Annotated in this window: 103 protein-coding genes and 3 pseudogenes (1 of these 106 cut by a window edge); 60 read left to right on the forward strand and 46 right to left on the reverse strand. The window is 69.7% G+C overall.

The features are described 5' to 3' along the window. Positions 1–1,088, reverse strand: the 5' portion of a protein-coding gene (locus ACSMXV_RS37360) for an FAD-dependent monooxygenase (protein WP_473175520.1). 52 nt of this gene lie to the left of the window's left edge; the window shows 1,088 of its 1,140 coding nt (coding positions 1–1,088); its start codon is at positions 1,086–1,088; its stop codon lies off the left edge, out of view. 449 nt (positions 1,089–1,537) lie between these two features. Between ACSMXV_RS37360 and ACSMXV_RS37365 the strand changes: the two genes are divergently transcribed. Beyond that, positions 1,538–3,304: an MFS transporter gene (locus ACSMXV_RS37365; protein ID WP_473175521.1), complete on the forward strand. Its 1,767-nt coding sequence runs from the start codon at positions 1,538–1,540 to the stop codon at positions 3,302–3,304. 99 nt (positions 3,305–3,403) lie between these two features. Continuing rightward, the gene (locus tag ACSMXV_RS37370) at positions 3,404–4,396 is read left to right on the forward strand and encodes an Lrp/AsnC family transcriptional regulator (protein WP_473175522.1); all 993 of its coding nucleotides are present in this window, start codon (positions 3,404–3,406) and stop codon (positions 4,394–4,396) included. Between the two features lie 32 nt (positions 4,397–4,428). Here the strand turns inward: ACSMXV_RS37370 and ACSMXV_RS37375 are convergent, their stop codons facing one another. Next, positions 4,429–4,938, reverse strand: coding sequence for a P-loop nucleotide/nucleoside kinase family protein (locus tag ACSMXV_RS37375; RefSeq protein ID WP_473175523.1), 510 nt, complete (start codon positions 4,936–4,938; stop codon positions 4,429–4,431). A 158-nt stretch (positions 4,939–5,096) separates the two neighbouring features. On the opposite strand from ACSMXV_RS37375, the gene ACSMXV_RS37380 reads away from it, so the two are divergent. After that, complete coding sequence (locus tag ACSMXV_RS37380) at positions 5,097–6,248, forward strand: acyl-CoA dehydrogenase family protein (RefSeq protein WP_473175524.1); 1,152 nt, start codon at positions 5,097–5,099, stop codon at positions 6,246–6,248. Positions 6,249–6,338: 90 nt separating this feature from the next. Here the strand turns inward: ACSMXV_RS37380 and ACSMXV_RS37385 are convergent, their stop codons facing one another. The 6 genes from ACSMXV_RS37385 to ACSMXV_RS37410 form a co-directional block, all read right to left on the reverse strand. Beyond that, on the reverse strand, positions 6,339–6,887 hold the full coding sequence (locus tag ACSMXV_RS37385) for a PaaI family thioesterase (RefSeq protein ID WP_473175525.1): 549 nt from the start codon (positions 6,885–6,887) through the stop codon (positions 6,339–6,341). Between the two features lie 16 nt (positions 6,888–6,903). Further along, positions 6,904–7,878: an LLM class flavin-dependent oxidoreductase gene (locus ACSMXV_RS37390; RefSeq protein ID WP_473175526.1), complete on the reverse strand. Its 975-nt coding sequence runs from the start codon at positions 7,876–7,878 to the stop codon at positions 6,904–6,906. Beyond that, the gene (locus ACSMXV_RS37395) at positions 7,875–10,316 is read right to left on the reverse strand and encodes a bifunctional acetate--CoA ligase family protein/GNAT family N-acetyltransferase (RefSeq protein ID WP_473175527.1); all 2,442 of its coding nucleotides are present in this window, start codon (positions 10,314–10,316) and stop codon (positions 7,875–7,877) included. The genes ACSMXV_RS37390 and ACSMXV_RS37395 overlap by 4 nt, the downstream gene beginning before the upstream one ends. A gap of 35 nt (positions 10,317–10,351) precedes the next feature. Beyond that, positions 10,352–11,431, reverse strand: coding sequence for an amidohydrolase family protein (locus ACSMXV_RS37400; protein ID WP_473175528.1), 1,080 nt, complete (start codon positions 11,429–11,431; stop codon positions 10,352–10,354). A gap of 103 nt (positions 11,432–11,534) precedes the next feature. After that, a complete protein-coding gene (locus ACSMXV_RS37405) occupies positions 11,535–12,497 on the reverse strand; it encodes an electron transfer flavoprotein subunit alpha/FixB family protein (RefSeq protein WP_473175529.1) in 963 nt (320 codons plus the stop codon). 56 nt (positions 12,498–12,553) lie between these two features. Then, positions 12,554–13,333, reverse strand: a complete 780-nt coding sequence (locus ACSMXV_RS37410; protein ID WP_473175530.1) for an electron transfer flavoprotein subunit beta/FixA family protein — start codon at positions 13,331–13,333, stop codon at positions 12,554–12,556. Between the two features lie 146 nt (positions 13,334–13,479). Here ACSMXV_RS37410 and ACSMXV_RS37415 point away from each other — a divergent pair, with 146 nt between their 5' ends. The 7 genes from ACSMXV_RS37415 to ACSMXV_RS37445 are packed head-to-tail and all read left to right on the forward strand — an operon-like array spanning position 13,480 to position 20,405. Beyond that, entirely contained in the window at positions 13,480–14,802 is a 1,323-nt protein-coding gene (locus ACSMXV_RS37415; protein ID WP_473175531.1) for a phenylacetate--CoA ligase family protein, read from the forward strand. Further along, a complete protein-coding gene (locus tag ACSMXV_RS37420; protein ID WP_473175532.1) occupies positions 14,802–15,533 on the forward strand; it encodes a hypothetical protein in 732 nt (243 codons plus the stop codon). Before ACSMXV_RS37415 ends, ACSMXV_RS37420 begins: the two co-directional genes overlap by 1 nt. Positions 15,534–15,535: 2 nt before the next feature. Beyond that, positions 15,536–16,447: an SDR family oxidoreductase gene (locus ACSMXV_RS37425; protein ID WP_181865157.1), complete on the forward strand. Its 912-nt coding sequence runs from the start codon at positions 15,536–15,538 to the stop codon at positions 16,445–16,447. 1 nt (position 16,448) lies between these two features. After that, positions 16,449–16,910 carry a Zn-ribbon domain-containing OB-fold protein gene (locus ACSMXV_RS37430; RefSeq protein WP_473175533.1) on the forward strand — a complete coding sequence of 154 codons (462 nt, stop codon included), beginning with the start codon at positions 16,449–16,451 and terminating at the stop codon, positions 16,908–16,910. Next, on the forward strand, positions 16,907–18,055 hold the full coding sequence (locus ACSMXV_RS37435; protein ID WP_473175534.1) for a thiolase family protein: 1,149 nt from the start codon (positions 16,907–16,909) through the stop codon (positions 18,053–18,055). The genes ACSMXV_RS37430 and ACSMXV_RS37435 overlap by 4 nt, the downstream gene beginning before the upstream one ends. A 17-nt stretch (positions 18,056–18,072) precedes the next feature. Continuing rightward, positions 18,073–19,293, forward strand: coding sequence for an acyl-CoA dehydrogenase family protein (locus tag ACSMXV_RS37440; protein WP_473175535.1), 1,221 nt, complete (start codon positions 18,073–18,075; stop codon positions 19,291–19,293). Next, a complete protein-coding gene (locus tag ACSMXV_RS37445) occupies positions 19,290–20,405 on the forward strand; it encodes an acyl-CoA dehydrogenase family protein (RefSeq protein ID WP_473175536.1) in 1,116 nt (371 codons plus the stop codon). The genes ACSMXV_RS37440 and ACSMXV_RS37445 overlap by 4 nt, the downstream gene beginning before the upstream one ends. On the opposite strand, the gene ACSMXV_RS37450 is transcribed toward ACSMXV_RS37445, so the two are convergent. The 7 genes from ACSMXV_RS37450 to ACSMXV_RS37480 form a co-directional block, all read right to left on the reverse strand. After that, positions 20,369–20,848: an SRPBCC family protein gene (locus ACSMXV_RS37450; RefSeq protein ID WP_473175537.1), complete on the reverse strand. Its 480-nt coding sequence runs from the start codon at positions 20,846–20,848 to the stop codon at positions 20,369–20,371. The genes ACSMXV_RS37445 and ACSMXV_RS37450 overlap by 37 nt on opposite strands. A 150-nt stretch (positions 20,849–20,998) precedes the next feature. Next, on the reverse strand, positions 20,999–22,156 hold the full coding sequence (locus tag ACSMXV_RS37455; RefSeq protein WP_473175538.1) for an acyl-CoA dehydrogenase family protein: 1,158 nt from the start codon (positions 22,154–22,156) through the stop codon (positions 20,999–21,001). Between the two features lie 28 nt (positions 22,157–22,184). Next, positions 22,185–22,715: a DoxX family protein gene (locus tag ACSMXV_RS37460; protein ID WP_473175539.1), complete on the reverse strand. Its 531-nt coding sequence runs from the start codon at positions 22,713–22,715 to the stop codon at positions 22,185–22,187. Beyond that, on the reverse strand, positions 22,712–23,623 hold the full coding sequence (locus ACSMXV_RS37465) for an SDR family NAD(P)-dependent oxidoreductase (RefSeq protein WP_473175540.1): 912 nt from the start codon (positions 23,621–23,623) through the stop codon (positions 22,712–22,714). The genes ACSMXV_RS37460 and ACSMXV_RS37465 overlap by 4 nt, the downstream gene beginning before the upstream one ends. A 3-nt stretch (positions 23,624–23,626) precedes the next feature. Continuing rightward, the gene (locus ACSMXV_RS37470; protein WP_473175541.1) at positions 23,627–24,793 is read right to left on the reverse strand and encodes a CaiB/BaiF CoA transferase family protein; all 1,167 of its coding nucleotides are present in this window, start codon (positions 24,791–24,793) and stop codon (positions 23,627–23,629) included. Positions 24,794–24,866: 73 nt separating this feature from the next. Further along, complete coding sequence (locus ACSMXV_RS37475; RefSeq protein ID WP_473175542.1) at positions 24,867–25,646, reverse strand: enoyl-CoA hydratase/isomerase family protein; 780 nt, start codon at positions 25,644–25,646, stop codon at positions 24,867–24,869. A gap of 11 nt (positions 25,647–25,657) precedes the next feature. Further along, entirely contained in the window at positions 25,658–26,413 is a 756-nt protein-coding gene (locus tag ACSMXV_RS37480) for an SDR family NAD(P)-dependent oxidoreductase (protein WP_473175543.1), read from the reverse strand. Between the two features lie 85 nt (positions 26,414–26,498). On the opposite strand from ACSMXV_RS37480, the gene ACSMXV_RS37485 reads away from it, so the two are divergent. The 6 genes from ACSMXV_RS37485 to ACSMXV_RS37510 all read left to right on the forward strand — a co-directional run bounded on the left by ACSMXV_RS37485 (position 26,499) and on the right by ACSMXV_RS37510 (position 33,178). Next, on the forward strand, positions 26,499–27,641 hold the full coding sequence (locus tag ACSMXV_RS37485; RefSeq protein WP_473175544.1) for an acyl-CoA dehydrogenase family protein: 1,143 nt from the start codon (positions 26,499–26,501) through the stop codon (positions 27,639–27,641). Positions 27,642–27,746: 105 nt separating this feature from the next. Continuing rightward, a complete protein-coding gene (locus ACSMXV_RS37490) occupies positions 27,747–29,237 on the forward strand; it encodes an aldehyde dehydrogenase family protein (RefSeq protein WP_473175545.1) in 1,491 nt (496 codons plus the stop codon). Positions 29,238–29,273: 36 nt separating this feature from the next. Further along, entirely contained in the window at positions 29,274–30,848 is a 1,575-nt protein-coding gene (locus ACSMXV_RS37495) for an AMP-binding protein (RefSeq protein WP_473175546.1), read from the forward strand. Between the two features lie 4 nt (positions 30,849–30,852). Then, entirely contained in the window at positions 30,853–32,004 is a 1,152-nt protein-coding gene (locus tag ACSMXV_RS37500) for a thiolase family protein (protein WP_473175547.1), read from the forward strand. Next, positions 32,001–32,411, forward strand: coding sequence for a Zn-ribbon domain-containing OB-fold protein (locus ACSMXV_RS37505; protein ID WP_473175548.1), 411 nt, complete (start codon positions 32,001–32,003; stop codon positions 32,409–32,411). The genes ACSMXV_RS37500 and ACSMXV_RS37505 overlap by 4 nt, the downstream gene beginning before the upstream one ends. 17 nt (positions 32,412–32,428) lie before the next feature. After that, positions 32,429–33,178: a FadR/GntR family transcriptional regulator gene (locus ACSMXV_RS37510; RefSeq protein ID WP_473175549.1), complete on the forward strand. Its 750-nt coding sequence runs from the start codon at positions 32,429–32,431 to the stop codon at positions 33,176–33,178. A 27-nt stretch (positions 33,179–33,205) separates the two neighbouring features. On the opposite strand, the gene ACSMXV_RS37515 is transcribed toward ACSMXV_RS37510, so the two are convergent. From ACSMXV_RS37515 to ACSMXV_RS37525, 3 genes are read right to left on the reverse strand one after another with little or no spacing between them, the layout of a single operon-like run. Then, positions 33,206–34,228: an LLM class F420-dependent oxidoreductase gene (locus ACSMXV_RS37515; protein ID WP_473175550.1), complete on the reverse strand. Its 1,023-nt coding sequence runs from the start codon at positions 34,226–34,228 to the stop codon at positions 33,206–33,208. After that, complete coding sequence (locus ACSMXV_RS37520; RefSeq protein WP_473175551.1) at positions 34,225–35,379, reverse strand: acyl-CoA dehydrogenase family protein; 1,155 nt, start codon at positions 35,377–35,379, stop codon at positions 34,225–34,227. Before ACSMXV_RS37520 ends, ACSMXV_RS37515 begins: the two co-directional genes overlap by 4 nt. 19 nt (positions 35,380–35,398) lie before the next feature. Further along, the gene (locus tag ACSMXV_RS37525; protein WP_473175552.1) at positions 35,399–36,166 is read right to left on the reverse strand and encodes an enoyl-CoA hydratase/isomerase family protein; all 768 of its coding nucleotides are present in this window, start codon (positions 36,164–36,166) and stop codon (positions 35,399–35,401) included. A gap of 107 nt (positions 36,167–36,273) precedes the next feature. On the opposite strand from ACSMXV_RS37525, the gene ACSMXV_RS37530 reads away from it, so the two are divergent. Together ACSMXV_RS37530 and ACSMXV_RS37535 are read left to right on the forward strand one after the other, a co-directional pair. After that, positions 36,274–37,152, forward strand: a complete 879-nt coding sequence (locus tag ACSMXV_RS37530; protein ID WP_473175553.1) for a crotonase/enoyl-CoA hydratase family protein — start codon at positions 36,274–36,276, stop codon at positions 37,150–37,152. 260 nt (positions 37,153–37,412) lie between these two features. Then, positions 37,413–38,828 (forward strand): family 1 glycosylhydrolase, encoded by a 1,416-nt coding sequence (locus tag ACSMXV_RS37535; RefSeq protein ID WP_473175554.1) that lies wholly within the window; start codon positions 37,413–37,415, stop codon positions 38,826–38,828. Here the strand turns inward: ACSMXV_RS37535 and ACSMXV_RS37540 are convergent. Further along, positions 38,807–39,307, reverse strand: coding sequence for a MaoC/PaaZ C-terminal domain-containing protein (locus tag ACSMXV_RS37540; RefSeq protein ID WP_473175555.1), 501 nt, complete (start codon positions 39,305–39,307; stop codon positions 38,807–38,809). The genes ACSMXV_RS37535 and ACSMXV_RS37540 overlap by 22 nt on opposite strands. A 25-nt stretch (positions 39,308–39,332) precedes the next feature. Further along, positions 39,333–40,154, reverse strand: a complete 822-nt coding sequence (locus ACSMXV_RS37545) for an enoyl-CoA hydratase/isomerase family protein (RefSeq protein ID WP_473175556.1) — start codon at positions 40,152–40,154, stop codon at positions 39,333–39,335. A 98-nt stretch (positions 40,155–40,252) separates the two neighbouring features. On the opposite strand from ACSMXV_RS37545, the gene ACSMXV_RS37550 reads away from it, so the two are divergent. Genes ACSMXV_RS37550 through ACSMXV_RS37565 form a run of 4 tightly spaced genes read left to right on the forward strand, consistent with a single transcriptional unit; the run spans position 40,253 to position 43,861 of the window. Then, on the forward strand, positions 40,253–41,371 hold the full coding sequence (locus tag ACSMXV_RS37550; protein ID WP_473175557.1) for an acyl-CoA dehydrogenase family protein: 1,119 nt from the start codon (positions 40,253–40,255) through the stop codon (positions 41,369–41,371). Between the two features lie 32 nt (positions 41,372–41,403). Then, on the forward strand, positions 41,404–42,582 hold the full coding sequence (locus tag ACSMXV_RS37555) for an acyl-CoA dehydrogenase family protein (RefSeq protein WP_473175558.1): 1,179 nt from the start codon (positions 41,404–41,406) through the stop codon (positions 42,580–42,582). Continuing rightward, positions 42,579–43,106 (forward strand): nuclear transport factor 2 family protein, encoded by a 528-nt coding sequence (locus ACSMXV_RS37560; RefSeq protein ID WP_473175559.1) that lies wholly within the window; start codon positions 42,579–42,581, stop codon positions 43,104–43,106. The genes ACSMXV_RS37555 and ACSMXV_RS37560 overlap by 4 nt, the downstream gene beginning before the upstream one ends. Continuing rightward, positions 43,106–43,861 carry an SDR family NAD(P)-dependent oxidoreductase gene (locus ACSMXV_RS37565; RefSeq protein WP_473175560.1) on the forward strand — a complete coding sequence of 252 codons (756 nt, stop codon included), beginning with the start codon at positions 43,106–43,108 and terminating at the stop codon, positions 43,859–43,861. Before ACSMXV_RS37560 ends, ACSMXV_RS37565 begins: the two co-directional genes overlap by 1 nt. Positions 43,862–44,057: 196 nt before the next feature. On the opposite strand, the gene ACSMXV_RS37570 is transcribed toward ACSMXV_RS37565, so the two are convergent. After that, complete coding sequence (locus ACSMXV_RS37570) at positions 44,058–45,269, reverse strand: CaiB/BaiF CoA transferase family protein (RefSeq protein ID WP_473175561.1); 1,212 nt, start codon at positions 45,267–45,269, stop codon at positions 44,058–44,060. Between the two features lie 145 nt (positions 45,270–45,414). Here ACSMXV_RS37570 and ACSMXV_RS37575 point away from each other — a divergent pair, with 145 nt between their 5' ends. The 6 genes from ACSMXV_RS37575 (at position 45,415) to ACSMXV_RS37600 (ending at position 50,356) form a co-directional block, all read left to right on the forward strand. Continuing rightward, positions 45,415–45,978 carry a PaaI family thioesterase gene (locus ACSMXV_RS37575; RefSeq protein ID WP_473175562.1) on the forward strand — a complete coding sequence of 188 codons (564 nt, stop codon included), beginning with the start codon at positions 45,415–45,417 and terminating at the stop codon, positions 45,976–45,978. 4 nt (positions 45,979–45,982) lie between these two features. Further along, positions 45,983–46,834: an enoyl-CoA hydratase-related protein gene (locus tag ACSMXV_RS37580; RefSeq protein ID WP_473175563.1), complete on the forward strand. Its 852-nt coding sequence runs from the start codon at positions 45,983–45,985 to the stop codon at positions 46,832–46,834. Positions 46,835–46,898: 64 nt separating this feature from the next. Then, positions 46,899–47,351, forward strand: coding sequence for an FAS1-like dehydratase domain-containing protein (locus ACSMXV_RS37585; protein ID WP_473175564.1), 453 nt, complete (start codon positions 46,899–46,901; stop codon positions 47,349–47,351). Next, entirely contained in the window at positions 47,348–47,770 is a 423-nt protein-coding gene (locus ACSMXV_RS37590; protein ID WP_473175565.1) for a MaoC family dehydratase, read from the forward strand. Before ACSMXV_RS37585 ends, ACSMXV_RS37590 begins: the two co-directional genes overlap by 4 nt. A 26-nt stretch (positions 47,771–47,796) precedes the next feature. Further along, positions 47,797–49,239 (forward strand): class I adenylate-forming enzyme family protein, encoded by a 1,443-nt coding sequence (locus ACSMXV_RS37595; protein ID WP_473175566.1) that lies wholly within the window; start codon positions 47,797–47,799, stop codon positions 49,237–49,239. Further along, entirely contained in the window at positions 49,232–50,356 is a 1,125-nt protein-coding gene (locus tag ACSMXV_RS37600; protein ID WP_473175567.1) for a serine hydrolase domain-containing protein, read from the forward strand. The genes ACSMXV_RS37595 and ACSMXV_RS37600 overlap by 8 nt, the downstream gene beginning before the upstream one ends. A 70-nt stretch (positions 50,357–50,426) precedes the next feature. Here ACSMXV_RS37600 and ACSMXV_RS37605 read toward each other — a convergent pair whose 3' ends face one another. Both ACSMXV_RS37605 and ACSMXV_RS37610 read right to left on the reverse strand, forming a co-directional pair. Next, positions 50,427–51,608, reverse strand: coding sequence for an amidohydrolase family protein (locus tag ACSMXV_RS37605; protein WP_473175568.1), 1,182 nt, complete (start codon positions 51,606–51,608; stop codon positions 50,427–50,429). A gap of 113 nt (positions 51,609–51,721) precedes the next feature. Then, a complete protein-coding gene (locus tag ACSMXV_RS37610; protein WP_473175569.1) occupies positions 51,722–52,525 on the reverse strand; it encodes a FadR/GntR family transcriptional regulator in 804 nt (267 codons plus the stop codon). A gap of 172 nt (positions 52,526–52,697) precedes the next feature. Between ACSMXV_RS37610 and ACSMXV_RS37615 the strand changes: the two genes are divergently transcribed. Both ACSMXV_RS37615 and ACSMXV_RS37620 read left to right on the forward strand, forming a co-directional pair. Next, positions 52,698–53,504 carry an enoyl-CoA hydratase-related protein gene (locus ACSMXV_RS37615; protein WP_473175570.1) on the forward strand — a complete coding sequence of 269 codons (807 nt, stop codon included), beginning with the start codon at positions 52,698–52,700 and terminating at the stop codon, positions 53,502–53,504. Further along, positions 53,501–54,094: a DUF2889 domain-containing protein gene (locus ACSMXV_RS37620; RefSeq protein ID WP_473175571.1), complete on the forward strand. Its 594-nt coding sequence runs from the start codon at positions 53,501–53,503 to the stop codon at positions 54,092–54,094. The genes ACSMXV_RS37615 and ACSMXV_RS37620 overlap by 4 nt, the downstream gene beginning before the upstream one ends. 121 nt (positions 54,095–54,215) lie before the next feature. Here ACSMXV_RS37620 and ACSMXV_RS37625 read toward each other — a convergent pair whose 3' ends face one another. Beyond that, complete coding sequence (locus ACSMXV_RS37625) at positions 54,216–55,577, reverse strand: 6-phospho-beta-glucosidase (RefSeq protein ID WP_473175572.1); 1,362 nt, start codon at positions 55,575–55,577, stop codon at positions 54,216–54,218. Next, entirely contained in the window at positions 55,574–56,326 is a 753-nt protein-coding gene (locus ACSMXV_RS37630; protein WP_473175573.1) for a DeoR/GlpR family DNA-binding transcription regulator, read from the reverse strand. The genes ACSMXV_RS37625 and ACSMXV_RS37630 overlap by 4 nt, the downstream gene beginning before the upstream one ends. A gap of 328 nt (positions 56,327–56,654) precedes the next feature. Here ACSMXV_RS37630 and ACSMXV_RS37635 point away from each other — a divergent pair, with 328 nt between their 5' ends. The 3 genes from ACSMXV_RS37635 to ACSMXV_RS37645 are packed head-to-tail and all read left to right on the forward strand — an operon-like array spanning position 56,655 to position 59,819. Continuing rightward, a complete protein-coding gene (locus tag ACSMXV_RS37635) occupies positions 56,655–57,932 on the forward strand; it encodes an extracellular solute-binding protein (protein WP_473175574.1) in 1,278 nt (425 codons plus the stop codon). Between the two features lies 1 nt (position 57,933). Next, the gene (locus ACSMXV_RS37640) at positions 57,934–58,989 is read left to right on the forward strand and encodes a carbohydrate ABC transporter permease (RefSeq protein ID WP_473175575.1); all 1,056 of its coding nucleotides are present in this window, start codon (positions 57,934–57,936) and stop codon (positions 58,987–58,989) included. Between the two features lie 50 nt (positions 58,990–59,039). Further along, on the forward strand, positions 59,040–59,819 hold the full coding sequence (locus tag ACSMXV_RS37645; RefSeq protein WP_473179193.1) for a carbohydrate ABC transporter permease: 780 nt from the start codon (positions 59,040–59,042) through the stop codon (positions 59,817–59,819). A gap of 17 nt (positions 59,820–59,836) precedes the next feature. On the opposite strand, the gene ACSMXV_RS37650 is transcribed toward ACSMXV_RS37645, so the two are convergent. Then, the gene (locus ACSMXV_RS37650) at positions 59,837–61,054 is read right to left on the reverse strand and encodes an acyl-CoA dehydrogenase family protein (protein WP_473175576.1); all 1,218 of its coding nucleotides are present in this window, start codon (positions 61,052–61,054) and stop codon (positions 59,837–59,839) included. A 113-nt stretch (positions 61,055–61,167) separates the two neighbouring features. Between ACSMXV_RS37650 and fabG the strand changes: the two genes are divergently transcribed. The 5 genes from fabG to ACSMXV_RS37675 all read left to right on the forward strand — a co-directional run bounded on the left by fabG (position 61,168) and on the right by ACSMXV_RS37675 (position 66,692). Further along, positions 61,168–61,914 carry a 3-oxoacyl-ACP reductase FabG gene (gene fabG / locus ACSMXV_RS37655; protein ID WP_473175577.1) on the forward strand — a complete coding sequence of 249 codons (747 nt, stop codon included), beginning with the start codon at positions 61,168–61,170 and terminating at the stop codon, positions 61,912–61,914. A gap of 70 nt (positions 61,915–61,984) precedes the next feature. After that, positions 61,985–63,235 (forward strand): acetyl-CoA C-acetyltransferase, encoded by a 1,251-nt coding sequence (locus ACSMXV_RS37660; protein WP_473175578.1) that lies wholly within the window; start codon positions 61,985–61,987, stop codon positions 63,233–63,235. Between the two features lies 1 nt (position 63,236). Next, positions 63,237–64,676, forward strand: a complete 1,440-nt coding sequence (locus ACSMXV_RS37665; protein ID WP_473175579.1) for an OB-fold domain-containing protein — start codon at positions 63,237–63,239, stop codon at positions 64,674–64,676. Next, the gene (locus ACSMXV_RS37670) at positions 64,673–65,881 is read left to right on the forward strand and encodes an acetyl-CoA acetyltransferase (RefSeq protein ID WP_473175580.1); all 1,209 of its coding nucleotides are present in this window, start codon (positions 64,673–64,675) and stop codon (positions 65,879–65,881) included. The genes ACSMXV_RS37665 and ACSMXV_RS37670 overlap by 4 nt, the downstream gene beginning before the upstream one ends. A gap of 16 nt (positions 65,882–65,897) precedes the next feature. Next, positions 65,898–66,692 carry an SDR family NAD(P)-dependent oxidoreductase gene (locus ACSMXV_RS37675; protein ID WP_473175581.1) on the forward strand — a complete coding sequence of 265 codons (795 nt, stop codon included), beginning with the start codon at positions 65,898–65,900 and terminating at the stop codon, positions 66,690–66,692. A gap of 100 nt (positions 66,693–66,792) precedes the next feature. Here the strand turns inward: ACSMXV_RS37675 and ACSMXV_RS37680 are convergent, their stop codons facing one another. After that, positions 66,793–69,552, reverse strand: coding sequence for an ABC transporter permease subunit (locus ACSMXV_RS37680; protein WP_473175582.1), 2,760 nt, complete (start codon positions 69,550–69,552; stop codon positions 66,793–66,795). A 201-nt stretch (positions 69,553–69,753) separates the two neighbouring features. Between ACSMXV_RS37680 and ACSMXV_RS37685 the strand changes: the two genes are divergently transcribed. From ACSMXV_RS37685 to ACSMXV_RS37700, 4 genes and pseudogenes are all read left to right on the forward strand, one after another. Further along, on the forward strand, positions 69,754–70,992 hold the full coding sequence (locus ACSMXV_RS37685; RefSeq protein WP_473175583.1) for an ABC transporter substrate-binding protein: 1,239 nt from the start codon (positions 69,754–69,756) through the stop codon (positions 70,990–70,992). Positions 70,993–71,280: 288 nt separating this feature from the next. After that, a pseudogene (locus tag ACSMXV_RS37690) lies at positions 71,281–71,937 on the forward strand (ABC transporter ATP-binding protein); the annotation flags it as partial. Further along, positions 71,921–73,264: a hypothetical protein gene (locus tag ACSMXV_RS37695; RefSeq protein WP_473175584.1), complete on the forward strand. Its 1,344-nt coding sequence runs from the start codon at positions 71,921–71,923 to the stop codon at positions 73,262–73,264. The pseudogene ACSMXV_RS37690 and the gene ACSMXV_RS37695, both read left to right, overlap by 17 nt. After that, entirely contained in the window at positions 73,261–74,685 is a 1,425-nt protein-coding gene (locus ACSMXV_RS37700) for an acyl-CoA reductase (RefSeq protein WP_473175585.1), read from the forward strand. The genes ACSMXV_RS37695 and ACSMXV_RS37700 overlap by 4 nt, the downstream gene beginning before the upstream one ends. A gap of 267 nt (positions 74,686–74,952) precedes the next feature. Here ACSMXV_RS37700 and ACSMXV_RS37705 read toward each other — a convergent pair whose 3' ends face one another. Then, on the reverse strand, positions 74,953–75,819 hold the full coding sequence (locus ACSMXV_RS37705; RefSeq protein ID WP_473175586.1) for a 3-hydroxybutyryl-CoA dehydrogenase: 867 nt from the start codon (positions 75,817–75,819) through the stop codon (positions 74,953–74,955). A 215-nt stretch (positions 75,820–76,034) separates the two neighbouring features. Between ACSMXV_RS37705 and ACSMXV_RS37710 the strand changes: the two genes are divergently transcribed. From ACSMXV_RS37710 to ACSMXV_RS37725, 4 genes are all read left to right on the forward strand, one after another. Then, a complete protein-coding gene (locus tag ACSMXV_RS37710; RefSeq protein WP_473175587.1) occupies positions 76,035–77,315 on the forward strand; it encodes a CaiB/BaiF CoA transferase family protein in 1,281 nt (426 codons plus the stop codon). Positions 77,316–77,391: 76 nt separating this feature from the next. Next, entirely contained in the window at positions 77,392–78,561 is a 1,170-nt protein-coding gene (locus ACSMXV_RS37715; RefSeq protein ID WP_473175588.1) for an acyl-CoA dehydrogenase family protein, read from the forward strand. 63 nt (positions 78,562–78,624) lie between these two features. After that, positions 78,625–79,413 (forward strand): electron transfer flavoprotein subunit beta/FixA family protein, encoded by a 789-nt coding sequence (locus ACSMXV_RS37720; RefSeq protein ID WP_473175589.1) that lies wholly within the window; start codon positions 78,625–78,627, stop codon positions 79,411–79,413. Positions 79,414–79,502: 89 nt separating this feature from the next. Continuing rightward, on the forward strand, positions 79,503–80,465 hold the full coding sequence (locus ACSMXV_RS37725; protein WP_473175590.1) for an electron transfer flavoprotein subunit alpha/FixB family protein: 963 nt from the start codon (positions 79,503–79,505) through the stop codon (positions 80,463–80,465). 55 nt (positions 80,466–80,520) lie between these two features. Here ACSMXV_RS37725 and ACSMXV_RS37730 read toward each other — a convergent pair whose 3' ends face one another. Then, positions 80,521–81,420, reverse strand: a complete 900-nt coding sequence (locus ACSMXV_RS37730) for a LysR family transcriptional regulator (RefSeq protein WP_473175591.1) — start codon at positions 81,418–81,420, stop codon at positions 80,521–80,523. A gap of 182 nt (positions 81,421–81,602) precedes the next feature. On the opposite strand from ACSMXV_RS37730, the gene ACSMXV_RS37735 reads away from it, so the two are divergent. Both ACSMXV_RS37735 and ACSMXV_RS37740 read left to right on the forward strand, forming a co-directional pair. Beyond that, positions 81,603–82,775 carry an acyl-CoA dehydrogenase family protein gene (locus ACSMXV_RS37735; RefSeq protein ID WP_473175592.1) on the forward strand — a complete coding sequence of 391 codons (1,173 nt, stop codon included), beginning with the start codon at positions 81,603–81,605 and terminating at the stop codon, positions 82,773–82,775. A gap of 177 nt (positions 82,776–82,952) precedes the next feature. Next, entirely contained in the window at positions 82,953–83,447 is a 495-nt protein-coding gene (locus tag ACSMXV_RS37740; protein WP_473175593.1) for a flavin reductase family protein, read from the forward strand. A gap of 122 nt (positions 83,448–83,569) precedes the next feature. Here ACSMXV_RS37740 and ACSMXV_RS37745 read toward each other — a convergent pair whose 3' ends face one another. From ACSMXV_RS37745 to eno, 5 genes are all read right to left on the reverse strand, one after another. Beyond that, the gene (locus ACSMXV_RS37745) at positions 83,570–84,478 is read right to left on the reverse strand and encodes a LysR substrate-binding domain-containing protein (RefSeq protein ID WP_473175594.1); all 909 of its coding nucleotides are present in this window, start codon (positions 84,476–84,478) and stop codon (positions 83,570–83,572) included. 124 nt (positions 84,479–84,602) lie between these two features. Beyond that, the gene (locus ACSMXV_RS37750) at positions 84,603–85,700 is read right to left on the reverse strand and encodes an alcohol dehydrogenase catalytic domain-containing protein (protein ID WP_473175595.1); all 1,098 of its coding nucleotides are present in this window, start codon (positions 85,698–85,700) and stop codon (positions 84,603–84,605) included. A 30-nt stretch (positions 85,701–85,730) separates the two neighbouring features. Beyond that, positions 85,731–86,288: a carboxymuconolactone decarboxylase family protein gene (locus ACSMXV_RS37755; RefSeq protein WP_473175596.1), complete on the reverse strand. Its 558-nt coding sequence runs from the start codon at positions 86,286–86,288 to the stop codon at positions 85,731–85,733. Between the two features lie 24 nt (positions 86,289–86,312). Then, a complete protein-coding gene (locus ACSMXV_RS37760; protein WP_473175597.1) occupies positions 86,313–87,317 on the reverse strand; it encodes a VOC family protein in 1,005 nt (334 codons plus the stop codon). A gap of 105 nt (positions 87,318–87,422) precedes the next feature. Continuing rightward, positions 87,423–88,733, reverse strand: a complete 1,311-nt coding sequence (eno, locus tag ACSMXV_RS37765; RefSeq protein WP_473175598.1) for a phosphopyruvate hydratase — start codon at positions 88,731–88,733, stop codon at positions 87,423–87,425. 560 nt (positions 88,734–89,293) lie between these two features. Here eno and ACSMXV_RS37770 point away from each other — a divergent pair. Then, positions 89,294–89,869 (forward strand): NADPH-dependent FMN reductase, encoded by a 576-nt coding sequence (locus ACSMXV_RS37770; protein WP_473175599.1) that lies wholly within the window; start codon positions 89,294–89,296, stop codon positions 89,867–89,869. A gap of 122 nt (positions 89,870–89,991) precedes the next feature. Here the strand turns inward: ACSMXV_RS37770 and ACSMXV_RS37775 are convergent, their stop codons facing one another. Then, the gene (locus tag ACSMXV_RS37775; RefSeq protein ID WP_473175600.1) at positions 89,992–91,047 is read right to left on the reverse strand and encodes a LacI family DNA-binding transcriptional regulator; all 1,056 of its coding nucleotides are present in this window, start codon (positions 91,045–91,047) and stop codon (positions 89,992–89,994) included. A 514-nt stretch (positions 91,048–91,561) separates the two neighbouring features. After that, on the reverse strand, positions 91,562–92,830 hold the full coding sequence (locus ACSMXV_RS37780) for an MFS transporter (protein ID WP_473175601.1): 1,269 nt from the start codon (positions 92,828–92,830) through the stop codon (positions 91,562–91,564). Between the two features lie 746 nt (positions 92,831–93,576). Between ACSMXV_RS37780 and ACSMXV_RS37785 the strand changes: the two genes are divergently transcribed. From ACSMXV_RS37785 to ACSMXV_RS37795, 3 genes are all read left to right on the forward strand, one after another. Next, positions 93,577–94,581 carry a C-terminal binding protein gene (locus ACSMXV_RS37785; RefSeq protein WP_473175602.1) on the forward strand — a complete coding sequence of 335 codons (1,005 nt, stop codon included), beginning with the start codon at positions 93,577–93,579 and terminating at the stop codon, positions 94,579–94,581. Next, positions 94,578–95,654, forward strand: coding sequence for a phosphotransferase family protein (locus tag ACSMXV_RS37790; RefSeq protein ID WP_473175603.1), 1,077 nt, complete (start codon positions 94,578–94,580; stop codon positions 95,652–95,654). The genes ACSMXV_RS37785 and ACSMXV_RS37790 overlap by 4 nt, the downstream gene beginning before the upstream one ends. A 115-nt stretch (positions 95,655–95,769) precedes the next feature. Next, on the forward strand, positions 95,770–96,300 hold the full coding sequence (locus tag ACSMXV_RS37795; RefSeq protein WP_473175604.1) for a cupin domain-containing protein: 531 nt from the start codon (positions 95,770–95,772) through the stop codon (positions 96,298–96,300). A gap of 49 nt (positions 96,301–96,349) precedes the next feature. Here the strand turns inward: ACSMXV_RS37795 and ACSMXV_RS37800 are convergent, their stop codons facing one another. Then, a complete protein-coding gene (locus ACSMXV_RS37800) occupies positions 96,350–96,709 on the reverse strand; it encodes a DUF6204 family protein (RefSeq protein WP_473175605.1) in 360 nt (119 codons plus the stop codon). 250 nt (positions 96,710–96,959) lie between these two features. Here ACSMXV_RS37800 and ACSMXV_RS37805 point away from each other — a divergent pair. Further along, positions 96,960–97,055: pseudogene (locus ACSMXV_RS37805) on the forward strand (3-hydroxyacyl-CoA dehydrogenase family protein); the annotation flags it as partial. A 429-nt stretch (positions 97,056–97,484) separates the two neighbouring features. Next, a pseudogene (locus tag ACSMXV_RS37810) lies at positions 97,485–98,621 on the forward strand (glycoside hydrolase family 62 protein); the annotation flags it as partial. 129 nt (positions 98,622–98,750) lie between these two features. Here the strand turns inward: ACSMXV_RS37810 and ACSMXV_RS37815 are convergent. Next, positions 98,751–99,710: a LacI family DNA-binding transcriptional regulator gene (locus tag ACSMXV_RS37815; protein WP_473175606.1), complete on the reverse strand. Its 960-nt coding sequence runs from the start codon at positions 99,708–99,710 to the stop codon at positions 98,751–98,753. Positions 99,711–100,105: 395 nt separating this feature from the next. Between ACSMXV_RS37815 and ACSMXV_RS37820 the strand changes: the two genes are divergently transcribed. Genes ACSMXV_RS37820 through ACSMXV_RS37830 form a run of 3 tightly spaced genes read left to right on the forward strand, consistent with a single transcriptional unit; the run spans position 100,106 to position 103,256 of the window. Then, positions 100,106–101,377 carry an ABC transporter substrate-binding protein gene (locus ACSMXV_RS37820; protein WP_473175607.1) on the forward strand — a complete coding sequence of 424 codons (1,272 nt, stop codon included), beginning with the start codon at positions 100,106–100,108 and terminating at the stop codon, positions 101,375–101,377. A 29-nt stretch (positions 101,378–101,406) separates the two neighbouring features. Further along, positions 101,407–102,360: a carbohydrate ABC transporter permease gene (locus tag ACSMXV_RS37825; protein WP_473175608.1), complete on the forward strand. Its 954-nt coding sequence runs from the start codon at positions 101,407–101,409 to the stop codon at positions 102,358–102,360. Then, positions 102,357–103,256: a carbohydrate ABC transporter permease gene (locus ACSMXV_RS37830; protein WP_473175609.1), complete on the forward strand. Its 900-nt coding sequence runs from the start codon at positions 102,357–102,359 to the stop codon at positions 103,254–103,256. Before ACSMXV_RS37825 ends, ACSMXV_RS37830 begins: the two co-directional genes overlap by 4 nt. Positions 103,257–103,485: 229 nt before the next feature. On the opposite strand, the gene ACSMXV_RS37835 is transcribed toward ACSMXV_RS37830, so the two are convergent. After that, entirely contained in the window at positions 103,486–103,914 is a 429-nt protein-coding gene (locus ACSMXV_RS37835; RefSeq protein WP_473175610.1) for a PPOX class F420-dependent oxidoreductase, read from the reverse strand. A 242-nt stretch (positions 103,915–104,156) separates the two neighbouring features. On the opposite strand from ACSMXV_RS37835, the gene ACSMXV_RS37840 reads away from it, so the two are divergent. Further along, complete coding sequence (locus ACSMXV_RS37840) at positions 104,157–105,383, forward strand: serine hydrolase domain-containing protein (RefSeq protein ID WP_473179194.1); 1,227 nt, start codon at positions 104,157–104,159, stop codon at positions 105,381–105,383. Positions 105,384–105,557: 174 nt separating this feature from the next. On the opposite strand, the gene ACSMXV_RS37845 is transcribed toward ACSMXV_RS37840, so the two are convergent. Genes ACSMXV_RS37845 through ACSMXV_RS37855 form a run of 3 tightly spaced genes read right to left on the reverse strand, consistent with a single transcriptional unit; the run spans position 105,558 to position 108,727 of the window. Continuing rightward, positions 105,558–106,772, reverse strand: a complete 1,215-nt coding sequence (locus tag ACSMXV_RS37845) for an NADH:flavin oxidoreductase (RefSeq protein WP_473175611.1) — start codon at positions 106,770–106,772, stop codon at positions 105,558–105,560. A gap of 6 nt (positions 106,773–106,778) precedes the next feature. Next, on the reverse strand, positions 106,779–107,558 hold the full coding sequence (locus ACSMXV_RS37850; protein WP_473175612.1) for a glucose 1-dehydrogenase: 780 nt from the start codon (positions 107,556–107,558) through the stop codon (positions 106,779–106,781). Next, on the reverse strand, positions 107,555–108,727 hold the full coding sequence (locus ACSMXV_RS37855; RefSeq protein WP_473175613.1) for an LLM class flavin-dependent oxidoreductase: 1,173 nt from the start codon (positions 108,725–108,727) through the stop codon (positions 107,555–107,557). The genes ACSMXV_RS37850 and ACSMXV_RS37855 overlap by 4 nt, the downstream gene beginning before the upstream one ends. Positions 108,728–108,820: 93 nt before the next feature. On the opposite strand from ACSMXV_RS37855, the gene ACSMXV_RS37860 reads away from it, so the two are divergent. Continuing rightward, positions 108,821–109,501, forward strand: a complete 681-nt coding sequence (locus tag ACSMXV_RS37860) for a PadR family transcriptional regulator (protein ID WP_473175614.1) — start codon at positions 108,821–108,823, stop codon at positions 109,499–109,501. Positions 109,502–109,599: 98 nt separating this feature from the next. Here the strand turns inward: ACSMXV_RS37860 and ACSMXV_RS37865 are convergent, their stop codons facing one another. The 4 genes from ACSMXV_RS37865 to ACSMXV_RS37880 all read right to left on the reverse strand — a co-directional run bounded on the left by ACSMXV_RS37865 (position 109,600) and on the right by ACSMXV_RS37880 (position 112,559). Continuing rightward, the gene (locus tag ACSMXV_RS37865; RefSeq protein ID WP_473175615.1) at positions 109,600–110,682 is read right to left on the reverse strand and encodes a mechanosensitive ion channel family protein; all 1,083 of its coding nucleotides are present in this window, start codon (positions 110,680–110,682) and stop codon (positions 109,600–109,602) included. Positions 110,683–110,948: 266 nt separating this feature from the next. Beyond that, positions 110,949–111,611: an HhH-GDP family DNA glycosylase gene (locus ACSMXV_RS37870; RefSeq protein ID WP_473175616.1), complete on the reverse strand. Its 663-nt coding sequence runs from the start codon at positions 111,609–111,611 to the stop codon at positions 110,949–110,951. 78 nt (positions 111,612–111,689) lie between these two features. Next, positions 111,690–112,025, reverse strand: a complete 336-nt coding sequence (locus tag ACSMXV_RS37875; RefSeq protein WP_473175617.1) for a DUF3140 domain-containing protein — start codon at positions 112,023–112,025, stop codon at positions 111,690–111,692. A gap of 51 nt (positions 112,026–112,076) precedes the next feature. Further along, positions 112,077–112,559, reverse strand: a complete 483-nt coding sequence (locus tag ACSMXV_RS37880; protein WP_181656600.1) for a Dps family protein — start codon at positions 112,557–112,559, stop codon at positions 112,077–112,079. A gap of 352 nt (positions 112,560–112,911) precedes the next feature. On the opposite strand from ACSMXV_RS37880, the gene ACSMXV_RS37885 reads away from it, so the two are divergent. Next, positions 112,912–113,292 (forward strand): VOC family protein, encoded by a 381-nt coding sequence (locus tag ACSMXV_RS37885; RefSeq protein WP_473175618.1) that lies wholly within the window; start codon positions 112,912–112,914, stop codon positions 113,290–113,292. Positions 113,293–113,401: the final 109 nt, after the last annotated feature.

Consider the following 113,401-nt stretch of genomic DNA (forward strand, 5'->3'; position numbering starts at 1 on the left):
TCGAAGTCCGGGTGCCCGGCCGGGTCCATCTCGTACTCGCCGATCGCGACCGAGGACTCCACGATGAGCTTGCAACGCTCGTAACGGCGCTCGCTGTACGCGGCGAACGCCTCCTCGTGGCTGTTGTGGGAGGACAGGCATTCAGCCAGGACGACTCCGTCCTCGATCGCCTGGGCGGCTCCCTGACCCAGGTGCGGGGTGACGGCGTGGACGGCGTCGCCTATCAGCACGATCCGGTCGTTGTGCCACGGTGCCGGCGCGATCAGCCACTCCTCGGGGCGGAACACGATCTGGGAGGGGTCGTTGACGTACTTGTCGCGGACCCGCCCGGTCAGGCCCCCGAACGGGGCGAGGCGCTCCCTGAGTTCGTCGGCCATCTTGGCCTGGTCCAGCCAACGGCCCTCCTCCCACGAGGTGTTGTAGAAGAGGTAGGCCAGGTCGCGGCCGATCGGCACAAAGCCGGCCATACCCTCCGGGCCGTGCTGCAGGATGATCCGGTCGATCTCCGGCTCCCGGGGGATGTTGAGCCGGAACGCCGACTGGCCGAGGTAGACCGGCTTCAGGTCCTCGCTCAGGACGTAGGGGCGAACGGTGGAGTAGACACCGTCGGCGCCGACGACGAAGTCCACCGTGTTCTTCGTGCCGTCGGTGTAGACGACCTCGACGCCCTTGGACCCGTCGGCGAGCTTCGTGAACGTCTTGTCGTACTCAATGGTGGCGCCCACCTCGAGGGCCTTGTCGGTGAGGATCTTGTGCAGCTGCGGCCGGGTGAGGCCGTTCATGGGCGGCAGTTCCGACCCGGGGATCCGCGCACCGGGCATCTCGCGGATCAGATTGCCGTCCACGTCGAGCATCTGCCCCCAGGCGGTGGTCGAGTACCCGACGGCCAGGCACGCTGCCGCGCAGCCGATCGCATCCAGTGCCCGCAGCGCGTTGACCGGCTGGATGATCCCCACGCCGTACACGGACGAGTGGAGGTCCTCCCGGATCTCCACCACGTTCACGTCGTATCCCACGTTCCGCAGCGCGATGGCGGTGGACAGTCCACCGATCCCGCCGCCGACGATGAGAACACTGCCTCGGCTCATTTCAACCACCTAGGTTCGTCCGCTTGGGCCTCGATGCAGGAGTGCACGAGGCCGATGGTGGGCGAACGTAATGTCCGGCACGGCAGGTGGGAAGCAGACGGAAATGCACAGTTAACTTGCACCTCCATCGCCTTGCCCAATCGGCTGGAATGCTCTCTCGAAAAAATCGGCTGCATGCGGGCGTGCTTCATTTAAGGCGATCCGTTTCCTTCATTTCAGGCGCTCTCGAAGGACGGATTTCGTCACCTGCCATACAGGACATGAGCTGCGGTTTCATATGCGGCGGGCGCCCGCCCGGGTGTGGTGTGCGACGGAAATCCCGCATTCCCCGGACGCTGATGTCGGATTTCCGTGGTGCAGTGACTGCTGGCTGGCTCACAGGCGCTCAGAGGCTCACAGTGGGGCGATGCAATCGACCGCAGTGCGCCGCACTGCACAGGAGAATTTCGTTGAACGTTTCGAGTAAGGAGACGTCGGCCGGGCGCGGGCGGGCAGCCACCATCGCCCTGGCGTGCGCGGGGGTCTTCGTCGCCTACCTGCCGGTGACCACGGTGGCGGTGAGTCTGCCGGTGATCCAGCGGACGCTGGGTGCGTCGACCGCGCAGCTGTCGTGGGTGTCCGATGCCTTCGTGCTGCCGGTGGCCGCGTTGATCCTCACCGCGGGTGTCTTCGGTGACGTGCACGGGCGCAAGAAGGTCTATCAGTTGGGCCTGGCGCTGTGCGCGGCAGGCGCCGCGGTGTCGCTGTGCGCCCGCTCGGTCGAGGTGCTGTGGGCCGGTCAGGCACTCGCCGGTGCGGGGGCCGCCGCCCTGCTGCCGGTGACGCTGGCACTGATCAGCCAGGCGGTGCCGGATCCGCGTGAGCGCGGCAGGTACATCGGCTGGTGGACGACCTGCATGATGGCGGCCATGGTCGTGGGGCCGCTGGTCGCCGGCGTGGTCGTCGAGCATGCGGGGTGGCGGTGGATCTTCCTGCTGCCGGTGCCTGTGTCGCTGGTGACCATGGCGGTGGCCGCACGGCGGCTGGCCGAGTCACGGGCGCCCGGGAAGCGTCGGCTGGACTGGCCGGGGCAGTGCACTGCCGCGGTGGCGATCACGGCCCTGGTGTACGGGGTGATCGAGGGCGGCGCCGAGTCGTTCTCGCATCCGCGCACCGTCATCGCTCTGGTGGTGGCCGTCGTGAGCGGCGCCGTGTTCGTGGTGGTGGCGCGGCGCAGCAGCACCCCGATGCTGGACCTGTCGCTGTTCCGCAGTCCCGGGTTCACGGCCTCCACGCTGGTCGCCCTGGTCAGCTTCCTCGGCCTGATCGGCTTCTTCTTCGTCCTGAGCCTGTACTTGGGTCTGGTGCAGCAGTTGGACACCTGGCAGTCCGGGCTCCGCATGATCCTGGTCAACGTCGTGTCCATGATCTTGGGTGTGGTGATGGGCCGCGTGATGCGTCACGTGTCCGCCCGGCTGCTCATCACAGCGGGGATGCTGATCACGGCAGGCGCCCTGCTGATGATGACGACGCTCGGTACGGACACCTCCTTCTGGTCGCTGGCCTGGCGCCTGGCCCTGCTCGGTCTGGGGTTGGGCATCGCGTTCCCCTGCATCACGAGCACAGCCGTCTCCGCGGTGCCGGGACATCAGGCCGGCATGGCGGCCGCGGGCAACAACGCCTTCCGGCAGGTCGGTGGAGCACTGGGCCCGGCGGTCCTGGGAGCGCTGCTGACCACGAAGGCGATGGACACGCTGCCCGGCCACCTCGCCGACGCGGGCCTGACAGGCGCGGCGGCCCAGCCTGTTCTCAGGGCCGCGGATGCGAGCGGGCTCGGCGCCGTGGGCCGGCTGGATCTCGGAGCGGACACCAGCCGGGTGCTCGGTGCCGTGTCTGAGGCGTTCCTCGACGGGCTGCGACTGTGCCTGACCGTCTCTGCGGCTTTGTTGGTACTCGCCGCCCTGGTCGCCGTCGTCCTCCTGCGACGCCGACGCCGACAGCAGGACCAGGCCCCCGGCACGGTCGTCGCCGCCGGCCCCGCCGTGCCTCGGCCCGGGCAGGCTGCTCCGGACGACAAGGCGCACGGTCAGGCGCCGCAGACCGCTGCGTCGGCGCACGGCAGCGGCAGCCGGGACGGTACAGCCGGCGAGCAAGCCAGCCGCCGTTTCCGTACGGCCGAGTGCTATGCCCGGCGGCCACTTCATCCCCGTACAGCGCCTGAGCCGCCCGTACGATGATCGCCCGGCCGTGTCCCATCACACAGACGGGCACGGCCGAGCCCCCCCTTCGGCTCATGCAGGAGAACGCAGGAGAACCAGGAGAACCAGGAGAACCTTGTGGTGCCCCCGACTCTCGACGTGCTCGACCTGAAACTGCTGCAGGCACTGGAACTCGACGGGCGGGCATCGTTCAGCCGGATCGCCCAGGTGTTGGGAGTCTCCGACCAGACCGTCGCCCGCCGGTTCAGGCGACTGCGCACCACCGCACACCTGCGCGTGACCGGCATGGTCGACGACAGCCGGCTGGGCCGCACCAGCTGGATCGTCCGGCTCGGGTGCACCCACAACGCAGCAGCCCAACTGGCCGCCACCCTCGCCGCGCGGTCCGACACCCACTACGTCGACCTGGCCGCCGGCGGCACCGAGATCGTGTGCGCGATCAAGCCGCGCAGCCGGCAGGAACGTGACGACCTGCTCCTCGACCGCCTCCAGCGCACCCCGCACGTCACCTCGGTCAGTGCCCACTGCATCCTGCACGCCTACTACGGCAACTCCCTGAGATGGCTGCGCAAGATCAGCGCCCTCGAGCCGGACGAGGAAGCAGCACTGCGCACGCCGAGGCCCGCACCGACGACGGCACCGGTCACTGTCGACGCCACCGACCACACCATGCTGGAGGTGCTGAGGCGAGACGGCCGGGCCACGCTCACCGAACTTCAGGCGGCCACCGGCCTGTCCGAGACCGTCGTCAAAAGACGCCTGGAGCGGCTGCGCTCAACAGGCGTGCTGTACCTCGCAGTCGAATACGACCACGAGCCCCTCGGGCAGGGAGTGGAAGCGCTGTGCTGGCTGACTGTCGCTCCCCACGCCCTGGCCGAGGCCGGACGTGCCGCCGCGGCCCACCCGGAGGTACGGTTCGTCGCCGCCGTCACCGGGCGGACCAACCTGGTCATCTCGGTGCTCTGCCGTACCACCGACGACCTCTACACCTTCGTGAGCGAAAAGCTCGGTGCCCTGACCGGCGTCCACACCGCGGAGACCGTCGTGACGCTGCGACGAGTCAAAACCCTCACCCACGAACCCCGACCCCATACCGGCGGCCACTCCTGATCCACCGCAGCACAGGCCCTGTGACCACAGTTTCAGCAGCGCCCGTCCACCACGGCAGCGAGAAGCGACGCCACCGACTTCTCGGGCCCCTGTCCCGCGGTGTCGACCACGATGTGGTCCCGGTCCGACGGCTCGTACTCACGGTCGGCGACCTGCTGCCAGTCGGGCAGCGGCAGATCCGGGATGTCCACCGACCGCGAGGTCACGCGGCGCCTGTGCTCGGCCCGATCCGAGCAGACCACCTCCACCTCGACGGCAGGCACACCTGCCCTGACCGCCGTGTCGCGCCAGGCGTCGCGCGTGACGCCAAGGGGATTGACGGACTCCGCGATCACGGTCAGGCCCTGCCGCAGATGCTCCTCGGCCAGGGCGTATCCGACGACGTAACCCGCGGGCCCCACGGGATGCCGGGCCAGGCCGGAGCGGACGATCGCCTGCTCGATGGTGTCGATCCGCAGATGGACCGCCCCGAGCCGCGCGGCCAGCAGGCGTGCGAGGGTGGTCTTGCCGGTGCCGGGCAGGCCGCCGATGACGATGAGCATGCGGTCATCCTGCCGTGACTCGTCGGCGCAGCCGATCCGGGAGGCGCCGACCGTCCCGCCGGGCCGTCCGTCTCGCGCGTGGGAAGGGCTCCCCGATTCATTATCCGCTAACATAGAATAATTAGGTAGATGAATCGGCGCGTGCGCGAGGAGTGGCCGTGGACTTCGGACTGACCGACGAGCAGGACATGTTGCGCGCGACGGCACGGCAGTTCGTCGCCGACGTGTGCCCGGCCGAGAAGGCGAAGCAGTGGGACGAGGAGGGTGTCGTACCGCCGGAGCTGTTCCGGGGCATAGCCGAGCTCGGCTGGTTCTCGCTTCCGTTCAGCGAAGAGGAGGGCGGCGACGGCGGTGGGCCGCTCGAGCTCATCCTGATCGCCGAGGAGCTCGGGCGTGCCAGCTTCGACGTCGCCATGTGCTACATCGGGGTGCTCATCCCCGGGATCACCGTGTTCCGGTGGGGCAGCGAGGCGCAGCGCGAGTTCATCCGCGAGCAGGTCATGACCGGACGCCACCGCCTCGCCGTCGGCCTCAGCGAGCCGGACAGCGGGTCCGACGCCGCGGCGCTGCGCACCAGCGCCGAGGACCACGGCGACCACTTCCTCGTACGCGGCCAGAAGGCGTGGTGCACGGGCGGCGGGCTGCCCGACACCACCATCGCGACGTACGTGCGTACGGGACCCCGCGAGCCCAAGCACGGCGGTATCAGCCTGCTGCTCGTCGACCCCTCGACGGACGGTGTCGAGGTGCGCCGGACCCCGACGCTGGCCCGGCACATCCTGGGCACCAACGAGGTCTTCTTCAACGACGCGCTGGTGCCGAAGGAGAACCTCGTCGGTCCGCGCGACGAGGGCTGGAAGGTCATGCTCTCCAACATCGAGCTGGAGAAGGTGATCATCACCGGCGGCTATCTGGGCGCCGCCCAGGCAACTCTGGACGAGATGCTGGAGTATGCGCGCACCCGGCACGCCTTCGGCCGTCCGATCGGGAACTTCCAGGCGCTCGCCCACGCCATGGCCGATCTGCAGACCGAGATCGACTCGGCCCGGCTGCTCGCGTACCGCGCCGCCTGGCTGCTCGCGCAGGGCAAGCCGTGCACGCGGGAGGGGTCGATGGCGAAGCTGAAGGGTTCGGAGACGTATGTGGCGGCCGCCCGTCTCGGAATGCAGGTCTGCGCAGGGCACGGCTTCTCGACGGAGAGCGTGATGAGCTTCCGGTACCGGGAGTCGATCGTGGCCACCATTTCCGGGGGGACCAGCCAGATCCAGCGCAACGGCATCGCCCGCAGCATGGGGCTGCGGTCCTACTGACACCACCGACCGCCCAACTGACACCCACCGACCGTCCGACTGACACCTACCGACCGTCCGACTGACACCTACCGACCGTCCGACTGACACCTACCGGCCGTCGGCGTCCTGGCCTGCCAGCCACTCCTCGTGGCGCCCGAAATGGCCCCGGTCCCGGGTCACCCAGATCCCGGAAGCCCGGGCCAGCACGGCCCGGCCCGGGAGCAGCACCATCTCGCCCGCGATGTACCAGCGGGAGCCCTCCCGCCGCTCGACCCAGGCCCTGACCTCCAGCGGCCGTTCCACCGGCACCGGTTTCACAAAGCTCACGGTCAGTTCAGCCGTCACGCTCAACACCTTGTGGAGCAGCGGGAGATGGCCGAGGCAGTCGTCCAGCACGGCCGCAGTCCAGCCGCCGTGCGCGACATTGGGTCCGCCCTCCTGGTCACGCGGGCAGGCGAGCTCGAACCACGCCACGCCGTCCTCGTCGAGCCGTTCGCGCTCCAGACCCAGACGGCATGAACCGGCGACGTGGCAGGCACCGCACAGGGCCACCCCGCCGGGGGTGCGGGGCGGCTCCTGGAAGTCCGCCCCGGCCCAGTGCGCGGCCGACGTCGTGGCTCCGGTCTCACCGGAGAAGGAACCGGCTCTCGTCGACATGGTGGAACTCCTCGTGTCAGGCATCGGCAAGCAGCGGACGCAGCTTCCCGGCGATGAGCTGGACCTGGCGGGCGACCATGTCCTCGGGCATCCCGGCCAGCGAGGCCCACAGGAACACCCCTTCGACCGGCAACCCTGCCACGTACGCCTTGATGGCGTCGGCGGTCTCCTGCGGTGTGCCGTAGAGGAACTGCCCCACGCCGGTCGCGTGCAGCCCCGTCTCCCGCCACTTCTCGGGGTCGATGGGACGGGGGACTGGCTGATCCGTCCCCTCCACCATGTACCGGCGGTAGCTGTCCCACTGGTACGCCAGGTGCTTGCGGACCACCGGCCAGTCGCCGTCGGGGTCCTCGGTGACGAACGTGGTGAACGAGCCCTGCATCCGGGCCGCCGACACGTCGTACCCGCTCTCCGCGAGGCCGTCCCGGTACGGCGTCAGCAGAGCGGGGTTGAGCGACAGCAGCCCGGTGCCCAGGCGGCCGGCGCGCCGGGCGCCCTGCGGGCCCTGGTAGCCGAGCCAGATCGGCAGCGGATCCTGGACCGGGCCGGGGGTGACCGTGGACTCGGCCCACAGGCCGCGGATCTCCCGTACACGCTGGTCGGTCGTGGAGTAGCGCTTGCCGAGATCGGCTCCGTACAGCCCGTACTCGGGCACGCGATAGCCGGTGCCGAGTCCGAGGTCCAGGCGGCCGTCGCTGATGATGTCCACGATCGCGGCCTGTTCGGCGATCTCGGGGGCCGCGTGCAGCGGTGCAGGGATGACCGCGGTGCCCAGGCGCACCCGGCGGGTGCGGGCGGCGGCCGCTGCGGCCATGGTGAGCGGCTGCGGGAGATATCCGTCCTCGAAGCCGTGGTGTTCGGAGAACCAGACGGAGTCGAGGCCCAGCCGGTCCGCCTCCTCGCACATCTCCAGAGCGAACCCGTACACCCGGGACCAACTCTGCCGCCACGGCGGAGGATTGCGCATGTCGAAGTAGATGCCGACCTTCACGAGGGGCCACCTCCAGTTGTGTTGTCCGCCAGCCGGATCGTCGCGCGAGAGACGGCGACCCCTTGCCCGGGCGGCAGCAGCCGCACCGGACGCAGCTCCAACGACTCGATCTCGGGGAGGTCCTCGACCATCGCCGAGAGCCGCAGGACTGTCTCCTCCAGTGCCGCCAGATCCACACCTGGGCCGCCTATCCGGCCGTCCAGCAGCGGGGCCGCCCGCAGCGAGCGGACCATCTCCCGGGCGTCGCGGTCGCTCAGAGGGGTGACGCGGTATGCGACATCCGCCATGAGGTCGGCGTAGTCCCCGGTGAGGCCGAACGCGACCACCGGGCCGAAGACCGGGTCGGCGCTGACGGAGAGGAACGCGTCCGGGCCGCCGGAGCCCGGCTCGGTATCCCCCATGGCGATTCCGTACGAGTCCAGCAACTCGGCCGCGATCTGCGTGGGGACGGGTCCGGGAGCGCACCCGGCGACCAGCGACCGGGCCCGCTCGACGTCGACCCCCGCGAGATCCGGTACGACACCCGCCGGGGTGCTCCGCCATGCCTGGTAGGCCGCCGCGTGTCCGAGCGAGGCCGCCGCCGACTCCGGGAACGCATACGTCGGTACGACCAGTTCGCCCCGGTGCAGAAGATCGGCGACGCCCGCGCCGCCCAGGAAGCTGGCCACGACCGGCTTCGAGGGTGCGGCTGCGGCCGCGTCGAGGATCGCCGACGCCACCTCGTCGGGCTTGTCGGCCAGCGGGGGCATGAAGAGGACGATGGCGGCGTCGATGTCGTCGTCGGCCAGTACCGCGTCCAGCGCCTGCCGGTAGTGCGCGGCGGTGGCCGTGGGGGTGAGGTCGATCGGGTTGGCGACGTCCGCCCGGGGCGTGAGCGCCGAACGGAGCCTCTGCCGGGTATGTTCACCAAGTGCCGGTACGCACAGGCCGCTTGCCGCGCATGCTCCCACGGTCAGGGCAGCGGGCCCGCCCGCGTTGGTGATCACTGCGACCCGGTTGCCGGGCGGGGGAGGCTGGTGGGCGAGCAGCAACGCGACGTCGAACAGCTCCTGGAGGCTGCGCGTACGGATCACACCGGACTGGGCGAAGAGCGAACTGACCGCCGCGTCCCCGTGTCCGGGGTGCCTGCCGTCTCCCGGGTGGACCGCGATGATCGGCTTGCGCGGCGCGACGCGGCGGGCGATGCGTGCGAACCGGCGCGGATTGCCGAAGTGCTCGACGTGCAGCAGGACCACCGAGGTCTCGGGGTCCTCCTCCCACCACTGGAGCAGATCGTTGGTCGACACGTCCACGGCGTGGCCCACCGACACGAAGCCGGAGAAGCCGAGACGGAGCCGCCGGGCGAAGTCGAGCACCGCGAGGCCCAGCGGCCCGGACTGGCTGGACATCGCCACCCGGCCGGGCGTCGGCAGGGCGGGCGAGAAGGTCGCGGCGAGCCGCGCCGTGGGCGTCGTGTTGACCACGCCCATGCAGTTCGGGCCCACCAGCCGCATCCCGGAGGCACGGGCGAAGCGAGCCAGCTCAAGCTCGGTCTCCCGCCCGGCCGCACCGGTCTCGCCGAAGCCGGTGGAGACGACGACCACCGCCTTGACGCCGGCCTCCGCACACTCCCGTACGACGTCGGGTACGGCCTCGGCCCGCACCGCCACCAGCGCCAGGTCCGGTGGCTCGGGGAGATCCCGGACGCTTGCGTACGCCTGCGCTCCGGCGATCTGCTCGGCCCCCGGATTGACCGGGTACACACTGCCGCGGAAACCACCGCGCAGCAGGTTGGCCACGATCTCGTGACCGATCGTCAGCGGGCTCCGGTTGGCGCCGATCACCGCGACCGACCGCGGTTCGAGCAGCGGTCGCAGGGAGCGCCGTACGGCCGTGTGCTCGCGCCGCTCGGCCCGGGCCAGGGCCTGGGCCTGCGGGTCGATGGCGATCTCGAAGTGGACTATCTGGCCCGGCGGCCCGGTCTCGACCCGGTAGCCGGAGCTGAGGAACACGTTGATCATGCGGGTGTTGTCCGCGAGGACGTCGGCCTCGAGGACCCGGATGCCCCGGTCGCGGGCGGCAGCGGCGATGTGCTCCAGGAGCAGCCTGCCGAACCCCTCGCTCTGGTGGTCGTCCCGGATGGTGAACGTGACCTCGGCGTGGTCGGGTTCCTCGGGGTTGCGGACGTAGCGCACCAGGCCCGCGATCTCGTCGCCTGCCAGGGCGACGAGCGCCAGCTCGTTGAGGTAGTCCACGTGCGCGCCGCGCCGGATCACGTCGTCGCGGACGCGTACGACCGGACCGAGCGAGCGGTAGGCCAGTGTCGCCCGCGACAAGCCGCCGACGAAGGCGACCAGGCGGTCGGCGTCCTCCGGCCGGATGGGCCGGACGAAGGTCGACCGCCCGGTCCTGACGAGTCCGGGCTGTTCGAGGTCCTCGGGATACGGGGGAGTGGTCACGGGTTCGTGCGGCGCCCCGGCGTCGTCGACGCCGCTCAGACGGCCGCCTCCTGGGGAGTCTGCTCCGGCAGGCGGAAGAGCTCGTTGAAGGTGCCGCGCGTGACGCGCTCGCGGATGTCGTCGGACACGCCGTCGAACAGGTCGTGGAGCGTGGACTGCGTGTGGCCGTACGTGCCCTCCAGATGGGGGTAGTCGTCGCCCCACATCACGTTGCGGTAGCCCGTCGCCTCGACGATCTCCACGGAGCTCTTGTCGTGTTGGAACGAGGCGTACACCTGCTGCCTGATGATCTCGCTGGGCAGCCGGCTCAGCTTCGGCCGGACGAACATGCCGTGCTGGCGGTAGGCCTCGTCCATCCGGTCGCCGATGGCCGGCACCCAGCCCGCGCCGCCCTCGGCGATGAGGATGCGCAGGTCGGGGTGGCGGTCCAGGGCACCGCCCGCGACCATGTGGGACACGACGCGCATGCCCGGATAGGTCGTCTCCATGTAGTTGACGACCGCGCCGCCGGGCCCCCGGAAGACGACGTTCTCGCCGCCCGTGCCGATGTGGAAGCCGAGCACCAGACCGGCCCGCTCGGCCGCGGTCCACAGCGGCTCCCAGCGGTCGAGCGCGTACTCCTCGCCCGGCCGGGTGGCGCACGGCAGGAAGACCGACTGGAAGCCCATCTCCGCCACGCGCTCGACCTCGGCGACCGCGTCCTCGATGTTCGCCGTCGAGACGCAGGCGGGGGTGATGACGCGCTTGTTCTTGCCGAGGATCTCGCTGTGCGCCCAGTCGTTCCAGGCCCGTACGGTCTCTCGGGCGAGCTCCCGTTCGGTGATCGACACCAGCCAGAACCCCATGGAGGGGAAGGCCAGTTGGCCCCAGACACCCTCCTGGTCCAGGTCCTTCAGCCGCACATCGAGGTCCCGGGCGCCCGGCGGTCGCATGGCGTCCATGAAGTCGTTGAGCTGGCGGTCGATGCGCTCGCCGTCGATGTAGAGCACCTCGTACTTGTCGCCGCGCTCACTGCGCGGCGCCCGGTCGGCGAGGCGGGGCGGCAGGGCCTCGGTCCAGAGGTCGTCCGGTTCCAGTACGTGGGAGTCCCCCGAGTTGACCCAGATCTTCGTCATGGCGCTCCTTCGGACGAATGGACGCAATCAGTTAGCGATTTTAAGTGTATCGGCGACCTTGTGGAAGGCCAGGAGGGCGGAGATCGGCTGCGGAGGACGGAGATCAGCCGCGGCGCCGCTCGATCTCCTCCACCAGTTGCGGGAGCACCTTGAAGAGATCGCCCACGACGCCGTAGTCGGCGAGGTCGAAGATGGGTGCGTCCTCGTCCTTGTTGACCGCGACGATGGTCTTGGAGGTCTGCATGCCCGCGCGATGCTGGATCGCGCCGGAGATGCCGGCGGCGAGGTAGAGCTGCGGGGAGACCTGGGTGCCTGTCTGGCCGACCTGGTGGCTGTGCGGGTACCAGCCCGCGTCCACGGCGGCGCGGGAGGCCCCGACGGCCGCGCCCAGTGCGTCGGCGACGCGCTCGATGACGGCGAAGTTCTCGGCGCCGTTCACGCCGCGGCCGCCGGAGACCACGATGTCGGCCTCGGTCAGCTCGGGACGGTCGCCGCGCTCCCGTGGCGACCGGGAAAGGACCTTGACGGCGCCGGAGGCCGGGCCGAAGGTGACGTCCCACTTCTCGACGGTGGGTGTGACGGGGGCGGGTTCGGGGGCGGTGGCGTTGCGCTTGACCGTGATGACCGGTACGCCCTGGGTGACATGTGCCGTCACCTGGTAGGTCGCCGCGAACACGGACTGCTCGGTGACCGGACCGCCCTCGCCGGCGGTGACGTCGACGGCGTCGGTGATCAGCCCCGAGTCCAGGCGGAGCGCGACCCGTGCGGCGGTCTCCTTGCCGTCCGGCCCGGAGGGCAGGAGTATCGCCGCCGGGGTGGTGCTTTCGGCGATCTGGGTGAGCGCGTCGACGGCTGGAGTGACGAGGAAGTCCTCGACCTCGGGGGCGTCGACGACGTACACCTTGTGCGCGCCGTACCGGCCGAGGAGCTCGGTTGCGGTGTCCGCTCCCTGCCCCAGGAAGACGGCCGACGGCTCGCCCAGACGCCGCGCCAGGGTGAGCAGTTCGAGGGTCGGTTTGCGCACGGCGCCGTCGGTGTGGTCGACGAGTACGAGGATCTCGGCCACGGTGATGCACTCCTCCTGCTGGGGACGGGTTGGTGGCGGGTTGGTGGCGGGCCGGGTCAGATGAACTTCTTGGCGGTGAGGAACGCGGCCAGTCCGACGCCGCCCGCACCGTCGTCGGTGACGAGCTCTCCCTTGGTGCGTGGCGGGCGCTTGGCCGCGGTGTCCACCGCCGACCGCGCGCCGGTCCGCCCGACCTGCTCGGGAGCGATACCGAGGTCCGCGAGGTCGAGGGTCTCCAGCGGCTTCTTCTTCGCGGCCATGATCCCCTTGAAGGACGGGTAACGGGCGTCGCCGGAACGGTCGGTCACCGACACGACGGCCGGAAGGGTGCCCTGCACCCGCACTGTCGCTGAATCGCCCTCTCGGCGGCCGGTCACCGTGCCGTCCTCGAGCGCCAGCTCGTCGAGGTGGGTGATGGCCGGGACGCCGAGCCGTTCGGCCAGCAGCGCCGGTACGACTCCCATCGTGCCGTCCGTCGAAGCCATCCCGCAGACGACCAGATCGAAGCCGTGCCGCTCGATCGCCCTGGCCAGGACGAGTGAGGTACCGAACGCGTCGCTGCCCTCGATGTCCTCGTCGCTCACGTGGACCGCCGAGTCGCCTCCCATGGCCAGCGCCTTGCGCAGCGCGTCCTTGGCGTCGTCGGGGCCGATGGTGAGGTAGCTGATCTCGGCGTCGACGCCCGACTCGGCGACCCGCAGGGCCTGCTCGACCGCGTACTCGTCGAGTTCGGACAGCAGTGAGTCGACCGATTCGCGGTCCGTGACGCCGTCCTCGGTGAAGGTGCGGTCCGCCGTGGCGTCGGGCACGTGCTTCACGCAGACAACGATCTTCACAGCGCTCTCCCGTGGGTCGAATGAGTGTTAATAGTTAACTATATGAATCGAGGGAGCGCGAGTCCCTGCCGTAAATCCGTCGAATTGGTTGACTGATTGAGCTGTTAGCTGGAAGATCTGGTCAGCTTAGGCCGCAAGGAGGCGCCATGGTCGGTGACAGGGACACCGGTGACAGGTACTTCGAGCCACAGGTGGAGACCATGCCCCGCGAACAGCTGCGGGCGCAGCAGGAGGAACGGGTCCTCGAACTCGTCGAGTACGCCTATGCCAACTCCGCCTTCTACCGCGAGCTCTGGGACGAGCACGGGGTGCACCCGCGCGACATCCGCTCCCTTGAGGACTTCCGGGCGCGCGTCCCCTTCATCACCAAGGACATGGTGCGCGCCTACCGGGCCCGCACCGGCGACCCCTTCGGCGGTCTGCTCTGCGTCCCGACCGAAGAGCTGACCTCGGTCTCCTCCAGTTCGGGCACCACCGGCGACCCGGAGTTCTTCGCCGAGATCTGGGCGGACGCGCCGCCCCTGGTCACCGCACAGGTGCGTGATCTGTGGGAGCTCGGCCTCAGGCCGGGGGACCGGGTGCTGAGCCCGCCCGGCACCTTCCGCAACCTCATGGACCCCGGCTATCAGGCGCTGGGCGCGGTGGTCATCGAGGTGGACACCTGGATCGGGAAGATGCACGAGGTCGTCGAGGCCCTCCGCACCTACCGACCGGCCTACCTGCAGATGATGTATCCGCAGATGGTCGAGCTGGAGCACCTGGCCGAGAAGGTGGATCTGAGGGAGGCGTTCTCCTCGCTCAAGGGCGCCTCGTGCGCCGGGCAGCCCCTCAGCCGGAAGATGCGCGAGCGGATCCGCGACGACTGGGGCATCGACGTCTACGAGTACACCAGCGCGGCCGACACCGGCACCGCCTGGGAGTGCCGGGAGCACGACGGCTTCCACCTCTGGGAGGACACCGTCTTCGCGGAGTGCATCGAGATCGAGGAGCACGGATGGCGCGACGTCCCCGAGAGTGACCTCGGTGAACTGGTCGCCACCGACCTGGACAACCGGGCCGCACCGCTGATCCGCTACCGCAGCGAGGACCTCGTCCGTCTCTCGCGCGGCCGCTGCGGCTGCGGGCGCACCCACGCCCGTATGTGGGTGGCCGGACGGCGCGGCGACGAGACGCTGGTCCAGGGGCGCTCCGTGGTCCTGCGGGACATCTGGCAGGCGGTGGAGGACCAGCCGGAGACCGTCGCGGGCGTGTTCCAGATCGTCCGGGAGCGGCGCGAGGTCGACGAACTGCGGCTGCGTGTCGGCTACGACCCCGAGCTCACCGGCGATGTCGACGCCCTGGCAGGGCGGTTGAGTGAGGCCGTGCTCGAGCGGACCGGGGTCAAGCCGGTGCTCGACATGCGGACCGAGGAGGACCTGTTGAAGACCATGACCAGCGTCGCCAAGTTCCCCCGGGTGGTGAAGAGCTGATGGCACGCGCCGACACCCTCGCCCGGGCCAGGGAACTGGACCGGCCCGAACTCGCCTACCTCGTGCGCTTCCCCGCCGCCGACGGCATGAAGGACATGGAGCTCACGTGGGCGGAACTCGCCCGCGACACGGAATGGGTCACCGAACGGCTGCGCGGGCACGGCCTGGCCGCCGGGCAGCGGGCGCTGCTGACCACCTCCGGATTCGAGGGGTTCTGGGGCCATACGGTGATCGGCGCCCTGCGTGCGCTGCGGGTGCCGTACGGCATCGCCGAGGCGATGGGCTGGGACCACCGCCGCACCGCGGTCTTCCACCGCGAACTGGATCCGGACGTGGTGATCGGCCTGTCCGCGGAGACCCTGGAGGGACTCGCCGGTTCGGCTGACATCGGCGAGATGTTCCGGTCGACGTCGGTCGTGCTGGCCCGGCCCGCCGCCGTACCGGTGCTCCGCGGGGCAGGCGTTTCCGCTTGCCTCATGTCCGCCGTGGGCCCTGCCCTCGCACTGGAGTGCCCCGAGCGGTGCGGCGCGCACGTCAACGCCGCCGAATGGCGGGTCGGCGAGCGGGACGGAGAGCTGGTCATCGCGGCGGGCGAGGGCCGCCGGTCCCGGCTCGCCGAAACTCCCCTGGGTATTCCGGGCCGGGTGGAAACAGGAAAGTGCGCCTGCGGCAGCGAGGACCCGCGGGTACTGCTCGCCCAGGCCGGCGCAACGTCGTCATCAAGGAGTTGAGGATGTCCCAAGGAGTGGTCGACGGCCGTGTCGTGGTCGTCACCGGCGCCGGCAACGGGATCGGCCGGGCACACGCCCTGGCGTTCGCCGCGCAGGGAGCGAAGGTCGTGGTCAACGACCTGGGCGGCTCGCGCGACGGAGGGGGCGCCTCGGCGGGGCCCGCCCAGGCCGTGGTGGACGAGATCGTCGCGGCCGGTGGCGAGGCGGTGGCCAACACGGACGACATCTCCACCTGGGAGGGCGCCGGCCACCTCGTCCAGCAGGCAGTGGACACCTACGGCGGCCTTGACGTGCTGGTCAACAACGCGGGCATCCTCCGGGACCGGATGATCGTGTCGATGACCGAGACGGACTGGGACAGTGTGCTCGCCGTCCACCTCAAGGGCAGCTTCGCCACCCTGCACCACGCGGCCGCGTACTGGCGTGAGCGCGCCAAGAACGGTCACGACAACGACGCCCGGGTGATCAACACGACCTCCCCGTCCGGCATCTTCGGCAACCCCGGACAGTCGAACTACGGCTCGGCCAAGGCAGGAATCGCGAGCCTCACCATCATCGCCGCAGCCGAACTCGCTCGCTACGGCGTGACGGTGAACGCCATCGCGCCGACCGCGCTCACCCGGCTGACCGAGGACATCGAGATGATGAAGCGGGCCGCCGAGAGCCAGGACCTGACCCCGGAGGCCATCTCGCCGCTCGTGGTGTGGCTGGGCTCGGCCGCCTCGCGCGAGGTCACCGGCCGGGTGTTCGGCGTCGTCGGCAACCGGATCACGGTACTGGAGGGCTGGGTCAACGGCCCCGGCGCGTCCACGGAGTCCCGGTGGACGCCCGAGGAACTGTCCTCCGTCGTTCCGAACCTGGTCGCCAAGGCGGCTCCGAACGCCGACGCCCTGGGCAACCGGAACGGGGCGTGAGATGACGACGACGCAACGGCCGGTCGCCGAGGGCTTGTTCACCTGGCCGTCCTCCGCATCCGCAGCGCCCCGGCTCATCGGTTCCGAGTGCACGGCGTGCGGTGAGGTGAGCTTCCCCGCGGCTACGCACTGTCTGCGGTGCGGCGGCGAGGAGTCGAAGGAGCGGCTGCTGTCGGACCGCGGGACGCTGTGGACGTACACGACCCAGAACTTCCGCCCGCCGTCCCCGCCGTACGACGGCCCCGAGGCCTTCGAACCGTACGCGGTCGGATACGTCGAGCTCCCCGGTGAGCTGTTGGTCGAGGGCCGCCTCACCGAAGCAGAGCCGGAGAAGCTGAGGATCGGGCAGGACATGCGGCTGACGCTCGTGCCCTACACCGTGGGGGCCGACGGCACCGAGGTCATGACGTTCGCGTTCGCCCCGGTCGAAGAGTTCGCCCCGGCTGAGGAGGAGGAACAGTGACCGACGCCGTCATCATCGGGGTGGGGCTCCACCCCTTCGGCCGGTTTCCCGGGAAGCCGGCGCTCGACATGGGCGCGGACGCGGTACGGCTGGCGCTCGCCGACGCGGGCGTGACCTGGCCGCAGATCCAGGGCGGCTACATCGGCAGCTACGAGGTGGCCAACCCGGACGCGATCGTCGGGCGCCTCGGCCTCACCGGAGTGCCGCTGCGCGGGGTGTTCAACGGCTGCGCCACGGCCGGTACCGCGGTGGCGTTGGCCGCCCGGGCCATCGAGACCGGCGAGCACGACCTGACCATCGCCATCGGCCTGGACAAGCACCCGCGCGGTGCGTTCGCCGCCGATCCGTCCGTGGCGGGCATCCCCTCCTGGTACGGGCAGACCGGGATGTTCCTCACCACCCACTTCTTCGGCATGAAGATCAACCGCTATATGCACGACCACGGCATCTCCCACGAGACGCTCGCGCGCGTGGCCTCGAAGAACTTCCGCAACGCCGCCGGCAACGACAAGGCCTGGCGCCGCACCCCGCTGTCGGCCGACGAGGTCCTCGCCTCGCCCGTCCTCAACTACCCGCTGCGCCAGTACATGTACTGCGGCCCGAACGAGGGCGCCGCGGCCATCGTGCTGTGCCGCGCCGACCAGGCCCACAAGTACACCTCCACACCGGTACGGGTCCGGGCCACCGCCCTGCGCAGCCGCAGGCTCGGCGCCTTCGAGGTGCAGAGCCCGTCGTTCCCGGTCGGTGAGGTCGTGGAGAGTCCGACGGTGGATGCCTCCCGGGCGGCGTACGAACTGGCGGGCATCGGCCCGGAGGACGTCGACGTCGCCCAGCTCCAGGACACCGACGCCGGCTCGGAGATCATCCACATGGCCGAGAACGGCCTCTGCAAGGACGGCGAGCAGGAGCGCCTCATCGCCGAGGGCGCCACCGAGATCGGCGGCAGGCTCCCGGTCAACACGGACGGCGGTCTGCTCGGCAACGGCGAGCCCATCGGTGCGTCCGGACTGCGCCAGATCCACGAGATCGTGCTCCAACTGCGGGGTACCGCGGGGGACCGGCAGATTCCAGGCACGCCCCGCGTCGGCTACACCCACCTGTACGGCGCGCCCGGCGCGTCGGCGGTGACGATCCTCTCGACCTGAGAGCACAGGGAACCGTTATGGACCAGGACATGCAGGACTTCGCGGCCGAGGTGCGCCGTTTCCTCGACGCGCACGCGGCGAAGGCCCCCGACCGCACCGCCTTCACCTGGGGCGAGGGCGACGACACGATGGCGTACTTCAGCAGCCTCCCGCCCGAGGAGGAGCGGGAGCACGTGCTGCGGGCGCGGGAGTGGCAGAGGATCCGCTACGAGAACGGCTTCGGCTGGATCACCGGACCGACCGAGTACGGCGGCCGCGGCCTCACCCCCGTCCACGACCTGCTCTACGACGCCATCGAGTCCGAGTACGACGTCGCCGACACCGGCGTGCTCAGTGTGGTCGGGCTGGGCATGATCGGCCCGACGATCCTGGCCCACGCACAACCGCACATCAAGGAACGGTGGCTGCCCGCGATGTACCGCGGGGACGCCATCGCCTGCCAGCTGTTCAGCGAGCCCGGCGCCGGATCCGACCTGGCGAGCGTGGCGACCCGCGCGGTACGGGACGGTGACCACTGGGTGCTCAACGGGCAGAAGGTGTGGACGTCGGTCGCCCAGCACAGCGAGATCGGCCTGGCGCTGACCCGCACCAACCCCGACGCGCCCAAGCACCGCGGCATCACGGCCTTCCTGGTCCCCATGGACGCCCCTGGCGTCGAGGTCCGGCCGCTGCGCCAGATGACCGGCGGGGCCGACTTCAACGAGGTCTTCCTCACCGACGTCCGCGTCCCCGACGACCACCGCCTCGGCGAGGTGGACGGCGGCTGGACGGTCGCCCTGACCACCTTGATGAACGAGCGCAACACGGTCGGCACCGAGGGCGCGGGCCCGGTGGCCGCCGCCCTGTCCCCGGACCACCTCTCGGCGCTCATGCGCGCCACCTGGACCTGGGACGACCGCGCCCTGCGCGGACGCCTCGCCGAACTCCTCGTGGACGCCATGGCCACCGGCTACCTCAACGCCCGTGCCCAGCGCACCCTGCGGGCGGGGATCGCCCCCGGCCCCGAGAGGTCCGTCGCCAAGCTGATGTACGGTCAGAATCTCACCCGCGCCGCGCACTTCGTGTCCGAGTGCCTCGGACCCCGGATCATCGCCGACACCGGCCAGTGGGGCACGTACGCCTGGTCCGAACTCCTTCTGGCCACCCCGGCGTTGCGGATCCTCGGCGGCACCGAGGAGATCATGAAGAACATCCTCGCGGAACGTGTCCTCGGCCTGCCGAAGGAGGCACGCGCATGAGCGCCGACGAAACCGAGCTGAGGGAACTTCGGGCGTCCGTACGGGAGTTCCTGGAGGCCAAGTCACCCGAGGAGGCCGTGCGGAAGCTCATGGAGAGCGAGCCGCCCTTCGACCCGGCGGTGTGGGCCCAGGCGGCCGACCAACTGCGCCTGCCGGGCCTCGTGATCCCGGAGGAGTACGGCGGTGACGGTTTCGGCCTCGTCGAACTCGGCGTCGTCATGGAGGAGATGGGCCGCGCCCTGCTGTGCGCGCCCTTCTTCGCCACCGTCGTCCTGGCTGCCCAAGCCCTGCTGGCCTCGGGTGACAGCCAGGCCTGCGCGCGCCACCTCCCCGGCATCGCGGCCGGGCGGACCACGGCCACCCTCGCCGTCGCCGAGGACGGCGGCTCCTGGGACCCCGCCCTGATCTCCGCACGCGCCGTGCCGGACGGGGACGGCGGCTGGAAGCTGAGCGGCCGCAAGTGCTTCGTCATCGACGGCACGACGGCCGATCTGATCCTCGTCGTCGCCCGCACCGTCGCCGGCCCTTCGCTGTTCGCCGTGGACCGGTCGGCCACCGGGGTGGCGGCCGAGGCGATGGAGACCCTCGACACCACCCGGGCGATGGCCCGGCTGACGTTCGACGCCGTGCCCGCGATGCCCGTCGGCGCGGACGGGTCGGGCGGGCGCATCATGGCCAGGGTCCTGGACATCGCCTCGGTGGGGCTGGCCGCCGAGCAGGCGGGCGGGGCGCGCAAGTGCCTGGAGATGAGCGCGGACTACGCCCGCACCCGGCATCAGTTCGGCCGGCCGATCGGCTCCTTCCAGGCCGTCAAGCACAAGTGCGCCGACATGCTCGTCCAGGTGGAACTGGCCGAGGCGTCCTCCCGGGAGGCGGCGCTGCTGGCCGCCGAGGACGCGCCGGACTTCCCGGTCGCCGCCGCCGTGGCACACGCGTGCTGCTCACGGGCGTACATGTTCAACGCAATGGAGAACATCCAGGTCCACGGCGGCATCGGCTTCACCTGGGAGCATCCGGCCCATCTGTACTTCCGGCGGGCCAAGTCCTCGCAGCTGCTGTTCGGGGGGCCGGCGATCTACCATGAGCGGCTGCTGGACCGGCTCGGCGTCTGAACGAGCGCGTCATGCTCGCGTACGGCGATCCGGGCCAGCTTCGTGAGCATCATGCCGTTGCGGATCGCGACGACGTAGTCCACGGGGAGCCCGTGCATCCGGGTGCCGGGGCCCCGGAGGGGATGCCAGTCGAGGACGAAGAGCGTGTGCTCGCCCCAGGGGATCAGGTTCATGGCGATGCGGGCCGCCCCGAAGGGGTCCGCCTTGGCCTCCAGTTCCAGTCGGCGTTGCGGCTCGCAGATGCGGACGACGCAGGTGTCGTCGAGGGCGAGGGGGCCGGCGCCGACCCGGACCTGGAGGCGGGCGCCCACGTCCGGCCAGTGCGGGTCGGCGGCGAGAACCTGCTGGGTTCCGGTCACCCACTCCCCATAGCGGTGACCGTCGGCCAGCAGGCTCCAGACCTCGGACGGCGAGCTCAGGATCAGACGACGGTTGCGGGCCACGCCGATCACGCACCTTGGGCAGGACGGGGACAGGGGAGGCGCCGCCGACGACCACGGCGTGCTTTTCGACCCTAGCCGCGGGGTACAGGCCGAGCACCTGTAGCGGTGGGCGGGCGGTCCGATCAGGTGACGGCGCCCGCCCGCCCCGTTTCACCCGCGCGCGGCCTCGCCCAGCAGTGCCTTGGCGATGATGACCTGCTGGATCTGGCTGGTGCCCTCGTAGATGCGGAACAGCCGGGCGTCGCGGTAGAAGCGCTCGACGGCGACCCCGCGCATATAGCCCGCGCCGCCGTGGACCTGGACCGCGCGGTCTGCGACCCGCCACACCATCTCGCTGGCGAAGTACTTCGTGCAGGACGGGCCGATCTTCGTGTCCTCGCCCGAGTCGAAGCGCCGGGCGGCCTCCAGAACCGTGGCGCGGCCTGCGTAGTAGTCCGTCATCGAGTCGGCGATCAGGCCCTGGACCAGTTGGAAGGAGCCGATGGGTTTGCCGGACTGCTTGCGGGTGCGGGCGTACTCGACCGATTCGTCGACCAGGCGCTCGGCCATGCCCACACAGAGGGCCGAGATGTGCACCCGGCCGTGCGCGATGCAGCCCATCGCGGTGTTGAAGCCGCGGTTCAGGCCGTTCTCGCCGCCGACGAGGGCTGAGGCCGGTACGCGTACGTCGTCGAAGTACACGTCCGCGGTCCAGGCGCCGAACTGGCCCATCTTGTGGTCCTTGGGAGCCACGGTGAGGCCCGGAGTGCCGGCCGGGACGAGGAAGGTGGAGATGCCGCGGGTGCGTGGGGCGTCGGGGTCGGTGCGGGCGAAGACCATGAAGACGTCGGCGAGCGGGGCGTTGGTGATGTAGCGCTTGGCGCCGTTGATCACCCACTCGTCGCCTTCCAGGTGAGCGCGTGTCGTCAGTGTCGACGGGTCGGAGCCGGCCTCGGGTTCGGTGAGCGCGAACGACGCCAGCACGTCACCCGAGGCGATCCTCGGCAGCCACTCGGCCTTCTGCTCCTCGGTGCCGCCGACCATCAGGACGTGTCCGGCGATGCCGTTGTTGGTGCCGAACATCGAACGCAGCGACGGGGTCGTGTAGCCGAGCTCGAACATGAGCTGGGCCTCTTCGTACATCGAGAGTCCAAGACCGCCGTACTCCTCCGGCAGAGCGAAGCCGAACAGCCCCATTTTCCTGGCCGCCTCGCGGATGTCCGCGGGCATCTCGTCCTTTTCGTCGATCTCCGCCTCGAGCGGCACGACACGCTCCCGGACGAAGCGCCGGACCTCGGACAGCACCGCGCTGAAGTCAGCCGCGTCCATGTCGACTCCCTTGTTGACCTTGGTGGCCTTATCGATCTGTTTCTGTCTCGTCCGGCTTCTGATCCGGCTTCTGTTCGGGCCGGTAGCACGCCGCCAGCAGCGCCGCCGCGCTCGCCGTCCCGATGCCCGCCGCCAGCAGTGCCGCCCCCGCGCCGGCGCGCTGCCGTCGCAGCAGCCCGTCGAGCGAGTACCTGCCGTTGCCCAGCGCCGCCAGTGCGACGGCCGCGCCGCCCACGACGCCGACGTACTCCCAGCCGCCCTTGAAGACGAAGAAGCCCTTGCCCCGGTGGTCGGTGCGGGCCGCCACGGTCATCAGGCCGACGGTCGCCGCCGCCGGGAGAGGGTTGGCTGCCCCCAGAGCGATGCCCACCCCCGCCGCCATCTCGGTCCCGGCCGCCATACGGGCGTGCACCTCGGCGGGCTTCAGACCGAGCGCCTCGAACCAGCCCGTCGTGCCTTTCAGCCCGCCCGGCCCGGCGACCTTGTTCCAGCCGTGGGCGAAGAGCATCGGGCCGAGCGTCGCGCGCAGGGCGAGAGCGGCGATGTCGTGGCCCTTCACTGGCCCACTCCTGTTGCCCGCCCGGCGGGAGCGACGCCGTACAACTGCGGTACGGCCTCGACGAGTTCCTCGTAGGTGAGGGCCTTGCCTGACTCGCTGGGGTGGACGCCGGTGACGGTCCAGCCCTGCAGCCGGTTCAGGCGGTTGCCCTCGATGCGCAGGACCTGGCCGGTCAGCCACGCCGCGGCATCGGAGGCCAGGTAGACGACCACACCGGAGGCGTTGGCGGGATCGCGCGGGTCGAAGTCGCCGTCGGCCTGCAGGGACGCGCCGACGGACAGGCCCTCCGTCATCCGCGTGGCCGCGATCGGCGAGATGGCGTTCGCGGTGACGCCGTATCGGCGCATCTCAAGGGCGGTGAGGACCGTGAGTCCGGCGATCCCGGCCTTCGCGGCGCCGTAGTTGGACTGGCCCTGGTTGCCGAACAGCCCGGTTCCGGACGTCGTGTTGATCACGCGGCCGGTGACGCGCTCACCCCGCTTCGACGCCTCGCGCCAGTACGCGCACGCGTGCCGGGTCAGAGCGAATGTGCCCTTCAGATGTACGGCGATCACGGCGTCGAACTCGGCCTCGCTCATCGAGAACAGCATGCGGTCGCGCACGATGCCGGCGTTGTTCACCACGATGTCCAGGCGGCCGAACTCCGCGACCGTGTCGGCCACCATCGCCTCCGTGGCGGCCCAGTCGGTGACCGACGAGTGGCTGGCCACCGCCCGGCCGCCGAGCTTGGTGATCTCGGTGACGACGTCGTCGGCGGGGGAGTCGCCCGTCCGCTCGCCGTGCACGCCCGAGCCGAGATCGTTCACCACCACGGTCGCGCCGGCCTCGGCGAGCGCCAGGCAATGTGCCCGGCCCAGCCCTCTTCCGCCGCCGGTCACGATGGCGACCTTGTCGTCGAGGATGCCCACGCCCTACCTCCCTGTTCGACCCAGCTCGTTGAGTACTTCGTCCGTGTGTTCGCCCAGCGTCGGGGCGCCGGAGCGCGGCTTGTCGTCCACGCCCCAGAAGCTGACCGGGGTGGCCACGGTCCGCAGCGGCGGCGCATCGCCCATGCCGGGCTGCTCGACGAAGGCCCCCACCGCCTCCGCCTGCGGATCGGCCGACACCTCCGCCAGGGTCTGCACGGGCGCCCACCACACGCCCTCGGCGTCGAACCGCTCCGCCCACTCGGCCAGGGGCCGCTTCGCGAACTCCTCGTCGAAGGCAGCGATCAGCTCGCGTACGTGGCCACGCCGGGCTTTGCCGGTGGCGAACCGCGCGTCCTCCGCCAGGTCCTCGCGGCCGAGCGCCTTGAGGACGCCGGGCCAGTGGCGGTTGCCCTCCAGGCCGACCAGCCAGAACCAGCGGTCGTCGGCGGCCCGGTAGCAGTTGTAGAGCGGGGACTCGTGCTCCGTGCGCGGGCGGGTACGGCCGCGTTTGCCGAAGAAGTTCTGCAGGGCGAGGTCGTTTCCGTTGGCGTACGTCCCGGAACGCAGCAGGGACACGTCGACCACGCCGCCTTCGCCGGTGCGTTCCCGGCGCAGCAGCGCGGCCAGCACGCCCGCCACCAGGTTGGACGCGGCCGTACGGTCGCCCAGGCCGGGGCGGATGCCCGGCGGCGGCTCACCCGCCGGGTTGAGCATGGCGGCGATGCCGGGGCGGGCCCAGAAGGCGGAGACGTCGTACCCGGCCCGGTCGCGCTCGGCCCCCCTCCAGCCGTACCCCGTCAACGTGCCGATGACCAGGCGGGGATGCCGGGTCCGTATTGCGTCCGGGGCCAGCCCCAGCCGCTCCAGGGCGCCGGGGCGGAGGTTCGTGACGAACACGTCGGCCCGCTCGAGCAGCCGCTCCAGCACCTCCTTGCCCTCCTCGGACCGAAGGTCGAGGACGATTCCGCGCTTGCCGCGGTTGTCGGTCTCGAACGGTGGTTCGCTGTCGATGTCCTGGCCGACGTGCCGGAGCGTGTACCGGTTGGGGTCGCCGGTCGGCGCCTCGACCTTCACCACGTCCGCGCCCCAGTCGGCGAGCATGGTGGCCGCGGCCGGTGCCGCCACCCACATGCCCAGCTCGACGACGGAATAGCCCTCCAGTGGCCGCACGGCCCACCTCCACGCCGGTTCTGGTTCGGATCTGTCGGGTCTCTCGGGTCTCTCGGGTCTCTCGGGGTGCTCGCTACATGCCGCGGAACTCTCCCGGGCGCCGCTCCCGGAAGGCCTTCAGCCCCTCGGCCCGGTCCTCGGTGGAGAACAGCACCGAGACGGTCTCGCGCTCGTACGCGATCGCCGCCTCCAGGTCCATGCCGAGCCCGTGGTCGATCAGCCGCTTGCCCGCCGCGAGCGCCAGCGGGGCGCCTGCCGTCAGCTTGGCGGCCAGCGCTTCGGCGGCGGCGAGTGCACCGCCGGGCTCGGCCACCTCGTTCACCAGCCCGAGCTGCCACGCCCGCTCCGCGTCGATGGGTTCGCCGGTGAGGATCATCTGCTTGGCGATCGGCGTCGGCAGCAGTCGCGGCAGCCGTTGGGTGCCGCCCGCGCCCGGCAGGACGCCGAGCTTCATCTCGGGCAGGCCGAGCCGGGCGCCGCGCTCCGCCACCCGCAGGTCGCAGGAGAGCGCGAGCTCCAGACCGCCGCCGAAGGCGAACCCGTGGACGGCCGCGACCGAGGGCTTGGGGAAGTCCTCCAGGAGCGCGTACGCCTCGGTCAGACGGCCCACGAAGGCACGGAACTGCCCGGGCGCCGTGAACGACTCGATCTCCCCGAGGTCGGCCCCGGCCGAGAAGGCGCGGCCCTCTCCCGCCAGCACCAGGGCCCGGACGTCGTCGTCACCCCGCACGTCCTCCAGCGCCTGCCTCAGCTGTTCCACCGTGTCCGTGCCGATGGCATTGAGCCGCTCGGGACGGTCCAGGGTGAACACGGCGATACGGTCGCGGACTTCGACGCGCAGCACGCTTCCCACGTCGGACCCCCTCAGACCATCGTGAGGCCGCCGCTGACCGAGAGCGTCTGCCCGGTCATGTAGGCGGCGTCGTCGGACGCGAGGAAGGCCACCACACCGGCGATCTCGCCCGGCTGGGCGACCCGGCGCAGCGGGATCGCCCGCACGGTGGCGTCGTACATCTTCTGGCTGAACTCGGCGACCTGGCCGAGCAGCGCCGTGTCGGTCGGACCCGGGCAGACACTGTTCACTGTGATGCCGTGACGGGCGACCTCGCGGGCCAGCGCCTTGCCGAAGGCGATGACGCCGCCCTTCGTCGCGGAGTACACCACCTCGCCGGACGAGCCGACCCGGCCCGCGTCCGAGGCGATGTGGATGACCCGGCCGCCTCCGCGCTCGATCATCGAGTCGAGCACGGCCCGGGTCATCGTGATGGTGCCGCGCAGATTGACGGCGATGATCCGGTCCCAGGTGTCCTCGGTGCTGTCGACGAACCGGCCGATGACATCGACGGCTGCGTTGTTGACCAGGACGTCCACCGAGCCGAGTTCGGCGGTCACCCGTTCCACGGCGGCGTGTACAGCCGTGCTGTCTGAGATGTCCGCGCCTACACCCGCGGCGCGCACCCCGTACCGTTCCGCAAGCCGCGCCGCGACCTTCCCGGCGGCCTCCGCGTCCACGTCGCAGACGGCGACCGAGGCTCCGGCGGCGGCCAGCGCGTCGGCGATCGCCTCGCCGATGCCCCGGCCCGCTCCGGTGACGAGTGCCACCTTGTCCCGTACGCTCACGCGCCCTCCCTCGCCCAGGTCCCGATACAGCGCTATCGTATAACTACTTCAGCTAAATAAGCGAGATGTACGAGTGGAGCCGAGCATGCGCCGTACGATCTTCACCGAGGAGCACGAGCTGTTCCGGGAGACCGCCCGCACGTACTACCTGCGCGAATGCGCCCCGTATGCCGAGCAGTGGGAGCGTGACGGCCAGGTGAGCCGGGCCGCCTGGGCGGCCGCGGGCAAGGCCGGACTCATCGGCTGGCAGTTCCCGGAGGAGTACGGCGGACAGGGGATCTGGGACTTCCGGTACAACGCCATCATGGCGGAGGAGATGCACGCCACCGGCTCGGTCGGTATCGGACTCGGGCTGCAGAACGACGTCATCCCGCCCTATCTGACGCACCTCACCACCCCGGAGCAGAAGGCCCGCTGGCTCCCCGGAGTGATCAGCGGCGAGACGATCTGCGCGCTCGCACTGTCGGAGCCGGCCGCAGGATCCGACCTCAAGGGCATCCGCACGACCGCCCGCAGAGACGGCGACGAGTGGGTGATCGACGGATCCAAGACCTTCATCACCAACGGCATCCTGGCCGACCTGGTCATCGTCGCCTGCAAGACCGACCCGGACGCCGGGCACAAGGGCATCAGCCTGATCGTCGTCGAGCGCGACGCCGAGGGCTTCGAGCGGGGACGCAAGCTCGACAAGGTCGGGATGAAGGCCCAGGACACCGCCGAACTCTTCTTCCACGAGGTACGCGTCCCCGCCGACAACCTCATCGGGCAGGAGGGGCGCGGCTTCTACCACATGATGGGCAACCTTCCGACCGAGCGGCTCGCCATCGCCGTCGCCTCCCTCGCGTCGGCCCAGAGGGCCTTCGAGCTGGCGCTGGAATACGCCAAGACCCGTACCGCGTTCGGTCAGCCCATCGGCGAGTTCCAGGCCAACAGGTTCGCGCTCGCGGACATCAAGGCCAAGCTTGGTGCCGCCCGCGTCTATCTGGACGGCTGCATCATGGCTCTCTCCCAGGGGGAGCTGACGGCCGAAGAGGCCGCCGCGGCCAAGTACTGGACCTCAGAGACCGGCTGGGAGGCCATCGACCGCTGCATGCAGCTCTTCGGCGGCTACGGCTACGTCAACGAGTACGAGATCGCGCGCATCTGGCGGGACAGCCGGGTCCAGCGGGTGTTCGGCGGAACGTCGGAGATCATGCAGGAGATCATCGGGCGCTCGCTGGGTCTGTGAGCCGGCGTGTCGAGGTCCGCTCAACGCATTGACTACCTTGGGTAAATAGGTTAGCTATTTCCTTGAGGGTGCGCGGACGGCGCCGGACGGTTCGAGGAGGCATCCGTGGTCACGGTCGATGTGAAGCTGCACCAGGACAGGGCCGAGCACGAGCTGCCGCAACCGCGGCTCGTCATCGGCGGCAAGGACGTCACCGACGCCAGCGGCGGAGTCCACGAGCACCGGAACCCGGCGACCGGCCTGGTCCAGGCGCACATCCCGCTCGCGGGCGCCGCCGAGGTGGACCGGGCCGTGGCCGCCGCACGCCGGGCCTTCGACGTGTGGGGCACCATGCGCCCCGCCGAGCGCCGCCGGCTGCTCACCCGTTTCGCCCAGCTGATCTGGGACCACATCCCCGACTTCGCGGCCATCTGCCCGCTCGAGAACGGCGTCTGCATAGGCGGCTGGGCGGAGAACGTCGGGCCGCACGTCGCCGAGTGGACCGAGTACTACGCCGGCTGGGCCGACAAGATCGAGGGCATGGTGGGCGCCGCCTACAGCCCGCACGAGAACGTCGAGTACACCATCGCCGAGCCGTACGGCGTCATCGGGCACATCATCACCTGGAACTCGCCCGCGCTGTCCCTGGCGATGAAGGTCCCGCCGTCCCTCGCCGCAGGCAACACCGTGGTCATCAAACCGGCCGAGTCCACGCCGTTCTCCGCACTGCTCTTCGCCGACCTGGCCCACGAGGCGGGCATACCCGAAGGCGTGATCAACGTCGTCACCGGGCTCGGCGACGCGGGTGCGGCCCTGGTGACCCACCCCGGCGTGGACAAGATCTCGTTCACGGGCGGGCCTGCCACCGCGCGCCGCATCATGGCGGACGCCGCGCTGAGCCTCAAACCGGTCGTGTTCGAGCTGGGCGGGAAGTCCGCCAACCTGCTCTTCGCCGACACCGACCTGGACACCGTCGTGCCGTACTGCGCGGCCTTCGCCATGAGCAACACCGGCCAGGGCTGCGCGCTGCCCACCCGGCTGCTGGTCGAGCGCCCGATCTATGAGGAGGTCGTCGCGCGCGTCGCCGGGGTCGTGGCCCACCTGCCCGTCGGCGACCCGCTCGACCCGGCCACGTACATCGGACCGCTCATCAACGAAGCCGCCCGCGACCGCGTCCAGGGCGCGATCGACAAGGCGGTCGAGGGCGGTGCGGGACGGCTCGTGTACGGCGGTGAACGCATCCACTCCGACGGGTACTTCGTGTCCCCGACCGTCTTCGCGGACGTGGACAACCGCAGCGACCTCGCGCAGCAGGAGATCTTCGGTCCGGTCCTGGCCATCACCCCGTTCGACACGGAGGACGAGGCCGTCGCCCTCGCCAACGACACCGAGTACGGCCTGTCGGCCTACATCCAGTCCCGTGACATCGCGCGCGTCAACCGCCTGGTGCCGCGGCTGAAGGCCGGGACGGTCTACGTCAACCCCGGCCCGAACCCGATCACTTCGCCCGCCACCCCGTTCGGCGGTGTCGGCATCAGCGGGTTCGGCCGGGAGGGCGGTAAGGCCGGTCTGGACGAGTTCATCAACGTCAAGGGCGTGGGCATCAGCCGCGTCTGACGGCACCCCGCCTTCGAAGCCTTTGGAGCCAACAGCATGCATCCCGCCCGCCGCCTGACGTTCGGCGACATCATCCGCGAGCACCGAAGGTCCTACCCCGACGCCATCGCCCTCGTCGACGGCGACGTCCGGCTGACCTGGCCCCAGCTGGACGAGCGCACCAACCGGCTCGCCCACGCCCTCGCTGACGCGGGCGTCGGGCCCGGCGACCGGATCCTGTGGCTGGGGCAGAACTCCTTCCGGATCTGGGAGCTGCTCGGCGCCGCCGGGAAGATCGGCGCCATGGTCTGCCCCGGCTACTGGCGCTGGGCCGCCCCCGAAATGGCCTTCGCCGTCGAGGACTTCGACCCCCGCGTCGTCGTCTGGCAGGACGAGGAGATCGGCGACACGGTCAGCAAGGCGCGGGCCGAGCTGGGCAGCGACCACCGGGCGCTGTGGCTGCGGCACGACGCCGAGGGCCCCGACGCCTACGAGTCCTTCCTGGCCTCCGGCTCGCCCGAGGACCCGGCCTTCGACGTCGACCCCGACTCCGCGCTCCTGGTCATCTACACCGCGGCGATCTCCGGGCGGCAGTCCGGATCGATGCTCTCGCACCGCAACCTCCTCGCGATGGGCGCGAGCGCCGCCTGGATGGGCGACATCGGCCAGGAAGCCGCCTTCCTCGGCGCCGGGCCGATGTTCCATATCGGGAACTACCAGTTCTGGGGCGTCCCGGCCTTCGTCCACGGCGGCAAGAACGTGATCGTCCGCCGCGTGATCGCCGAGGAACTGCTGCCGCTGCTGGCGGCGGAGCAGTGCACCCACGCGTATCTGATGCCCCCGACCATCGCGCAACTCGTCGCGTTGAACCGCGAAGCGGGCCACGACCTCTCCCACCTGCGGGCGAGTGTCGCCGCCCCGCTGTGGCAGGGCACCGTGCCCACGGACACCAGCCGCTTCACCCGCAACGGCGGCGGCGAGGGCCGCGGCTACGGGCAGACCGAGGTCACCGGATTCGCCGTAACCGGCGCCTACGGAGGCGCGGGCGCCGGCAACGCGGGACGCCCCGGCCCCTTCACCGCCGTACGCATCCTGGACAGCACCGGCAAGGAGTGCGCGATCGGCGAAGCCGGCGAGATCTGCGTCCGCGGTGATCTCGTACATCTCGGCTACTGGAACCGGCCAGAGATCAACGAGGAGCGCTTCCGCTTCGGCTGGTGGCACACCACCGACCTCGGACGGCGCGCGCCCGACGGCACGATCAGCTTCCTCGGGACGACGACCCGCATGCTCAAGTCGGCGGCCGAGAACATCTTCCCGGCCGAGGTCGAGAACTGCATCGAGTCGCACCCGGCCGTCAAGGAGGCCGCCGTGATCGGCGTGCCCAACGAGCGCTGGGCCCAGGACGTCAAGGCCGTCGTGGTGCTCCACCAGGACGCGGAGCCTGTCACGGCCGAGGACGTCATCGAGCACTGCCGGGCGCGTATCGCCTCGTACAAGAAGCCGAAGACGGTGGAGTTCGTCGACACACTGCCGCGCACCAAGGACTTCGCCAAGGACTACGAGGCGCTCGACGAGCGCTTCGGCGGCGGTGGCTATCCCGGCGGCGACACGCTGGGCGCGGGACGGTGACGTCGTGAACGGTCGCCAGCCTGTCGTCGTCGGCGTGTACGCCACCGAGCAGGCACTCTCGCTCCCGGACCGCGATGCCATGGACCTCGCCCTCGAAGCGGTGCGCGGCGCGATCGAGGACGCCGGGCTGACTCCGGCGGACGTCGACGGCGCCCAGGTCGACTGGCCAGGCCCCGGCGGCGTACCCGGTGAGGGCAGCTCCTGGGCGCGCATCCTCGGCCGCGACCTGCGCTGGACCAGCGACTCCATGCTCGACAACGCGGGCTCCCGGGGCCTGTTGAAAGCAGCGGCAGCGGTCCGCGCCGGATTCGCCGACACCGTCGTGGTCGGCGGCTGCAAGCTGGTCTCGCGCGGAGCGGGACCCGTCGGCGCCGGTGTGCCACTGGAGTTCGCCGACGTGTGGGGCAGCTATGTCGTCGCCCAGTTCGCGCTCGTGGCGGCCCGGCACATGCACGAGTACGGGACGACCTCCCGCCAGCTCGCGGAGGTCGCCGCCACGATCCGCAACAACGGCACGACCAACCCGGAGGCGATGATGTACGGACGCGGCCCGTACACCGCCGACGACGTGCTCGCATCCCGCATGGTGGCCACGCCATTCCACTTGCTGGACTGCTGCATCGTCGGCGAGGGCGGCGCGGCACTCGTGGTCACCACCGCCGAACGGGCCCGGGACCTGCCGCACCCGCCCGTCGCCGTACTCGGTGGCGGGATGGAGTACCACCAGGCCGCGTACGCCAACCCGGCGCTGTACCGGGAGGTCGGGCAACTCGGCCGGGACGCCGCCACCCGCGCCTACGCCATGGCCGGAGTCGGCCCGCACGACGTGGACGTCTTCTCCCTCTACGACCCCAACTCATTCGAAATCATAAGGCAGTTGGAGATCTTCGGCCTGTGCGGCGAGGGGGAGGGCGGCCCCCTGGCGGCCAGCGGCGCCATCGCCGTGGGCGGCAAGCATCCCGTCAATCCGGACGGCGGCTGTCTTTCGTACGCGTGGAACGGGACGCAGCAGATGACGCTGAAAGTCGTCGAGGCCGTACGGCAGTTGCGCGGCAGTGCGGTGCACCAGGTCGAGGGCGCGGAGCTCGCGGTGGTGGGCAACGCCGGGTCGGGGGCGCAGCACTACGAGATGAGCGTGCTGGGGAGGATGCGATGAGCCGGCCTGTACCCGTCCCCACCTCGCTTTCCGAGCCCTTCTGGGAGGCCGCCCGCGGCGGCGACCTGGTCATCCCTTACTGCCCGTCCTGCGACCTGCGCTTCTTCGTCCCCGAGCCTGCCTGCCCCGGGTGCATGTCCCGGGACTGGCAGTACGTCTCCAGCGCAGGCCGGGGCACCGTCTACTCGGTGACCGTCGTCCACCGCGCACCCGGCCCCGGCTTCGACACGCCCTTCGCGCTCGCCGTGATCGACCTGGACGACGGCGCCACCCTGCTCTCCCACGTCGACCCCGACGACGTCGTCATCGGTATGCGCGTACGCGTGGACTTCCGGCCGTTCACGGACGAGATCACACTGCCGTACTTCGTTCCGGACACGAGACCCGAGCGACTGACAACCGAATGAGGGCGGAGGTGGGCGCGGTGGCGAACACGCCGGTACGGGTCCCCAAGATGGCCGAGCTGGTGGCGGCGCAGCTGCGCCGCAAGATCGTGCGCGGAGAGCTCGTCGAGGGCGATGCGCTGCCCTCCGAGACGGCGCTCATGGAGGAGTTCGAGGTCTCCCGGCCGACGCTGCGCGAGGCGTTCCGGGTGCTGGAGTCGGAGTCGCTGATCAGCGTGCGCAGGGGCGCCCGGGGCGGGGCGCGGGTGCAGGTCCCGGAAGGCACGGTGGCTGCTCGCTACGCGGGAGTGGTGCTGGAATACCGGGGCACGACCCTCAAGGACGTCTACGACGCACGCACGGTGATCGAGGCGCCGTGCGCCGGCCTTCTGGCCGAGCGGCGCACGGACCAGGACCTGGAGCGGTTGCGGGACGCGGTCGCCGAGGCCGAGGGGCTCATGGACGATCCGTCGGCCTTCATCCGCGCCCATATGGAGTTCCACGCCCTCGTCGTCGAACTGGCGGGCAACCAGACGCTGACCGTCCTCAACGGCATGGTCCGGCACATCATCGACCAGGCGAACTGGTCCCATGTCGACCTCGACGCCGGCAGCCCCGAGAACATACGGGCCAACCGCAGGGGCTTCCGCGCCCATGCGGCGCTCGTCGACCTGGTGGCCGCCCGCCGGGCCGAGGCCGCCGAGGACCTGTGGCGCGTCCACCTCCAGGAGGCCGAGGACTACCTGCTGCAGAACAGGTCCATGACGACCGTCCTGGACCTGCTCGGCTGACCGTCGTCAACTGCCCCGCTGGTCCCGTCAGCTGCTCCGCAGCTCCTGCACGATGGGCTCCCACACCTCGGCGTCGATCTCGTACGCGGTGTAGAACGACACGCGGTCGACGAGCGTCCCGTACCGGCGGCTGATCTCGGCCGCCACCCGCTCCGGCTCCGCCACCACCGCGAAGGTGTGCAGTACGTCGTCGTCGACGAGCCGGCCCATCGCCTCCCACTTGTCCTCGCGCGCGGACTTCGACAACGCGTTCAGCTCGTCGCCGAGTTCGCCCCAGCCGTGCAGCTCCAGCACGCCGCGATACGCGGGAGTGCTGCCGTAGAACGCGATCTGACGCCGGGTGCCGTCGACCGCACGGGCCAACTCCTCCTCGGTGCGGCCGGTCGCGGTCAGCAGGAGATGCGAGAGGGAGAAGTCGGCGCGCGTACGGCCCGACGCCGCCAGCCCGGCCTCCACGGTCGGCAGGGTGACCTCCCGCAGATACCGCTCGGTGGTGAAGCCGTGCGCAAGCAGCCCGTCCGCCACCTCGCCCGCCACCTTGGTCATCGCCTCCCCGACGGCGGCGACGTAGACCTTCGGCGCGCCACCGGTGGCGGGCGGCGGAGAGAAGAACGGCGCCATCAGCGTGTGCGTGTAGAAGTCGCCGCGGAAGTCGAGCTTCTCGCCCTCGTTCCAGGCGGCCCAGATGGCGCGCAGCGCGCTCACGTACTCCCGCATACGGGCCGCCGGCCGGCTCCACGGCATGGAGAAGCGCCGCTCGATGTGCGGCTTGATCTGGCTGCCGAGACCGAGCGCGAAGCGCCCGCCGGAGTAGGTCTGCAGGTCGTGCGCGGTGTACGCGAGCTGCATGGGGGAGCGCGCGAAGGCCACCGCGATGGCCGTACCGACCTCGAGGCGGTCGGTGTGCTCGGCCGCGAGCAGGAGCGGCAGGAAGGGGTCGTGCTTGGACTCCGAGGCCCACAGGCCGTCGTAGCCGGCCTTCTCGTGATGCCGGGCCTCCTCGACCACCTCGGTGGTGCCCCACACGTTGAGCTTGCCGTCGACCTTCATGCCGCTCCTCCGACTGTGTCCATGCCCATGCCCATGCCCATGCCGATGTGCTGTGCGAGCCGTTCCCGGTGGTACGCCGGGTCGCCGAACAGCAGTTGTGACGTCTTGGCCCGCTTCAGGTACAGGTGGGCCGGGTGCTCCCAGGTGAAGCCGATGCCCCCGTGCACCTGGATGTTCTCCGCCGCGGCCTGAACGCAGGTGTCGGAGCAGAAGGCCTTGGCCAGGCTGGCCACGGAGAGTAGCTCAGCGTCCTCGTTCTGGGCCGCGAGCAGCGCGTAGTGCGCGGCGGCGCGTGCCGACTCCACCTCGAGGAGGACATCGGCCAGGAGGTGCTTGACGGCCTGGAAGGACCCGATGGCCCGCCCGAACTGGTGCCGTACCTTGGCGTACTCCACCGCCATGTCGAGCGCGCGGGAGGCCACCCCGACCTGCTCGGCGGCCAGCGCCACCGCAGCCCGGTCGAGCACCTCCGACACCAGGTCCCAGCCGTCGCCGTGCGTACGCAGCCGGGTCGCCCGTACGTCCTGGTAGTCGAGGCGTGCCTGCCGCCGGGTGGGGTCCATCGTGGGCAGGGGCTCCCGGATCAGCCCGGACGCGTCGCCGTCCACCCAGAACACTCCGATGCCGTCGCTGGTGCGGGCCACGGTGAGGACGACATCGGCGGTGGCACCGTCGAGTACGAACATCTTGTGCCCGGTCAGCAGCCAGCCCCCGGCAGATTCACGGGCGGTGAGCGCGACCCCCTCGGCGTCCCAGCGGGCCGAGTCCTCGGTCAGGGCCAGCGTCGCGACGACCTCGCCGGAGGCCAGCCCCGGGAGCAGTCGCTTGCGGGCGTCCTCGTCGTCGCAGCGCAGCAGCGTGGTGGTCGCCAGCACCGCCGAGGACAGGAACGGCGCGCACAGCAGCGCCCGCCCCATCTCCTCCATGACCACACCGACTTCGACCGGTCCGCACCCGGCTCCGCCGTACTCCTCGGGAACGGCCAGTCCCTGGAGACCGAGCTCCGTCCCCATCCGGCGCCACAGCGCCCGGTCGAAGCCCTCCGGGGTCTCCATCAGGCGCCGTACCTCGGTCTCCGGCGAGGTGTCCGCCAGGAACGCCCTCACCGTGCGCCGCAGATCCTCGTGCTCGTCACTGAACGCGAAGTCCATCCTAAAACTCCTCTCCGGCTCAGCGACGGCCGCGCGAGGCGATGATCCGCTCGACGGCGGCGATGTGGTCCGGTCCGTGCATGGTGTCCCGCTCGGCGAGCAGGGCCGGTTCCATCACGGTGTCGAAGGCCTGTTCCAGATGCCGGTTCACCGCCAGCTTGGTCTGGTGCAGCGCCTGCACGGGCAGGGCGGCCAGCCGACCGGCCAGGTCCATGGCCTCGTCCAGGAGCTTGTCCTTGGGTACGGCACGGTTGGCGATGCCCAGCCGGACCGCGTCCTCGGCGCTCACCCGGTCGCCGAGGAACAGCAGCTCCTTCGCCCGGGTCAGGCCGACGAGCAACGGCAGGACATAGGCGCCGCCGTCGCCCGCGACGAGCCCGACCTGGACGTGCGGGTCGGCGATGTAGGCGTCGTCGGCGATCAGTACCAGGTCGCTCAGCAGGGCCAGGCTGCAACCGAGGCCCACGGCGGGGCCGTTGACCGCCGCGATCACGGGGAGCGGGCAGCGGACCATGCCGGTGATGATCCGGCGGGCCTCGTCGACCTGCTGCTCCCGGTAGGCGCTGTCGCGCTGGACCCGGGTCATGGTGTCCAGATTGCCGCCGGCGCTGAACGCCCGGCCGCGCCCGGTGAGCACGACCACGCGCGCCTCCGGGTCGGCGGTGAGGTCGTCCCACACCGACGCGAGGCCGGCATGCAGCTCATCGCTCATCGCGTTCCGCTGCTCCGGCCGGTTCAGCTCGACCAGCCGGACCGGCCCGACGGCCGTCACCTCCAGATCCGCCATCAGATCCGTCCTCTCAACCGCCGCAGACATGACTCAGTCAGTAGAGTTGAATGGTATAACTAATTCAGCTTTCTGAGAACCAGCTCGTGGGGTGACGGAGGACGCGAATGCCGGAGCAGGAGTACGAGCGAGAGTATGAGACCGTGCGGGCCGAGGCGGCGGACGGGATCCTCACCGTCACCCTCAACCGGCCCGAGAAGCTGAACGCCTTCAACCCGCAGATGATGCGGGACCTGCTCGACGTCCTGGACGCGGCCGACGCCGACGACGAGGTCCGCGTGGTCGTGGTGACCGGCGCCGGTCGCGGCTTCTGCGCGGGTGCCGACGTCAGCTCCGGTGGCTCGTCCTTCGACCACCGCAAGGCGGGTGCCTGGCACCGGGACACCGGCGGCCGGGTCGCGCTGCGGATCTTCTCCTGCACCAAGCCGGTGATCGCCGCCATCAACGGCCCGGCGGCGGGCGTCGGGGCCAGCATGACCCTGCCCATGGACATCAGGCTGGCCTCGACATCGGCCAAGTTCGGCTTCGTCTTCGCGCGCCGCGGCATCGTGCCGGAGTCCGCCGCGAGCTGGTTCCTGCCGCGTGCCGTGGGCATGCAGCGGGCCATGGAATGGGTGGCGACCGGCCGTGTCTTCGGCCCGGACGAGGCGCTGGCGGCCGGTCTTGTCCGTTCCGTCCACCCGCCGGAGGAACTTCTGCCGGCGGCGTACGAACTCGCCCGGGAGATCGCCGAGAACACCTCGGCGATCTCGGTCGCCCTGTCGCGGCAGATGATGTGGCGGATGCTGGGCGAGCCCCACCCGATGACCGCGCACCGGCTCGACTCGCGGATCATGAGCCAGATCGGCGGCGGCCCGGACCCGGTGGAGGGCGTCGAGTCGTTCCTCGCCAAGCGGCCGCCCGCGTTTCCGGGCCGGGTCAGCAAGGACATGCCGGCCGTCTACCCCTGGTGGCCGGAGGAGGAGTTCCGGCCCTTCGGGGAGTAGGCATCACTGGAGCAGGGGGGAACTGATGACAACGTTCGACTACATCGTGGTGGTGTCCGGCAACCTCAACGCGCCGATCATGGCCATGGCCTGGCGAGCGTCCGACCTCATCCTCGGGACGGCGTGACCGAGGCCGCCGCCGACTGTACGGACCGAGGAGATCTGTCGGAAACATTGTCGTAGTGTCCTCGCAGTGTTAGCGTCCGCACGGCGGCATTCAGTTGAATGCGCTGAACCATTCATCGCCTGGACGGTGACCCGTGAGCGATGGTTTCCTGCACGAATCCTTCCGCGGTATCGACTGGGGAGTCGCCACCGCGGACGCCATCGCGGCTCCGCCGCCGCCCCTGCCGGGGAGGAGCGGGCACTTCCGGCAGTGGACCGACGACATCCGGCACGTGGTGGGCGCCACCACGGACTCGCACCGGATGGTCGCCGGATGGCAGCAGCTCCAGCCCGACGGCCCCGGCACCTGGGACCGCGACGCCCTGGACGGCTGCGACCGCGCACTCGACTTCATGCTCGAGAACGGTGTGAGGCCCAGCCTCACGTTGCTCCACCGGTCACTGCCACCGTGGCTGGACGCCTCCGGCGGCTGGCTCGTCCGCGACACCGCAGAGCACTTCGCCGCGTACGCCGCCGAGATGGGCCGCCGCTTCGGGGACCGGGTGGAGCGCTGGATCACCTCAACCGATCTGGCCGGGCCCACGCTCGCCGATCACGTGGCCGGAATGTACGGCCCGGGCCGGGGCATCGGCCGGGCGGGGCTGCCCGCGGTCCACCACATCCTGCTCGCCAACGGCCTGGCGGTCCGGGCCCTCAGGGCTGCCGGCGCGAGCGGCCGCATCGGGACCACGGTCACACTCGTCGGCGGATACACGGCCACCGACGACCCCTTCGACCGCCTCGCCCTGGAGCGCCTGGAGAGCTGGACCAACCGCCTCTTCCTGGACCCCATGCTGCTCGGCGAGCACATGGTGACCGAGGACGACGTCTCACCGGTCGAGGCCACCGGCTGCGTATGCCCCGGCGACCTCGAGATCATCGCGACCACACAGGACCTGCTGGGTCTGTCCTGGCACACCCCCTTCCGCGTCACCGCACCGGAGAACCTGCCCCGCGTGCTGCCGACCACGAAGTGCCTGAGCGCCCTCAACGAGGTGAACCGCCTGCTCGCGCGCCTCGGGTTCGCGATCGTCCCCTTCGACGACGTGGAGACCACGGCGTATGGCTGGCCCATCCTCCCCGAGGCGCTCGCCGACGCCGTCGCCGGCCTCCACGAGCTGTACGGAGACCTCCTGCCGCCGCTGTCCGTCATCGACAACGGCATGGGTGATCTCGACCTGGTCGACGAGACGGGGCACAGCGACGACACCCGCCGCCGGGCCCTGCTGCGCGCCAGGCTGTCCTGGCTGGCCCAGGTCGTCTCGTGCGGCGTGAACGTGTGCGCCTACGAGTACTGGTCGGTGCTCGACAACCTCGAGGCGAAGTTCCGCTACACCCGCCTCTACGCGATGGCGGTCCCGGACCATGAGCCCCCGCCGCGCCCCCCGATGCCGTCCGACTGGATGCACCGAGGAGCGTTCGCCGATGCCGTCGTACCCGGTGGAGGGGCCGCAGCGGGACTGACCCTGGTGCCGGCCGCTCCCCGGGGTCAGAGCGCCGGAGCCCCGTAGTCCTTGCCCCGGATCAGCCGCACCGGGGTGTAGACGAGCACGTCCTCGTCCCGCTGGTTGCGTACGGTGATCCGGCTGGTCACCACGCCTCGGCCGGGCTTGCTGGACGCGCGGGAGTCCGTCGTCTCCACGATGGCGTACAGGGTGTCGCCGACGTACACCGGGCCCTGCACGGTCAGTTCCATGTGGAGGAAGGCGAGGCCCGTGCCGTGCAGCACGTTCGTCTGGAGTACGAGTCCTTCGGCGATGCAGTACGTCAGAGCCCCCGGGACGAGCCGGCCGGTGTAACCGCCGTCCGCGGCGTGCGAGGCGTCCCAGAAGAGCGGCTCGTTGAAGCCGCCCCAGGTGATGAAGTTGACCAGATCGGTCTCGGTGATGGTGCGGCGGGCGGTCCGGAAGATCTGCCCCTTCGGCATCTCCTCGTACGTCATCCCTCGGACCAGCGGAGGGATTTCGGTGGTGGTGTCCTCGTATGTCATCGCGGTCTCCTCATGCGTCCGTGCATCACAGGTCGAGCGGGTGCTTGCTGCCCACGCCCTCGAAGTCCGGGGCGCGCTTCTCCCGGTGGGCGGCGAGCCCCTCCGTGACCTCATGCCCGCCGAATCCGAAGAACTCCAGCCCCAGAGAGGCCTCGAAGATCGGCTGGGCAGTGCGGTACCAGTGGTTGAGGGACCGCTTGGTCCAGCTGATGGCGCTGGCGGGCCCGGCGGCCAGTGCGGTCGCCACGCGCAGGCCCTCGGCGTGTACGTCCTCGTCGTCCACGCACTTGGACACCAGCCCGATGCGCTCGGCCTCCTCGCCGGTGAGTGTTTCGCAGGTCAGCAGGTAGTACTTCGCCTTGGCCATGCCGCACAGCAGGGGCCAGCAGATGGCGGCGTGGTCACCGGCCGCGACACCGAGTCGGGTGTGACCGTCGACGATCTTCGCCTTGCGCGCGGCGATGGAGATGTCCGCGAGCATGCCGATGACCAGCCCCGCGCCGACCGCCGGGCCGTGGATGGCGGAGACCACCGGCTTGGAGCAGTTGATCACCCCGTACACCATGTCCCGGGCCTCGCGCATCACCCTGGCACGCACCGCGTAGTCCTCGGTCATGGCTTCGATGGAGTCGAAGGTCCCTCCGGCTGAGAACGCCTGGCCCGCTCCCTGAACCAGGACGGCACGGGTCTGCTCGTCCCGGTCGACGACCGGCCAGATGTCGGCCAGTTCACCGTGCATGCGCGGATCCACGGCATTGAGGTTCGGGGCGTCGAGCACGATGCGGAGCACGCCGGGCGCGGGCCGCTCGAAGGTCAGGCTCGTGAACTGGTCGTAGAGATCGGTCACGTCGCGCTCCTGGTCGATTCAGTGCGGATACTATAATTATCTAACTGTATCGTGGAGCGGGCCGACAAGCGGGCGACACCGAGGACGGGAAGCTCGGCATGGATCTCACCTTCAGCGAGGAACAGGACGAACTGCGCAAGGTCGTACGGTCGTTCCTCACCAAGTACTCCAGCGAGGCGGACGTGCGCCGCCTGGCCGCCGACCCTCGGGGCTACGACCCCGGCGCCTGGCGGCGCATGGCCGCGGAACTCGGCCTGCAGGGACTCGCCGTACCGGAGGAGTACGGCGGATCCGGCTTCGGCTACGTCGACCTCGGCATCGTCTTCGAGGAGGCGGGCCGTGCACTGCTGTGCGCGCCGTACTTCGCCACCGTAGCCCTGGCCGCCGAGGCGCTGCTGCGCTGCGACGACGAGCAGGCCCGACGCGACCTGCTGCCGGGCATCGCGTCCGGGGAGACCATGGCCACGCTGGTGCTCACCGAGGAGGGCGGCCGCTGGGACGAGCCGGGAATCCGGCTCACCGCTCTCAAGACGGCGGGCAGGTGGCAGCTGACCGGCGTGAAGACCTACGTCCTCGACGGCCACGTCGCCGACCTGCTCCTTGTCGCCGCCCGCACACCCTCCGGCATCAGCCTCTTCGCCGTCGAGGCCGACGCACCGGGCCTCACCCGCACTCCCCTGCCCACCCTCGACCAGACCCGCAGGCAGGCCCGGGTGGAGTTCACGGACACCCCCGCCCGTCTGCTGGGCGGCGAGGGTGAGGCGTGGCCGGTCCTCGAACGCACCCTCGCCACGGCCTCCGTAATGCTGGCCGCCGAACAGGTCGGGGGAGCCGCGGCCGCCCTGGACGCGGCGGTGGAGTACGCCAAGATCCGCGTGCAGTACGGACGGCCCATCGGTTCGTTCCAGGGGATCAAGCACAAGTGCGCCGACATGCTCGTGGAGGTCGAGTCCGCCCGCTCAGCCGCGTACGGCGGACTGTGGGCGCTGGACGCGGGAGACGAGAGCGAGATCGCCGTCTCGGCGGCCTTGGCCCAGGTCTTCTGCTCGGAGGCCTACGCGTTGGTCGCCGGCGACAACATCCAGGTCCACGGCGGTATCGGCTTCACCTGGGAGCACCCCGCGCACCTGTACTTCAAGCGTGCCAAGAGCTCCGAGGTGCTGCTCGGCACGCCGTCGTACCACCGGGAGCTGCTCGCCGCCCGGCTCGGCATCTGACATCGGCATCCGATCACCGCAAAGGAGCTGGCATGGAGCTCGACTTCGGGCCCGCGGTACGCGACTTCCGCGACGAGCTGCGGGACTGGCTGGCGGACCACCTCGTGGGGGAGTTCGCCGAGCACCGGGGCGTGGGCGGCCCCACCGACGGCGCGGCCTGGGACGTCCGCCTGGCCTGGGACCGTGAGCTGTCCGCAGGGAACTGGCTGGGCGTCGGCTGGCCGCAGGAGTACGGCGGACGCGGGCTGGGACTGCTTGAGGAGATCGTCTTCGAGTACGAGTACGCCCGTGCGAACGCTCCCTACCGGGCCACAGTCAACGCCATCGACCTGCTCGGACCGATGCTCCTCAAGATGGGCAGCGAGACGCAGAAGAAGCGCTTCCTGCCACCGATCGTCGCCGTCGAGGAACTGTGGGGTCAGGGCTTCAGCGAACCCGGGGCCGGGTCCGATCTGGCGTCCGTGCGAACCCGGGCCGAGCGTGATGGCGACGACTGGGTGGTCAACGGGCAGAAGGTGTGGACCTCCTTCGGCATGCACGCCGACTGGCTCTACGTCCTCACCCGTACCGACCCGGACTCCCAGCGGCACAAGGGCCTGACCATGCTGCTCGTCCCGGCCGACCAGCCGGGCGTGGACATCCGGCCCATCCGCAATCTCGCCGGCCAGGACGAGTTCGCCGAGGTCTTCCTCTCCGACGCACGAACCGGCGCGGACATGGTCGTGGGCGAGGTCGGCCAGGGCTGGCGCACGGCGATGGGCACGCTCGGCATCGAGCGCGGCACCACGCTGCTGCCCCAGCAACTCACGTTCGAGAGGGAAGCCGAGGCGCTGATCGACCTGGCGCGGGAGCGGGGCGCGCTCGACGACCCCATGCTGCGCCGCCGGATCGTGGACGCCTGGATCTCCGTCCGCATCATGCGCACCACCAATCTCCGGACCCTGGCCGAACTGACCGCGGGCCGCACACCGGGCGCACAGGCCACGACGGCCAAGCTGTACGCCTCGACGCGCCATCAGCAACTCGGCCATCTGGCCATGGAGCTGGCCGGACCCGCCGGGCAGATCGTCGGCGAGGACTACGGCCTGGACACCCGGCAGCGCTCCTTCCTGCTCTCCCTCGCGGAGACGATCTACGGCGGGTCGAGCGAGATCCAGCGCAACATCATCGGGGAGCAGGTCCTCGGTCTGCCCAAGGAACCCCGGCCGTGAGCGCCGCCGAAGGCCGGTCCCTGGAGGACCGCATCGACCGCATCGAGTCGCACCTGGCCATCCAGCAGCTGCCCGTCCGCTACGCGCTGGCCGTGGACGCCCGCGACCTCGACGCCTGGGTCGGCTGCTTCCGGCCCGACGTGGACATGGGGCGCCACGGCCGGGGACGGCAGGTCCTGCGGCAGCACATCGAGCCCCTCGTCCGCGGTTTCCACCGGTCGGTCCACCAGATCTGCGGCCATCGGATCGAGTTCACCGGCCGCGACACCGCGACCGGCTCCGTGTACTGCCGCGCCGAGCACGAGGTGGGCGACCGGTGGATCGTCATGGCCATCCGCTACCTCGACGACTACGCGCGCGTGGACGGCGAGTGGTACTTCTCCCGGCGCCGTGAGCAGCACTGGTACGCGGCGGATGTGACCGAGCGCCCCCAGGCCGTGGGATTCAACGGCTGGGAGGGATCCGGCGAACCGGCGCTGCCCGACGCCTTTCCCTCCTGGGCACCCTTCTGGAAGGAGACGTAATGGCACGGTTGTCTGGGAAGACGGCACTGGTCACCGGCGGAGGGCAAGGCGTGGGCCGCGGCATCGCGCTCGCGCTGGCGGCTGAGGGCGCGGCCGTGGTGATCACCGGCCGTACCGAGAGCAAGCTGAAGGACACCGCCGGGGAGATCGCCGAGCGCGGTGGGAGGGCGCACACCGTGGTCGGGGACGTGGGTGAGCGGGACGACGTCGACCGTATGGTGGCCGACACGGTACGGGAGTTCGGCGGCCTTGACGTACTCGTCAACAACGCGCAGACCTCGGTCCAGCGCCGGCTGGAGGAGACGTCGTACGGCGATGTCGAACTCACCTATCGCAGCGGCCCGTTGGCGGCGTTCCATGCGATGCAGGCCGCCCTGCCCCATCTCAAGGCGAGCCGTGGCAGCGTCGTGAACCTCGGCTCCTCGGCGGCGGTGCAGGGCGAGGCGACGTTTGCGGCGTATGCCATGGCCAAGGAGGCCATCCGGGGACTGACGCGGGTCGCCGCGCGGGAATGGGGTGCGTACGGGATCCGCGTGAACGTCGTCTGCCCGGCCGCGCTGAGCCCGGCGGCGGAGGCGTACTTCGCCGCCCATCCGGAGAACGCCGAGCGTGTGCTTGCGGGTATTCCGCTGGGGCGGATGGGGGATCCGGAGGGCGACATCGGGCGGGCTGTGGCGGCACTTGTCAGCGACGACATGGCGTATCTGACCGGGGCGACGCTGATGCTGGAGGGTGGGCGGACGCTGATCGGGTGAGGCAGGGGGAAATGCGGCCCAGGCCCCGAGAATTCAGCCCCTCCGGCGTTTGAGGAGCGGGGGTCCGGGGGCTGGCCCCCGAAACGGGGTCCGGGGCGGAGCCCCGGGGATGGGACGGGTAGGGGCGGCGGGGGCGAACAACCTGCCATGCGCACCCCCAAACAACAACAACCTGCCACACGCACACCCACCCACCTCACACAACCCCCCGCGCCCGCAGCTCCGCGAGCTGATGTTCCGTCACCCCGGCCAGTCGGCCGAGGACGTCCGCCGTGTGCTCGCCCAGCGCAGGCGGCGCGGCGTACCCCTCGACCGGAGTCGCCGTGAACCGGATCGGATTGGCGAGCAGCGGCAGCCGCCCCGACACCGGGTCCTCGACCTCCACCAGCATCCCCCGGTGCTGGATCTGGGGGTCGGCGAAGACCTCCGGCATCTCGTTGAACGGGCCGGCCGGGACATCGTGTTCGTCCAGTATGGCCAGCCACTCGTCCCGAGTCCGCGTCCGCATGATGTCCTCGAGCACCGGCAGGATCTCCTCGCGGTGGGTGATCCGGGCGGAGGTCGTGGCGAACCGCGGGTCCTGGAGCAGATCGGTGCGGTCGGCCGCCGCGCAGAACGCGGCGAACTGCTTGTCGTTGCCCGCGACGAGGAAGAGCGGCCTGTCCTTGCACATGAAGGCCTGCGACGGGATCCCGCCGTAACCGCCGTTGCCGCGCCGTCGGGGAACCTCGCCGGAGACCAGATAGTTCATCGCGAAGTGCGACAGCGAGGCCAGCCCGCAGTCCAGCAGGGACAGATCGATGAACTGGCCCTCGCCGGTGGTGTCCCGGTGCCGCAGCGCCGCGAGCACCGCCGTGGCGGCGTACAGCCCGGTGAGGATGTCGACCATGCTGACGCCGACCTTCATCGGCTCGTCGGGGTGTCCGGAGACGCTCATCATCCCGGACATGGCCTGGAAGATGCCGTCGTATCCGGGGCGCTGGGCGTAGGGTCCGGACTGGCCGAAGCCCGTCACGGAGAGATAGACCAGCCGCGGGTTCACCTCCCGCAGGCTCTCGTGGTCGAGTCCGTACTTCGCCAGCGTTCCGGCGCGGAAGTTCTCGACCAGGACGTCCGACCGGGCGGCGAGGGCACGGATCAGGGCCTGCCCCTCGGCGGTGGCGTGGTTGACGGTGACCGACTGTTTGTTGCGGTTGCAGGAGAGGTAGAACGCGGCGGTGTCCGTCCGTTCGCCCTCGGGTCCGTCGGCGAAGGGCGGGCCGTACGCGCGTGAGTCGTCGCCCGTTCCCGGCCGCTCGATCTTGATCACCTCTGCGCCCAGGTCGGCCAGCATCTGGGTGGCCAGGGGTGCCGCGAGGATGCGGGACAGGTCGAGGACGCGTATCCCCGCCAGGGCGGTCGACGGCATCGAGGCCTCCTTCTGCAACACGCGAGAATGAGTTATATAAATAATACATCTGCAGCTTGGCTGTGCCCCGTATGATTGCCTGAACTATCCAAATCATGTAACTATATCGAGCGGCTGCCGGCAGCCGAGACCGGAGGGCGTGCGGATGACCGTCGCGGCGAGAACCCTCACCGACCAGGAACAGCGCGAACGCCGTGAGTGGTTCCGGGCCCGCTGGGAGCGCGGGGTCAAGTTCAACCGCGGTTGCGGTATGCGCGTTCTCCGCTGGGACCCGGACGGCGTCGAAGTGGCGCTTCCCTACGCCGAGGCACTCTCCGCCCACGAAGGCGTCTTCCACGGCGGAGTGATCTCGGCGCTCATCGACACCGCGGGCGCGGGAGCCGTGATCGCCGGGCACGACTTCGAGAAGGGGAGTCTGCTCAGCACCGTGTCGATGTCGGTGCAGTACCTCGCGCCCGCCCGGGGCCGGGAGGCGGTCGCGCACGCGCGGTGCGTCAGGCGTGGCCGCAGGCTGCACTTCGCCGACGTCGACGTGACGGCCGACGGACGCATCTGTGCCCGGGGGCAGGTGGTGGTGACCATCTCCGGGGAGCGCCCGGGCGTCGGCGACCCCATCGAACCGATCGACCGCATCGAACCGATCGACCGCATCGAGCCGATCGACCGCATCGAGCCGATCGACCGCATCGAGCCGCTGACCGAGGAGTGACGTGATGCCCGAGGAATCCGAGTCCGCCCAGGACCTGGTGCTGTACGAGGTCGACGAGGACGGCGTCGCCACCGTCACCCTCAACCGCCCCGAACGCAAGAACGCGTGGAGCATCCCCATGGAGCGCCGCTTCTTCGCGCTCCTGGACGAGGCCGCGAACGACCCCGCCGTCCGTGTCGTGGTCATCACCGGGGCGGGCAGGGCGTTCTGCCCGGGGATGGACGTCCAGCGACTGGAGCAGAACTCGCAGCCGGGCCAGTCCCTGAACCTCCAGGCCCGCGTCCCCATGTACAGCAGGCGCAACATGCCGAAGCCGATGATCGCCGCCATCAACGGCGCCTGCGCGGGCATCGGCCTGGTCCAGGCGCTGATCTGCGACATCCGCTTCGCCGCCCGCGGGGCGCGCTTCACCACGGCCTTCACCCGCCGTGGCCTGGCCGGCGAGTACAACATGCCATACGTGCTGCCGCGCGTCATCGGCCTGGAGAACGCACTCGACCTGCTGCTGTCCGGCCGGGTCTTCGACGCCGACGAGGCGAAGGAACTCGGCCTCGTCAGCCGCGTCGTGGAACCGGAACATCTGCTCGACGCCGCACGCGCCTACGCCCGGGACATCGCCCGCAACTGCTCCCCGCGCGCCATGGCTGTCGTACGCCACCAGGTGTACGGCGACCTCGACCGGACCTTCACCGACGCCCTCGCCCGCTCCTACTCCGCCATGGAGTTCTTCGCGGGCTCGCCGGACTTCCGCGAAGGGGTGGCCAGCTTCATGGAGAAGCGGGAGCCGAAGTTCGAGGGGCTGCCCCCGGACTTCGACCCCGACGAGGCCACCCGCGACGCGTTCCTGCCCTACTGACCCGACTGACCTGGCGTACCGACCTGCCATACCGACCTGCCGTACCGATCGAGGAGACTGGACGATGACAGGGCAGCCGTTCCCCGTCGAGGCCGGGCACATCATGATGTTCGCCCGCGCCATCGGCGACGAGAACCCGGCGTATCAGGGCGAAGGAGCGCTCGCCCCGCCCACCTTCACCATGGCGAGCGCCCACTACGACCCGGACTACCACCTGCGGCCCAAGCCGGGCGAGGAGTGGTTCGGGTCCGGCCGAGGCCCCGGGGTGATGGCCGAGGGCGGCGGAGGGCTGCACGCCGAGCAGCACTTCGAGTACCACCGCCCCGTGCGCGCGGGCGAGACGCTCTACGCGCACACCGTCCCCGGACGCAGCTGGGAGAAGCAGGGCCGCACCGGCCGCCTGCTGTTCAGCGAGCGCATCACCGAGTACCGGGACGCCGACGGCGAGCCGGTCGTCAGCGCCGTCACCGTGGCCGTCGTGCCCGAGGGCCCCGCAACCCGGAAGGACGCCCGATGAGCCTGAGCGTCGATGAGATCAAGGTCGGCGAGACCCGCGAGAGTGTGCTGGTCGAGGACCTGAAGCGCACCCGGATCGTGCAGTACGCCGGCGCGTCCGGCGACTTCAACCCGCTGCACACCGACGAGAAGTTCGCCGTCGAGGCCGCCGGATATCCCGGCGTCTTCGCCCACGGGATGCTGACGATGGGCATGACCGGGCGGGTCCTCACCGACTGGGTCGGCCTCGAGTCGCTGCTGCGCTTCGGTGTGCGCTTCAAGGCCCAGGTCTGGCCCGGCGACACCCTGACCGCCACGGCGACCGTCGAATCCATCGAGGACACGCCGACCGGACCGGTCGCCCACTTCTCCCTGCGTACCGTCAACCAGGACGGCGCCGAGGTGGTCACCGGCACCGCGACGGTCCGCTTGGAGCCCTGAGCCGGGTGGGCGGCGCGCAGGAGGCAGTGACGGCAGCCACCTGGACCGCCATGGTGGGCCGTGCGTACGACCATTCCCGTCCCGCCGTCCGGTTCGGTGATCTGACCTGGACCGGACGCGAGCTCCTCGACCGGGCGGGCGGCGCGGCCGACTGGCTCGACACGCTCGGCCTCGAACCCGGCGAACCGGTGCCCGCGCTGGTCGCCACCTCCGCCGACGCCCTCGCGCTGGTGATCGGCGGCGCAGGCTCCGGCCATCCGCTCGCCCCGCTCGGCGTCCGCATGACCCCGTACGAGATCGCCACGGTGGTCAAGGCGACGCAGGCCGAAGTCCTCTTGGCCCAGCCCCAGTTCGCCGAACTCGGCAGGCAAGTCGCCGAGCTGTCGGGCCGGCGGGTCGCCGTCGCCCCCGAACTGCACCCGAGCGGTCGGGCGCTGACCGCAGAACCCGACGCGCTCGCCGCCGTGCTGCACACCTCCGGGACGACGGGCATCCCCAAACCCGTCCCCATGACCCAGCGAAGGCTGGCCGCCCGTGCCCGCGTCAACGGACTGCTGTGCGCCCTCGACCCCGACAGCTTCTACGGAGGCAGCGCGCCCTTCCACCACATCGCGGGCCTCGGCAACATCGCCGTCGCCCTCGCCGCCGGCGCGGTGGTCACCGGACTGCCCCGCTTCACCGTCGAGGGCTGGGCTCTGCTGCGGGAGTCCGGGACCACGCACACGAGCATGGTCCCGGCGATGCTGGAGACGCTGCTGGCGGCAGGTCAGGCGCGCCACGAAGCGCTACGGGTCCTCCAGTACGGCGGCGCGCCCATCCGCCCCGGCACACTGCGGCGGACGTACGACGCGATGCCCGGTGTCCGCATGCTCAACATGTTCGGACAGACCGAGGGCTCGCCCATCAGCGTGCTCACCCCCGAGGACCACCGTGAGGCGGTCGCCGGACGCACCGAGCTCCTGCGGTCCGTCGGACGGGCCGCCCCCGGCGTGGAGGTGCGGGTACGGGACGCCGGTCCGGACGGCGTCGGCGAGATCCTCGCCCGCGCCGACCATCTCTTCCGGGTGGACGCGGGCGGCTGGCTGCACAGCGGCGACCTGGGCCGGGTGTCGCCGGACGGCTACCTCTACCTGTCGGGCCGGCGGAGCGACATGATCATCCGCGGCGGTGAGAACGTCCACCCCCTGGAGGTCGAGACAGTCCTGGCCGCGCATCCCGGCGTCGCGGACGTGGCGGTCACGGGCGCTCCGGACGAGCGGCTCGGCCAGACCGTCGTGGCTTTCGTCGTGCCGGCCGACCCCGACGCCCCACCGCAACCGGCGGCGCTCAGGACGTACGCCCGCGCCCGGCTGTCCGGGTTCAAGGTCCCCGTCCGCTGGTGGTTCGTGGACGACCTGCCGCGCAACGCCAACGGCAAGGTCGTACGGCGGGGCCTGCGGGAGCCGTACCAAGGAGGAAGCCATGATTGACCACTCGGTTGTCAGCCCGGTCACCGTGGGCGTCGACCCGCACCGGCTGGACGTGCTCCTGCGCCGGATCCGCCTGGAAGTCGACCACGGGCCGCTGCCGTCCGCGCAGGTCGCCGTCGCCCGGGGCGGCCGGCTGGTGGCCTTCGAGACGTGGGGTGACGGCGACCCGGACACGCGGTACATCCTGCAGTCCGTCGGACGGTCGATCGTCGCGGGCGTCGTGTGGAAGCTGATCGGTGAGGGGCTCTTGGATGTGAGCGAGCAAGTCGCCGCGATCATCCCTGAGTTCGCACCGAACGGGAAGGAGACGGTGACCGTCGAGCAGGTGCTCACGCACACCGCCGGATTCCCCTTCGCGCCGCTCGGCTATCCGAAGATGCTGGAACGGGAGCAGCGGCTCGCCGCCTTCGGCCGCTGGCGGCTCGACTATCCGCCGGGCAGCCGCTTTCAGTTCCATCTCACCTCGGCGGCCTGGCTGATCGCCGAGATCGTCGAGCGGCGTACGGGCCTGCCCTTCGCCGAGTATCTGCATGAGCGGATAGCGCGGCCGCTCGGCCTGTCGTCGATCGAGCTCGGCGTCCCGGTGGACCGGCAGCCCGGCACCGTCGCCCCGATGATCGCCACCGACCGCACCAGCGACGATCAGGAGGCCGACCCCTGGGGACCCTGGTATCTGTCCGATCCGCGCGTCCTGGCGGCGGGAGAACCCAGCCATGCGCTGGTCGCCACCGCCGCCGATGTCGCGCTGTACTTCCAGGCGCTGGAGCACTCGGGCCTGTGGAAGCCGGAAGCGGTGGCGGAGGGCTCCCGGATCCGGCTGACGGACCACCCGCACGGTGAGCAGATCTATGGAGGCGGCAGCGGCAGGCGTACCAGCATGGGGCTGTTCGTCACCGTTGCAGGGCCGGACGCCGGCAGCCAGTTGCCGTCCACCGGCTCGCCGTCGCTCTTCGGCAGCGCGGGAGCCGCGTACCAACTGGGCTTCATGGACCCCGAGACCGGCCTGTCCTTCGCCTGCCTGAGCAACGGCTACCCGCTCGCGGGCTACGACCACTCGCGGCGCGGCACGGCACTGCTCACGAATCTGGCGAACATGGCGGCGGATCTCGTCGACTGAGTCTGGCCGACCTGCTGAGCGGGCCCGGTACCGATTTCGGTACCGGGCCCGCGCTACTGGTCCGCGTCGCTCAGCGGCTGATCAGCTGCTGAGCGTTGTTGTACATGATGTCGTCCTGGACCGACTCGTCGAGCCCCGCGAGGAGCTTGCGGTAGTCGGCCGGGTTGGCGATGCCCTCGGCGTGGGGGAAGTCCGAGCCCATCACGATGGACTCGTGGTATCCGAGGCGCTTCACCAGGCCCGGGACGTCGTCCTCCGGGTAGGGCACCACGCGGACGTGCTTGCGGAAGATCTGGCTGGGGCGCTCGTCCAGCTGCCCGCCGATCCAGGGCCCGTTGCGGCCCATGCCGCGGCTCTTGTCCATGTGGCGTACGAAGTGCGGCACCCACTCGGCGCCGAACTCGGACACCAGGACGTTGATGTCGGGGAAGCGCCCGAAGAGGTTGTCGAAGATCAGCGCGGACAGCGTCTCCTCGATCGGGCGCTGGCCGTAGGTGTTCATCCACTGCCACGCGGACATCCGGAAGTGGATCGGGCTCGCGTCGTGGCCCCAGGCCGGGGCGACGTGCGAGTTGTAGTAGAACTCGCTGATGTGGTAGCAGACGCTGGCCTTGGCCTCGTTGACCAGCTTCCAGAACGGGTCGAAGTACGGGTCGCCCGGTGAGCGGCCGTACTGCGGACCGGTCGGCAGCATGATGAACCGGGCGCCCTGCTCGAGGACGTACTCCAGCTCCTTCACCGCGTGGTCCAGATCGCGCAGGGACAGCAGCGCGGGGGAGTAGATGCGGTCCTGGTGGTTGAAGCCCCACACCTCGTTCATATAGCGGTTGAACGAGTGGTAGTTGGCGTAGAGCGGCTCGACGCCCTGCACGTACTCCTCGGCGACCAGCGCCCAGCCGCCCGGGTACATGATCGTCTGGTCCAGGCCCTGCTCGTCCATGACCCGCAGCCGGGCCTCGCGGTTCTGGTACGCCTCGTGCATCGGCTCGAACTGGTACGTCTCGTCGGGGTTGCCCGACGCCATCGCCTTGAGCATCTCCTTGAGCGAACCGGGCCGGTAGACCTGCCCGAACTCCGGCTCGAGGCAGACGACGATCCGGTCCCCGGCGAGGATGACCTCGCGGCCGTCCGGCAGTGTCACCGGGGCGACTGCCTGCCCGAGGAACTCCTTCGGGAGATAGCGGGTGAAAGAATCCCGCTCCTCGTACATGTGTTGGTCGCAGTCGAAGATGCGCTTGCGCTGTTCGGCCATGGCCGTCGCCTCCGGACCCCAGAGCTATTCAGTACGCCTCCTATAATTATCTAACTGTTTCGGAGGCTGCAAGGGGTGGTGGCGATATGGCTCGGAAGTGTTCGGTCTGCCGGTCAGTCGATGAGTTCGAGCACCGTCTTGGGCCCTGCCGCGTTCACGACGTCGTCGGCGCCCGAGATGTGGCGCTGCCACAGCTTCTCGGCCTCGTCCGCCTTTCCGGCCTCGATCATGCCGACCAGCCGGACATGGGCCCGGTGTCCCTTGAGGGCCTGGGCCTTCTGGGTCTCGGCGTCGGCGGCGGCCGCGGTGTACGAGGCGTTGGCCCGGTCGATGATGGTGCGCAGCATGCCGCAGAGGAGGATCAGTGTCTGGTTGCCGGTGAGTTCGACCAGCAGGGCGTGGAAGGCGTCCTGTGAGTCCACCAGGGCGAGGGGGTCGTCCAGGACGGCCTTCTCGGCGGCGACCGCGTCACGCAGCCGCTTGATGTCGGCTGGCGTGTGCTTGGTGGCGAGCTGGCGCGCGCAGGGCGGCTCGATGAGGGCCGCAGCGCGGTAGACGTCGCCCAGGGTGGCGCCGCGGTACTCGAGGATCAGGCCTGCGAAGCGGGCGGCGACATCGGCGTCGGGGGCGCTCACCCGGGCGCCGCCGTGAGCCCCACGGCGCACCGTGATCAGGGACTCCGACTCCAGGACGCGGAACGCTTCGCGCAGGGTCGGCCGGGAGATGCCGAACTGCTCCATCAGCCCGGACTCCGGCGGCAGTGCGTCACCTGGCTTCAGCTCGCCCCGCACGATCTGGCGGCGCAGGTGCCCGGCGACCAGTTCGGCGGTCTTCGGTACGCGCACCTGGCGTCCGACGCGGCCGCGCGCGGGGGTGGGCACGGTCGGCGTCTCTGCTGCGCGGGCGGCCTCGGCCACGGTGGAGTCTCCTCGTATATAGCAAAATGAATCTGCTTAGTGCATCGAGGATACCAGGGTCAAGGCTGAGTGATCGCTCTCCCGGACGCGATATCACTGGTCTCGTGGTGGCCGTTGGTATATAGATGATTCATCTAGCTATAATCCGATGGGCCTCGTGGGAGTGACCTCGATGACCGAGAACCCGACCCCGGTGATCCTCACCGACCTCACCGACGACGGGGTCATGCTGCTCACCCTGAACCGGCCCGAGCGGCACAACGCCTGGACGCTGGAGATGGAGCTGCTCTACAACGAGCTGTTCGACCGCGCCGAGGTGGATCCCCGCGTGCGGGCCGTGGTCCTCACCGGCGCCGGGCGCAGCTTCTGCCCGGGGATGGACATGAGCGTGCTGGACGGAGCATCGTCCGGCGCGAGGCCGTGGCCGACCGACGAGCTGCCGCCGCGCACCCGGCCGATGTCCTTTCCGAAGCCCGTTGTGGCTGCCGTGAACGGCGCCTGCGCGGGCATCGGATTCAACCAGGCGCTGATGTGCGACGTGCGGTTCGCCGTGCCACACGCCAAGTTCGCCGCCGCCTTCAGCGCACGCGGCCTGGTGGCCGAGGACGGTGTGTCATGGATCCTGCCCCGGCTCGTGGGCTACGGGAACGCCAGCGATCTGCTGCTGTCCTCGCGCCGGATCGCCGGGACGGAGGCTCTGGCGATGGGCCTGGTCAACCGCCTGGTCGAGCCTGAGGAACTGCTGCCTACGGCGATCGCGTACGCGACGGATCTGGCCCGCTCGGCCAGCCCGTACGCGATGTCCCTCATCAAGCGGCAGCTCGCCGACGACCAGTCGAAGACCTTCACCGAGAGCCGCGACAGCGCCGCCGCGCTCCTGGCCACGGCGAAGCGTGCCCCGGACTACCGTGAGGGCGTACGGAGCTTCATCGAGCGCCGGCAGCCGGAGTTCGCGGCGCTGGGTGAGGTGTCGGCATGACCCGCGCCGAACTGCCGCTGCACCGCCGTTCGATCACCGTCACCGCCCATGAGGAGGATGGCGACGAGATCTCGGTCGAGGCGGAACTGCGCGACGAGCGCCCTTGGGAGGAGCCGCCGGGCGGCGTCGTCCACCGGATGGTGCTCGCGGTACGGATTCGCCTCGCGGACATGGTGATCGTGGCCGCCGATGCGGACATGCGGACCTTCCCGCACGCCGAGTGCCCGCGGATCACCCCGGCCTTCGACAGCCTGGTCGGGCTCAGCGTCGCCGCCGGATACAACCGGGCGATCCAGGAGCGGTTCCGCGGGGTGTCCGGCTGCTCGCACCTGTACGAACTGGCCCGCGTGCTCGGCCCCGCCGTCGTACAGGCGGCCATCTCGGCGCGCGCACGGCGCCGTGCCGCCGCCGGCAAGGCGACCCACGACCCGCGGTCGACCGCGGGCGTGCTGAACAGCTGCCACATCTGGGCGCCGGATGGAGTGGGCCTGCGCAAGCTGGACACGGGCTGGCGTCCGGGTACCGGGCCGCGCCCGGTGCCGCCGCTCGAGATTTTCGAGGGACGGGAATCGAGCCCGTCCGGCCCTTGACTTCGAGCCCGCCCGTCCGGCCGCTGAGAGCGAGCCCGAAGGCGCTCCGGGGCTTCGGGGACAGCCGCTCCCGCTCCTCCTGCCGCTCGACGAGCGGCAGTCCGGGCAGCGCTGCGAACGGTCACTCGCCCAGGTAGGCCAGTTCGGGGAAGTGGCGCTGGTAGGCGTCCAGCAGGCGCTTGGCGACGGCGTACGAGTCGATCAGCGGGTGGATGGTCAGCGCCTTGACCGCGTGGGCGCGGTCTCCGGTGGTGGCGGCGTGGATGACCGCGCGCTCGACCGCCTTGACCGAGCACACCAGGCCCGTGCCGTGGTCGGGCAGCGGGGCTCCGGCGATGGGGTGGGCGCCGTTGGCGTCCACGTGGCAGGGGACCTCGATGACGGCGTCGTCGTCGAGGACGGGGATCCGGCCGCGGCCCCGGACGTTGAGGATGAGGGTGGCGCGCTCGTCGAGGGCGATGGCCCGCATGAGCGAGAGGGCCACCTTCTCGTATCCTCCGGATTCCAGGTCGCAGGAGTCGCGTTCGCCCATGCCGACGGCGTCGCGGTTCTCGGCCATGTAGGTGGTCTCGCGTTCCAGGCGGGTGGCGTCCCAGGCGTGCCAGGCGGCGCGGGGTGCGGGCGGGGCGGTGTCGGCGGTGCTCATGGAGGCGTAGAAGCGCTGCTGCTGGGAGTGGAGGAAGGCGCCGCGGGTCTGTTCGGCGCCCCGCGCGGAACCGACCGACTCGCGGTTGAAGTAGTAGTAGTGCAGGTATTCGTTGGGCAGCGCGCCGAGTGTGCGCAGCAGGTCGGCGCCGAAGAGCTTGCCCTCCTCGAAGGAGGTCAGCGCGGCCTCGTCCTCGAACAGGGACGGCAGCAGGTCCCGGCCGTCGGCGTACAGGCCGCGCAGCCAGCCCAGGTGGTTCAGGCCCACGTAGTCCAGGCGGGTGCGCGCCGGATCGACGCCGAGCGCCCCGGCCACCCGGCGGCCGAGGCCCACCGGGGAGTCGCAGATCCCGATCACGCGGTCGCCGAGGTGGGCGGTCATGGCCTCGGTGACCAGGCCGGCGGGGTTGGTGAAGTTGATGACCCAGGCGTCGGGGGACAGGGCGGCGATGCGGCGGGCGATCTCGAGCGCCACCGGGACGGTGCGCAGCCCATAGGAGATGCCGCCCGCGCCCACGGTCTCCTGGCCCAGCACCCCCTCATCCAGGGCGATCCGCTCGTCCGCCGCGCGCCCGGCGAGGCCTCCGACGCGGATGGCGGAGAACACGAAATCGGCTCCGGTGACCGCCTCGTCCAGGTCGGTGGTGACGGTGACGGCCGGCGGGTCGGGGTGTCCTGCCGCCTGGTCGGCGAGGACCTTGCGGATGGTCGTGAGCCGGGAGGCGTCCAGGTCGTACAGAGTCAGGTGGGTGACGCGTCCTTCGCCGCGGTCGCCCAGCAGCGCCCGGTAGACCAGCGGCACCCGGAAGCCGCCGCCACCCAGAATCGTGAGTCTCATACTTCGACCACCTCAACTCCCGCCTCGCGCAGTCGGCTACAGGTCTTCTCGTCCCCGGGGGCGTTGGTCACCACGATGTCGAGGTCCTCCGGCCCGCACACCCGGGCCATTCCGGTGCCGGGGAACTTGCCCGCGTCCGCCACCAGGACCACCTGGGCGCTCGCGGCGATCATCGCCCGTTTGACGGGCACCTCGACGGCGGTGGTGTCCAGCACCTGGCCGTCGGGGCGGATACCGCTGGTGCCGAGGAACAGCCGGTCGGCGTGGATCTGCCGCAGGTTGTCCTCGGTGAGGAACCCGACCAGGGAGCGGTAGTCGCGCCGGACCATGCCGCCCAGCAGGATCAGCTGGACGTCCTTGTCGTCCTGGAGCTCCTCGTAGACGGCCAGGCTGCTGGTGATCACGGTCAGGGACCGCCCGTGCAGATGGCGGGCCACCCGGTGGGCCGTGGTGCCGATGTCGAGCAGCACCGTCTCGCCGTCCTTGACCAGATCCGCGCACCAGGCGGCCAGAGCGTCCTTGGCCTCGACCCGGACCGCGGCCACGTCGGCGAACGGATCGTCCTCACCGACGAGGGGGGCTGCGCCGCCGTAGACCCGCTTCAGCAGTCCCTCGTCCTCCAGTTGCACGAGGTCGCGCCGGATGGTGGCCTGGCTGGCCCCCACCTTCTCGGCGAGGGACGTCACCGTGGTGGGCCCGTCAGCGCGCAGGACGCGCAGGATCAGCTGATGTCGTCGGTCCGGGAGCATGGCGCTGACCATACTCGTCAGAGCCGAGCAAAGTCACGCATGGATTGACTGTTATCTGCTTGAGCCTTGTCAAAGCCGCGCACAGCGTGCAATCTCTTGCGTAATTCGAGCCAGGCCCGGACCCCACTCCGGTCGGCCGAAGCCAGGGAAACGGCGTCTTCGCCGCCACCAACGCGTCGTCACCGTCCGAGAGGACCACGTCGCCTGCTCCGGGCAGCGAGGTGTGCTCGGGGGACGCCGCCGCCCCTCAACTGCCGGATACCAGCCGCCCCGCCGTCGCCCACGCTCGCAGGTCCTCGCCGGACACGCCGAATACTAGGAGAAGACCGTGGACCTTTCCCGCAGACGATTCCTCCAGGCCGCCGTACTGACAGCCGCCGCAGCAGGTGCCACCGCCGCGTGCGGCGGCGGCACCGGTGCGGGCGGCAGCAAGGACAGCAAGAACCTGAAGTTCTGGTACTGGGCCGGCGGCCTGAGCGACAAGGTCGTCGCCGACGCCGAGAAGCACTTCTCCGACGTCAGCCTGAAGACGTCCGTGATCGGCGGCGACTTCAAGACCAAGCTGCTCACCGGTATGAAGACCGCCCAGACCGCCCCGGACATCACCGGCATCAAGGGCGAGGACATCGCCTCCTTCCTGCCCAACGCAGGCCGCTTCCTCGACCTGAACTCCCTCGGCATGGACAAGCTGGCGCCCGAGTACCTGTCGTGGAAGCTGAAGCAGGCCACCACCCAGGACGGCAAGCTCATCGGCTTCCCGATCGACATCGGCCCCTGCGCGATGTACTACCGCGAGGACCTCTTCGCCAAGGCGGGGCTGCCCACCGACCCGGCCAAGGTCTCCTCCGAACTGTCCACCTGGGAGGCCTACTTCGAGGCCGGTGTCGAACTGCACAAGGCCGTGCCGAAGACGTTCCTGGTCAACAACATCGGCTCGGTGTTCAGCATGGCCGTCGGCCAGGGCACCTCGCGGTTCATCGACGCGGACAACAAGTTCATCGGCGACCAGGACCACATCCGCACCGCCTGGACGACCGCCGTGAAGCCGTACACCCTCGGCATTGACGCCAAGATCAACGACAACACCTGGAACGCCGCCATCGGCAACGGCACCCTGGGCACCGAGATAGGCGCCGCCTGGCACGCGCTGGACATCTCCAACGCCGCCCCGGGCACCAAGGGCAAGTGGCGGGTGGCGAGCCTGCCGAGCGGACCGTCCAACCTCGGTGGATCCTTCCTGTGCCTCCCCTCGACCTGCGCCAACCCCGAAAAGGCCTTCGAGATCATCAAGTGGATCCTCAGCCCCGAGAACCAGGGCCGCGGCTTCACCGACGCGGCCCTGTTCCCGACCGCACCCGCCGCGTACGAACTGCCCGCACTGACCGGCGGCGACGCCTTCTTCGGCGGCCAGAAGACCATCGAGATCTTCGGCCCGGCGGCCGAGAAGATCCCGGCCGCCTACGAGGCCCCGGCCGACGCGGCGGTCTCGGCCGCCTACTTCAACGAGCTGACCAACGTCGAGGCCAAGGGCAAGGACCCCGAGACCGCCTGGAAGGACGCGGTCAGCCAGGCAAAGCAGATAGCCCAGCGGCAGGGAGTGAAGTGACATGTCGTCAAGCCCGGTAGCCGGCCCGGCCGCCACCGGTCCGTCCTCGGGACCCGCCACCGGAGCCTCGGGGCAGCCGGCCCCGGACCGCCACCGCGGTCCGGGGCGGTCCGGCCGCCGGGTCCGGCCGGTGTCGGCCGAGGGCCGGCGCGGGCCGCGACGCGGGATCGCCAGGTACCTTCCGCAGTACCTGGCGGTCTCGCCGTACTACCTGATCTTCTCGGTCTTCATGCTCTTCCCGATGCTCTACACCGTGTATCTGGCGTTCCAGAAGTGGGACGGCATCGGGGAGATGCAGTTCGTCGGGCTCCAGCAGTTCCGCTTCCTTTGGGACGACCCGGTGTTCTGGCTGTCCCTCCGCAACACCGTGGTCATCTGGGTGCTGGCCACCGTGCCGATGCTCTTCATGGCGCTGGTGCTCGCGGTGCTGGTGAACTCCGTCCGGCGCTTCACGGCCTTCTACCGGGTCGCCCTGTTCATCCCCAGCATCACCTCGCTGGTGGCCATCGCCATCTTCTTCGGCGCGATCTTCAGCAACAACTTCGGGCTCATCAACGCCATCCTGCAGGCGATGCACCTGTCGGCGGTGCCATGGCTCAGCAACGAGTGGACGATCAAGCTGGTGATCGCGGCGCTGATGACCTGGCAGTGGACCGGCTACAACGCCATCATCTACCTGGCCGGCCTCCAGGCGATTCCCTCGGAGCTGTACGAGGCGGCGAAGATGGACGGGGCCGGACCGGTGCGGATCTTCTTCTCCATCACGATCCCCATGCTGCGGCCCATCATCCTGTTCACCGTGGTCGTCTCCACCGTCACCGGCCTGCAGAGCTTCACCGAACCCCAGGTGCTGTTCGGCAGCGACGCGTCGACCAACCCCAACTCCGGCGGACCGGGCCAGGCCGGCCTGACCACGCTGCTGTACTTCTACCACCAGGCCTTCGACAACAACGACTTCGGCTACGCCGCCGCGATCGTCTGGGCCTTCTTCCTGCTGATCCTGCTCATCGTCACCATCAACTGGCGCCTGGTGCAGCGTAAGGAGCGACGGCCGTGAACAGCCAGAACCGCAAGCGCCTGAGGGGCCTGAGCGTCCATGTCGTGCTGATGATCTGTGTCGTCATCTCGGTGTTCCCGTTCTACTGGATCATCGTCATGGCGACCAACACCTCGCAGGACATCTACAGTTACCCGCCGAAGCTGTGGTTCGGCGGCAATCTGCTGACCAACGTCCAGCACCTGTTCGACAAGATGGACTTCTTCGGGTCGCTGTTCAACACGGTGATCGTGGCGGTCTGCACGACGCTGCTGGTGCTGTTCTTCGACTCCCTGGCGGCTTTCGCCTTCGCCAAGTACGAATTCCCCGGTAAGAAGTTCCTGTTCGGCCTGCTGCTGGCGATGTACATCCTGCCGACCCAGCTGGCGATCATCCCGCAGTACGAGATCATGGTCCAGCTGGGCTGGCTGGGAACGCTCAAGGCGCTCATCGTGCCCGCCGCCGCCAACGCCTTCGGCATCTTCTGGATGCGCCAGTACACCAGCACCGGCGTCCCGGACGAACTGCTCGACGCGGCCCGGATCGACGGCTCCGGGTTCTTCCGCCAGTACTGGCACGTGGTGCTGCCGTGCGTCCGCCCGGCCCTGGCGTTCCTCGGCATCTACACCTTCATCGCCGCCTGGAACGACTACATCCTGCCGTTGGTGATGCTGGTCAACCCGGACGAGCTGACCCTTCAGGTGGCGCTGGCGCAGCTGTACGCGGGCCACTCGACCGACTACAGCATGGTGATGTCCGGGGTGCTGCTGGCGGTCATCCCGCTGGTGCTGGTGTTCACCTTCTTCGCCCGCGGTTTCATCGCCGACGCCACGAAGGGAGCCCTGCGCTGACGGCAGGCGGCGGATGATCAGGCCCTCGGCTCCCGAGGCAGCCCGAGCACCTTCTCCGCGAGGATGTTGCGTTGCACCTGCGACGTCCCCGCGTAGATGGTGCCGGAGCGGGCGATCAGATACGTCGTCGACCAGGACGCCGAGGAGTTCGCCGCGCCGGGGTCGTCTGTGCGGTACGTACGCAGGGGCGGCCGCCCGACCGGCACCTGGCCGTGCAGGCCCATGATGTCCATCGCCAGGTCGGTGACCTTGGTGTGGTACTCGCTCCAGTACAGCTTGGCGATCGACGACTCGGGACCGGGCTCTGCGCCCTTGAGCCAGCCGGTGAGGATGCGGTAGCCGAGATAGCGCATGATCTCGACCTTGGACCAGCACCAGGCGATCCGCTGCCGGATCACCGGGTCCTGGTCCTTTCCGTACAGGCGCGCGAGCTCGACGAGGCGCTCCACCTCCGCCTTGAACAGGATGGGGTTGGTCGCGGCCTCTTCGCCGCGCTCCACGCCCAGCAGGCTCTGGGCCACCGTCCAGCCGTTGTCGACGCCGCCCACGACGAGATCGGGCCGGGTGCGGGCGCCGTTGAAGAAGACCTCGTTGAAGTGCAGCTGGCCGCTCATCATGCGGAAGGGCCGCACCTCGACGCCGGGCTGGTGGAGCGGGACGAGGAGGAAGGAGATGCCGCGGTGTTTGGGGGCGTCGTGGTTCGTGCGGGCCAGGACGAAGATCCAGTCGCTGTGGTGGGCGCCTGAGGTCCACACCTTCTGGCCGTCGATGATCCATTCGTCGCCGTCGCGTACCGCGCGAGTCCTGAGCGAGGCGAGGTCCGAACCAGCGTCCGGCTCCGAATACCCCTGGCACCAGGTGTCCTCGCCGCTGAGGATGCGCGGGAGGAAGTGGGTCTTCTGCTCCTCCGTGCCCCAGCGCAGCAAGGTGTTCGCCAGCATCTTCACGCCGAACGTGTCCTGCGGCAGCCCGAACGGCACACCGGCCAGGGCAAGTTCCTCCATCAGGACGACCTGGTGGAGCTTGGACAGGCCGCGGCCGCCGTACTGCTCGGGCCAGGTGAGGGAGAGGTAGCCGCGCTCGGCCAGCCGCCGGCGCCAGTCGCGGGCGAAGGCCCAGGCGGCGTCCTCGTCGAGAGCGCCGATGCCCTTCCAGCCGGCCGGGAGGGCGTCGGAGAGGAAGCCCTTGACCTCGCTGCGGAACGCCTCGGTCTCCGGGGGATAGCTGATGTCCACCTGTACTGCCTCCTGGTTCGGCCAGCCCTTCGCCGTGTTGATAGTTTCAGCGTAATAGGTTATCTATTTTAGAGGAATAGCGAGGAGCAGCGGCGAGCCAGGGGCGGGCTGACATGGGACTGCTGGACGGCCGTAACGCGGTGATCACCGGCGCCGCGCAGGGCATCGGCTTCGAGATCGCCGCTGTACTCGGCGGCGAAGGCGCATCCGTCGTCATCGGCGACATCAACGAGGACGCCGCGGCGGAAGCCGCCGAACGTCTTGCCAAGAACGGCGTGGCCGCCACCTCGCTGCGCTGCGACGTCACCGACGAGGACGAGGTCGCCGCTCTCGTCGCCCACGGCACGGACACCTTCGGGCCTGTCGGCGTCATGGTCAACAACGCCGGGATCACCCGGGACGCGACTCTCCGCAAGATGGCCCTCGCCGACTTCCGCGCCGTCGTCGACGTCCACCTCACGGGCGCCTGGAACGGTACCCGGTACGCCGCCGAGGCGATGCGTGCGCACGGCCAGGGCGGCAGCATCGTCAACATCTCCTCCATCGCCGGCAAGGTCGGCAACTTCGGGCAGACGAACTACAGCGCGGCCAAGGCCGGACTCGTCGGCCTCACCAAGGCGTCCGCCAAGGAGCTGGCCCGGGCCGGGATCCGGGTCAACGCCGTACAGCCCGGCCTCATCCGCACCGCGATGACCGAGGCGATGCCCCAGGCGGCCTGGGACGCGAAACTCGCCGAGATCCCCATGGGCCGCGCGGGCGAACCCGCCGAGGTCGCCCAGGTCGTGCTCTTCCTCGCCTCCGACATGGCGAGCTACATCACCGGAGCCGTGGTCGAGGTGACCGGCGGCCGGTACATGTGACCGGCGGCCGGTACATGTGACCGGCAGCCGGTACATGTGACGACCCTTCCCCTCATGAAAGGCCTGACCGATGCCCGCCCTCCTGCGTGACGCGGTGATCTGCGAACCCGTGCGTACTCCCGTCGGCGGCTACGGAGGCGTCTTCCGCGACGTGACGGCGGCCGAGCTCGCGGCGACGGTCATACGCGCCGTGCTGGAGCGCACCGGTGTGCCCGCCGCCGCCGTGGACGACGTACTCCTGGGCCAGTGCTACCCCAACGGCGAGGCCCCGGCCATCGGCCGCGTGGCGGCCCTCGACGCCGGACTGCCCGTGGAGGTGCCGGGACTGCAGATCGACCGCCGCTGCGGCTCCGGACTGCAGGCGATCATCACCGCGGCGATGCAGGTGCAGACCGGCGCGAGCGACCTCGTGCTCGCGGGTGGCGTCGAGTCCATGAGCCAGGCCGAGTTCTACACCACCGACGTCCGCTGGGGCGTGCGCGGCGCGGGCACCACGCTGCACGACAGGCTGGCCCGCGGCCGGGTCACCTCGGGCGGCGCCAACCACCCGGTCCCCGGCGGCATGCTGGAGACCGCCGAGAACCTGCGGCGCGAGTACGCCATCCCCCGCGAGGAACAGGACCGGCTGGCCCTGCGCTCGCACGAGAAGGCCGTCGCGGCCCAGCGGGAGGGCCGCTTCACCTACGAGATCGTGCCCGTGACCGTACGGACCAGGAAAGGCGAGACGGTCATCGACACGGACGAACACCCGCGGCCCGACTCCTCGTTGGAGAAGCTCGCGAAGCTGCGTCCCGTGCTCGGGCGTCAGGACCCGGAGGCGACCGTCACCGCAGGCAACGCAAGCGGGCAGAACGACGGCGCCGCCCTCTGCATCGTGACCCATCCCGAGCGCGCGGCCGAGCTGGGTCTGCGCCCGCTGGGCCGCCTGGTCTCCTGGGCCGTCGTGGGCGTGCCGCCGGAGACGATGGGCATCGGCCCGGTCCCCGCCACGGCCAGGGCCCTGGAGCGGGCGGGGCTGAAGCTCGCCGACATGGACCTGATCGAACTCAACGAGGCCTTCGCCGCCCAGGTGCTGGCCTGCACCCGCGAATGGGGCCTGACCGAGGCCGACTTCGAGCGGTTCAACGTCAACGGCTCCGGCATCTCACTCGGCCACCCGGTCGGGGCCACCGGGGGCCGCATCCTCGCCACCCTGCTGCGCGAACTGGACCGCCGCGAGGCCCGCTACGGCCTGGAGACCATGTGCCTCGGCGGAGGCCAGGGCCTGGCCGCGGTCTTCGAACGGCCGACGGACGCAATCAACGCTCATGGAGGACGCTGATATGGCCGGACTGATCGCATACGGCGCCTACGTGCCGTACCACCGCCTCGCCCGGGCCGATGTCGCCGCCGCCCTCGGGACGGCGGCGCCCCGCGGCACGCGGGCGGTCGCGGGCTACGACGAGGACACCACGTCCATGGCCGTCGAGGCGGCCCGCGGCGCCCTGGCCCGTGACGGACTCCGCCCGCGTGTCGGCCAGCTCTTCCTCGCCACCGCCGCCCCCGCCTACCTCGACAAGACGAACGCGACCGCCGTCCACGCCGCGCTCGGCCTCGACGAGCACGTGCTCGCCGCCGACATGGCGGGCTCCGTGCGCTCCGGCCTCGGCGCTCTGGTGACCGCCGCCCGCTCCCCGGTCCCGACCCTGACTGTCCTCTCCGACCTGCGCACCGGCCTGCCCGGCGGCACCGACGAGGTCGCGGGCGGCGACGGCGCGGCGGCCTTCGTCTTCGGCGGACACCGCAACGGCGCACCCGTCATCGCGGAACTGCTCGCCCACGACACCGTGAGCGACGAGATCCTCGAGCGCTGGCGCCTGCCGGGCTCGCCCGCCTCCCGGGTCTGGGAGGAGCGCTTCGCGGAGGAGATCTACGTGTCCCTCGCGGGCAAGGCGCTCAGTGCCGCGCTCGACCAGGCGGGACTGGACACCGGCGCGGTCGACCACTTCGTGGTCTCCGGCCTGCACGCGCGGGCCTGTGCGGCGATACGACGTACGGCAGGTGTCCGGCCGGAGGCGGTGACCCCCGACCTCACCGGGGCGATCGGCAACGCCGGCACCGCCCAGCCGGGCCTGCTCCTCGCCCACGTCCTCGACCGCGCCCGGCCCGGCGAGGTCATCGCGCTCGTCGTGCTCGGCGACGGCGCCGGAGTCGTGCTGCTGCGCACCACCGACGCGTTGCCGACGCACCGCAGCCCCCGCCCGGTCGCCGCACAGATCGCCGCGGGCAGCGCCCCGGTGCCGTATGCCACCTACCTCTCCTGGCGCGGTCTCCTCGACCGTGAGCCGCCTCGCCGGCCGGACCCCGAGCCGCCCTACGCCCCGCCCGCGCACCGCCGCAACGGCTGGAAGTACGGCTTCGTCGCGTCCCGCTGCGAGAAGTGCGGCACCCGGCACCTGCCGCCGGACCGGGTGTGCGTGTCGTGCCGGAGCGTCGACGCCATGACCGACGAGCCGATGGAGCACGTGCGCGGCACGGTGGCCACCTTCACCGTGGACCGCCTGGCCCACACTCCGAGTCCGCCGATGCTCGTCGTGGTCGTCGACTACGACGGCGGCGGCCGGTTCCGCTGCCAGCTGACCGACGCGACCGAGGCCGACGCCGTCATCGGCGCCCGGGTGGAGATGACCTTCCGGCGCACGGTCACCGCGTCCGGCATCCACAACTACTTCTGGAAGGCCCGGCCGGTGCGCACGGGCGAGGCTGAGGAGACACGCGGATGAGCTCGCACGGAATTCGGGACCGGGTCGCCATCGTCGGTATGGGCTGCACGCCCTTCGGCGAGCACTGGACCCGCTCGGCGGACGACCTGCTCGTCGACGCCGTGGGCGAGGCGGTGACCTCGGCCGGCATCACGCTCGACGACATCGACGCGTTCTGGTTCGGCACGCAGGCGTCCGGCGTGTCCGGGCTCACCCTGAGCCGTACGCTCCGCCTGCCCTGCAAGCCGGTCACCCGCGTGGAGAACATGTGCGCGACCGGCTCCGAGGCTCTCCGCAACGCCTGTTACGCGGTGGCCTCCGGCGCGTACGACGTGGCGATGGCGGTCGGCGTGGAGAAGCTCAAGGACTCCGGTATGTCCGGCCTGTCCGGCACCGCCATCCCGGGCGCGGGCGACGACAGCCGGGGGGAGATCACCGCCCCGGCGAACTTCTCGCTCCTCGCCCCGGCGTACGCCGCCAAGTACGGGCTGGCCGAAGAGGAGATGAAGGACGTCATCACCCGCATCGCTTGGAAGAACCACGTCAACGGGGCCCGCAACCCCCGCGCACAGTTCCGCAAGGAGGTGCCGCTGGAGCGCATCAGGTCGGCCCCGATCGTCGCGGGCATGCTCGGGGTGTTCGACTGCTCGGGGGTCTCCGACGGCTCGGCCGCCGCGATCGTGGTGCGTGCCGAGGACGCCTACAAGTACACCGACAAGCCGATCTTCGTGAAGGCGCTGTCCTTCGTCGCCGGCCCGGCGGACGGCCTCCTCGACCCGGAGTACGACTTCAGCACCTTCCCCGAGGTCGTCGCATCCGCGCAGGAGGCCTACCGGCAGGCGGGCGTCACCGACCCGCGCGCCGAACTCGCGCTCGCCGAGGTCCACGACTGCTTCACTCCCACGGAGTTGGTGCTGATGGAGGACCTGGGTTTCTCCGAGCGCGGACAGGCCTGGAAGGACGTCACCAGCGGGCTGTTCGACCTGGATGGCTCACTGCCGGTCAACCCCGACGGGGGCCTGAAGGCCTTCGGCCACCCCATCGGCGCCTCGGGCCTGCGGATGATGTTCGAGGCGTGGCTCCAGCTGAGGGGCGAGGCACCGCCCGAGCGGACGGTGAAGACGCTCGTCGAAGGGCGCTCGCTAGCCCTCACGCACAACCTCGGCGGCGGACCGGGGGAATGCGTCTCCTTCGTGTCGGTCGTCGGCAATGAACTCACCGACTGAGAAAGGCAGTTCAATCATGGGGCGACTCGACGACAAGATCGCCATCGTGACCGGAGCCGCGTCCGGCATCGGCGCGGCCACCGCACGCCGCGTGGCCGCCGAGGGCGCGCACACGGTGGTCGCCGATCTGAACCTCGACGGTGCGAAGGCGGTGACGGAGGAGATCCGCTCCGCCGGAGGATCCGCGACGGCGGTCCCGGTCGACCTCGGTGACATAGAGAGCGTACGGGCCATGGTGGACGCGGCGGTTCAGGCGTACGGCGGCCTCGACGTCCTGCACAACAACGCGGCGGCCACACACCTGGCCGCCCGCCAGGACCTCGCCGTCGTGGAGGCCGACCCGGCGGTGTGGGACGACACCATGCGGATCAACCTGCGCGGGACCATGGTCGCGATCCAGGCCGCGGTCCCGCACATGGTCGCGCGCGGGGGCGGTTCGGTCATCAACACCACGTCGGGGTCCGGGCTTGCCGGCGACCTGCGCAATCCCGCGTACGGCGCCTCGAAAGCCGCGCTGATCAACCTGACCCAGTATGTCGCCACCCAGTACGGCAAGCAGGGCGTGCGCTGCAACGCCGTCTCTCCCGGGTTCATCATCACCGAGGCGAAGTCCGGCGCGGCGTACGACGGGATCAAACAGACGATGCTGCGCCACCACCTCACGCCGCGCCTCGGGCGGCCGGAGGACATCGCCGCCGCGGTGGTGTTCCTCGCCTCCGACGAGGCGGCCTTCATCACCGGGCAGACCCTGTGCGTGGACGGCGGGCTGCTGGCCCACCAGCCGTATGTGGCGGACCTGCGTCACGAGTGAGCGAACCGCGATGAAGGCGCGACGGATGAAAGCGCGATGGCCGGAGAGCTTCCCAAGGAACCTCTCCGGCCATCGCGCTCGTCGCGCTCTGTGCGGTGCCCTACGCGCTGACCGGGTCCCCTTCCGCCCCCGGCACGCTCTCGCCGACCGCTTCCTCCGGCGACAGATCGCCCAAGTAGGCCGCCCGTACGGCAGGATCGCGGCGTACCTCGTCCGGAGTGCCGACACTGATCCGGCGTCCGAAGTCGAGGACGACGACCTGATCGCAGACGCTCATGACCATGTCGACGTCGTGCTCCACGAGGAGCACACCCATACCCCAGTCCTCGGCGAGTCTGCGGACCAGACGGGCCAGTTCCCGGGTCTCGTCGTCCGACAGCCCGGCGGCGGGCTCGTCGAGCAGGAGCACGGACGGCGAGGTCGCCACCGCGCGGGCGATGGCCAGCAGCCGGCGCTCCCCGTACGAGAGGTCGCCCACCGGCCGGTCCAGACTGCCGTCCAGGCCGAACTCCCGTACCGCCACGAGGACCTGCGCGGGCAGCGGGCGGCTGCCGGGGCGTATCAGGTCCATCAGGTACGCACCCGGGCCGGGCCGGTCGCAGGCGGCGTACAGGTTGTCCAGGACGGTCATGTCCTCGAAGAGCTCCAGCGACTGGAAGGACCGGCTGAGCCCGGCCTGCGCGCGCCGGTGCACCGATACACCGGTCACGTCCCGGCCGCCGAGGCTGACGCTGCCGGACGCGGGCCGGGTGAATCCGGTGACGGCATCGATGGCGGAGGTCTTGCCCGCGCCGTTGGGGCCGATGAGGCCGACGATCCGGCCGGGTTCGATGTCGAAGGAGAGGCCGTCGACGGCGGTGACGCCGCCGTAGCGCACCGTCAGGCCCGTGACCTGGAGGGGGAGGGGCGTCGCGCGCTGTACGTCGGCTGCCTCTGGCGCCAGGTGTCCAAGCGGTGTGGTCGCGGTCGCCGAGGGCCGCCCGGACCGCCGTCGCACCAGTCTGCGCTCGACGCCGGCCGCCTGCCTGCCGAGCTCCTGACCGATCCCGTCCTGGTTGCCCACCAGTGTCAGCAGCAGAATCACCCCGCCGATCAGCGGCATCCACTCGCTCAGGCCCGGCAGCACCAGGTCCCCGAAGCGCGCGCCGACCGTGCCGGCGGCGAACGTGGCGCCGAACAGCGGGCCGACGAGGAAGCCGACCCCGCCGATGACGGCGAGCCCGAGTGCGGTGATGGAGTCGAAGCTCGCGAAGTCGGTGAAGACCACCGAGGTCGAGCGGAACCCGGTGAGCACCCCCGCGAGCGCGGCGACCGCCGCGGACAACCCGAACGCGTACAGCTTCGTGGCGCGGACGCCGATACCGAGCGCGGCCGCGGCCCGCTCGTTGGCCCGGACCGCGATCAGCCGGCGCCCGGTGCGGCTGCGCCGGACGTTGGCGACCACCAGCGCGGCGCCGACGAACAGCAGCAGCACCAGGGCCGCGTACCGCTGGGGATGGTCGACGCCGGAGATGTCGATGCCGAAGAGCGTCTGGTTGCCGATGGCGATGCCGTCACTGCCCGGGGTGGTGGCGAGGTCGGTGTTCTGGAACACCATGACCTCCAGCGTGGTGCCGAGACCGAGCGTGATGATCGCGAGGTTGACGCCCCGGGTACGGACCGCGGGCAGAGCGAACAGCAGACCGATCGGGACCGTCCCCAGCACGCCAGCAAGCAGCGCGAGTTCGAAGGGCCAGCCCCAGTCGGCCACCGCGTGCCCGGCGATGAAGGCGCCGGTCCCGGCGAGCGCGTAGGCGGCCAGGGAGACCTGCCCCGCGTAACCGGTCACCACCACGATCGACAGGATGATCAGCGACAGCACCAGGGTGTTGGTGATCGCGTCGGCCCACAGCGGCGAGGACACGCTCACCAGCAGCAGTGCGACCGCGACCGTGACGGCCAGTGCCACCGGCCGCACACGTCCGCTGCCCAGCGCGGGCAGCCGGTCGAGGAACGTGCCGCGCATGGGCAGCGCCCGGCCGCGCGCCACCAGTACGAGTGCGATGACCAGGAACGGCACCGACGCGGCCAGTCCTGTGACGTTCGTTCCGAATCGGGTCAGTTCGGACTGTACGACGCCGATGACGATGCCGCCCGCCAGGGTGACGGGGAACGACGAGAAGCGTCCGACGAGGGCGGCGGCCAGCGCACTGAGCAGGAGCGTGGTGAGGCCGGTGACCGACAGGCCGATGACCGGCACGATCAGGATCGCGGTCAGCCCCGCGAGCGCCGAGCCGAGCCCCCAGTTGGCGGCGGCGATCAGATCCGCCGACCAGCCGAGTGCGGAGGCGGCGCTCTGGTTCTCCGCGACCGCGGTGGTGCCGAGCCCGAACATGCTGCGCTTGTAGAGCAGATGAAGCAGGACGGTGATGGCGACCGCGATCCCGAGCAGCCAGATCCGGTCCTCGGACACCGTCGCCCCGGCGACCGTCAGCAGCTCGGTCGGCAGTTTGCCGGGCACGAGCTGCACACTGTCGCCGTAGCGTTTGACGGCGGCGGCGGTGAGCACGATGAACACCGCCAGCGTGCCGACGAGCCGGGCCAGCGAGGAGGCCCTGCGCAGCGGGCGCATCACCAGCAGATGGGTGAGCACCCCCAGCGTCCCGGCCACCAGTACCCCGCACACGACGGCGGTCCAGTAGGGCACGCCGTGCTGCACGGCGAGCTCCCATTGCACATAGGCCGCGGCCATCCCGATCGCGCCGTGCGCGAAGTTCAGGACGCCGGAGCCTCGGTAGATCAGCACGATGCCTTGCGCGGTGAGCGCGTACAGCGCACCGAGGCCGAGGCCCAGGAGCGCGAAGCGCAGGATGTCGTCCACCAGAGAACCTCCAGGGCTCCATGAGTAGCGAACGCCGGATGGCCCGGCAAGACAGATAGAACATTTATTTAGATAATTTCGGCAAGAGTACTTCTCTAACCAATCGACTCCCTCCATGCTGTTCGCCATCTCGGCAACGCCCATCCAGGCTCCCCGGCTCCTTCGATCGAGCAGGGGACCCCACATCCCCGCGGAGGGATCATGAACGACTCACCCCGACGCAGAACCGTCGCAGCGAGCTGTCTCGCGATGGCCGGAGTGCTGCTTGCCGCCGGTTGCGGCGGCGGAGAGGAGTCCGTCGGCAGCACGTCGGCGTCCTCACTGACCGGCGCACCGGTCAAGGTGATGGTCTGGGCCCCGGAGAACACCCAGGGCAGCGCCCAGCCCGGTGTCCGCGTCACCGCCCAGGCGTACGAAAAGTGGATCAACGACAACGGCGGAATCAAGGGCGGTCCGCTCAAGGTCATCACCTGCAATGAGAAGGGCGACCCCGACGAGGCCGAGAACTGCGCCCAGAAGGCGGTCAGTGACGGCGTGGTCGCCGTGGTCGGCTCCTACAGCCTCGCGGGTGACCGCTACATGCCGATCCTGGAGAAGGCCGGCATCCCCTACATCGGCGGGACCGGCGTCTCGGCCGCGGAGTTCTCCAACCCCCTGTCCTTCCCGGTCAACGGCGGCACGCCCGTCGTCTTCACCGCCCATGGCCAGCAGCTCGCGGAGGAGGGCTGCAAGAAAATCTCCGGTGTGCGGTACGACGTCGCGGCCGCCGCGATCGTCATCAAGTTCCTCACGCTGGGCGCGACCTCCGCCGGGGCGAAGGCGCCGAAGGACCTGAAGGTGCCCCTCACCGCCACCGACCTCGCTCCGCAGGTGGCCGCCGCGACCAAGGGCAGTGACTGCGTGAGCGTCATCCTGGGCACGCACTCGGACCTCTTCGTGAAGGCGTATCTGCAGTCCGGGGACAAGACCAAGGTCGGCAGTGTCGTCGGCAACCTCACCCCGGAACTGGCCCAGAGCACCGGAGGCAGTTCGAGCCCGCTGAACGGCGCCGCCATCACCGGGTACTACCCGCCCATCTCCGACGCCGCCTGGAAGGACGGGGTCGCGGCCACCAAGGGCAAGGACGTCGATCTCTCCAACGGCGCCAACGCCACGACCTGGGTGGCGTTCAAGGTCTTCACCGAGGCTGCCGGACAGCTGCCGAAGATCACATCCAAGGCCCTCGTGGAAGAGCTCAACACCACCAAGGGCATCGACACCGGCGGGCTGACTCCGGCGCTGAACTGGCAGTCGTCGACGGCCCTGCCCCTGCCGGGCCTGAACCGCATCCACAACACCACCGCCACCGAACTGGTGCTGAAGGACGGCAAGATCGAGTGGGCCAAGTCCGGCTCGACCTTCGTCGACGTCCGCAAGGCGCTCACGACACCGGCCGGCTGACGGCCCCGCGGTGCGGCAGCGCGGGCCGCACGGCCGACGACGGGCCATGCCCCGAGCCGGCCGGTGGCCCGCCGCCGAACGCAGTGGCGAAGCCCCGTGGCCTCAATGAAGCCCGCCTCGTCCGCGACATCCGCCCGCATCGCAGCACCCGGGAAAGGAGAGAAACACGTGTCCACCGTTGCACACGACCGTCCCGACGCCGTGCCCGAGACAACCTCGGGCGCACTGATCGCGACCAGCTCCCTGTCCGCCGGATACGGCACCCAGCCCGTCGTACGCGACCTCGACATCGAGGTACGCCCCGGCGAGGTCGTCGCGCTGCTCGGCCCCAACGGCGCGGGCAAGAGCACGACGCTCCGAGTCCTCGCGGGCGACCTGGCCCCGATGAGCGGCGAAGTCCGCTGGCTGGGCGAGCCCAGCCGGGCGCCACTGCACCGCCGCGCCCGCGAGGGCCTCGCGTACGTCGGTGAGCGCGCGGTCTTCACCCGCCTCGACACCGCCGACAACCTGCGGGTCGGCCGGGTGGAGGCCGCCCGGGCCCTGGAGCTCTTCCCGGAGCTGGAGAAACGGCTGGGCACCGGCGCAGGGATGCTCTCCGGCGGCGAGCAGCAGATGCTCTCGCTGGCACGGGCACTGTGCCGGGAACCCCGCCTTCTCCTCGCCGACGAACTGTCGCTCGGCCTGGCCCCCTTGGTGGTCGAGCGTCTGCTGCGCGCGGTGCGTGAAGCCGCGGACCGGGGTCTCGGCGCACTGCTCGTCGAACAGCACGTACGCAAGGTGCTGGACATCGCAGACCGCGTGTACGTCCTGCGCCGCGGCCGCGTCGTCATGACCGGCACCCCGCAGGAACTGCGCGGCAACCTGGACGCGATCGAGTCGTCCTACCTCGCCGAGAAGACCACGTTCATCACTGATTCAGGTGGGTGCTGTGACCAGCGCACGTGAGCAGATCCGGGCCTTGGCCGGCTCCGGCGACACCTTCGACCAGCCCGCACAGGAGCTGCGGGAACTACAGCTCGACGCCGCGCGGGAGGCGTTCACCGCCCACCGTGAGCGCATTCCGCTGCTGCGCACCCGGGCGGAGGAGACCGGCGTGCACGAGATCACCGGTCCCGAGGACCTCGTTCCCCTGCTGTTCTCGCACACCAGCTACAAGTCGTATCCCCTCTCCGTCATCACCGGCGGCCGGTGGGACCGGCTCCTGCGCTGGTACTCGACCGTCTCGGTGGTCGAACCGGAAGACGTCGACGTCGACGGTGTACGCGACATCGACGAGTGGACCGAACGCATCACAGATGCCGGCCACCGCCCGTACATCACCAGCGGTACATCCGGGAAGGTCTCCTTCCTCAACTGCGACGCGAGCGACCTGAAGTTCCTGCACGACATCCTGGAGTACCTCACCTGCTGGCCCGACCCCCTGCCGCCGAAGCCCACCCGCCGCGGTTACCTGCTTGCTCCGGCGAGCGGCCCGATGCGCTCCATCGACGGTTTCCGGTGGCACGCGGAGGTCTTCGCCCGGCCCGGCGAGACACAGCTGCTGACCGAGGAACCGCTGCGGGTGTCGGAGCTGATGAGCAGCGCGCTGCTGCGCCGGCGGATGGCGGAGGGCACGGCGACCCCGCAGGAGATCAGCGCCTTCGAGACCGCGTCCGAGGCCCGCGAGGAGGAGCTGGGCGCGGCCGTGGCCCGGATGGTCGACGATATCGTCGCGCACCGCCACGAGCCGCTGTTCATCGCGGGGATGAACAACCAGCAGTTCACCTTGATCCAGGCCCTGCGTGCCCGCGGTGTACCCGACGGGGATCTCCACCCGGACACGCTGGTGCTCAGCGGCGGCGGCAACAAGGGCCGTGCGCTGCCCGACGACTACCAGCAGCAGTTCGCCGCCTTCTACCAGGGCGTACGACGCGTGCGCAGCTACGGCATGACGGAGCTCCAGGGCTCCTGCCCCGCCTGCGAGAAGGGCAAATACCACGTACCGCCGTGGGTGATCCCGCTGGTCCTCGACCAGACAGGCGAGACGCTGCTGAACGCCGAACAGGGGATCGTGGAGGGGAGGTTCGCCTTCCTGGACGTCTCCCTGGAAGGCCGCTGGGGCGGGCTGATCACCGGTGACCGGGTCCGGCTGGACTTCTCGTCCTGCGACTGCGGCAGGTCAGGACCGGTCATCCTGCCGGACATCCAGCGTTACGGGGACCTCGGCGGCGACGACAAGATCACCTGCGCCGCAACACTCGACTCCTACGTGCGAGGGATGATCCACGGATGACCGACACGACGCTGCGCGGTGCCGAAGCACCCCCATGGCAGGGGGGAACCCCCGGCCCGGTGGCCGTGGTGCACATTGTCCGCGGCGAGATCGACCGGGGCCCGCACATCGGCCACGGCAGATCGGGCGCGGCCTTCACGGCGCCAGCGCTCGACCTGGACCGTCTCGTGTGGCCCCGTACCGAACCCGGGCCCGCCTTCCATGTGCCGAGCGCGCAGATCGTCGACCTGCTGGTGGAGACCGGCGAGGCCCTGAAGGCGGACCGGGAAGGCCTGCTCGCCGAAGCCCTGGACCGTATGGCACCGGTCAGCCCGCTCCCCAGGGAGGTGCTCGAACGTGCCTACGCCGTGCTGTGGCGCAGCTTCCAGCGGCCCGGCCTGTACGCCCAGATCGACCACGAGCTCGGCGGAGCGGACGTGCTCGACGGCTGGCGCGAGGTGCCGCTGCCCGAGGGGCGGATCGCGTCCACCCGCGCGTTCCCGCCGCGTCTGGTGCACATCATCGCCGGCAACGCTCCCGGCGTGGCGGCGACGTCCGTCGTCCGCGGTGCCCTCACCAAGGGCGTCAACCTGCTGAAGCTTCCCTCGAACGACCTGTTCACCGCGACCGCCATCCTGCGCACGATGGCGTCGGTGGCGCCGGGCCACCCCGTGGTGCGTTCGTTCTCCGCGGTGTACTGGCGGGGCGGCGACGAGACGGTGGAGAGCGTGCTGTTCCGCCCGCAGTTCTTCGACAAGCTGGTGGCCTGGGGCGGCGAGGCCACGATCCGCGGGGCCCTGAAGTACGTCGGTCCGGGATTCGAGCTCGTCTCCTTCGATCCCAAGACCTCCATCTCGATGATCGGCCGCGAGGCCTTCGGGTCCGAGGAGGCCCTGGCTCAGGCTGCGGACGCGGCCGCCGCGGACGCCACGTTCTTCAACCAGCAGGCGTGCGTGGCCAGTCGCTTTCAGTTCGTCGAGGGTTCCCAGGAGGACGTCGACCGCTACGCCGCGCTGCTGTGCGAACGCCTCGGCATCGCACGGGAGTTCAGTTCGGCCGACGGGCCGCGGGTCGCCTCGGAACTCCGCGAGGAGATCGACATACTGCGGTCTCTGGCGCCCGAGTACCGGGTCTGGGGCGGGTACGACGGCCGGGGCCTGGTCATCCGCTCGCCGGAACCGGTGGACTTCCACCCCGACGGCAAGATCGTGAACGTCGTTCCGGTCACCGCGCTGTCCGAGGCCGTCGCGCATGCAGGGGTCGCCACACAGACGGTCGGCGTCTACCCCGATGCACGCAAGACGGAACTGCGCGACGCCCTCGCCTGTGCCGGGGTGCAGCGCGTGGTGTCGCTCGGCAGGGCAGGCGGAATGCCCCAGGGCCTCTCCCACGACGGCTTCTACCCCCTGCAGCGGCTCATGCGCTGGGTGAACGACGAGTGACTCCGCATCTTCCGTTCAACTGGCCTCTTCTCGGGAACGGCCAGGCGCCAGAGGGTCGTTGACGAGGGCGACGTAGACGGCGGTGCCGATGCCGACGCTCAGGATCGTGCGGCGGCCGGAGGCCCGGGGGACCCGCTGCACCATCGGAGCCGAGGCCGGCCACCTCCGGGAGTGGATCGCCAGGGGCCACTGAAGACAGAGAGGGGTCCATCTCCTTCAGGGGGGATCGGACAGTTCAGGGGGATCGGACAGGCGGTCCGGACGGGCTCATGCCGCCCGGTAGCTGAAGAATCCCTGTCCGGACTTCCGGCCCAGCAGGCCCGATTCGACCATGCGGCGCAGCAGCGGGGGAGGGGCGTACAGCGGTTCCCGGTACTCCTCGTACAGGGCCTCCCCGATGGCGGCCACCGTGTCCAGGCCGATGAGGTCGGCCAGGCGCAACGGGCCCATGGGGTGGGCGCATCCGGCCGTCATACCGGTGTCGATGTCCTCGGCCGTGGCCGTGCCGGAGCCGACCATCCGTACCGCTGCCAGCAGGTACGGCACCAGCAGGGAGTTCACCACGAAGCCCGCGCGGTCCTTCGCGAGAATCGTCTTCTTGCCCAGGACCTCACCCGCGAAGGCACGCACACGCAGTTCCGTGGCCTTGGAGGTGTGCAGCGAGGGAATGACCTCGACCAGCGGCATGGCGGGGACCGGGTTGAAGAAGTGCAGGCCGACGACCGCCTCCGGACGCCTGGTCGCGGCGGCAAGCCGGGCGATGGGGAGCGAGGAGGTGTTGCTGGCCAGCACGGCAGCCGGGTCGGTGACCACCTCGTCCAGCCGCCGGAACAGCGCCGTCTTGGCCTCCTCGTCCTCGGCCGCGGCCTCGATGACCAGGTCCGCACCGGCCAGCTGGGAGATGTCTCCGGCAACGGCGATGCCGGCCAATGCATGTGCGCGGTCCTCAGGGGTGAGCGTGCCCTTCTTCTCCGCCCTGAGCAGGGAGTCCGCGACGCCGGCCAGCCCGGCGCGGGCCCTGTCCTCGGTCATGTCGCACAGCGTGACGGTCAGTCCGGCGCGGGCGCAGACCTCGGCGATGCCCCGCCCCATCTGCCCCGCGCCGACGATGCCCACGTGCTTGATCGCTGTCATGTGTCCCTCCCTGCGGCGACGGTCTCCAGCGTCGCCGCGAGCAGTGGTGCCGCCGTGAGCGTAATCCGGCCACAGCCTCGCTGACCTGCTCGTACAGAACGTTTTCCGCGCACAAAGATGCGTGAGTTCGTCGTTGACCTGCCGCACTGCGGGGGGTCACGCTGATCGCGCCCGGGGCAGGCCCGGTGGCCGAGGACGATCATCAGGAGGCAGGCGTGAGTACCAAGGACGGCCCCCCGGACGACGGTTCCGGCGTTGTCGGGGGAGCGGGGTGCGGCGCGCTGGCAGGGCTGCGGATCGCGGACTTCTCCCGTGTCCTCGCGGGACCGTACGCCACCATGCTTCTGGCCGACCTCGGGGCCGACGTCGTGAAGGTCGAGCGGCCCGGGACGGGCGACGAGACCCGCGAATGGCGTCCCCCCGCGGACGAGAACGGGACATCGACCTACTTCCTCGGCGTCAACCGGAACAAGCGCTCCGTCGCCCTGGACCTGACCAGCGAGACGGGACGCGAGCGGGCACGTGCTCTGATCGCCGAGTCCGATGTGCTGGTGGAGAACTTCCGTCCCGGCACGATGGACCGGCTCGGTCTGGGATACGCGGACCTGCGAGCTCGCCATCCCCGCCTCGTCTACTGCTCCATCAGCGGATTCGGGGCCGACGGCGGCGCCGCGATCCCCGGCTACGACCTGCTGGTCCAGGCCGTCGGCGGGCTGATGAGCGTGACGGGGGAGCCCGACGGCGAACCGGTGAAGACCGGTGTCGCTCTCGTCGACGTGATCACCGGTCTGCACGCGACGCTCGGCATCATGGCGGCCCTGCGGCACCGGGACGCCACCGGCGAAGGACAGCGCGTCGAGGTGAGTCTGCTGGGCTCGTTGCTGTCGGCGATGGTCAACCAGGCCTCGAGCTACGCCGTCGCCGGCGTCGTACCCGGACGGCTGGGCAGCGCCCACCCCAGCATCGCCCCGTACGAGAGCTTCCCCACCGCGGACCGCCCGCTCGCACTCGCGGTCGGCAACGACGGGCAGTTCGTGGCGCTGGCCGCGGTCCTCGGGTGCCACGGCCTCGCCGACGACGACCGGTTCCGCACCAACCCCGACCGGGTGGCGCACCGTGCCGAGCTGCGGAAGCTGCTGGGCGAGCGGCTGCTGACCGCAGGCGCCGACCACTGGTCCGCCACCCTGCTCGCCGCGGGGGTGCCCGCGGGCCCGGTCAACACGCTCGACGAGGCGTTCGCCTTCGCCCACCGGCTCGGGTTGCCCGGCATCGTCAGCGTCCCGGCCCCGGCCCCCTTCCCGGCGGACGGATCGGCGGACGGATCGGCGGACGGATCAGTGGACGGATCGGCGCCCGCGCCGGTGTCCCGGCAGGTCGCCCACCCCATCGCGCTGAGCGAGTCACCCGCGCAGTACCGCCTGCCGCCGCCCGGTCTGGGCGAACACACGGCGGAGGTCTTCCGCCGCACCGCCGGCGACACCCCCGAAACCGCATGACCGCCACCCCTACGCAACCGCACAGACTCACCTGCAACGCTGCTCTTCGTTCTCAACGGTCCTGGAGGAATCCCTGATGCCCCACCTCAACCCCATTGACGCCCTGGAACTCGACAACGAGCTCGACGACGACGAACGGCTCATCCGTGACACGGTCAGCGTCTTCGTCCGTGACCGTGTGACCGAGCATGTGGCCGACTGGTTCGAGGAGGGTACCTTCCCGACTCGCGAACTGGGCCCGGAACTCGGCCAGTTGGGCCTCCTCGGCATGCACCTGGAGGGCTACGGTTGCGCCGGTGTCAGCGCCACCGCCTACGGTGTGGCCTGCCGCGAACTGGAGGCGGCCGACTCGGGCCTGCGCAGCTTCGTCTCCGTCCAAGGCTCCCTGGTGATGTTCCCGATCCATCGCTACGGCTCGGAGGAGCAGAAGCAGGAGTGGCTGCCCAAGCTCGCCTCCGGTGAGGCGATCGGCTGCTTCGGGCTCACCGAACCCGACCAGGGCTCCGATCCCGGAAACATGCGCACCCAGGCCAAGCGCGACGGTGACGACTGGATCCTCAACGGCACCAAGATGTGGATCACCAACGGCTCGGTCGCCGACATCGCCGTGGTCTGGGCCCGCACCGAGGAGGGCATCCGCGGCTTCCTCGTACCCAAGGACACCCCGGGCTTCACCACCAGCGAGATCCACAAGAAGCTGTCGCTGCGCGCGTCCGTCACCGCCGAACTGCACCTGGAAGACGTACGGCTGCCCGCCTCGGCGGTGCTCCCGGGCGTGACGGGTTTGAAGGGACCGCTGTCCTGCCTGTCCGAGGCGCGCTTCGGCATCCTGTGCGGTGTCGTCGGCGCGGCCCGCACCTGCTATCTCTCGGCTCTGGAATACTCCACGACCCGCGAGCAGTTCGGCCGGCAGCTCGGCGGCTTTCAGCTCACCCAGCAGAAGCTGGCCCGGATGCAGGTCGATCTGGTGAACTCCCAGTTGCTGGCCCTGCGCCTGAGCAAGCTGAAGGACGCCGGGAAGCTGCGCCCGGAACAGGTCAGCCTCGGCAAGCTCGCCAACGTCCGGGCCGCACTCGACACCGCCCGCACGGCCCGCACCATTCTCGGCGCCAACGGCATCACCACCGAGTACCCGGTGCTCCGGCACGCCAACAACCTGGAGACGGTGCTCACCTACGAGGGCACCGAGGAGATCCACACCCTCGTCGTCGGCCAGTCCGTGACGGGCATCGCTGCGTACCGCTGAAACGCGCCGGGCAGGCCGGTATGGGCCGGCCTGCCCGGGACCACCTCACATCAGGAAAGTCATATGAGCTCGAGGATCGTTGTTTGTGTGAAGTACGTGCCCGACGCCACTGGCGACCGGCACTTCGCCGATGACTTGACCGTCGACCGTGACGACGTCGACGGGCTGCTGTCGGAGCTGGACGAGTACGCGGTCGAGCAGGCGCTGCAGATCTCCGAGAACTCCGACGACGACGTGGAGATCACCGTTTTGACGGTGGGCCCGGAGGACGCCAAGGACGCGCTGCGCAAGGCGCTGTCGATGGGCGCGGACAAGGCGATTCACGTCGAGGACGACGACCTGCACGGTACGGATGTCATCGGTACCTCTCTGGTCCTGGCCAAGGCGATCGAGAAGGCCGGCTTCGACCTGGTGGTCTCCGGCATGGCCTCCACCGACGGCACCGCCGGTGTGGTCCCGGCCCTGCTGGCCGAGCGCCTGGGTGTCCCGCAGGTCACCCTGCTCTCCGAGGTCTCCGTCGAGGACGGCGTGGTCAGGGGCCGTCGTGATGGTGACACCGCGTCCGAGCAGCTTCAGGCGTCGCTGCCGGCGGTGGTGTCGGTGACGGACCAGTCGGGTGAGGCCCGCTACCCGTCGTTCAAGGGCATCATGGCGGCGAAGAAGAAGCCGGTGGAGTCCTGGGACCTGGAGGACTTGGAGATCGAGGCGGACGAGGTCGGTCTCGAGGGTGCCTGGACCAAGGTCGAGGCGGCGGCGGAGCGTCCGGCCCGCACGGCCGGCACGATCGTCAAGGACGAGGGCGAGGGCGGCAAGCAGCTGGCCGCCTTCCTCGCGGAGCGGAAATTCGTGTGAGCAGCCTGGCCGGCCAGAAGTTCATCTGAGCTTCGGTCATCACCCCTAACCGCCCCGCAATACTTCGCAAGCAGGAGAGAAGAAGTCCCATGGCTGAAGTTCTCGTCTACGTCGACCACGTGGACGGTGCCGTCCGCAAGCCCACGCTGGAGCTGCTGGCCCTGGCCCGCCGGATCGGCGAGCCGGTCGCCGTCGCGCTGGGTGCCGGCGCGGAGGCGACTGCCGCCACGCTCGGTGAGCACGGCGCGGTCCGCGTCCTCACTCACGACGCGCCCGAGTACGCCGATTACCTGGTCGTGCCGAAGGTGGACGCGCTGCAGGCCGCGTACGAGGCCGTGTCCCCGGCCGCGGTGCTGGTGCCGTCGTCCGCCGAGGGCAAGGAGATCGCCGCGCGTCTGGCGGTCCGTATCGGTTCGGGCATCATCACCGACGCCGTCGACCTGGAGGCGTCCGGCGAGGGGCCGGTGGCCACCCAGTCGGTGTTCGCCGCGTCGTTCACCACCAAGTCCCGTGTCTCCAAGGGCACGCCGGTCATCACGGTCAAGCCGAACTCGGCGCCGGTCGAGGCGGCTGCGGCCGCGGGTGCGGTCGAGGCACTGAACGTGTCCTTCTCCGAGAAGGCCACGGGTACGAAGGTCGTCGCGCGGACGCCGCGTGAGTCGACGGGTCGTCCGGAGCTGACCGAGGCCGCGATCGTGGTCTCCGGTGGCCGTGGTGTGAACGGTGCGGAGAACTTCGCGATCATCGAGGCGCTGGCCGACAGCCTGGGCGCGGCGGTCGGCGCATCGCGTGCCGCGGTGGACGCCGGCTGGTACCCGCACTCCAACCAGGTCGGCCAGACCGGTAAGAGCGTGTCGCCGCAGCTGTACATCGCCTCGGGTATCTCGGGTGCGATCCAGCACCGGGCCGGTATGCAGACCTCGAAGACGATCGTGGCGATCAACAAGGACGCCGAGGCCCCGATCTTCGACCTGGTCGACTACGGCGTGGTCGGCGACCTGTTCGAGGTCGTCCCGCAGCTCACCGAGGAGATCAAGTCCCGCAAGGGCTGATCCCGAGGGCGGAGGACCGTCTCGCCCACCACTCGTATGAACGCCCCGGCGCCCGTCAGTCCGTTGGCCGCGGCCAGCCCGGACCGGCGAGCGTCTCCTTTGCGTACTGGAGGAAGGCGCGGGCCCGGTGCGTGGGGGTGACGTTGGCCGCATGGGCGATCACGAGCTCGACTTCGTCCAGCGGGTCGCTGATGGGCACAGATGCCAGGGGAAGCCCCTCGATGCTGGTGTCGGTCGGCCAGGACTGGATCAACGTGGCGAAGCCGAGGCCGCGGGCCACCATGCTGCGGAGCGCCTCGATGCTTGAGGTCCGGTACCGGATGTTCGGCCGTGCTCCCGCGAGCGCGAACCACTGGTCGGCGTTCTGCCGGGCGGGCGGCTCGGCATAGATGATCAGCGGTTCGTCCGCCAGTTCGGCGAGCGAGACGGCCGCGCGCCCCGCCATCGGATGACCGGCGGACACGATGACATACGGACGGCTCGCGCGGATCGTCGAGCAGGAAAGGCCGGCCCCGGTACCGAACGCGTACAACAGGGCCAGGTCGCACGCACCCTGGAGCAGGGCGTGCCGCATCTCCTCCTGCTGGCCCTCGATCAGTTCCAGGTCGACTGCCGGGTAGTCCCGGGTGAACCCGTCGACCAGTGGCGGGATGAGGAAGGGCGTCAGGGCCGAGTAGCAACCTATCGTCAGGCGGCCGGCCAGCTGGCCCTTCTCTGCCTTGGCGCTGGCCCTGAGGTCGTCGGCCTGAGCCAGCATGGCCTGGGCGCGTCCGAGAATCCGGCTGCCGGCCTCGGTGAGAAAGACGCCCTTCGCTCGGCGTCGCACCAGCAACTGGACCCCGAGGCGGCGTTCCAGGTCGGCGATCGCTGTGGAGATGCCGGCCTGGGAGGCATGGCACCGCACCGCGGCCGCGCTCATGGAGCCGGTGTCCGCCACCGCGACGAAGTATTCCAATTGTCGAAGGGAAAAATCGGCTGCCACATTTCTCCCTGCTGTGATGGGAACTCCTGATGAACCACATCAGAAAATCCTGGTTTTCCTGGGCGTAACGCGGGTGTCATCCTAAGCCGAAGTCCCCTTTTGAAAAAGGCTCGGTATACGAGCAGGACCCCGCACGTCCAGTTAGGAGACCATTCATGACCACGCTTCTTGACCGCACCCGATCCCAGGGCCGGGGAACCGGCGACAGTGTGCTCGGCCGCGTCCGCGTGCACCTGCCCGAGATTGAGGCGCGCTCTGCCGAGGCTGAGGCCGCCCGGGCGGTCCCCGCGGAGATCATCACGGCCCTGCGTCAGGCCGGGGTGTTCCGGATGAGCCTGCCCAAGGCATGGGGAGGCGAGGAACTCGACCTGGTGGAGGGCGCTCGGGTGGTCCAGGAGATCTCACGGGCCGACGGTTCGACAGGCTGGACCGTTCAGGCAGCCTCGATGGCCTGGTTCTTCGTGCGGTCATTGCCCCAGGAGACGTTTGAGAAAGAGGTGTTCTGCAACGGCGGCGACCTGCTGCTCCGTGGAGCGATAGCCCCGAAGGGGAAGGCGACGCCGGTTGAGGGCGGTTACCGCATCAGTGGTCGCTGGCCGCTGGCCAGCGGTTCGTTCACCCCGGACTGGATGCTCGCGGGCTTCGTGGTCGAGGGTGCGCCCCCGCTGCCGGACGGCCGCCCGGACATGCGCGTCGCGCTGATCCGCCCCGAGCAGGTCACGTTCCTCGACACGTGGGACGCGGTGGGGCTGCGTGCCACGCAGAGCACCGACTTCACGATGGACGACGTCTTCGTGCCCGAGCGCTTCACGGGGCCGCTGATCGGTGACAACAACATCCCCGCTCCTTTCTACAACCTGCCGTACTCCGCAACCGGTGCCTCGCATGACGCCGTCATCCTGGGGTGCCTGGAGGGCGCGCTGGACGATCTCGCCGAGCTCGCCGCCACCAAGCGGCCGGCGTTCAACCCCAGGGTGGTGATCGGCGAGGACCCGGTGTTCCAGGAGAAGTTCGCCGAGCTGCACCTGCGCACGGCAGCACTGGCGGCCCTGGCGGAGTGGACCGGCCGCACCGTCATGGACCGGACACTCGCGGGAGACGCGCCCACACCCACAGAGTGGTTCAGCTACACCGGCGGCCACCAGCACATCCATCACGAGGGCATCCGGCTCCTCAACGAGATCATGACGCTGTCGGGCAGTGCGGGGCTCTACAGCACCAACCCGATGCAGCGTCGTTGGCGCGACGTCCGCTGCGTCTCCCAGCACGTAGCCGGCAACAACGGCTCACTGCGGCAGCTGGGCGCGGTCCTGTCCGGGCAGGGCTGACGGCCGGCAGTCGGACGTCAATGAGGCCGAGTGGCCCCACATCTGAGCCAGCCACGAACCTTTCACGTTTTCGGGAGGACGCATGCATCCCCTGCTCCACCCCGTCCTGCGAACCAGCGCGATCCGCGCTGCAGGGCGGCCGCACTCCACACGCCGACACCAGACGGGTGATCCCCGATGAGCCCTTTCGACACCACGCCGACGGATCCCGCCGTACTGCGCCGGGCGTTCGGCTGCTTCCCGTCCGGGGTGACAGCCGTGTGCGCACTTGATTCCGGCACCCCGGTGGGCATGGCTGCGAGCACGTTCACCCCGGTCTCCCTGTCGCCGGCTCTGATATCGGTCTGTGTGCAGGACACATCGTCGACGTGGCCGAGGCTGCGCGGGCAGCGCCGTCTTGGAGTGAGCGTGCTCGCCGAGGGACAGGACACGATCTGCCGGTCGCTGGCCGGCAAGGAGGGAGACCGGTTCGCCGGCGTCGACTGGGATACCGACGAGGAGGGCGGCGTGTACATTCACGGTGCCGGCCTCTGGCTGGACTGCTCGGTGTATGCCGAGCTCCCCGGAGGCGACCACACGATCGTCCTGCTGCAGATCCAGGGTCTGAAGGCCGAGCCTGACCGAGAACCCCTGGTGTTCCACAACAGCCGGTTCCGACGCTTGGCCGTCTGATGAACCAGAGCTGCCACGCAGCCTACGACACTCGCCTCAAGCTCCAGTTCACCGAAGACCGGCCAGGCGCTGACCGGGCACCGGGTCTTCGACTGACGCCGGCTGTCAGCTGATACCGGCTTTCAGCTGACAGCGACCGTGACGGCCGCCGCCTCCCGCAGGCGGCGGATCACGCCGCGTACCGCCGGCGAGGTCTCGCCCTTGCGGTACGCGCCGACCAGCCGGGTGGTCAGCCGTACGTCCGCGAGCGGACGACAGGTGACCCCCGGTATCTGCACGCGGCGCAGCGAATCCGGCACCAGGGCCACGGCGAGACCGCCGCCCACCAGTGTGAGAGCGGCGATGAAGTCCCGTACCGGAGGAGCGACCTGGGGGCTGAAACCACCCTGGTCCGCCACCTCGAGGATCTGGTCGCGGCAGCCGTACTCCTCGTCGAAGTGGGGGGCCACGAACCGCTCGTGGCACAGCTCCGCCGCCGGCACGGCCTCGTACGCCGCCAGAGGCGAGCCGGCCGGCAGCGCCAGGACGACCTCCTCGGTGAGCAGACAGGTGGCCGTGACTCCCGGCGGGTACTCCGGCCTCCAGCGCAGGAAGCCGACGTCGATGTCCCCGCAGGCCAGGGCCTCCAGCTGGGCCGGCGTCTCCAGCTCGCGGACCTGCACCGTGAGCTGGGTTCCCGGGGCCGCACACCGAGTGAGGACGTCGGTCAGCACACCCGAGAAGGCGGCCGAGGCCACGTAGGCGATCTCGGCATGTCCCAGCTCCCCGCGGCCGGCCCGCCGGCCCACGGCCTCGGCACGGGCGGCCTGGGCGAGCGTGCGCTGCGCCTCCTCGAGAAACAGCCGCCCGGCGCTGGTCAGCGCCGGGCGGCTGCGCCGTCCGCGGTCGATCAGGCGTACGCCCAGGTGCGACTCCAGCGCCCTGATTTGGGCACTGAGTGCTGACGGAGCCAGATGCAGTCGGTCCGCCGCCTTCGCGAAGTGCAGTTCCTCCGCGACGGTGACGAACGATTCCAGCCAGCGCAGTTCCACCGGCTCCTCCGTCCTGCTGGGTCTGTGCCAACGAGAGCATCGAACAGGAAATCACCCCGCGGCGGGCAGGAACGCCGCGGGGTGAGTACCGGGGCGGGGCGCGGGGAGCAGTCCCCGCCCCGGCTCAGGGAATGACGACGTAGTTGCTGAATCCGCCGTCGCGGTCCTCGAGTCCCGAGATCGCCTCGTTGACCCTGGCCAGCGGGAAGGGCTTGGACTCCAGGTACGACAGGTCCAGGGCTCCCGTGCGTACCATGTCGGCGAGTTCCTGCCCCTGCGCGGTGGTGAACCAGTTGGAGCCGATCAGCTGGACCTGCTCGTCCATGAGCCACTTCACGTCCACGGGCAGCCGGTCGGCCACACCGCCGACGTTGACGACCCTGCCGCCCCTGCGGACTCCCTGCATGGAGTCCAGCATCGTCTCCACCGGCGCCCTGGCTCCCAGCGCGCTGATGACGAAGTCGGCGCCCTCGCCGCCGGTCAGCGACTTCGCCCACTCACCGGAGGAACCGTCACCCAGCCTGAACACCTCCACCCGGTCCGGATCCAGGTCCTTGACGCGCTTGAGGAGTGCCTCGTTGCGGCCGGTCCCGAGGACCCGCGACACACCGGACGCCAGCGCGAGCACGGTCGAGGCGACACCGAGGGTTCCGGTGACCCCGTCGATGAGCGCCACCTGGCCGGGCCCGGCTGCGGCGTTCTTGAGGGCTCCGTAGGACGTGCCGATGTAGCCGAGCTTTCCGGCCTGCTCGAAGGTCATGTTGTCCGGGATGTTGACGATCGAGTACTGCGGTGCGGTCATGTACTCCGCGAAGCCGCCGTAGGGGTAGAGGTCGAAGATCCGCTGGCCGTCACGCGACGTGCTGAAGTAGCCGTTCAGGGTGAAGTAGCGGCATCTGCTGAGCTCGCCTCCGCGGCACACCTGGCAACTTCCGCAGGACCGCAGGGGGTTCACGTACACCCTGTCACCGGGCCTGGTGTTGATCACCGCCTCGCCGACCGCCTCGACCACGCCGGCGGCGTCCAGGCCGAAGATGGCGGGGAACCTGGGCAGTGGCTGATGGGGGAACCAGGTGGGCCAGTTGTTGATCACGTTGGCCATGTTCGGCACGATTCCGCAGGCCTTGACCCGCACCAGCACATCGGTCGGTCGCGGCGTCGGCACATCGATCGTGTCCACCGACATGGGCTCACCGAGCGCATGCAGTCGTGCAGCGAGCATTTTCGCCATTGAAATACTCCTTGAAATTGCCTACGGACGCGGGTCCGCGAACGGGTTCGGATAACCGCTCTCAAGATCGATGTCCAACAGGCCCATGATGCGGACGCCGGAGTTGTACCAGGCGATGGACAAGGCCAGTTCGACCATTTGCTTGTCGGTCAGATGCGCAGCGGCGGCACGCCATGTCTCCTCGGAGACATCGACCACGAGCGTGGACTCCTTGGCAAGACGCATGACGGCCTTCTCCACCTCGTCGAAGACATCGGCAGATTCGAAATCGGCGACCGCCGCGAGCTGCTCCTCTGTGAGGCCAGCCTTTATCCCGTGGGACTGGTGATGCGCGACCTCGTACGCCGACCGCGTCGCGTGCCCCACGGTCAGAATCGCCAGCTCCCGGAGCCTGGGACTGAGTTCGCAGGCCCGCAGCGCGTTGGCGTAGGTCAGGAAGGCGTCAAGCTGTGCCGGCGCACCGGCGAGGGCGAGGAAGATGTTCGCCGTCGGCACCTTGCGTTCGGCCTCGAGGCGGTCGTACAGGGGCTTGTGTGCCTCGTCCGCGTCCTCGCGGTGCAGATAGGGAACTCGTGCCATGGCATCTCCTGTGGGGCGAAAAGGTCAGTTTGCGGACTGTTCGAGCAGGAACCGTTCGAGCGTCATCGGATTCGGCTTTTCGGCCGGCGGGATCTGCGGCACTCCCACGAAGGGCGACGCTTCGAAATACCACTTCTCCAGCGCCGGGAGTCCCCATCGGGCATTGGTGCTCAGCGATGCCGCGTCCCAGCGCACGGGCTCGATCTCGGTGTCGATCGTCTGGTAATGGCTGTTGAAGACCTCCACCCGGTGACCGTCCGGGTCGCGGAGATAGGCGAAGAGCATTCCGCCCGGCCCATGGCGTCCCGGTCCCCGCTCCACCGAATCGCCGTAGCCCAGGTTTCCCGCGAAGTCGCAGGCGGTGAAGATGTCGCGGCTCTCGGAGACGGTGTACGCGAAGTGGTGCAGGGCGGGGCCGGCCTGCTCGACGATGGCCAGGTCGAGGCAGGTGCCCTTGCGGTACATGAACGCGCCCAGCAGCTTGTCCCCGTGGGCGAGGTACTCGGAGTTGCGGAAGCCGAGCTCGCTGTAGAACGCGCACAGCTGGTACACGTCGGGGGCCCAGGTCTGGAAGTGATCGAGCCGCTGCGCGTGCGCGCCCTTGTGGAGCTCGAACTGAATATGCAGCCTCGGCCGCGTCTCCATGGTCGCGCAGAGTTCGAGCGGCGTGCCGATGGGGTCGCTGACATGCAGGGTGCGGCCCTGGTGGGGAACGTCGACCCAGGCAGCGGGGAGTCCGCGCTCGCGGAAGTACTCGTACGCGACGTCGAGGTCCTCGTCGAAGAAGACCCGGAAGCCGATCCTCTTGCACGTACCGCCGCCCTCTTCGTCCTGCTCCAGGACCAGACTGTGGTGGCAGGCCTCCGACAGAGCGCGGAGGTAACACGTGCGGTCGTCTTCCTCAGTGACGACGAGCCCCAGCACATTCACGTAGAAGTTCCGGCTCTCGGCCAGATCGGCGACGGTGAGACGAACGTGGCTGGAGCGGGTGATGTTGAAAAGCGGGCGAAGATTGACTGGTGGCAGCATGCTGGTCTCCGTGTTCCGATCACCGCTCTGGGATGCGCTGATTCCGATCATCAAATGCGCTGATACCGATGTTCACATGCGCTGACTTCGGTGTTCGAAGGGCTGTTACGACGTGGGAATGGGGGAGTCGGGTGCCGCGAAGGGAAAGGCGGACCAACCGCTGAACTCCGCGGATTCCCCCAGAGCCTCCTCGATACGAAGAACCTCGTTCCACTTCGCCATGCGCTCGGACCGGGTGAACGATCCCACCTTGAGCTGGCCGGCGTCCCAGCCGACGCTGAGATGGGAGATGGTGACGTCCTCGGACTCTCCGGACCGCGCCGAGACGATCGTGCCGAAGCCTGCTTCCTTTCCGGCCCGCAGGGCGGCGAGAGCCTCCGTGACCGTCCCGGCCTGGTTCGGCTTGATGAGCACCGCGTTGGCCGCCTTGCCGGCCGCGGCCGCCTCCACCCGCTTCGCGTTCGTCACCAGGAAGTCGTCGCCGATCACCTGGCAGCGGTCGCCGTACAGCCGGGTGAACTCCACCATGCCCTCGTGATCGTCCTCCCCGAGGGGGTCCTCGATGGACAGGATCGGATAGTGCTCGATCCAGCGCCCGAGCATCTCGATCAGCGCGCCGGTGTCCAGTGCGCGATCATCGAGAGCCAACGTGTACTTCCCGGCGCTGCCGAACTGCGAGGCCGCGATGTCCAGGGAGATGCCGACCTGGGACGAGGGGCGGAACCCCGCGTTCTCGATGGCCAGGGTCAGCGTCTCCAGCGCCTCCTCGTTGGAGTCGAACGCCGGCCAGAAGCCTCCTTCGTCGGCCACGCCTCCCGTCTTCCCCGCCTTGCGCATCAGACTTCCGGCGGCCCGGTAGATCTCCGCGGTCCAGTCCAGGGCTTCGGAGAAGCTCCCTGCCGCGGGACAGACCACCATGAAGTCCTGCACGTCGACGCGCCGGTCCGCGTGGGCCCCGCCGCCGAAGATCTGGATCTCCGGCAGAGGGATCCGGACCGGACGTCCACCCGAGAGATGGAGCCACAGCGGCTTGTCCGCCGAGGCCGCGGCGGCGTGCAGCACGGCCATGGACGTGGCCACGATCGCGTTGCCGCCGAGACGGCTCCGGTCCGGGGTCCCGTCGAGGTCCACCAGCAGCCGGTCGACGGACTCCTGGTCGGTCGTGTCCTGGCCCTTGAGAGCGGGCGCGATCTCGCTGTTCACCGAGCCCACCGCACGATGGACGTCGAGCCCGCCGAAGCGGCTGCCGCCGTCGCGCAGGTCCAGGGCTTCCCCCTGGCCCGTCGAGGCGCCGGCCGGAGCGATCGCCCGCCCGACCGCACCATCCGTGAGGTGGGCCTCGACCTCGACGGTCGGCCGGCCGCGTGAGTCCCACACCCTGCGGCCGTACAGCTTGGCGATCCGCGCGTCTGTCATTGCGGTGCAACCTTTCGGGATCTGAACCATCAGTGATGTCCGGGGCCGCTCGTCGGGCGACAGCCGTCCGTTGCCCTGCCGGCGGCGGACGAGCGTGCGCGGGCATGAAGCCGCCACGCTGCGTGGAAACCGCCCGTCGAAGCGGCGGATGTCGCGACGGCAGTCGGTGACAGCCACCCGCCATCCGTTGGATCGGCGGGGCATGTGCTGGGCGCGAGCGACGCGTCGTACGGCTCTTGTCGTCGCGGGGCCGGTCGGCAGTGGACAGGAAGGGCGATGGCGAGAGTTTCTCGCCTGCCGCGGCTCTTGAAGTGCTAACGATAGCGCAATGGTGCGAAGGGCGGGTGTCATGTGTCAAGAGGCAGGTGGCACTCCGCTTGAGTCGCTGGGCATCGCCCGCCGTCGGGCATTGGCTGGGGTGTATGTGAGTGCTATCGTTCGCACACCCAGTGCGAGTCCCGGAAGACTCCGGTGGCCCACGCTCTCCCTGGGAAGGCGGACAGCGCAGGGAGAGCGCGGGCCCCGGGCCGGAACGCAGCCGAACGGAAAGCGAGCCCGATATGGCACCGATGACCCTCACCACTGTTGTCGCCAGCACACGCCCCGGACGTGTGGGCAGGTCCGTCGCGGACTGGTTCACCGCGCGCGCCGCGGAGTACGACGAGTTCGAGCCGCACATCGTCGACCTGCGTGAACTCGCTCTTCCCTTCTACGATGAGCCGCATCCGCCGGCCCTGCGGCAGTACACGAAGAGCCACACCCGGGAATGGAGCCGGATCGTCGACAGATCTGACGCCTTCGTCTTCGTCACCCCCGAGTACAACGGCGCCTTCCCGGCCTCCTTGAAGAACGCATGGGACTACCTCGTCGTGGAGTGGCAGTACAAGCCGGCCGGTTTCGTGAGCTATGGGGGTGTCTCGGCCGGCACCCGTGCGGTGCAGATGTCCAAGCAGGTCGTCGCGAACCTCAGGATGCTGCCGATCGGTCCCACTGTGAGCATCCCGTTCATCAGTGAAGTCATGGACGACGGCGCCTTTCGGGGCGGCAAGATACATGAGGCGGCGGCCGAGCAGATGCTCGACGAGCTCGAGCGTACGGCCCGCGTCATGCGCCGACTGCGTAACACAACTCCCTGACTCAAGGCGGGAGGTTGGTCGATCCGGAGGGGCTGAACGGGGACGACCATGCCGCGGGTCAGCCGGAGTGGCGCACGACCGTGCCGCCGGTCAGCGGGAATGGCGGACGACCGTGTCGACGCTCAGCCGGCCTGGGGGGAGGGCCGACCGCCGCGACGGGCGCGGACCGGGCCGCTGGGCGGTGCTGTGCTGCCGCGCACGATCAGTGATCCCGGCGAGACGGAGGTGTACGGGCCGTCGTTGCCGGGTTTTGTCGTGAGGCGACGCATCAGCCACAGCGCGCAGCCGGTGGCCATCTCCTGGATGGGCAGGCCGATGGTGGTGAGTCCCGGGCCCCACCAGGAGAATCCGGGTTCGTCTCCGAACCCGACCACGGACAGCTCCTGGGGCACCTTCACGCCCTGCTGGGACAGTTCCTCCAGGACGCCCAGGGTGAGCTGGATGGATCCGAGTACGAGCGCGGTGGGTGCCGACGGGCCCTCCAGCAGCCGGCGTACCGCCTGACGGCCATGGTCCACGTCCGACGGTGGTCCCAGTTCGGTCAGGCCGGCGTCGTCGGGCAGGCCGCCTTCGCGCAGGGCGCTGCGGAAGCCCTTGAGGCGCTCGGCGCCGGTGGGCAGTTCGACGGGACCGCCCAGGTAGGCGATACGGGTGTGTCCCTGTGCCACCAGGTGGGCCGTGGCCTGCCGCAGCGCCTCGTAGTCGTCCACGCCGAACCACTGGGAGCCCAGCGATGGGTGTTTGCGCAGCAGCTGCAGGTGCGGCACCGCGCGCAGCAGTTTGACGGAGTCGGTGTGAGGGCGCGCGGTGGGGACGATGATGATGCCCGCCACGCGGCTCGCGGACAGCTCCCGCAGATGTCGCAGCTCGACCATCCTGTCGTCGTCGGTCTCCGAGAGCATGAGCTGGAAGCCCTGCGCCTCCATGTTCTTGGACAGCTCGTGCGCGATGGTCGAGTAGAAGCTGTTGCGGATGTCCGGGATCACCAGCGCGACCACGTTGCTCGACGCGCCCCGCATCATCCGTGCGGCGCGGTTGGCCACGTAACCCATCTCGGACGCGGCCTGGCGGACCCGGAACTTGGTCTCCTCGCTGATACGGCTGTCGTCAGCGAGTGCTCGGCCGACCGTCGAGACGGAGATCCCGAGGCGTTCGGCGATGTCCCTGGTGGTGATCACGTGGTGGCGCCCCCTCGAGTGACTGATCCCGTGTCGTTACTGTCTGTGTGCCAACGATAGCATTGATGTCGCGCTGCGTGGTCGAGCTCGCGGTCGGGGAATCTGGCACCGGCTTGATCATCGGCCTCTTTGCTAACGTTAGCACTAGTGGCGGGGTCGTGTGATCGCCCGCGGCTGCATGGTCGCGGGTTTTCCTTGCGGGTCGTCAAATACTGCGTGGGCGGGGTCCGTTAGTAAGGGCGATTCGAAGTGGCGAGGTGAGGAAGCCCGCCATGCGAAGGCATCCGAAGCCCTTGAGTGCATACTCGGCTATCCGTGCTCCAATGACGTCGACCGCGTCATCGACTGCATCATCGAGCGCAAGGAATGCAATTCGGGAAACACACAACCGACCTCGGCTGAACCACGCGACGGTTCGGCCAAGGTCGGTTGCGTCCCACTCGTTGCCGCGAGCCGGCCGACCGAGGTCCGCAGGTGAGCAGGTCCGCTGGTCCGCAGATCCGCTGGTCCGCCGCTAGCGGACCGCGTTGTTGAACTGCGAGGTGCGGACGAAGGTCATCGCGAGGACGCCGGCGAGTGGGAGGAGCGTGACCTGCAGCAGCCCCGCGTGGCGCCAGCCGAAGTTCTCCACCAGGGTGGCGAAGATCAAGCCGGAGAACGCAGCTGTTCCGTAGTAGCTGGTGACGAACAGGCCGGAGGCACGTCCGATCTGTTCGGGGCGGACGGCCCGCTGGATCGCGCTGTTGGTGTTGGGGTAGAGGAAGCCCAGGCCGAAGACGCCCATGAGGAAGGCGAGCAGGCACTGCCAGCCGACTCCGCCGTGCAGCTGGTAGATGCAGACGCTGATGACGGAACAGGCCAACAGGCTGAGGATCAGCAGATTGCGCTGGTTGACGCGGTCGCCGAGCCACCCGCCGAAAATGGCCAGCATGCCGCCGAAGCCGAGAAAGCTCATGGCCAGTGCGGCCTGTGCCGGGGTGAAGTGCAGGCTGGTGATGAGGAACGTCGGGTAGAGGCCGATGAACCCGTAGATGGCCACACCGCTGACGATGGAGTGGACGGCCAACGCGATGGTGTTGCGGTTGTAGGGGGATTCGGGCATGTACTCGTACGTCCTGCTCGAGACGACCTGCTCGACGCTGCGCTCGGTCAGACCGGTTTTCACCGCGACGACCGCGATGGCGGCGATCACCAGCCCGGCCGCCCCGAACAGGTAGAAGGGCGAGTGCCAGGTGCCGTGCGTGTTCATGAGCCGGACGCCGATCAGCGGACTGATGAACACGCCGAGGGAGTAGCCCGCGCCGATGATGCCGAAGGCGAGGCCTCGTCGTCGGGCGAAGTACGCGCCGACGGCCGCGAAGATGGCGGCGGACTGCATGCCCTCGCCGAAGCCGGAGAGGACCCGGTACGCGGTCATGTCGGCGAAACCGGAGGCCAGTGGAGTGGCCATCGTGCCCAAGGAGTAGATCACGATGCTGACCAGCAGCACGGTCTTGCGTCGGAAACGGTCCAGAAGATAGCCCGCCGGCAGGCCGGCCAGCGCCATGCCGAGGGTGAAGTTCGTCGCCAGCAGCCCGCCCTGCTCCAGCGAAAACCCGTACTCCTCACGGATGTTCGGCAGCAGGGGAGGGAAGACCTGGCGGTCCATTGCGTTGATCATGTAGGACAGGGTCAGCACCAGGAAGCCCACTGCGACCAGGGTGCGGCTGAGCGGGGCCTCGTCGATGTCCGCCTTGTTCGGGGCGGGCACGGCGCTCGTGTCGAGTTGCGCTGCGTGATTCATGGCGGCTCCTATGGGAAAGGGCCACGGCAGGCCGCGGCAGATCCATCGCGGTTCGGGCGATGATGAGAAGCGGTGAGCTGAACACGGACTCGAGTCGGCGACTACGCTGATGTCGCCGTATGGATGAGGGGGCGGCGGGCTGCCGCGCGATCGACCGCCGCGCGTGAATTCCAGCCGTATATCGCCCGTCGGGGACGTCCGTGGCTGTGGCGTCTTCGACAACCGGACCTTGTGCGGACACTTGTCGGCCACACGGTCATGGGCTCGCAGAAACCATGAAGCGAAGTCCCTGGCGCGTCAAGATGTGAACACCGGATTTCTTTGGCGGTCCTCGATTTCCTTGCATGAACCGTGTGGTGGCCCTCGAAAGGCGGACCTGCTGCGGCTGTGGTGTGGCTGCGCGGCGAAATGGCGGACGTCCAGCTCTTGACGCGTGGAGAAGCCCGAGTGCTATCGTTAGCATCACGTGGCTGTGACAATTTGGTTTGATGTGCCCCGGCATCTTGTGATCAGTACCAGGGGCGTACCGTGGCGTCCTCCGCTCCGACCACGAGTCGGCGAGCGCCAGGGACACCCGATGCAAGCCCAGCGACCCCCTTTCCACCCCATGCGTGGCCACCCGGCGGCCCCACCGGGCACAAGCCGGCGGCCCGCCGGGCGGTGATCAGACCTGCTGACCCGATGTGCCCCAGCGAGATCCCCGTCTTGCCGCTGCGAGCCGCACGATTCTGCGAGGACGACCTGCTATGAAACCACCGAGCCGCCCGGGCACCGTGCTGCTCACCGACTACGCCTGGCCCGACGACGCCGTCGAGCGATCGGTCATCGAGGATGCGGGTTACACACTCGTGAGCGGCCCCGCCGAGCCCGCGACCGCCGAGACCATCGAGGAACTGGTCGCCGAGCACCGGCCCGCCGGGATCCTCACCTGTTGGGCGCCCGTCTCCGCCACCGCGGTCGGGGCCTCCCCGGACCTGCGGATCGTGGCCAGGCTCGGCGTCGGCCTGGACAACATCGCCGTGGATGCCGCCACGGAGCGAGGCGTCTGGGTCACCAATGTGCCGGACTACTGCGTCGAGGAGGTCTCGGACCACGCCGTGGGCATGGTGCTGGCCTGGACGCGTGGACTGGCGGTGTGCGACCGGCAGGTCCGCTCGGGCCGATGGGACCCCGCCGGCGCCCGGCTGCGCCGGCTGTCGACACTGACCTGCGGCGTCGTCGGCTACGGGCGAATAGGGCGCGCCACCGTGCGCAAGCTGAGTGCCTTCGGCTGCCGGATCCTGGCCCATGACCCGTATCCGCCCCGGGATGCTGCTGGGGTGGAGATGGTGGAACTGGAGGAGTTGCTGCGCCGCAGCGACGTGGTGATCCTCCATGTGCCGCTGACGCAGGACACGCACCACCTCATCGGCGCCGAGCAACTGGAGCTGATGCCGCCGGGCGGCCTGCTGGTCAACGTCAGCAGGGGAGGCCTGGTGGACACCGACGCGGTCGTCAAGGCGCTGGACAGCGGCCACCTGGACGGTGCCGCCTTCGACGTACTGGAGACCGAACCGCACGTCCCTGCCAGGCTGCTGGACCAGCCGGGCGCGATACTCACGCCGCATGTGGCCTTCTCCTCCGACGCCTCGGTCACGGAGCTGCGCCGCCGAGCCGCCGAGGAGGTCGTCCGGGTAATGAGGGACGAGGCGCCGGCCCATCCCTGCAACAGTCCCCGCGATGCAGCTGCCGGGTCGGGTGCGCGGCGATGAGTACCAGCCCCGTGCCCCCGAACGACGCTCCCCATGCCCCGGAGCCGCCGGTCCCCGAGCCCGCGCTGACCGATTTCCTGCTGGCCAACAAGCTCGCCGACCCCGGCGAAGTCGCGCGCTGGACTCCGCTGGCCGGTGGCGTCTCGTCCGATCTCTGGCAGGTGGACCTGCCGGGACGTTCCCTGTGCGTCAAGCGGGCCCTGGCCAGGCTTCGGGTCGCGGCCGACTGGCAGGCCCCGGTGTCGCGCAACGCCTACGAGTGGGCATGGATGAGGTTCGCGGCCGAACACCAGCCGGACAGCGTGCCCGTGCTGCTGGCCCATGACGCCGAGGCCGGCCTCTTCGCGATGGCGTACCTGCCCCCCGAGCGATACCCGGTGTGGAAGGCGCAGTTGCTCGACGGCGAGGTGAAGGTGGCGACCGCGGCAGCCGTCGGTGAGGTGCTCGGCAGCCTGCACGCGGCGAGCGCGGGCGACGCCGCTCTGGCGGCGGAATTCGCCACCGACGAGAACTTCCACGCGCTGCGCATCGAGCCGTATCTACTTGCCACCGCGGCCGCACACCCGAGTCTGCGCGGCATTCTCCAGAGCCTCGCCGACCGCACGGCCACCACACACCTGGCTCTGGTGCACGGCGACGTCAGCCCGAAGAACATCCTCGTCGGCCCCCTCCAGCCGGTGCTGCTGGACGCCGAATGCGCGTGGTATGGAGACCCGGCCTTCGACCTCGCCTTCTGCCTCAACCATCTGCTGCTCAAGAGCCTGGTGGTGCCCGGCCGCCGAGCCGAACTCCTGAGCTCCGCCCGCGTGCTGGCCGAGGAGTACTTCCGCTGCGCCGACTGGGAGCCGCGCGCCGCTCTCGAGGCGCGGGCCGCGTCGCTGCTGCCGGCGCTGCTGCTCGCGCGCGTGGACGGCAAGTCCCCGGTGGAGTACCTCACCGACGACCGGCGCAAGCAGTTCGTACGCACCGTGGCGTCGGCCCTGCTCCGTGCGTTCGCGCCCACCGTGGAGGACGTACTGGACACCTGGTGGGACGCCCTTGAGGGACTCGCCACGGAGAGCCGGGCGGTCTGAGCGTCCCCCGACCGCGGGCACCACGGCTGAGGATGCCCACCGAGGGCCCGCCGAGGAGACCCACCCGACCGAGGAGACCCACCCGACCGAGGACACACCCACCAAGGAGACACACATGCGCAGAGTCGTCACCGGCCATGACGAGAACGGGAAGTCGATCGTCGTCAGCGACGGCCCCGTCCCCCGCAGCCGCGAGTTCACCAGTCTGCCGGGCTGGGTGTCCACCGTGCCGTGGGCCACCGAACCCGGCGAACCCGTCAGCCGGACCGGGGAGGACCCCACGCCGAAGCTTGACGGCCTGCTTCCCGCGCCCGGCGGTACGCGCTTCATCGTCCTCACCATGCCGCCGGACACCGCGATGGCCGACCCGACGTTCGACCCTGTCGCCTTCGACCGGGAGCAACGAGCCGATTCGCCCGGCATCGCGGAACTCATGGAGCCCGACGGCATGCACACCACGCCGACCGTGGACTACGGCATCGTGCTGCAGGGAGAGGTCGCCCTCGAACTCGACGACGGTCGGCTCACCCCGCTCTCGGCAGGGGACATCGTGATCCAGAACGGCACCCGCCACGGCTGGCGCAACCGCAGCGACCGCCCTGTGACCATGGCCTTCGTGCTCATCGGCGCCGAGGCCGACTGCTGACACGGCACGCCGGTACGGGGCGCCGGTACGGGTCGCCGGTGGTCCGGGGTCAGCCGTTCTGGTGGGCGGCGGCGCGGCGCTGCCGCTTGCCGAGGGGCGCCTGGGAGAGGTCCTGGGCCTGGGACCTGAGGTTCTTGTAGCCGTAGCCGCGCTCGGTCAGCCATGCTTCCGCGGCGGCTTCGGCGCGCTCGGTCGCCTCCAGGATGTCCTCCTCGGCCTCTCCCGAGTCCAGGAACCGGAAGGTGAAGGCAGACCGTGCGGCCAGGTCGTAGCTGAGGTGCCCCTCGGGGATGAAGGCCGCGCGCAGTACGTCGTGCTCCGGCGCACGGGCCAGGAGTTCGGCGCGTTGGTCGGGGGTGAGTGCGTCGAAGAAGCCGCGGACAGTGATACGGAAGGAGCGGGTGTTCATCCCCCGACCCTAAGCGTCGGGACCGGTGCGGTTCCACCGCGTTTTCCGTGGCCGATGACTGCGGGACCTGCAGTGATCGGACGGCGGCCACGCGCTGCCTCTTTTCGCCATCACGTCATTCTGCGCGACCCTGCCGCACCTCTAAGAGCACGCCGTCAGGGCGTGCGCCAGCGGCGGCACCGGCAGCCCGCCCTCCGGCCGGTACCACTCGATGAGGGAGTTGACGGTGCCGAACACAAGACGGCTGGCGGGGGAGCGCTTGGCCCCGCCGCAGCTGCTGCGTGACAAGGTCGCCCGTGGGGAGCTGGGCCGCAAGAGCGGCCAAGGGTTCTACACGTGGCGGTGAGCACCGTCGGCCCTGCCGTCGGAGCCGTCGGCCCGGCGGTCGAAGCAGTCGGCGATCGAACTCGCTGAATCTTTCCGCCAGTTCCTGCGCGACGTCTTGACGCTCCTGAGGGCTGTACCTAGAGTTCCGGGCCGTAACTATCGGGAAACACCTCGAAAATTTCGGGGAACTCGGGCGGGGTCGGTGGGGCGGCCACGTCTCCACTGACCGCTTCTCGCCGTCGCCCCGCGCGGCGGCGTCATGCCTTACACCCAGCATCGACGGCGAACGAGTCCAGCCCAGTTTCTGTCCAGCGCATTGAACAACATTCGAAATATCGAACAACTCCAACATCGAATGCAGGAGCCGCCAATGCGATCAGCGGGACGTATCAGACCCAAGCTCGGCCTCATGCGCAGCGCTCGGCCCACCGCCGAACGTCCACCGCGGCCACGGCCGCTCACCCGTACGGGTAAGCGCTGGCGCGCGGCACTAGCCGCCATGGCGCTGTCCTTCGCCGGCCTGGCCGCCGCGAACGCCCCCACGGCCGCCGCCGATCTGCCGCCCGACGGCACGTCCGCGTCCGCGACAGGGACAGCCGGGACCGCCGGGACCGCCGGGACCCACATTCCGTCCAGCTTCGAGTGGTCCTCCAGCGGACCGCTGATCAGCCCCAAGTCGGACGCCACGCACGACATCGCCGCCGTCAAGGACCCGACCGTCATCCGCTACAAGGGGAAGTGGCTGGTCTACGCGACCGCCGCGATCCGCTCGGGCGGCTGGAACCTGATGTACACCAGCTTCGAGGACTGGTCTCAGGCCGACTCCGCCCCGCACTACTACCTGGACCAGTCGGCGATCGGTCCCGGCTACCGCGCCGCGCCGCAGGTGTTCTACTTCGCCCCGCAGAAGAAGTGGTACCTGGTCTACCAGACCGGCCTGCCGTCCTTCTCCACCACCGACGACCCGTCGAAGCCCGAGTCCTGGTCCGCGCCGCGCAACTTCCAGGACGCGATGCCGGACATCATCAAGGAGAACATCGGCAACGGCTACTGGGTCGACTTCTGGGTCACCTGTGACACCGCCAAGTGCTACCTGTTCTCCTCCGACGACAACGGCCATCTGTACCGGTCGGAGACGACCGTGGCCGACTTCCCCAACGGCTTCGGAAACACCCAGATCGCCCTGCAGGACTCCAGGTTCGCCCTGTTCGAGGCCGCCAACGTCTACAAGGTCAAGGGGACCGACACCTACCTGCTGCTGGTCGAGGCGATAGGCAGCGACGGCCGCCGCTACTTCCGTTCCTGGACCTCCGACGACATCGGGGGCCAGTGGACACCGCTCGCCGCGACTGAGGACAATCCGTTCGCGCGCTCTAACAACGTCGCCTTCCCGGACGGGAGTTGGACCAAGGACATCAGCCACGGCGAGATGATCCGCTCGGGCGTCGAGCAGAACATGGAGATCGACCCCGGCCGGCTCCGGTACCTCTACCAGGGCATGGATCCGTCCTCGAGCGGTGACTACAACCAACTTCCCTGGAAGCTGGGCCTGTTGACCCAGACGACTGCGTACGGGAGGGACTGAGCGGGACCCTCGCCCAGGTCGGCGCCGCGACCGCGGCGCCGACCCCCTTCCGAGGGTCGAGGCCGGTCTCGGATGCCCTCCGAAACGCGCGGCTCGAGGCCGGACGGCCGGGGAGGGTCGGCACGACGGTCACCGGCCGGGCGGTGCGGTGCTACCCCGGACGACGAGGTCGGTCGCGAGCTCGACCCGGTTTCGGGTGAGGGCCTCTCCCCGGGCGAGCGTCAGCACCATGCTCGCGGCCATGGCCGCCATCTCGGTGAGGGGCTGCCGGATGGTCGTCAGTGGTGGGACGGCCCACTGTGCGGGCGGCAGATCGTCGAATCCGATGACGCTCAGGTCGTGGGGGATGCGCAGTCCCGCCTCGTGGGCGGCCTGGTAGACGCCCAGGGCCTGTGCGTCATTGGAGGCGAAGACGGCTGTCGGGGGATGGGCGAGGTGGAGCAGTTCGCGGGTGTGGGTCAGGCCGTCGGCGGGCTGGAAGTCGCCGACACGGATCAGCTGGGGATCGAGGGGTACGCCGGCGGCGTCCATGGCGGCGCGGTAGCCGTCCAGCCGGGCGCGGGCGGACAGTGCGTGGGAGGGGCCGGTGATGATGGCGATGCGGCGGTGTCCGAGGTCCAGCAGGTGGCGGGTGGCGGACAGTCCGCCGCTCCAGTTGCCGGCGCCCACCGAGGGGCAGGTGTGGCCTGGTTCTCCGGTGGGGTCGACCAGTACGAACGGGATGTCGCGCGCCCGTAGTTGGTTGCCCTGGTCGGCGGTGACGCCGGAGAACACGGCGATCACCCCGGTGGGGCGCCGGTTGAGAACGCCTTCGATCCAGTCGCGGCCGGGTGTGTGCTCGCTGTCCAACCGGCTCAGGACCATGGCCAGGTGGTGCCTGCGCGCCACATGCTCCACTCCTTTGATGATCTCCAGCGGGTAGTGTCCCTCCAGTTCGTGGAAGACGAGTTCCAGCAGGCTGGCGGGCTTTGCGGGCTTCTTCAGCCGCCGGTACCCGTGCGTGCTGATGACGCCCTCCACCAGAGCACGGGTCTCCGAAGCGACCTCCGACCGTCCGTTGACCACTTTGGAGACGGTCGCGGTCGACACCCCGCCAACTCGGCTATCTGCGCGATGGTCAACGGCCGGCCACTCGCGCCCCCGGGCGCCTTCACAGCCTTGCCGTCCTTGCTCTCGGCCATGGCCAGGAGTCTAGCGTTACGTCGTCATATGCCGAATGTTTCAGAGAAGGCATGCAATGTTGCGACAAACCTTGACCCCCTCTGAAAACCGCCCCTAGGGTGCTGGCAATTAAGATTCGTCGCTTCACCGAAACTTTCGACGAACAGGCAACTCTCCACGCATGCGGCGGCGTTCGGCGCGCGAGCGATACGCGTCGCGACAGAGGCCGGGCAGTTCTGTGGACCGGTCCCTCCGACGGCCCTTGGACTCTCCCTGCGGCCCGCCGCCGGACCCTGACGGTCCCACATGGGAGGAAAATCGCCGTGAAGTTCCGTTTCGCCGCGCAGGTCGCGATCACCGTGGCCCTCACGCTCGCCGCCGCCGGCTGCTCCAGTGGCTCAGGCACCACCACGGGCGACGACAAGTCCTTCGACTTCTGGTCGTTCACCGGCATCAACCAGAAGGCGGCAGTCCAGGAGTACCGCAAAGAGCACCCGGACATCCGGGTGAAGCTGACGGAGGTGGGATCCTCGACGGAGACCGCCCAGGCGCTGACGACAGCGCTGGCCGGAGGCAAGGTCCCCGACCTCGTCCTGATCCAGGGCGACGACCTGCCGAAGTTCGTCCAGCAACCGCAGAACTTCCACGACCTGAGGGAGTTCGGGGCCGACAAGGTCAAGGACGACTACCTGGACTGGGTGATCAGCCAGAGCACCACCAAGGACGGCCAGATCATCGGTGTTCCGACCGACGTCGGCGGGATGGCCGTCGCCTACCGCAAGGACATGTTCGCCGCCGCCGGGCTGCCGACCGACCGGGCGGCCGTCAGCGAACTCTGGCCCACCTGGGACGCGTTCATCGAGACCGGGAAGAAGTACACCAAGGCCACGGGAAAGCCGTTCGTCGACAACGCGGCGACGAGCGTCTTCTACCAGGCGGTCAACCAGGGGCCCGAGAAGTACTACGACAATGACGACCTCAGCCCCGTCTACGCCGACAGCCCGCAGGTCAGGGAGGCGTTCGACACGGCGCTGAAGGCCATCGACGCAGGCATCACGGCGAAGCAGAGCTCCTTCTCCAACGGCTGGAGCGCCGGCATGGCACGGGGCAAGTACGCCGTCATCGCGGCACCCTCCTGGATGCTCAACGCGATACGTACCAACGCACCAGACACCAAGGGCAAGTGGGACGTCGCAACGATCCCCGGCGGCAACGGCAACTGGGGCGGCAGCTATCTGGCGATCCCGCGGAACGCCAAGAATCCCCAGGCCGCCTGGAACTACATCAAGGCGACGCAGTCCCCGAAGGGCCAGCTCGAGCACTTCCTCGACTCGGGCTCCCTGCCGACCACTCCCTCCGTCTACGACGATTCCCGCCTGACATCGCTGAAGGACGAGTTCTTCTCCGGAGCTCCGACGGGTCAGATCTACACCAAGTCGCTGCTCGGCCTTGAGCCCTTCTACATCGGGCCGGACAGCTCCGTCATCGGGCAGGAATTCCTGAACGCCCTCACCAATGTCGAACAGGGCAAAGGCGACCCCGACAAGGCATGGGACACCGCGGTGAAGAACATCAAGACCGCTATCGGGCAGTGAGCGCGGCGCCGGCGAGGAAGTGACGACCTGTGACGACAACACTCAGCCCGCAGCGGGCGGGACCTGCCCCGGCCCCGTCCCTGACGCGCATACGCCGGAGCATCGGTGAGCGGATAGCCCCGTATGCCTATGTCGCTCCGTTCTTCCTGATATTCGGGGTCTTCAGTCTCATCCCCTTGCTGTTCACCCTCTACGTCGCCCTGTTCGACTGGAACCCCATCGGCGGCCACACCTTCATCGGCTTCGACAACTTCACCCGGCTCTACGACGACCCGCGCTTCTGGAACGCCACGCGCAACACGATCAGCATCTGGCTGCTGTCGACCGTCCCACAGCTCATCGCGGCGCTTTTCCTCGCCCATCTGCTCAATCACGCGCGACTGCGCTTCGCCCTCCTCTTCCGGATGTCGATACTGGTCCCGTACATCACCTCGGTGGCCGCGACGGCGATCGTCTTCGCTCAGCTGTACGACCGGGACTACGGGCTGCTCAACTGGCTGCTCGGGCTCGGAGGAGTGGGGCCGATCGACTTCACCCAGTCGACGTGGGGCAGCCGGGTGCTGATCGCCGCGATGGTCACCTGGCGCTGGTTCGGCTACACCACCCTGCTGTACCTGGCGTCACTGCAGGCCATACCGCGTGAGATCTACGAGTCGGCCTCGGTCGACGGTGCCGGCGGCTGGAAGCAGTTCCGGCACATCACGATCCCCTCGCTGCGGCCCGTGATCGTGTTCACGGTGGTCACCTCCACGATCGGCGGGCTGCAGATCTTCACCGAGCCGCTCCTCCTCAACCCGAGCACCCCCCTGACCTGCGGGCCGACCCGGCAGTGCCAGACACTCACCCTCCTCCTCTACGAACAGGGCTTCGGTCAGTTCCAGTTCGGCTACGCGGCGGCCATCGGCGTGGCCCTGCTCGTACTGGTCCTCGTCGTCGCAGGCGTCAACTACCTCCTGTCCACCCGTATCCGCCCGGAGCGATGATGACCCAGCCCACCGACGCGATGCCTCCGTCCCCGCGACAGGCACGTCCGACGCGGCCGCCGCGGCGCCGCCGTCCCGTCGAACGGGTCCGCTGGTGGACCTACACCTTCCTGATCCTGGCGGTGCTCGTCTCCGTCTTCCCGCTGTACTGGATGTTCGTGGTCGCCACCACGGACTCGGCGGCGGCGACGCAGATGCCGCCCCGGCTCGTCCCCGGCGACAACTTCTTCCACCTCGCCGAACTCGTCTTCAGCACCGTGCCGTTCCTCCGGTCCGTCCTGAACAGCCTGATCGTCGCGGGGGCGATCGGTGCCGGACAGGCGGTGCTCTGCGCGCTGGCGGGCTTCGCCTTCGCCAAGCTGGAGTTCCGGGGCCGCAACACGCTGTTCCTGATCGTCGTGCTCACCATGACCGTACCGACCCAGCTCGCGATCATCCCGCAGTACCTGATCATGTCGGAGCTCGGCTGGGTCGACACCCTCCAGGCGCTGATCGTGCCCGGCCTGGCCAGCGCCTTCGGGATCTTCTGGATGAGGCAGCACATCGCCTCGACCCTCAGCGACGAGATCATCCAGGCGGCCCGCATCGACGGGGCGAACAGCTGGCGGATCTTCTGGCACATCGCGTTCCCCATCGTCCGCCCCGCGGCCTTCGTCCTGGGACTCTTCGGATACATCACGGCCTGGAACGACTTCTTCTGGCCCTTCGTCGTGCTGAAGTCCCCGGAGCACTACACCGCGCAGATCGCCATCAAGGCTCTGCAGAACAACCGCGACATCGATCTCGGTCTCGCCATGTCCGGCTCCTTCCTCGCCACCATCCCGCTGCTCGTGCTGTTCGTCTTCGTCGGGCGCCGCCTGGTGGCCGGGATCATGGACGGCGCCTTCAAGGGCTGACCCGAGCCCGCGCGTAGCCATGGCCCTGGCGTGGTCATGATCACGCGCGGCGTACGCTATTGATCGCCAGAGTCGGCCCCGCCCGTCAACCGGCCAAGTCGGCCCGGGCTTCACCGGCCGCGTGATCGGCATGTACGTCACCGAGGGCACCGCGGCCTTCGACTGGTTCGACTACCGCAGACGAACGGCTCCGACACGAAGGGGTGACACCGGACGAGGGCCGCTTGGGTCAGCGAGCGCGCGGAATGCCGTACGCGCGCCCCACATGCAGCCGCAGGACGAGGCGGCGGTCGCGCACCATGGCCGCGCGGTAGTCGTCCCAGTCGGGATGTTCACCGCGGACGTCGCGGTAGAGCCGGACGAGTTCCTCGACGGTCTCGTCGTGAGGCTCCTGAGCGACGGGCGTGAGCTCAGCGGTGCCTTCGACGACGGTGTAGGCCCATCGGTCCTCACTGGTCACGTGGTAGGAGGCCCGCGCGTCCCGGCGCAGATTGCGCGTCTTCGCGCGGTCGTCCGTGAGTGAGACCCGGATGATCCGTTCGTGGGGGTCGTACGCGTGGTTGACGTTCGACAGTTGCGGCCGTCCGTCGCGCTTGAGGGTGACGAGCACCCCGCCGTCGTACTCGGAGAGCAAGCTGAGGAGCGCATCCTGAGTCATGCACTGCTCAACGCGGGCGGGCCCGTCGGGAATTCCGTCACCCGTGCACAGCGGGGCGTCAGCGCACGCGTTGAGGCGCTTGCCGGCGCAGGAGCATCAGAAATGTCAGGAACGTCAGCAACACACGGGACGGTTTCCAGCCGTTTACGAGACGATGAAGTGCGTGGTCCGAGAGCGCGGCGCGGTTTTGCACCTTGATCAGGCGGAGGCGAGCGATGGCACAGCTGCGGCGAGAGGGAACGATGGCACAGCTGCGGCAGGAGGTGGAGCCGGCCGAGGCCGGGCTGGACGCGGAGGCACTGGAGCGGCTGGACCGGCAGTTCGCCCGCCTCGTCGATGAGGGCCGGCTGCCGGGCTATCTGGTGGCGCTGGCGCGCCATGGCAAGGTCGCGCATGTCACGGCGTACGGCTGCCGCGACCGGGAGGCAGCACTGCCGGTCGAGAGGGACACCCTGTGGCGGATGTACTCGATGACCAAGCCGGTCACATCCGTCGCCGCGCTGATGCTCTGCGAAGAGGGGCTGATCGGACTCGACGACCCTCTCGCCCGCTATCTGCCCGCCTTCGCCGACCCCCGGGTGTACGACGGCGGGGAGGGCAACGACATCAAGACCCGCCCGGCCGAGGGGCCCATCCGCATCCGGCACCTGCTGACCCATACCGCGGGCCTGACCTTCGGCTTCTACTACTCGCATCCCGTGGACCGCCTGTACCGGGCCGCCGGCCTGGAATCCTCCGTGCCATCGGGCGCGGACCTGGCGGAGACCTGCGACGTGTACGCGAGCCTGCCGCTGCAGTTCGAGCCGGGGACGCAGTGGAACTACTCCGTCGCCACCAATGTGCTGGGACGCGTGATCGAGGTGGCGTCGGGCCGGCCGCTCGACGAGTTCTTCGCCGAGCGGATCTTCGGCCCGCTGGGCATGCCGGACGCCGGGTTGTGTGTGACGGAGGATCAGGCCGAGCGGCTGGGCGAGCTCTACGGGGAGAACGCGGACGGCAGCATCTCCGCCATTGCCGGTCTGCCGCTGCACGGGCGGCCACGGTTCCTGTCGGGCAGCGGCGGCATGGTCGCGAGCGCCCTCGACTACCACCGCTTCATGGAGTTCCTCCGCCGGCGCGGCGAACTGGACGGCACGCGTCTGCTGTCCCCGGCGACCGTCGACGCCATGGTGACCAACCAGCTCCCCGGCGGCGCCGACCTCCGCACCTTCGGCAGCCCCGCCCACGCCGAACCCGGCAACTCGGGGATAGGCTTCGGCTTCGGCGTCTCCGTCGTCGTGGACCCGGACATCACGCAGGCACCCTCCCACCTGGGCACCTACGGCTGGAGCGGAGTCGCGACCACGACCTTCTGGGTCGACCCGCAGAAGGACCTGACGGTGCAGTTCCTGACCCAGGTACGCCCGACGACGTCCCACACCCTCTACGCCGACCTCAAACGACTCGTCGACGAGGCGATCGTCGACTGAGAGTGGTGCAGACTTGCGCGATGAAGCGCCACAGCCTCCCTGCGGTCCTGGCCGGTCTCTGCGCGACTGCGCTGCCGGCCTGCGACGGCGAGGCCGACGTCGTCGTCTTCGTCAGGACGAAGGACTTCGGCGCAGGCTGACCAGCCGGCCCCCGCGCGCAGAGGGCCCAAACGGTCATCCCGTCGGCCACCTTCCACTTACGGCGGGTTCCACGAGCACACACCGGGTGCCCGTGTAGATCGTCGGCATGCACAGGTTGCAGTGAATGCACAGCGATCGCGCGTCGCGATCGGCCGCCAGACGGTTGATCAGATCCGGCTCGCGGAGCAGCGCCCGTGCCATCGCCACGAACTCGAAGCCCTCGGCCATGGCCCGGTCCATCGTGTCGCGGTCGGTGATACCGCCGAGCAGGATGAGCGGCAGGTCGAGCGCCGCCCGGAACTGCCGGGCGGATTCGAGGAGGAAGGCCTCTCGGTACGGGTAGGCGATGAGGAACTTCTTCCCGAGCAGCTTGACGGCCAGCTGCAGGGGCTGAGGGAAGGCCTCGGCGAACTCCTTGACGGGGGCATCGCCGCGGAAAAGGTACATGGGGTTGAGCAGCGAACTCCCCGCCGTGAGTTCGAGGGCGTCGACGGTGCCGTCCTCCTCGAGCCACTTCGCTGTCTGGATGCTCTCGTCGAGCCGGATGCCGCCGGGGACGCCGTCGTCCATGTTCAGCTTGGCTGTCACCGCGATCCGCCCGCCGACCTCGTCGCGTACGGCCCGCGCCACCCCACGCGCGACCTTCGCCCGATTGACGAGACTCCCGCCGTAGCCGTCCTTGCGCTTGTTGATCCTCGGGCTGAGGAACGAGCTCGCGAAGTAGTTGTGCCCCAAGTGGATCTCCACGGCGTCGAAGCCGGACTCGACCGCGATGCGGGTCGCCTCAGCGTGGGCGCGTGTGATGCGCGCGATGTCGTGCGCGGTGGCGGGCCTGGTCATCCGCATGCTGAGGGGGTTGAACAGGCGGCCGGGGCCGAGCGAGGGCAGTCCGTTGGATCTCGCGTCGGCGACCGGCCCGGCATGGCCGATCTGCGCCGACACCGCCGCGCCTTCGGCGTGCACGGCATCGGTGAGACGGCGCAGGCCCGGAACGGCGTCGGGCCGCATCCAGATCTGGCGGCGCTCGGTACGGCCCTCGGGCGCGACAGCGCAGTACGCGACCGTCGTCATGCCCACACCGCCTGCCGCCGGACGCCGGTGGTACTCGATCAACTCGTCGGTGACCAGGGCGTCCGGCGTCACGCCCTCAAAGGTCGCCGCCTTGATGACACGGTTGCGCAGGTTGACCGGGCCGAGCTCGGCGGGGGCCAGGACGTCCGGAGTTCCACTGCGGGCGGGTTCGGCCATGGGACGTCAGCCTCCCTGCGCGTCGGAAACGGTTGTCCCAGGCGGAGTGGGGCCGGCGCTCCAGCCGCCGTCGATGGCGATCTCCGCTCCGGTGAGATACGAGGCCGCATCGGAGGCGAGGAAGGCGACGAGCCCGGCGACGTCCTCGGGCAGCCCGACCCGGCGCAGGGCGACGGCCTGGTGCTGCCCGGCACCGCGCGGTGGCGCGACCCCCGCGACCATGGGCGTGTCGATCAGGCCGGGGTGCACGGAGTTGACCCGGATCCCGTACTCACCGAGTTCGAGTGCAGCCGTCTTGGTGAGTCCCCGCAGCCCCCACTTCGACGCGCCGTAGCCGCCCGTGCGGGCCAGTCCGGTCAGTCCGGCCACCGACGAGACGTTGACGATGGCGCCGCCACCCGCGCGGCGCATGGGCTCCATCACGGCACGGATGCCGAGAAAGGGTCCGACGAGGTTGACCCTGATGACCGACTCGAAGGACTCCGCGGTCTCCTCGGCGAGCGGCCCGCTGCGGTACACGCCCGCGTTGTTGACGAGGATGTCGAGCCCTCCGAACTCGGCGACGGCCGTGTCCACGGCGGCCGCCCACCGGGACTCGTCCGTCACGTCGAGCCGTGTGTAGCGGGCTGCGGGGCCGATGGAGCGGGCGACCTCGGTGCCCTCCTCGTCGAGGATGTCGCCGATCACGACACTGGCGCCGAGGAGGGCGAACAGCCGCGCCTCCGCCTCGCCCTGACCGCGCGCTGCCCCGCTGATCAGCGCCGTCCTGCCCTTCAGCGAGATCATCGGGCGGCCCCCTGTGGAGCCGCGGGCATGTGGTCCGTCCCGTCCGGTGAGAAGTGCGGGATGACGTGTCGCCCCCACTGCCGGATGGTCTCCATGCACACCTCTTGCGGCACGGTGCCCATCTGCACAAGGCACATCACCTCGTCCACGCCGGCCGCGCGCAGCCGCTCCACATACGCGATGGCGTCGGCCGCGTCGCCGTAGGCGTGCTCGGGGTTGTAGACGGCGGTCGTGCTCGGCCGTACGGGGATGCGTGCCTCGTTCAGGTGGGCGACGACCTGCTCCGCCGCGGACCGCATCCGCTGTGCCTCCGTCTCGCTGTCGGTGTCGTCGGCGACCGCGTCGTCGGGCACTCCTCCGCCCCCGTACCAGTGGGCGATGGCCTGTGCGAAGAAGCGCTGCCCGCGTATCCCGACGGCGCGGGCACGCTCGCGGTCGTCGAGCACGATCGTCGGGCACAGGGCCGAGAAGTGGTCGTTGACCTCGGTCGACACAAGCTGTGTGCCGTCGCGTCCGGCCACGCACGAGTCGTAGAAACGCTTCATCGACGCGACCTCATCCGGCCCCGCGAAGCCCATCACCAAGGCCCCGACGCCGAGTTCGGCGGCCCGCGCGAGGGTCTGCTGCTTGCTGCAGGCCAGAAAGAGCGGCGGATGCGGACGCTGCACCGGACGCGGCAGTACGGGGTGCGGATCGATGTCCAGCAGCTCGCCGTGCCACTCGAGCTCGTCCTGCTGCCAGGTGCGGCCGATGATCCGCAGCGCCTCCTCGACCTCGGCCTGGGTGCGCTCCGGATCGACCCCGCACAGAGAGGTCTCCTGCCGTGTCCCGCCGCGACCTGCTCCGAGGTCCAGCCGCCCGCCGGACAACACGTCGAGCATGGCGGCGCGTTCGGCGACCCGCACCGGATGGTTGAAGCGGAACGGCATGCACACCACGCCGTGCCCGACCCGTATACGGCTGGTACGGGCGGCCACCCAGGTGAGGAAGACCTCCGGGGCGCTCATGTGCGCATACCACTTGAGGGCATGGTGCTCGACGGCCCAGACCCGGTCGAAACCCATCTCCTCGGCGAGCACGGCCTGTTCCACGCAGTCGCGGATGACCTGCTGCTCACTCTCGGGGTCGGGGTTCGCCAGCTGCGCCTCGAAGATGACGGAGAACTTCACTGCACCTCCAGGGAGTTGCGCGGATCTTGCGGAACCACTTACGGGACTTTGCAGACCTTGCGCTGGTGCGGTGCGGCTATTTCAATTAGTCATATGACTACTCGTCAGGTCAAGGGGCTGGATGGGGATGGCGGTTCCGAGTCGGGTGGGTCCGATCCGGGCGGACCCCACCCGGGCGATCAGGGCGGGCGGCTGCCCGCCACGGCGTGGGCCGTGCTCGGTCTGCTGTCGTTCCCCGGCGAACGCACCGGATACGAGCTGAAGAAGTGGGCGGACGCGTCCCTGGCCTTCTTCTACTGGTCACCCGCGATCAGCCAGATATACGCCGAGCTGCGCCGCCTGGAGGGGCTCGGGTACGCCTCCTCGCGGGTCGCCGCCCAGGGCGATCTGCGCAACAAGCGGCTCTACACGATCACCGAAGCCGGACGGGCGGCGCTCGCGCGCTGGGCGGACACCGCGGACGCCGGGCCCGCGGTGCTCAAACACCCGCTGGTGCTGCGGGTCTGGCTCGGACACCTCGCGGACCCCGACGGCCTGCGCAGTCAGCTGCGGGCACACCTGGAACGTACGCAGGCACAGCTGCGGGAGATCGAGCGCGCCCAGGACGTCTCGCACGAGATCGGCCACTGGCCGTACCCCGAGGTGGCGCTGCGCTGGAGTGAACGGCACCACCGGGCGGAGCTGGAGCTGGCCGAGGCCATGCTCGCCGATCTCGAGCGATTGTGGCAGGCAGGGGAGGAGGCGTACGGCGGCCAGGCCGCCGGCGGTGGGTGATGGAGGGAGCGTACGGGAGGGGTGTACGCCCGCGGGGCGAACGAAGAGGCGGGCCGGCGGCACTTCGTCCGGCCCCGGCCCCGCCCCCGCCGTCGTCGCTACTTGATCAGTTCCGTCGCCTCGCGCTGGTGCGGGATGGCCGACGTGGGTAGTTCCGCCTGCCGGACGGTCACCGTGCGCCTCGGGGCGGGGACCGAGATGCTCTCGGCCCGGTAGCGCTGGTGCAGGCGCTTGATGAACTCGTGCTTGATCCGGTACTGGTCGCTGAACTCGCCGACGCCCAGGATGACCGTGAAACCGATCCGGGAATCACCGAACGTGTGGAAGCGTACGGCCGGTTCATGGTCCGGAACGGCGCCGGTGATGTCGGTCATGACCTGCTCGACGACCTCGTTCGTGACCCGTTCGACGTGCTCGAGGTCGCTGTCGTATCCGACGCCCACCTGGACCATGATCGACAGCTGCTGTTCAGGACGGCTGTAGTTGGTCATGTTGGTGCCGGCGAGCTGCGCGTTCGGGATGATCACGAGGTTGTTCGACAGATTGCGCACCACGGTGTTGCGCCAGTTGATGTCCTCGACATATCCCTCCTCGCCGCTGCTCAGCCGGATGTAGTCGCCGGGCTGCACCGTCTTGGCGGCGAGGATGTGCACGCCGGCGAAGAGATTGGCCAGGGTGTCCTGCAGCGCCAGAGCGACCGCCAGACCGCCCACGCCGAGCGCGGTGAGCAGGGGGGCGATGGAGATGCCCAGGGTCTGCAGGACGACCAGGAAGCCCATCGCCAGGACCACGACCCGCGTGATGTTGACGAATATGGTGGCCGATCCCGCGACTCCCGACCTGGACTGCGCGAGGGAGCGCACCAGGCGGGTGATCACCCGGGCCGCGGTGAGGGTGGCGGCCAGAATGAGCAGTGCCGTCAGCGTGACATTGACGTTGTGTCCGACTCGGGCGGTCAGCGGTAGCGCGGTCGCCGCCACCGCGGCTCCCGCGGCTATCGCCGCCCAGGGCGCCAGCGTCCGCAGGGCGTCGACGATGACGTCGTCCCCGCTCCACCGTGTTCTGCGGGCGCGTTCCCCCAGCCAGCGCAGGAGCGCGCGTAGCAGCAGGCCCGCCGCGATGCCGGCGGCCACCGCGATCCCGGCGACGATCAGGTCGTGGAGTGTGAGGGCCCGGTTCATTCTCTCTCCCGTGCGGCGGTGTTCGGTCACGTCGGACGAATGCGAATATGCGTCCGATGCGATCGCCCATCCTGCCGTATGCGGAAGAGAGCGCGGCGAGTGGGCCCGCGTGCTTGGTATGGGGCCGCAATTGCTGACAGCGCCTCAAAGGGTCGTGGGGCGGCCGCTCAAAGTGTCGCAGCGCGGCCTGAGGCGGGGCCTTTCGCTCCCCGCCTCAGTCCCCGTCCTTCGGGCGGACGACGGGAGTTTGACCACAGGGCCTATTCCTAGTCCCGGTCACTCTCCTCTGCCGCGCGCTTGCATTCCTCGGCCACGTTCTTGTCCACGGCCGCGCGCACAAGTGCCGCCGCGAACACCGCGGGTTCAGCGTCCCCGGCCAGACGCGCCAACTTCGGCGGAGCGTCCGGCAGGCCCAGGCGCTTCGCTCCCTCCCGGGCTTTGGCGTCCAGGTAGGGAGACGCCTCGGGCCAGACGGCCTGCACCTCGCGCAGGAAGATGTCCGCTCCGGCCGGGCCGAGTCCCGGCACCTCCTGCAGCAGACCGCGCAGCTTGTCGAGGTCGCCGCCCGCCTCGTCGCGCATCCGGCGCAGATCGCCGCCCCACCTGTCGAGGACGAGCTGTGCGCCGTCCCCGAGCTGCGTGGCCGTACGTTCGTCGTACCGCCGGTAGCCGCCGCGGCCGAGGGCGTCGACCCGCTCCTGCCAGTCGGAATCGGCCATGCGGCGGGGGTCGCGCAGCCCGGCTCCGCGCAGCTCCCTGGCCGATGCGACGGCGGCGCTGCTGCGGATCCGCGCACTGAGCAGACAGGCCAGAACGAGAGTCTGGTAGAGCGGCTGCGGGGTGTTCTTGAGCCGGATGCCCGCATCCTCGGTGAAGGTGTGACCGTAGGAGGTGAGCAGCTCCTTGATCACTTTCTGCTGGGAGGGCATGGCACGCCTCCTCGTCTCACCCCGGCTTCTCGAGCCCCGACTTCGCGCGCCCGGGCTTCTGTTCCGCTCCCGCTTCTCTCACCCCGGCTTCAGCGGGTCATGCCCCAGGGTCATCAGGCGGTGGCGTCGGTGCTCGTCGCCAGCCTCGGGTTCGTTCTCCGTGTCGCTGTGCGCCGTGACGGTGTCCACGACCTGGTACATGACCTCGATGTCGGCGTCGGTGAGGTCCGTACGGCGCTTCTGCAGGATCGCGAGGACGTGCTGCCCCAGCGGGTCGCCCGCCTGGTCCGGCAGGGGTTCGGTGTCGTCGTCCGCCTCGCTGACCCTGAGCCAGGCGCTCAGCTCCTGCGAGGTCATGTTAACCACGCGATGGAACTCGTCCCACAGCGCGTCGAGTTCGAGTGCATCGGTCATCCGGGATCCTCGGGTGGGTGCGTGACAGGCCGGTGCGTAACGGACTCGTTCCTACGCCCGCAGTGGCGAGTCCTCGGCCTGGAACATCCAGTGCTGCTTCTCGAGCGTGGCCGTGATGCCGATCAGGAGGTCCTGTGTGACGAGGTCCGCCTGCTCGGTGGCCGCGATGTGCTCCCGAAGGCGTCCGATCATCGTGCCCAGGGCGTCGACGAGGAGCTCCACGACCTCGGTGTCCTGCAGCCATCCGTCCTTCGCAGCGGGCAGGGCGCCGGCCGAGGCGACGGTCTCGGGACGGCCGTCGGGCGAAACGCCCAGCGCGGCCGCGCGTTCCGCCACGGCGTCCGCGTACGACCGTGCGGCATCGACCACCTCGTCCAGCTGCAGGTGGATGCTGCGGAAGCGCGGGCCGACGATGTTCCAGTGGGCCTGCTTCGCGATGAGGGACAGCCCGAGCAGATCCACCAACGTGCTCTGGAGTGCCTCCCCGGTGGTCTTGAGTGCCGTGTCGGGGAGCGTGCTCTTCACAACGGCCATTCTTCCCATCTCCTTCGGGCGCGTCGGGCGTACGCGGATCACGTGGCTCATGCGGATCGCATTGGATCGCAGATCGCATGGATTGCACGGATCGCATGGATTGCACGGCGTACTGGGGCGCGCCTGTCGGGCGTACGACTCACTCGGTTCAGACGGTCGGGTGCCCGGAGGACGCGGGGGAAAACCGGAGCGCGCGAGCGGAAGCAGCGCCCCATCCGTAAACCCGGGAACGAACCTGAGCACACCTGGATAAGAGCCCGTAGAGCCCCTGCCTATTCGGGCCCCTCTTGTTTGGGCCCCTCTTGTTTGGGCGCCGCGGCCGGTGGCACCCGGGGTGGCAGGGAGGAGCCCCATGACCGTTCGCAAGACGACTGTGCTCGTTCTCGACTGCGCGGAGCCGGAGCGGCTCGCGGAGTTCTACGCCGGCCTCCTCGGCGGTACGGCGAGGCTGGGGAGGGACCCGGACTACGTGGAGGTGGCCGGGCAGGACGGCGTCTTCCTCGCCGTGCACCGGGACCACGGATACGCGCCACCGACCTGGCCGCGACCCGAGGACTCGCAGCAGGCGCATCTGCGCATCCTGGTCGAGCCCGGAGACATGGACGAGGCCGAACGGGAGGTGGTCCGCCTCGGCGCCCGGCCCATCGTGACCAGGGACAACGGCGGTCCGCGGGACGAGCGCACCTACGCCGATCCTGCCGGGCACTCGTTCGCCCTGGCGGCACGTCCATGAGAGTCATTTACTAATAAATCGGGCATTTGTCCTTTGGTGGCGGTGGGCACCCGGCGACTGCCCGGGCGGTTGGCGGTACGGCGCCCCTCGGAGAGCGTTTCCGAAAGGA

Source organism: Streptomyces sp. DSM 42067 (genome assembly GCF_055792885.1).

Bases quoted from the DNA above. Each gene is read 5' to 3' on its own strand.
- ACSMXV_RS37375 (WP_473175523.1), bottom strand. From the start codon at position 4,938: ATGCTCATCGTCATCGGCGGCCTGCCCGGCACCGGCAAGACCACCCTC.
- ACSMXV_RS37385 (WP_473175525.1), bottom strand. From the start codon at position 6,887: ATGTCGACGAGAGCCGGTTCCTTCTCCGGTGAGACCGGAGCCACGACG.
- ACSMXV_RS37400 (WP_473175528.1), bottom strand. From the start codon at position 11,431: ATGACGAAGATCTGGGTCAACTCGGGGGACTCCCACGTACTGGAACCG.
- ACSMXV_RS37415 (WP_473175531.1), top strand. From the start codon at position 13,480: ATGGTCGGTGACAGGGACACCGGTGACAGGTACTTCGAGCCACAGGTG.
- ACSMXV_RS37420 (WP_473175532.1), top strand. From the start codon at position 14,802: ATGGCACGCGCCGACACCCTCGCCCGGGCCAGGGAACTGGACCGGCCC.
- ACSMXV_RS37425 (WP_181865157.1), top strand. From the start codon at position 15,536: ATGTCCCAAGGAGTGGTCGACGGCCGTGTCGTGGTCGTCACCGGCGCC.
- ACSMXV_RS37430 (WP_473175533.1), top strand. From the start codon at position 16,449: ATGACGACGACGCAACGGCCGGTCGCCGAGGGCTTGTTCACCTGGCCG.
- ACSMXV_RS37440 (WP_473175535.1), top strand. From the start codon at position 18,073: ATGGACCAGGACATGCAGGACTTCGCGGCCGAGGTGCGCCGTTTCCTC.
- ACSMXV_RS37445 (WP_473175536.1), top strand. From the start codon at position 19,290: ATGAGCGCCGACGAAACCGAGCTGAGGGAACTTCGGGCGTCCGTACGG.
- ACSMXV_RS37455 (WP_473175538.1), bottom strand. From the start codon at position 22,156: ATGGACGCGGCTGACTTCAGCGCGGTGCTGTCCGAGGTCCGGCGCTTC.
- ACSMXV_RS37485 (WP_473175544.1), top strand. From the start codon at position 26,499: ATGCGCCGTACGATCTTCACCGAGGAGCACGAGCTGTTCCGGGAGACC.
- ACSMXV_RS37495 (WP_473175546.1), top strand. From the start codon at position 29,274: ATGCATCCCGCCCGCCGCCTGACGTTCGGCGACATCATCCGCGAGCAC.
- ACSMXV_RS37505 (WP_473175548.1), top strand. From the start codon at position 32,001: ATGAGCCGGCCTGTACCCGTCCCCACCTCGCTTTCCGAGCCCTTCTGG.
- ACSMXV_RS37515 (WP_473175550.1), bottom strand. From the start codon at position 34,228: ATGAAGGTCGACGGCAAGCTCAACGTGTGGGGCACCACCGAGGTGGTC.
- ACSMXV_RS37520 (WP_473175551.1), bottom strand. From the start codon at position 35,379: ATGGACTTCGCGTTCAGTGACGAGCACGAGGATCTGCGGCGCACGGTG.
- ACSMXV_RS37525 (WP_473175552.1), bottom strand. From the start codon at position 36,166: ATGGCGGATCTGGAGGTGACGGCCGTCGGGCCGGTCCGGCTGGTCGAG.
- ACSMXV_RS37530 (WP_473175553.1), top strand. From the start codon at position 36,274: ATGCCGGAGCAGGAGTACGAGCGAGAGTATGAGACCGTGCGGGCCGAG.
- ACSMXV_RS37540 (WP_473175555.1), bottom strand. From the start codon at position 39,307: ATGACATACGAGGACACCACCACCGAAATCCCTCCGCTGGTCCGAGGG.
- ACSMXV_RS37550 (WP_473175557.1), top strand. From the start codon at position 40,253: ATGGATCTCACCTTCAGCGAGGAACAGGACGAACTGCGCAAGGTCGTA.
- ACSMXV_RS37555 (WP_473175558.1), top strand. From the start codon at position 41,404: ATGGAGCTCGACTTCGGGCCCGCGGTACGCGACTTCCGCGACGAGCTG.
- ACSMXV_RS37565 (WP_473175560.1), top strand. From the start codon at position 43,106: ATGGCACGGTTGTCTGGGAAGACGGCACTGGTCACCGGCGGAGGGCAA.
- ACSMXV_RS37570 (WP_473175561.1), bottom strand. From the start codon at position 45,269: ATGCCGTCGACCGCCCTGGCGGGGATACGCGTCCTCGACCTGTCCCGC.
- ACSMXV_RS37575 (WP_473175562.1), top strand. From the start codon at position 45,415: ATGACCGTCGCGGCGAGAACCCTCACCGACCAGGAACAGCGCGAACGC.
- ACSMXV_RS37580 (WP_473175563.1), top strand. From the start codon at position 45,983: ATGCCCGAGGAATCCGAGTCCGCCCAGGACCTGGTGCTGTACGAGGTC.
- ACSMXV_RS37585 (WP_473175564.1), top strand. From the start codon at position 46,899: ATGACAGGGCAGCCGTTCCCCGTCGAGGCCGGGCACATCATGATGTTC.
- ACSMXV_RS37590 (WP_473175565.1), top strand. From the start codon at position 47,348: ATGAGCCTGAGCGTCGATGAGATCAAGGTCGGCGAGACCCGCGAGAGT.
- ACSMXV_RS37600 (WP_473175567.1), top strand. From the start codon at position 49,232: ATGATTGACCACTCGGTTGTCAGCCCGGTCACCGTGGGCGTCGACCCG.
- ACSMXV_RS37605 (WP_473175568.1), bottom strand. From the start codon at position 51,608: ATGGCCGAACAGCGCAAGCGCATCTTCGACTGCGACCAACACATGTAC.
- ACSMXV_RS37615 (WP_473175570.1), top strand. From the start codon at position 52,698: ATGACCGAGAACCCGACCCCGGTGATCCTCACCGACCTCACCGACGAC.
- ACSMXV_RS37620 (WP_473175571.1), top strand. From the start codon at position 53,501: ATGACCCGCGCCGAACTGCCGCTGCACCGCCGTTCGATCACCGTCACC.
- ACSMXV_RS37625 (WP_473175572.1), bottom strand. From the start codon at position 55,577: ATGAGACTCACGATTCTGGGTGGCGGCGGCTTCCGGGTGCCGCTGGTC.
- ACSMXV_RS37630 (WP_473175573.1), bottom strand. From the start codon at position 56,326: ATGCTCCCGGACCGACGACATCAGCTGATCCTGCGCGTCCTGCGCGCT.
- ACSMXV_RS37640 (WP_473175575.1), top strand. From the start codon at position 57,934: ATGTCGTCAAGCCCGGTAGCCGGCCCGGCCGCCACCGGTCCGTCCTCG.
- ACSMXV_RS37645 (WP_473179193.1), top strand. From the start codon at position 59,040: ATGATCTGTGTCGTCATCTCGGTGTTCCCGTTCTACTGGATCATCGTC.
- fabG (WP_473175577.1), top strand. From the start codon at position 61,168: ATGGGACTGCTGGACGGCCGTAACGCGGTGATCACCGGCGCCGCGCAG.
- ACSMXV_RS37660 (WP_473175578.1), top strand. From the start codon at position 61,985: ATGCCCGCCCTCCTGCGTGACGCGGTGATCTGCGAACCCGTGCGTACT.
- ACSMXV_RS37665 (WP_473175579.1), top strand. From the start codon at position 63,237: ATGGCCGGACTGATCGCATACGGCGCCTACGTGCCGTACCACCGCCTC.
- ACSMXV_RS37670 (WP_473175580.1), top strand. From the start codon at position 64,673: ATGAGCTCGCACGGAATTCGGGACCGGGTCGCCATCGTCGGTATGGGC.
- ACSMXV_RS37675 (WP_473175581.1), top strand. From the start codon at position 65,898: ATGGGGCGACTCGACGACAAGATCGCCATCGTGACCGGAGCCGCGTCC.
- ACSMXV_RS37685 (WP_473175583.1), top strand. From the start codon at position 69,754: ATGAACGACTCACCCCGACGCAGAACCGTCGCAGCGAGCTGTCTCGCG.
- ACSMXV_RS37700 (WP_473175585.1), top strand. From the start codon at position 73,261: ATGACCGACACGACGCTGCGCGGTGCCGAAGCACCCCCATGGCAGGGG.
- ACSMXV_RS37705 (WP_473175586.1), bottom strand. From the start codon at position 75,819: ATGACAGCGATCAAGCACGTGGGCATCGTCGGCGCGGGGCAGATGGGG.
- ACSMXV_RS37715 (WP_473175588.1), top strand. From the start codon at position 77,392: ATGCCCCACCTCAACCCCATTGACGCCCTGGAACTCGACAACGAGCTC.
- ACSMXV_RS37720 (WP_473175589.1), top strand. From the start codon at position 78,625: ATGAGCTCGAGGATCGTTGTTTGTGTGAAGTACGTGCCCGACGCCACT.
- ACSMXV_RS37725 (WP_473175590.1), top strand. From the start codon at position 79,503: ATGGCTGAAGTTCTCGTCTACGTCGACCACGTGGACGGTGCCGTCCGC.
- ACSMXV_RS37735 (WP_473175592.1), top strand. From the start codon at position 81,603: ATGACCACGCTTCTTGACCGCACCCGATCCCAGGGCCGGGGAACCGGC.
- ACSMXV_RS37740 (WP_473175593.1), top strand. From the start codon at position 82,953: ATGAGCCCTTTCGACACCACGCCGACGGATCCCGCCGTACTGCGCCGG.
- ACSMXV_RS37750 (WP_473175595.1), bottom strand. From the start codon at position 85,700: ATGCTCGCTGCACGACTGCATGCGCTCGGTGAGCCCATGTCGGTGGAC.
- ACSMXV_RS37755 (WP_473175596.1), bottom strand. From the start codon at position 86,288: ATGGCACGAGTTCCCTATCTGCACCGCGAGGACGCGGACGAGGCACAC.
- ACSMXV_RS37760 (WP_473175597.1), bottom strand. From the start codon at position 87,317: ATGCTGCCACCAGTCAATCTTCGCCCGCTTTTCAACATCACCCGCTCC.
- eno (WP_473175598.1), bottom strand. From the start codon at position 88,733: ATGACAGACGCGCGGATCGCCAAGCTGTACGGCCGCAGGGTGTGGGAC.
- ACSMXV_RS37770 (WP_473175599.1), top strand. From the start codon at position 89,294: ATGGCACCGATGACCCTCACCACTGTTGTCGCCAGCACACGCCCCGGA.
- ACSMXV_RS37780 (WP_473175601.1), bottom strand. From the start codon at position 92,830: ATGAATCACGCAGCGCAACTCGACACGAGCGCCGTGCCCGCCCCGAAC.
- ACSMXV_RS37785 (WP_473175602.1), top strand. From the start codon at position 93,577: ATGAAACCACCGAGCCGCCCGGGCACCGTGCTGCTCACCGACTACGCC.
- ACSMXV_RS37790 (WP_473175603.1), top strand. From the start codon at position 94,578: ATGAGTACCAGCCCCGTGCCCCCGAACGACGCTCCCCATGCCCCGGAG.
- ACSMXV_RS37795 (WP_473175604.1), top strand. From the start codon at position 95,770: ATGCGCAGAGTCGTCACCGGCCATGACGAGAACGGGAAGTCGATCGTC.
- ACSMXV_RS37800 (WP_473175605.1), bottom strand. From the start codon at position 96,709: ATGAACACCCGCTCCTTCCGTATCACTGTCCGCGGCTTCTTCGACGCA.
- ACSMXV_RS37830 (WP_473175609.1), top strand. From the start codon at position 102,357: ATGATGACCCAGCCCACCGACGCGATGCCTCCGTCCCCGCGACAGGCA.
- ACSMXV_RS37835 (WP_473175610.1), bottom strand. From the start codon at position 103,914: ATGACTCAGGATGCGCTCCTCAGCTTGCTCTCCGAGTACGACGGCGGG.
- ACSMXV_RS37840 (WP_473179194.1), top strand. From the start codon at position 104,157: ATGGCACAGCTGCGGCAGGAGGTGGAGCCGGCCGAGGCCGGGCTGGAC.
- ACSMXV_RS37845 (WP_473175611.1), bottom strand. From the start codon at position 106,772: ATGGCCGAACCCGCCCGCAGTGGAACTCCGGACGTCCTGGCCCCCGCC.
- ACSMXV_RS37850 (WP_473175612.1), bottom strand. From the start codon at position 107,558: ATGATCTCGCTGAAGGGCAGGACGGCGCTGATCAGCGGGGCAGCGCGC.
- ACSMXV_RS37860 (WP_473175614.1), top strand. From the start codon at position 108,821: ATGACTACTCGTCAGGTCAAGGGGCTGGATGGGGATGGCGGTTCCGAG.
- ACSMXV_RS37865 (WP_473175615.1), bottom strand. From the start codon at position 110,682: ATGAACCGGGCCCTCACACTCCACGACCTGATCGTCGCCGGGATCGCG.
- ACSMXV_RS37870 (WP_473175616.1), bottom strand. From the start codon at position 111,611: ATGCCCTCCCAGCAGAAAGTGATCAAGGAGCTGCTCACCTCCTACGGT.
- ACSMXV_RS37875 (WP_473175617.1), bottom strand. From the start codon at position 112,025: ATGACCGATGCACTCGAACTCGACGCGCTGTGGGACGAGTTCCATCGC.
- ACSMXV_RS37880 (WP_181656600.1), bottom strand. From the start codon at position 112,559: ATGGCCGTTGTGAAGAGCACGCTCCCCGACACGGCACTCAAGACCACC.
- ACSMXV_RS37885 (WP_473175618.1), top strand. From the start codon at position 112,912: ATGACCGTTCGCAAGACGACTGTGCTCGTTCTCGACTGCGCGGAGCCG.